Genomic DNA, 111,522 nt, shown 5'->3' with positions numbered 1-111,522 from the left:
ACGGTCGAGGAATTGCAGGGCATCGTCGCGCGCGGCGCGCGGGTGCTTGGCGTACCGATGTCCGATGACGGGGCGAACGAGATCGCCCGTCGTGCGCGCGGTACGCCACGCATCGCTGGCCGGCTGTTGCGGCGCGTGCGCGACTTCGCCATCGTCGACGGGGATGCGATCGTCACCCGCAAGGTCGCCGACAAGGCGCTCGGCCTGCTCGATGTCGACGCCATCGGCCTCGACCAGATGGACCGGCGCTACCTGACGACGGTGGCGATCAATTTCGGCGGCGGCCCGGTCGGGATCGAGACCATCGCCGCTTCGCTCTCCGAGCCGCGCGATGCGATCGAGGAGATCATCGAGCCCTTCCTGCTGCAGCAGGGCTTCATCCAGCGTACGCCGCGTGGGCGGCTGCTGACACCGCATGCCTTCCGGCATCTCGGCATGCCCGAGCCGAACCGGGAGGGCGCGCAGTTCGGCCTGTTCGGGGACGGGGACGAGGACTAAGCTTTGGTCCGTCGCATCCGGCTGCTAACATGCAGGCAGCGAGAGGACGTTTCATGACCCTGAGGCTGCCGAAAGATATCGACGCCCTCGTGCAGGCGCGGGCGGATGCCGGCGGGTTCGCAACTGCGGAGGAGGTGCTCCGCGATGCCATGCGGCCATGGCTGGAGGCTGAGCAAAAGCGGCAGGAGAGCCTGCGCCTGATCCGGGAGAAGATCGCTCAGGGCGATACCGACCCGAGCGATATCGGCGCAGCCGAGGTCTCGGCCAGGTTGGACCGTATTGCGGCCTCGATCGCCAAAACCGCCCCCGATGCGGCTTGAGCTGGTCTATTCGGCATCTGCTCTCTCTGATCTCGAAGCGATCCTGCTCTATATTGCGCTCGACAATCCTCGTGCGGCCCGGCAGTGGGTGGCCGATATCGAAAAGCGTTGCGAGCTGCTCTGCGAGTTTCCCGAATTGGGCGTGGAGCGGGACGACCTCGTTTCGGGAATCCGGATATTTCCCTATCGACGGGCCGTGATCGCCTACCGTATTCAGATGACGCGGATCAGGATCGTGCGTGTCTTCTATGGCGGACAGGATTACGCGACTCTGATGGATATTTAGAGATGCACAGGCACTTGCCGCTCCGCACGATGATCATCTCCCTCGGGTTGTTGCATGTCGCAGCAGGCTTTGCCGCCGAGCCCACGCCCGATGCCACCGTGCGCAAGGCCTATGCGGTCACGCAGAAGACACTGGATGGTGGCGGTGAGCCGCCCTGGCGGCCGCCGCATCGCGACGCGCTGATGAGCAAGAGCCTGGCGGCGCTGTTCGCCCGTGACGATCGCTATCAGGACGAGAGCGGTGATATCGGCCATATCGGTGCCGATCCGTTCATCCAGGGGCAGGACGGCGAGGTGAAGAGCCTCAAGGTCACGGTCACGCAGGCACCGGCCGGCGGCAAGGCCTTGGTGACCGCGAGCTTCCGCAGCTTCGGCAAGGCCATGTCCGTGCCGTTCCGCATGGTCGAGGAGGGCGGAGGCTGGCGCATCGACGATATCGGTACTGGCAAGAACTCGGTCCGCCGCGATCTGTCGCAGCCCTATGATTGCGGCTCGTTCATGGGCAAGCCCTGCAAGCGCTGAGTGGCGCGAGGCTCCCGCGAGGTTGTCCGGCTGGCGCGCGGCAGTCTAGAACGCCCGCGCCAACTTGCAGAAGGATGACCATGGCCGACGCTCATGCGATCTCAGTCCGAGTCTATTACGAGGACACCGATTTCTCCGGCGTCGTCTACCACGCCTCCTATCTGCGCTTCATGGAGCGCGGTCGCACCGAGCTGATCCGCGACCTCGGAATTGAGCAGCGCGAGCTCTTCGACGGCGACGCGGCGCTCGGCTTCGCAGTCAGGCGCATGCTGATCGATTTCGTCAGGCCGGCGGTGATGGACGATCTCCTGACCATCGAGACCAAGCCGACTTTGGCACGCGGCGCGACGATGGAACTCGACCAGCGCATCCTGCGCGGCGAGGAGGTGCTGGTGACGGCGCAGGTCAAGGTCGCCTGCGTCGGCGGCGGCAAGGCGCGGCGCATCCCCGACGTCCTAAGGCATCGCCTGGGTCTCGAAATCCTCTGATCGCTCGTGCGCGCTGGCATCGACGCTGGTGGGTCGCCATGTTAGGGCCCGTAACATGAGCTGGAAACGCAACGAGCCCGAGCAGCCGCGGGGATACCACCACGGCAATCTCAAGGAGGCGCTGGTCCGCGCCGCCCTCGGCCTGATCGGCGAGAAGGGCCCCAACGGCTTTACCTTCGCCGAGGCCGCTCGCATGGCCGGCGTCAGCCCGGCGGCGCCTTATCGCCACTATCGCGACCGCGACGAACTGCTGGCCGATGTCGCGGTCCACGGCTTTGCCGCCTTCGAGGCTGCGCTCGCCAAGGCCTGGGACAATGGCCGGCCCGATCCGGAGACGGCCTTCCACCGTCTCGGCCGGGCCTATCTCGCCTTCGCCCATGACCAGCCGGCCTTCTATTCGGCGATGTTCGAGGCTGGGGTGCCGCTCGATGCCAGTCCCGAACTGCGCGCCGCCGCCGATCGCTCCTTCCAGCAATTGCGTCAGGCGGCGGAGACGCTGATCGCGGCGCTGCCGCAGGGCAAGCGCCCGCCGGCGCTGATGATGGCGCTGCACATCTGGGCGATGTCGCATGGCGTCGCGGCGCTGTTCGGTCGCGCCGATGCCGGCCGGCGGCCGTTGCCAATGTCGGCGTCCGACCTGCTCGAAGCGGGAATGCTGATCTATCTCAAGGGCCTGGGCCTGCCACCCGATCAGCAGACCTGATCTCACTTCGAAATTTTTGACGTCGCCGTCTTGAAAGCCTTGGCAGTTGCGGCCAGATATGTGAATGTGATTTACATTCACACGGTCGGCGAGGGCCGGATCCGATCAGGCTGATCGGCGAATCCGTCCCTCTCTCCAAGACGGAGTCGATCGGGAGGTTGGCCGGCAGCGGCATCCGCCGCTGCCCTTCGAGTTCGAGAGGGATCGATGCCGATCGTCGCGAAGCTTGACGAATATGGAAAGGGAGCCTGGATCGCCTTCGCGGTGCTCGGCTTCATCATCTTCTGGCCGCTGGGTCTGGCGACCCTGGCCTTTCTTTTCTGGAGTGGACGCATGGGACATGGTTGCGGACCAGCTCGCTACGAGCACCGGATGAATCGCCTGCAGGACAAGATGGAGCGCCTGCGCGAGCGCATGGGCGGGGCCCAGCAGTGGGGCCGTAGCGGCTTCGGTGGCGGCTGGGGCCGTGGCCCGTCGTCGAGCGGCAACCGCGCCTTCGACGAGTACCGCGATGAGACGCTGCGTCGTCTCGAGGACGAGCAGCGCGAGTTCCACGATTTCCTCGGCCGGCTGCGCATGGCCAAGGACAAGGCCGAGTTCGACGAGTTCATGAATACGCGCCGCCCCAGCACTGGCACGGATACTGTCGAAAGCGCCTGATCGCCCCTTTTTAGGAGCTATCGACCGTCGGCGGCCCGCTTCCTCACGGAGGCGGGCCGTTGCCGTTTTTCCACGGCAGCCGAGGCGCGCGGCGACGCCGGCGTCTTCTTGTTGGTGGTCACGAAGAAGATCACGATGGTGAGAGCGGACGTCAGCGAAGCCAGGATCGCAGTGATCTGGGCTTTCAGGCTTTCGATCTTGGCGACACGTCCCACAATGACGTTGTGACGCAGCTGGAGCGCGGTCAGTCGCTCGCTCGCCTCCAGTACCATCGCGTTCTCCATCGCCTGGATGCTCTGGACCGTCCCGGCGTCGCTGTAGTCCTGATCGACGAGGGCGTCATAGGGCGCCATCCGGCTCTGCCAGTCCTGCGGATGGACGATCGCCGCCATGCGGCGCACCGCCTGCTTGGCATTTAGCCGGAACAGCCGGTCGAGCAGATATTTGTACTGCATGTCGGCCTGCGAGCCGTTCAGCACCAGGAGCAGGGCGCCGCGCCCGAGCTGCAAGGTCTCGAAGCTCTTCACCTGGCCGTCCAGCGCGCCGAGGTCGCGGGTGACGGCATCGCGCTCTTCGGTGAAGCGGGCGCTGCGCCGGTCGAGCGAGTTCGATATGGCGAAGGTCGCGATCGAGGACAGGATCGCCGGCGAGGCGATCAGGACCGCGCTGAGCGTCGTGCGATTCCAGACATAGGTCCGGGCCTGGCCCGCCAGCCATTCGCCAAACCGCATCGCCCCCAACCCCCGGTCGCCGCTGCGTCGCCCGCCGACGGCCGCAAGGCCGTCATAACGCGATGTTAACCATGCAGGCCCTTAACCTTGACGGTGACTTAACGGGACACAAGGCCTTTGGCGCACGGGAACATCGCCGTTTGGCCCATCTTTCGCCGAATTCAGCGGTAATTGGTGTCAGTGGCATATCCCCGGAGCGCAGAAACGGGCGGCGGCGCGAGCTTCGCGGCGCGAAGAACAGGCTGCGCGGGGCCGCACTCGGTTTCGCGTCGGCCAGAGCCGCATTTGATCAGGCCGTGACGGCCTGTTCGGTACGGGCTCGAGAGAGAAGGATGACAGGATGAACCCCGCCGTGGAGATCGCGCAGGCCGCGCCGCAGATCGACATGTCGTTCTGGACGCTGTTCTGGCACGCCCATATCGTCGTCAAGCTGGTGATGATGGGTCTGCTGGCCGCGTCGATCTGGTGCTGGTCGATCATCATCGACAAAACCTTGCTCTACCGCCGCACGCGCCAGGACATGGACGCGTTCGAGGAGGTGTTCTGGTCGGGGCGCTCGCTCGAAGAGCTCTATCGCGACCTCTCCAACCGCCCGGTCAACGACATGGCCGCCGTCTTCGTCGCGGCGATGCGCGAATGGAAGCGCTCGTTCGAGAATGGCGGGCGCTCGGTCGCGAGCCTGTCGGCCCGCATCGACAAGGTGCTCGACGTCACCATCCAGCGCGAGGCCGAGCGGCTCGAGTCGAAGCTGCTCGTGCTCTCGACCATCGCCTCCTCGGCGCCCTTCATCGGCCTGTTCGGCACGGTCTGGGGCATCATGACCTCGTTCACCGCGATCGCGGTCTCGAAGAACTCCTCCCTCGCCGTCGTCGCCCCCGGCATTGCTGAAGCGCTGTTCGCCACCGCGATCGGCCTGTTCGCCGCGATTCCCGCGCTGATGGCCTATAACAAGTTGCAGGCCGAGGTCGCCAAGGCGCAGAACCGGCTCGAGGCCTTCGCCGACGAATTCTCCGCGATCCTGTCGCGGCAGATCGACGAACGTCTGGCGGCGTGAGGGCTTAGACAATGGGCATGTCAGCCGCAGCCGGCGGGAAGGCCGGGGGACGCCGTGGGCGTCGTCCGCGCCGTCACGGAGCCATCGCCGAGATCAACATGACGCCGTTCATCGACGTCATGCTGGTGCTGCTGATCATCTTCATGGTCGCTGCGCCGCTGATCGCGACCGGCGTGCCGATCGACCTGCCGCAGACCGGCGCCAAGCCGATCAATGTCGATCAGAAGCCGATCACCATCGCCATCGACGAGAAGGGCCAGATCTTCCTGCAGGACCAGCCGACGCTCGAGCCCGATCTGGTGCAGAAGCTGCAAGGCCTCGCCAAGCAGGGTTTCGAGGACCGGATCTATGTGCGCGGCCACAAGCAGGTCGACTATGGCCGCGTCGCCTCGGTGATGGCGACGATCACCAGCGCCGGCTTCAAGCGCGTGGCGCTGGTCACCGAGCCGAATTCGCATTGAACGAGAAGGTGCCGTCGCGTTGATGCTTTCGCGCTCAGAGCCGGGCTTGGCGGTTTCCGCCCTGGGCCACGCGACCGTCCTGGTCGCGGGGTTGCTGGCCTTTGCCGGTGCGACGCCGCTGCCCGAGCATCAGGAGGCGATCGCCGTCGAGGTGATCGATCCGTCGGCGCTGAACCAGGTCACCCGGGGCGAGCGCCAGGCCGAGAAGGTGCAGGAGAAGCCGCAGCAGCGGGCTGAGCGTCAGTCCGAGATCGTCGAGCGCAAGGAAGCGGGCGAGGCCAAGCAGGATACGCCTGCGCCGCCCTCGCGGCCGCCCGAGCTCAAGGTCGCCGACGACAATGCCGCTGCGCCGCTGCCGCCTGCTCGTCCGACCCCGAAGCCGACGCCGCCGGCCGAGCCGGTGAAGCAGCCGCCGCAGAAATCCGAGCAGGCGGCCGCCCAGGAAGCCGAGCAGCGCCGCGAGGAATTGGCAAAGCTCGCCGAGGAGGCGGAACTCGAGCGCAAGGCCAAGCAGGCCGAGCAGGAGGCCAAGGCCGCCGCCAAGGCGAAGGCCGAAGCGGAGGCGCAGGCGCGTGCCTTGGCGGCCTTGGCCGCCAAGGAGAAGGCATTGGCGGAAGCCAAGGCAAAGGCGGAGGCTGAAGCCAAGGCCAAGATCGCCGCCGAGGCCAAGGCGAAGCGCGAGGCGGAAGCCAAGGCGAAGCGCGAGGCCGAGATCGCCAAGAATTTCAACCCGAACGACATCGCGAAGCTCTTGCAATCGAAGGAGCAGGCGCAGTCCTCGGGATCGAGTGCGCCGCAGATCAACCGTACCGCCTCGCTTGGCACCCAGACCGGCTCCGCGCAGAAGCTTTCGCCGTCGCTGCGAACCCAGCTGATGGGCATTATCCAGGAACAGCTGCAGAAGTGCTGGAACGTGCCGATCGCGCTGCAGAGCGCCTCGAAGCCGGTGGTGCCGCAGGTGCGCATGAAGCTCAACACCGACGGCTCGCTGATCGGCCAGGCGAGCGTGACCAATTCCTCGTCGGACCCGCTCTTCCGGGTCGCGGCGGATTCGGCGCTGACGGCGACGCGCCGCTGCTCGCCGCTGCGCATTCCCGCGCAATTTGCCGCATATTACGACGATTGGCGCGACGTCATCGTGAATTTCGACGCCAGGGACGTGCTGTGACCGCCATGGACCGCATTGATCATTCCACCAATCGCCGGGCTCCCGGGCCGACCCGCCGCCATGCGCTCGCGCTGGCCGGCGCGGGACTGGCCTTGCCGGCTTTGCTCCCCACGCCCGCGCTTGCCGAGCTGGTGATCGACCTGCGCAAGGGCACCTTCCAGCCGATGCCGATCGCGGTTGCCGATTTCGCCGGCGAAGGCGGCGGGCTGGTCTCCGGCATCATCGCCAACAACCTGAAGCGCTGCGGTTATTTCGTGCCGATCGAGAAGGCGCGGCATCCCGAGAAGAACCCGCCCTTCGACGCGGCGCCGCAATTCGAGGCGTGGAAGGCGGCCGGCGTACAGGCGCTGGTGATCGGCCGGGTCTCGCGCGACGGCGGCCGGCTCAAGGCCGAGTTCCGGCTCTGGGACGTGGTCGCCGGCCAGCAGATCGACGGCCAGCAATATTTCACCGACCCGAACAATTCCCGCCGGGTCGGCCACATCATCTCCGATGCGATCTTCACCAAGATCACCGGCGTCGGCGGCTTCTTCGACACCCGCGTCGTCTTCGTCGACGAATCCGGCTCGAAGGAGGCCCGGCGCAAGCGCCTGGCCATCATGGACCAGGACGGCGCCAATGTGCGCTACCTGACCGATGGCGCGACTTCGGTGGTGACGCCGCGCTACTCGCCGGTGGCCCAGGAGGTGACTTACATGGCACAGCGCACCGGCGAGCAGCCGCGCGTCCATGTCCTCAACATCGAGACCGGCCAGCGTCAGGTCGTCGGCAACTTCCCCGACATGACCACGAGCCCGCGCTTCTCGCCGAACGGCGCGCGCATCGCGCTCAGCCTGCAACAAGGTGGCAATGCCAATCTCTATGCGATCGACATCGGCTCGCGCACCACGCAGCGGCTGACCTCGACGGCAGCGATCGACACCTCGCCGTCCTATGCGCCCGATGGATCGCAGATCGTCTTCGAGAGCGACCGGGGCGGCTCGCAGCAGCTTTATGTGATGGGCGCCGGCGGCGGCGAGGGCAAGCGCATCTCCTTCGGCCAGGGCTCTTATTCGCAGCCGTCCTGGTCGCCGCGCGGCGACCTCATCGCCTTCACCCGCCAGGGTGGCGGCACCTTCGGGATCGGCGTGATGAAGCCCGACGGCTCGGGCGAGCGCATCCTGACCGAGAGCTTCCACAACGAGGCGCCGAACTGGGCTCCGAACGGCCAGTACATCATGTTCTTCCGGGATCCCGGTGGGCAGTCCGGCGGCAAGCTCTACATGGTCGACATCACCGGCAGGGTCGAGGTGCCGGTGCCGACGCCGTCCTTTGCCTCCGATCCGACCTGGTCGCCACTGCTGACGGCGGCGCGCTAGCGCGTGCCGCGCTGATGCAGGAATGCAACATCATCGAACCGTCGGGTTCCGGCCATATTTGGTTAACCATAAGCCGCAATGCCGCCACTTCGCCTTGTTCTGGCAAGGTCTCGTTTAGGTTGACACTTCATTGATGGTGGACCGCGTGACGCCGCCCGGCGCGCTCCGCGTCCGAAATTCGGAGAGAATTGACATGCTCGCCTCCTTTGCCGCCAGCGCCCGCACCGTGCGCATCGCCGCCGCCCTGATGGGTGCGCTCGCCCTCGGCGCATGCGCCAAGGACCAGAACGCCGACGGCTTCGGTGCCGGCGGCGCCGCCACCCCGGGCAGCGCCCAGGACTTCGTGGTCAATGTCGGCGACCGCGTCTTCTTCGAGACCGACTCGACCGATCTGACGCCGACCGCGGTCGCGACCCTCGACAAGCAGTCGGGCTGGCTGCAGCGCTATCCGCGCTACACCTTCACGATCGAAGGTCATGCCGACGAGCGCGGCACCCGCGAGTACAACTATTCGCTCGGCGCCCGCCGCGCCCAGACGGTCCGGGACTATCTCGCCTCGCGCGGCATCCCGAGCAACCGCATCCGCACCATCTCCTACGGCAAGGAGCGGCCGGTCGCCGTCTGCAACGACATCTCCTGCTGGTCGCAGAACCGGCGCGCCGTGACGGTGCTCGACGGCGCCGGCGGCGTCTGAACCGGACAGCTTGATAAACGCTTGACGTGGCCGGCGCTTACCGCAAGGAAAGCGCCGGCTTTTCCATATTTTGGCCGCGGTATTCGCGTGTGATAAGAACAGTCCCCGGGGCGATGCGGTTTGCCTGACATGATCTTTGCGACGATTTCGATTCCGAGCCTGAAGCGGCTCTCGCTGCGGCATGCCCTGCTTGCAGGTTTTTCGCTGCTGGCGATCGGCTTGACGCAGCCTGCCGCCGCGCAGGATGCGGCCGATCTCGTGGTCCGTACGAGCCGGCTCGAGAACCAGCTGCGCCAGCTCTCCGGCCAGATCGAACAACTCCAGTTCGAGAACCGGCGCCTGACCGAACAGCTGCGCAAGATGCAGGAAGATGTCGACTTCCGCTTCTCCGAGCGCGGCGGGCAGCGTGGCGGCGCAGCAGCTGCGCCCGCGCCGCAGACGCCCCGTCCGGCAGCCCCCCAGCCGGCGCCCGGCCGCGAGCGCCGCGGCGATGCCTTCGATCCCGCCGCCCAGCCGGGAGCCGCTGGCGGGCCGCGCCAGCTTGGCCAGATCATTGACGAGGAGTTCGCCGGCGACCAGGGGCAGGGTCCGATGGACCTCTCCAGCGTCGGGCGCCCGGCTCCGGGAGGGGCGCTGCCGCCAGCGGCGGCGCAGGGCACCAGCGTCGCCGCGACCGGACAGGCGGCCAGCCCGCGCGAGCTCTACGACCTCGCCTATGCGCATGTGCTGCGCAAGGAGTACGAGCGCGCCGAGATGAGCTTCCGCGAGTTCCTGCAGAGCTATCCGCGCGATCGTCTGGCGGCCGACGCCACCTTCTGGCTGGGCGAGAGCTATTACCAGCGTCGGCGCTATCGCGAGGCAGCCGAGCAGTTCCTGAAGATCTCGCGCGATTTTCCGAAAGCCGGTAAGGGCGCCGACAGCCTGCTCAAGCTCGGCATGTCCTTGAACGGGCTCGGTGCGCGTGACCAGGCCTGCGCCACCTTCGCCAAGGTCGGCGTCGATTATCCCGCCGCCTCGAATGCGGTGCGCCAGGGTGTCGAGCGCGAGCGGCAGCGCGCCCGCTGCGCTTGACCGCGGCGCCCGCAGCTCCTGCCGAATCCGAGCCGCTGACGGCGGCTGAAGCCGGTGCCCTGTTCCGCCTGCTCGCCAACGAGGACGCGCTCATCGTTGCAGTGTCCGGCGGGCCGGATTCCATTGCTCTCCTAGCCCTCCTGGCCGAATGGAGCGGGCGAGGCCGTCCGCGGCTCCTGGCGGTCACCATCGATCACGCCCTGCGCCCAGAGGCGGCGCAGGAGGCGATGATGGTCGGCGAGCTGTGTGCGAAGCTTGGCGTCGAGCATCGTACGCGGCGCTGGCAGGGCCCGAAACCGCAGGCCGGAGTGCAGGAGAAGGCGCGCGCGGCGCGCTATGCGCTGCTGGCGGAGGAGGCGAGGGTGCCGGGCGCCACCGCGATCGTCACCGCGCACACGGCGGACGACCAGGCCGAGACCCTGCTGATGCGCATGGCGGCGGGCTCCGGTCTCGCCGGCCTGGCCGGGATGGCGCCGCGCAGCGCGGTGAACGGGATCGTGCTGGCGAGGCCGCTGCTCGGGATCGCGAAATCCCGGCTGGTCGCGACCTGCGAGGCGCGAGGGCTCGCCTTCATCCGCGATCCGTCCAATGACGATCCGCGTTTCGCCCGCATCCGCTGGCGCGGACTATTGCCGACCCTGGGCCGTGAAGGACTGACCGCCCTGCGCCTCGGCCAGCTTGCGCATCGGCTGGCGCGGGCCGACGAGGCGCTCGACAGATTGGCGGCGCGTGCCCTGGCGAGCGTGCCGGCCGGGGATGAGAACGGCAAGCGCTGGTTCGATTTCGCGCGGCTCTGCCCGGAGCCCGAGGAGATCGTTATCCGGAGCCTGGGGCTCGCACTTGCCGCGGCGCAGGATGGCGAAGCGCAAGCCGGTGTGCCGCTGCGTCTGGCGCGGCTCGAGGATTGCGCGAAGGTGCTGATCGCCGCGGCGCGCGAGGGCAGGGCGCTGCGGCGCACGCTTGGCGGCTTTCGTCTGTCGCTGGCCGGCGATGGCGTTTTGACGCTGATGCGCGAAGGCGAGAGGCGCCGGGGCGTTCACCCTGCGACGGTATAACCCTAAGAAGGGTCAGGCTTCCCTTGGCAAGGGGGCATGGCGGCCCTAGATTAAGCAGCGAAAACCACAGGCTCGCGCGGCAATCCCGCCGGCGAGCGGATCGGAACCGTAATGAATCCGAACTTCCGCAATTTCGCCCTCTGGGTGGTGATCTTCCTGCTGGTCCTGGCGCTGGTCACCTTGTTCCAGAGCCCGAGCCAGCGTGCCAGCACCAATGAAATCCCCTTCAGCCAGCTGATCAACGAGTCCGAGGCCGGCCGTATCGCCAATGTCGTGGTGGCCGGACCCGAGATCACTGGCACGTTCACGGACGGCCGCAACTTCGTCGCCTATGCGCCGTACAACGACCCGCAGCTCGTCCGGACGCTGGCGCAGAAGGGCGTGCAGGTCTCGGCCCGCGCCCCGTCCGAGGGCACGCCCTGGTTCATGGCGCTGCTGGTCAATTCGCTGCCCTTCGTGATCTTCATCGGCCTGTGGATCTTCATGTCCCGCCAGATGCAGAACGGCGCCGGCCGGGCGATGGGCTTCGGCAAGTCCAAGGCGAAGCTCCTCACCGAGGCCCATGGCCGCGTCACCTTCGAGGACGTCGCCGGCATCGACGAGGCCAAGGAAGACCTGCAGGAGATCGTCGAGTTCCTGCGCGATCCGCAGAAGTTCCAGCGCCTGGGCGGGCGGATTCCGCGCGGCGTGCTGCTGGTCGGCCCTCCCGGCACCGGCAAGACCTTGACCGCGCGCGCCGTCGCCGGTGAGGCGAATGTGCCGTTCTTCACCATCTCGGGCTCCGACTTCGTCGAGATGTTCGTCGGCGTCGGTGCCAGCCGCGTGCGCGACATGTTCGAGCAGGCCAAGAAGAACGCACCCTGCATCATCTTCATCGACGAGATCGACGCGGTCGGCCGCCATCGCGGCGCCGGCCTCGGCGGCGGCAATGACGAGCGCGAGCAGACGCTGAACCAGCTCCTGGTCGAGATGGACGGCTTCGAGCCGAACGAGGGCGTGATCATCATCGCCGCGACCAACCGTCCGGACGTGCTCGACCCGGCGCTGCTGCGTCCCGGCCGCTTCGATCGCCAGATCGTCGTGCCGAACCCGGATGTCGCCGGCCGCGAGAAGATTCTGCGCGTCCATGTGCGCAAGGTCCCGCTCGCTCCGGACGTCGATCTCAAGGTGCTGGCCCGTGGCACGCCCGGCTTCTCCGGCGCCGACCTGATGAACCTCGTCAACGAGGGCGCCCTGCTCGCTGCCCGCCGTGGCAAGCGCATGGTCACCCATGCCGAGTTCGAGGACGCCAAGGACAAGGTCATGATGGGCGCCGAGCGCAAATCCATGGCGATGTCCGAAGAGGAGAAGAAGCTGACCGCCTATCACGAGGCCGGTCATGCCATCGTCGGCCTCTATGTCCCGGCCGGCATCCCTGTCCACAAGGCGACGATCATCCCGCGTGGCCGTGCGCTCGGCATGGTCAAGTTCCTGCCCGAGGGCGATCGCTACTCGATGAAGTTCAAGGAGTTCACCTCGCAGCTCGCGGTCGCCATGGGCGGACGCGTGGCGGAAGAGATGACTTTCGGCATGGAGAACGTGACCTCCGGCGCGACGGGCGATATCCAGCAGGCGACAAAGATGGCCAAGGCCATGGTCACCCAGATGGGCTATTCCAAGGAACTCGGCATGGTCGCCTATGGCGACAATCAGGAAGAGGTCTTCCTTGGCATGTCTATGGGCCGGACGCAGAGCCTGTCGGAGGCAACCGCGCAGAAGATCGATTCCGAGGTGCGCAAGCTGGTCCATCAGGGCTATCTCGACGCCACGGCGATCCTGACCGAACACCACGAGCAGTTTGTCGCGGTGGCCGAGGCGCTGCTCGAGTTCGAGACGCTGACCGGCGACGAGATCCGCGACCTGATCGCGGGCAAGCGCCCCTCGCGCGACGACGCCGACACGCCGCATGCGCCGCGTGGCTCGGCCGTGCCGAGCGCCGGCAAGGGCCGCAAGCGCGACGAGCCGGATGCCGGGCTGGAGCCGCAGCCGCTGGCCTGACGGCGCGACCAGACCTTGAACGATCAAAGGGCGGCCTTCTGGCCGCCCTTTGTCATGCTGGTCTTAGCCAGCCACGGGGGCTGGGGATAGCCGACGCCTAGAGCACTTCCGCGTTTCTCCGAATCGCGGAAGTGCTCCACATCTTTATTTTATCGCATTTTCTTCACGCGAACCGGTGCCCACTTCGCTCGAAAATGCTCTAGCGGATACGGTCCGACACAATTTGTGAGAAGCTGAGCAGGCAAAGAGCCTGTATGAGCTGCAAAAGCAACGAGCCGGACAAGGCTCCGAGGATTGACCTCATGACACGCAAATACTTCGGCACAGATGGCATTCGCGGACGCGCCAATGGCGTGATCACGCCCGATCTGGCGCTGCGGGTCGGGCAGGCCACCGGCATTGCCTTCCGCCGCGGCGATCACCGCCATCGCGTGGTGATCGGCAAGGATACACGGCTCTCGGGCTACATGATCGAGAACGCCCTGGTCGCCGGCTTCACGTCCGTCGGGATGGATGTGCTGCTGCTGGGCCCGATGCCGACGCCGGCGGTGGCGATGTTGACCCGCTCGATGCGGGCGGATCTCGGCGTGATGATCTCGGCCTCGCACAATCCCTACGAGGACAACGGCATCAAGCTGTTCGGGCCGGATGGCTACAAGCTCAACGACGAGGTCGAGGCGGAGATCACCCAACTGATCGATTCCGATCTTGGCAAGCAGCTGTCGTCTTCGGCGATGCTCGGCCGGGCCAAGCGTGTCGAGAGTGCCCATGCCCGCTATATCGAGTTCGCCAAGCGCACTTTGCCGCGCAATCTTGGCCTGGACGGCTTGCGCATTGTGCTCGATTGCGCCAATGGCGCTGCCTACAAGGTTGCGCCCGAGGCGCTCTGGGAGCTCGGTGCCGAAGTCATCACCATCGGCGACGAGCCCGATGGTTTCAACATCAACAAGGATGTTGGCTCGACCAAGCCGGCGGCGCTCAGCCAGAAGGTGCGCGAGCTGCGTGCCGATCTCGGCATCGCGCTCGATGGCGACGCGGACCGGGTGCTGATCGTCGACGAGCAAGGCCAGATCGTCGATGGCGACCAGCTGATGGGCGTGATCGCACGCAGCTGGCAGGAGGACGGCCGGCTCTCGGCGCCCGGGATCGTTTCTACCGTGATGTCCAATCTCGGCCTGGAGCGCTATCTGGCGGGCCTCGGCCTGTCGATGGCGCGTACCGCGGTGGGCGATCGCTATGTGCTCGAGCACATGCGGGCCAACGGCTTTAATCTCGGTGGCGAGCAGTCCGGTCACATCATCCTCTCCGACTACGGCACGACCGGCGACGGGCTGGTCGCGGCGCTGCAGTTGCTCGCCGTGGTCAAGCGCCAGGAGAAACCGGTCTCCGAAGTCTGCCATTGCTTCGAGCCGCTGCCGCAGATCCTCAAGAACGTCCGCTACAAGCAGGGCCGTCCGCTGGAGGAGAAGCCGGTTGTCAACGCGATCAAGGCAGCCGAGCAGCTGCTCGGCGAAGGCGGGCGGCTGGTGATCCGTCCTTCCGGTACCGAGCCGGTGATCCGCGTCATGGCCGAGGGCGATGACCGCGATCTCGTCTTGCGAGCGGTCGACGAGGTGGTCGATGCCGTGACGAAGGCGGCCGCCTGAGCGTATCCCGCGGCTCCTGCGTCGTCATCCCGGGCGAGTGCCGAAGGCTCGCAGCGCTGAATTTATCGGAGGGCGCCGAGCGCTATGATGGATTTCGGCACTCCGTTGCACTCCGGCCGGAATGACGGAGCGCTGTCCTGGAGAGGTCGCCCGGTTTGGCCCCATGAAGGCCTTCGCGGACACTGACCTCTCAGGACCAATGCTGCCGTTTACGGATCGATAGGCTTAGTTTTTAAGGTTAAGTGTCGTTTAAGAAATCCATGGCAAGGTTTCCCCATCGGTAACTCGCGTGCACTTGAGTCCAGCTGCATGCAAACTCGAAGGGGCCTGCCATGCGCAGCCTGAAGACCCTTGCGCTTGCAGGCGCCATGGCCGTGAGCGCATCCGCCATCGCCAGTGCCGCAGACTTTCCGATGGCGCAGCCCGCTCCTCCGCCGCCGCCCGAACTGCGCGGCACGATCTCGTCGGGCATCTATCTGCGCGGCGATATCGGTGTCGGCGTCACCAATTTCGGCAAGTACGAGCAGGAAGACGTCCGCCAGGCGAACGGGACATGGCCTGCCAAGGAAGATCGCTCGACCTCCTTCTTCGGCGGTGTCGGCATCGGCTATCGCTTCAACAACTGGTTCCGCGTCGACGGCACGTTCGAGTATCGCGGCGGCGGCAGCTTCGGCGCGACCGACCAGGTCGACCTGGGCGGCGGAACCGTCCTGCACAACACATACAAGGGCAGCATCAGCTCGATGGTCGCCCTGTTCAACGCCTATGTCGATCTCGGCACCTGGAACTGCCTGACGCCCTATATCGGGGCTGGTATCGGCTATGCGAGCAACCGTATCCACGGCGTCACCGACCAGGGCGTCATGAGCACGTTGAACCCTGGCGGCTGGGGTCCCGGCTACAGCACGCTCGGCACCGCCAATGCGGGCACCAAGAGCGGCGTCGCCTGGGCGCTGATGGCCGGCGTCGGCTACGAGGTGAACAAGAACCTGACCCTCGAAGTCGGCTATCGCTACCTCAACCTCGGCGATGCCCAGTCGGGCCGCCTCGTCAACGCCTATGGCGGGCAGGTGCAGGGGCCGCTCAAGATCAAGGACATCGACAGCCACGACATCAAGATCGGCATGCGCTGGAACTTCGGCGAGCCCGATTGCTGTGGCCCGGTCGAGCGCCCGGTCGCCTACGCGCCGGCCCCGGTCGTCCGCAAGTACTGACCAGTCCGACCATTCGGAAAAAGAGGCCGCGCGAGCCATGCTCGCGCGGCTTTTGTTTTGGAGTCATGCTGGCGGTTGACATACTCCCATGGAGTATCCTAGCCGTATGGCATGAAGCGCCATGCCGCATAGCCCCGACGAGAAGAAACGTGCCGTCACTCGCCTGCGCCGCATCAAGGGCCAGGCGGAGGCGCTCGAACGCGCGGTCGAGTCGGGTGTGGATTGCAGTGCGCTTCTGCAGCAGATCGCCGCTTTGCGCGGGGCTGCCAACGGGTTGATGGCCGAGGTTCTGGAAAGCCATCTGCGCGAGACCTTCGGCCTTGCGCTGGGAAACGGACGCCGCGGCGAGGACGAGGCCGGTTTCGAACCCGAAGCCGAGCTCGACGGAATCATACGGATGCTGCGCACCTATCTGAAATAGGCGCGGGCGACGCACTGGAGGAGGATGCTGAGATGAAGACACGTGCCGCCGTGGCCTGGGAGGCCGGCAAGCCGCTGACGATCGAGACCATCGAGATTGGCGGGCCGAAGGCCGGCGAGGTGCTGGTCGAGGTGATGGCGACCGGCATCTGCCATACCGACGCCTATACGCTGTCGGGCCTGGATTCCGAGGGCAAGTTCCCGGCGATCCTCGGCCATGAGGGCGCCGGCATCGTGCGCGAGGTCGGTGCCGGGGTGACGACGCTAAAGCCTGGCGACCATGTCATCCCGCTCTACACGCCGGAATGCCGCAGCTGTAAGTCCTGCCTGTCGCGCCGGACCAATCTCTGCACCTCGATCCGGGCGACACAGGGGCAGGGACTGATGCCCGATGGCACGAGCCGCTTCTCCTGCGATGGCGGCCAAAGCGACGGAACGATCTTCCATTATATGGGCTGCTCGACCTTCGCGAACTTCACGGTGCTGCCGGAGATCGCGCTCGCCAAGGTCCGCGAGGACGCGCCCTTCGACAAGATCTGCTATATCGGCTGCGGCGTGACCACCGGGATCGGCGCGGTGATCTACACCGCCAAGGTTTGGCCCGGCGCAAATGTCGTCGTCTTCGGGCTCGGCGGCATCGGCCTCAACGTTATCCAGGGCGCCCGCATGGTCGGGGCTGACAAGATCATCGGCGTCGACATCAACCCGGCCAAGCGCGCCATGGCCGAGAAGTTCGGCATGACCGACTTCATCAACCCGGCCGAGATCGGCAACGACAAGGTGGTGCAGGCGATCGTCGACCTGACCGGCGGCGGCGCCGACTTCTCCTTCGACGCCACCGGCAACACCAATGTGATGCGCCAGGCGCTGGAGTGCTGCCATCGCGGCTGGGGCGAGTCGATCATCATCGGCGTCGCCGAGGCCGGCAAGGAGATCGCCACCCGGCCGTTCCAGCTGGTCACGGGCCGGGTCTGGAAGGGCACGGCCTTCGGCGGCGCGCGCGGGCGCACCGACGTGCCGAAGATCGTCGACTGGTACATGGAGGGCAAGATCAACATCGACGACCTGATCACCCACAAGCTCTCGCTCGACGAGATCAATCATGGCTTCGACCTGATGCACGAGGGCAAGTCGATCCGCTCGGTCGTCGTTTACTGAGGCAGCGACCTCGTCCTCCGGGAACGCCTGCACGCGATCGGGGTTGATCGGTGCAGGTGCATCCGGAGGGCAATCATGGCAATCAATATCGCAGCAGGGAACAGCCGCTCCGTCTTCACCCGCCTGTCGCAAGCGACGGCGCATTGGGCAGGCAAGCCGCAGACCTTCTTCGTCGCGCTCGCCATCATCGTCGTCTGGGCTGTGTCGGGTCCGTTCTTTGGCTTCAACGACACCTGGCAACTGGTGATCAACACCTCGACGACGATCGTCACCTTCCTGATGGTGTTCATCATCCAGAACAGCCAGAACCGCGATACGGCGGCGATGCAGATCAAGCTCGACGAGCTGATCAACAAGCTCGAAGGCGCGCGCGAGGAGCTGCTCGATCTCGAGGAGCTCGACGAGGACAAGCTCGAGGAGATGCGGGCCGAGTTCGAGGAGCTGGCGCGCAAGGCGCGAGCCGCTCGCGAGAAGAGCAGTTCGGCTTGAGATTTTTTCGCTGAGCCTGTCGAAATCACGGCTCGTCGCGCGTCGAGGTTGCGGAAGAGGGAAATCGGTCCTTCCTCCCGCAGCGGCCGCGGGCCGTGAGGAGCCATGCCATGCAGTACATGCTGATCTTTCGTGAAGGCACGGAGGACACTCATCCGCGCAACGATCCCGAACGGGCCCAGGCCTATTGGGGCTCGTGGACGGCCTATATCGAGGCGCTCAACCAGGCGGGCATCATCGTCGGCGGCCGCGGCCTGCAGCCGCCGCAGACCGCGACGATGGTCCGCGTTCGCAACGGCCAGCGGCAAGTCCAGGACGGGCCCTATCCCGATACCAAGGAACAGCTCGGCGGCTACTATGTGCTGGAGGTCGACGATCTCGACGTCGCGCTCGACTGGGCGGCGCGCAGCCCGGCGGCGAGCCAGGGCTCGGTCGAGATCAGGCCGATCCTGATCGTGCCGGGGACGGCCGAGTTTGCCTGAGCGGCGACCGGACGAAGCGCGGGCGGCAGCCGAGCATGCCGCCCGCAGCTCCTATGGGCGGCTCCTCGCCACGCTTGCCCGGCAATGGCGGGACCTTGCCGCGATCGAGGATGCGCTCGCCGATGCCTTCCGCTCCGCCATCGAGCACTGGCCGGCAGCGGGCGTGCCGGCCCGGCCGGAGGCCTGGCTGCTCGCCAGCGCCCGCAACGCCCTGATCGACGGCGTCCGCCGCGGCCGCGTGCGCTTTGACGCGGCGCCGACGCTGGCGCTGCTAGCCGAAGCGGACGAGGCCGCGGGGGCGAGCCTGTTCCCGGATGAGCGCCTGAAGCTGCTCTTCATCTGTGCCCATCCGCAGATCGATGCCGCGGTGCGGCCGGCGCTGATGCTGCAGACCGTGCTCGGCCTCGATGCCGCGCGCATCGCCGCCGCTTTCCTGACCTCGCCGGCCGCGCTCGGCCAGCGGCTCGTCCGCGCCAAGGCGGGGATACGTAATGCCGGGCTCGTCTTCGCCGTGCCGGAGCAGGCGGAACTGCCGGAGCGGCTGCATTGCGTGCTGCAGGCGATCTACGCCGCCTATGGCAGCGGCTGGGAGGATGTCGCGGGCGCTGATCGCAAGCGCCAGGGCTTGACCGAGGAGGCGATCTTCCTGGCGCGGCTGGTCACGAGTCTCTTGCCCGCCGAACCGGAAGCGCGGGGCCTGCTCGCGCTCATCCTGCATTGCGAGGCCCGCCATGCGGCAAGACGCGATGCGCAAGGCGCCTTCGTGGCGCTGTCCGAGCAGGATACGCACCTGTGGTCGGGTGAGTTGATCGCTGAGGCCGAGCGTGAACTGGCCGCCGCCTCGCGTCTGGGGCGCCTGGGCCCGTTTCAGCTGGAGGCGGCGATCCAGTCGGTCCATGCTGGTCGCGCCCGCACCGGCCGGACCGACTGGCATGCGCTGGCGCAGCTCTATGAAGGCCTTGTGCAACTCGCGCCGACGCTCGGAGCGCTGACTGGCCGCGCCGCCGCCTTCGCCGAGGCATTCGGGCCGCAGCGCGGGCTGCTACTGCTGGCCGAATTGCCGGAGGTGCAGGCTGCCGGCTACCAGCCCTATTGGGCGCTGAAGGCGCATCTGCTGGTTCGAGCCGGCAAGGCTGCTGCGGCGCGGGAAGCCTATAGCCGAGCCATCGGCCTTGCCGAGGATCCGGCCGTGCGCAGCTTTCTGCAAAAGGCGCAGGAGCGCGCCGGCAGCTAGCTGCCATCGGCGCCGCTGGACGCTGGCGGGCGTGGCGCTATCCTTCCCTTGCGCAATGCGGCGCGAATCTGCCGGAGACGGACGCCATGCGGGGGGCTGGTCGGCGCAGGCTTAGTCTGGCGATGCTGGCCTGTGTCGTTGCGAGCGCGTCCGCCGGCGCGGCCGAGCCGCTGCTCGATGTCCAGGATGTCGCCACGCTGCGGCGCCTTGAAGCAACCGGCTATGCGCTATCCGATGTGCTTGGCAGTGGCCGGGCTGGAAGCACGGCCGATCTCGCCCGCGACAGTTCGGCTTTTCGGACCATTGCTGGCCAGGTCGGCGAGGACGTCACGGCGCTGCGCGCCGAGATGCTGGTCAATGGCCGCCGGCTCTACGAGGTCACCGACGGCAATGTCGGGCGGGTGATCGACCTGCGCTGGCTGCGCTCGCCGATCGCGCGCTTCCAGTTGGCCGCCGTGGTCAACCGGCTCGACCGGCAGGACTTCGCGGCGCTGTTAGGGGAGAGCAGCTGCGGCGAGGTGCGCCTGATCTACCGGCTCGCCTATGCCTTCGACGATGCGAAGCTGAAGCGCCGGCTGGCCTCGCGCTTGCCGTTCACACTCAACGCCGTCTTCAGCGTCAAGGCGGGAGGGGGTGGCTCCTGCCGTGAGGCCGCGCAGGCCTGGCAGATCGCGCCCGGCGGCGACCCGGCCGCGCTGGCGCGGCAACTCGCCAGCGGGCCGCTTTCGAAGCAGCGGATCAGCCTCAAGCAAGTCGAGCTCAACGCCCAGATCGTGCGTTTCCCGTCCGGGATGGAGACCGAGTTCGGCGGGCAGGCGGCCTATCTGCAGCGCATCTTTGCGGCCTCCAAAGGCGAAGGCGGCCTCACGCTCAAGCCCAAGCCGCTTGAGAACACGCCGGATGTGGCAAGGCTGAAGAGCGATGCCGCGCTCCGACAGGAGCTGATCGACTACGTCCGGACCAATCTCCCGGCGATCGACCGGGGCGTCTATCAGATTCCTGAGCGCTTCCTGGCGACGAAAGCGATCTCCTACTCGACCTTCGGCAGCGCCCGGCTGGCCAATCACCCCTTCACCGAGGCCGTTCCGGCGAGCGCGCTGACAGGGCTCGATTTTCGCGCCACCCGGTTCGTGCGCAACGAGAAGGCGCTGCTGGAGCGGCTCGACAACGGCTCCTGCATGGGCTGCCATCAGGCCGGCGCCACCGCCGGCTTCCACATGTTCGGGCTCGACGACGGCTCGACCTCGGCGCTGAACCGGATCAAGACCGGCATCTCGCCGCACTTCTACGCGGAAGGTTTTCGCCGCGCGGCCTATGTCGCAGCGGTCGCCGACGGCTCCGAGCCGGAGCGTTATCGCCCACCGTCTTTCGCGCCGCCGGCAACCTGGCAGGCGGGCCGGAGCTTCGCGTATCGGCAGGCGGCGCTGACCATGCCCTGCCTGACGGGCGAGAGTGCGAAAGCCTTCGGCGAGGGCTGGGGCTGCGCAGCGGGCTCGGCCTGCAAGCCGCTGGTCGAGAGCAAGGCGGTCGGGATCGAGTTCGGCCAATGCGTCAGGCTGGAGGAGGCCCGCAACTTCTCCGGCCAGCCCTGCCTGACGGGTGTGATCACCACCGCCGTCGGCAGGCCCTATCTCGACCGCTACCGCAAGACTGGGCAGTTCGGCGCCTTCGCAACGGGCTTCTCGCAGACCGCCTTCAACTGCCGACCTGCCAAGATTGGCGTTCCCGCCGGGATGGCTTATCGCCAGTGCACCCCGGGCGACAGGACCTTCGAGGGCTTCGCCAATGGCAAGGTACCGGATGAGATTTGCGGGCTCGCCGGTGGCAAGGCCTTCGACGACTGCGTCGCGACCAACCGTTTCGACGACTGCCTGTCGAAGGCGGTGACGCGTGGCAATCGTGGCACCTGCAGCGCCACCAGTTTCTGCCGCGAGGACTATATGTGTCAGGCGATCCCGGACGACGTGCCGGGCGCGACCACGACGGTCAGGGATTACGGCTTCTGCTCGCCGACCTATTTCCTGTTCCAGATGCGGATCGACGGCCACCCAGATCCGCAAGTGCGGCTATAGCCTTCAGCCTGCCAGAACGAAATCGAAGCGGCCAAGCTGGCCGCCTTCGGCCGGACGCAGACTCATGAGCAGCTTCTGGTCGAACAGGCCGTCGCGGCGATTGCCGGGCTCGTCGGGGAAATAGAGTTGGGTGGTGAGGATCGGGCTCTGGCCGCCTGCTCGCACCTTCACATGGAGATGGCGGGTGCGGCCGGTATAGAGCCCCGGCGTGCGGGTGACGAGCTGGTAGCGCCCCTGCCGGTCGGCGAAGAGATGGCCGCGGAAGCGGAAGCCGCGATTGTCATATTGGCCGGACGTATCGGCGTGCCAGAAATCGAGCAGGGCGCCGGGGAGCGGCCGGCATTGCCGGGTCAGCACGAAGCCGCTCAGCACCAGCAGCGTGCCGTCACCATCGCTGCGCAGATCGGCGCGTTGCGGCGAGGATGGCGTGAAATAGGGGCCTTCGGTCTGGCGCGGGGTTGCGTTGGCGTGTCCTGCGCAGGCCGGCGTCGCCAGGAGCTCAGCGCCCTGTGCCAACGCCTCGGCCGGGAGGGCGAGGCTTGCGAAGCCCGCCGCCGAGAGGCGTGCGAGCAGGTCGCGGCGACTTGGACCGTCCGTCATGGCGTCTCCCTTGCACCTTGCATCGCCATTCTTGCCATGCCGGCGATGTCGGATTTCGGGCAGAGGCGAGGCCTCGCCGAACTGTGATGGCGGGGAGGGCGTGAAGTCTTCTGTGGGCACATTGCGCCCATGTGCCCGGGCGCTGGCGATTGCCGGCGCTTTTCGGCATAGATCATCGCGCGTCCGAGTGGACGCGGTCACGATGATCTATCGCACTGTTGTCGCATCGGATTCTTCCGAAAAGTGGATTCCACTTTTCGGTCCGATGCTGTAGTCCGCCCCGCGAGGAATTGGCCGGCAGAGGCGTTCCATCCGACGAGACGATGAGGGACGAGATGTCGACCGATATCGAGATCGCCCGCGCGGCGACGCTTCAGCCCATCGGCACGATCGCCGAGGCGGCCGGCATCCCTGATGCGGCTCTGCACCCCTATGGCAAATACATCGCCAAGGTCGATACCGGCGCTATTCCCGATTTCGCCGAGAAGCCGGACGGCAAGCTCATCCTCGTCACGGCGATCAGCCCGACGCCGGCCGGCGAGGGCAAGACCACGACGACGGTCGGCCTCGGCGACGGGTTGAAGCGCTTGGGCAAGCGCACCATGATCGCGCTGCGCGAACCCTCGCTCGGCCCCTGCTTCGGGCAGAAGGGCGGGGCGGCCGGCGGCGGCTATGCCCAGGTCGTGCCGATGGAGCAGATCAACCTGCATTTCACCGGCGATTTCCACGCCATCACGAGCGCCCACAATCTGCTGGCGGCGATGCTCGACAACCATGTCTACTGGGGCAATGGGCTCGATCTCGACGAGCGTCATGTCGCCTGGCGGCGCGTGGTCGACATGAACGACCGGGCGCTGCGCTCGATCGTCTCCTCGCTCGGCGGCGCGACCAACGGCTTCCCGCGCGAGGACGGCTTCGACATCACCGTCGCCTCCGAGGTGATGGCGATCTTCTGCCTCGCCAAGGACCTTGCCGATCTGGAGGAGCGGCTCGGCCGCATCGTCATCGGCCGCACCCGCAGCAAGCGCCCGGTCACCGCGGCCGAGCTCAATGCCCAGGGCGCGATGACCGTGCTGCTGCGCGATGCGCTGATGCCGAACCTGGTGCAGACGCTGGAGGGCACGCCGGCCTTCGTCCATGGCGGGCCCTTCGCCAATATCGCCCATGGCTGCAATTCGGTGATCGCGACGCGCGCCGCGCTGAAGCTGGCCGACTATGTCGTGACCGAGGCCGGCTTCGGCGCCGATCTCGGGGCCGAGAAGTTCTTCGACATCAAGTGCCGCAAGGCCGGGCTGAAGCCGGATGTCGCGGTGGTGGTCGCGACCGTGCGGGCGCTGAAGATGCATGGCGGTGTCGCCCGCGACATGCTCGGCACCGAGAACCTGAAAGCGCTGGAGGCGGGCCTGTCCAACCTCGCCCGTCATGTCGAGAACATCAGAAAGTTCGGCGTGCCGGCGATCGTCGCGATCAACCATTTTACCAGCGACACGCCGGCTGAGCATGCGCTGATCCAGCACTATTGCCGCAATCATCTCGGCGTCGAGGCGGTGATCTGCCGGCATTGGGCTGAAGGAGGGGCGGGCACCGCCGAACTCGCGACCAAGGTCGCGGCGCTGACCGACGGTGGCGAAGCGGATTTCGCGCCGCTCTATCCCGACGCGATGCCGCTGCGCCAGAAGCTCGAGACGATCGCGCGTGAAATCTATGGTGCGGCCGGCATCTCGATGGACGCCAAAGTGACCGCCCGCTTCGCCGAGCTGGAGGCGGCCGGATATGGCAACCTGCCGGTCTGCGTTGCCAAGACGCAGTATTCCTTCTCGGCCGATCCGACCTTGCGCGGGGCGCCCTCGGGCCACACCGTGCCGGTGCGCGAGCTTCGGCTCTCGGCCGGCGCCGGCTTCGTCGTCGCGATCTGCGGGGATATCATGACCATGCCCGGCCTGCCGCGGCAGCCGGCGGCGGAGCGGATCTATATCGACGCGCATGGCCAGATCGAGGGGCTGTTCTAGTCGCCCGCCACATTCGTCAACGAAGTGTAAACCATATCGCGGCCACCATGCGTCCCGTGCGATTCCGAGCATGTCGGAAAGCGCGGGAGATGCCGACGAGATGAGTTTGCTGACCGCCTGGACCAATTCGGGCCTGAAGGCGCGCGTGCTCGTGCTCGTCCTGGCGACACTCGTCGCGATCGCGGTGCCGGCGTCCGGCATCTTCCTCTGGATCGTCAACGGCACGGTGGTGAAGCTCGGCACGCTCTTCGCCGAGAAGCAGATCCTGTTCGATCGCTATCGCGGGCTGGAAGCGCTGATGCGCGAGGTCTCGCTGGCCGAGACGGTGGCTCGCGCCCCGGTGATCGTCGAATGGGCGCAGGACGAGACCGATCCGGAGAAGGCCAAGCGCGGTCTCGCCGAGCTCGAGCACTACCGGCTCTCCTTCACCGACCGCAGCTATTTCGCTGTCGTCGACAAGAGCGGCCACTATTATTTCAACGACAAGGACAACACCTACGAGCGCAACCGGCTGCGCTACACGGTCTCGCCGGACGCTCCCCAGGACGTCTGGTATTTCAAGACCCGCGCGCTCGGCAAGGGCTGCCATCTCAATGTCAATCGCGATGAGGTGCTGTCGGTCACCAAGGTCTGGATCAACTGCATCATCCAGAAGGATGGCAAGGTCCTCGGCCTGATCGGCACCGGCGTCGACCTGACCCAGTTCATCAAGGAGGTCGTCGAGTTCCCGCAGACCGGCGTGCAGAGCATGTTCGTCGACCTGCAGGGCGCGGTGCAGGCGCATCGCGATCCGCGCGTCGTCGACTTCCACAGCCTGACCAAGGACGCCACGGCGAAGAAGACGATCTTCCGCTTGCTCGACGAGGAGGGCGACCGCAAGGCACTCGCCGAGATGATGCAGCGTGTCGCCAAGGGCGAGGCTCTGGTGCTCTCCCGCTTCATGCAGATGGACGGGCACGAGGTGCTGGTCGGCGTCGGCTTCCTCGACCGGCTCGGCTGGTTCAACGTCACGGTGATGGATGTCGACGCCATTATCGACCGCAAGCTGTTCGCACCGATCGCCGGGCTGATGGTGGCGATCCTCGTTGCCGTGGCCGGGCTGATGACCTTCCTGTTCAAGCGCAAGGTGCTCGACCGGCTGGCATGGGTCGAGCAGGGCGTCACCAGAGTCCGCGCCGGCGACTTCACCGCCGTCGCCAAGGAAGACGGCAATGATGAGATCGCCCGGCTGTCGCGCGCTTTCAACGAGATGGCCCAGGCCGTCGGCGACAATACCGGCCGGCTCGAGGCGATGGTGCGCGAGCGCACGCAGAAACTGGAAGAGCTGGCGCAGCACGATCCGCTGACGTCGGTGCTGAACCGTCGCGGCTTCGAGGAGGCCTTTGCGCGTGAGCAGAACCGGGCGCAGCGCAACGGCACGGCCTGTGGCCTGATCATCGTCGATCTCGACCGCTTCAAGCTCGTCAATGACGATTATGGTCACCGCGCCGGCGACGAGGTGCTGGTCGCCTGCGTGCGCCGGATGCTTCCGGCCCTGCGCAGCTACGACGCCTGCGCGCGCTGGGGCGGCGACGAGTTTATCCTGCTGATCAGCGACTGCACGGCGCGGTCGCTGGCGGTGATCGCGAACAAGATCGCGGCGCTGCTGCGCGAGGCACCGATCGTGCTCAGCGACGGGCAAGCGGTGCCGATGACGGCGAGCCTGGGGGCGGCCATGGCGCTGCCCGAGGACAGCCTGACCGATGCTGCCGCTCGCGCCGATGCGGGACTCTACCGCGTCAAGCACGGCGGCCGCGACGGCGTCGCGATTGATGAGACGGGTGCGATGTTGCGGCAGGTTGGGTAGGCGTCATTCTCGGGCGGAGCGAAGCGCAGACCCGAGAATCTCATGACGAGTAGCTGGATTCAGAGATGCTCGGGTCGAGCCCGAGCATGACGGTCTTCCTCAGAACGTCAACTGCACCTTCATCGCCTTCGACTTGTCGGCAGCGAGGTCGAAGGCCTCGACGGCGCGCTCGATCGGGATCGAGGCGGTGAGCAGCGGCGAGAGGTCGATGCGGCCCGATGCGATCAGCTCGACCGCCCAGTCGAACTCCTCGTGGAAGCGGAAGGAACCGCGCAGGTCGAATTCCTTGGCGACGACGACGTTCATCGGAATGGTGAAATTGCCGCCGACGCCGATCTGGACGATGACCGCGCCAGGCCGCAGCGCATCGAAGGCGCCGGTCAGCGCATGCTGGTTGCCCGAGCATTCGAACATCACGTCGAAGGCGCCCTTCTCGGCGCCGTAATCGGCTTTCAGCCGCTCCGGCTGCGCCATGACGTTGATCGTGGTCGTCGCGCCCATCTTGAGGGCGGTCGGCAGCGGGCCGTCGACCACGTCGGTGACGACGATCTCGGAGGCGCCGGCGGCGCGGGCCGCGACCACCGTCAGCACGCCGATCGGGCCGGAGCCGGTGACGAGGACGCGCTTGCCCAGCAGCGCGCCGGCGCGCTTGACCGCATGCAGGCAGACGGCGAGCGGCTCTGCGAAGGCGGCCTGCGCCGCGCCGACATGAGCCGGCAGCTTCACCGCCTGGCGCTCCTCGATCACCAGAATCTCGCGGAAGCCGCCCTGGACATGGGGGAAGCGCATGGCGCTGCCATAGAAGAGCATGTCGAGGCAGTGCTGCTGCTGGCCCGCCTGGCAATAGCGGCAGCGGCCGCAGGCCCGGCTCGGGTTGACCGCGACGAGATCGCCCGGCTTGACCCGGCTGACCTCGGTGCCGACCGCCTCGACGATGCCGGCGATCTCGTGACCGAGGATCAGCGGCTCGCGCACGCGGATCGTGCCGAAACCGCCATGGAGGTAGTAGTGGAGATCGGAGCCGCAGATGCCGCCGGCCTTGATCGCGACCTTGACGCCGAGCGGGCCGAGCTCCGGCACCGCTGCATCCTCTACCCGCAGGTCCTTCTCGGCATGGATCACGACGGCGCGCATGGCGGAACTCCTGATAGGGCGGCAGCCATGCGGCTGCGGCACGTCTGGCCGGTTGTCTAATCGTTTTAAACCGCTTACCCAACCCTTGAGACACTCACAAGCGGCAAGATCACGCTACGGACCGGGAGGATAGGATGTCGCTCAATCTGTTCAAGCTCGACAGGCGCATCGCGCTGGTCACCGGTTCCGGCCAGGGCATCGGCCTTGCCATCGCCGAGGGCCTCGCTGCCGCCGGTGCCCATGTCGTGCTGAACGGACGCGATGCCGGCAAGCTGGAGAAGGCACGCAGTGCCATCGCAGCGGCTGGCCACAAGGCCTCCGTCGCCGCCTTCGACGTCACCGACCAGAAGGCTGTCGAGGCCGGCGTCGCCAAGGTCGAGGCCGAGATCGGGCCGATCGACATTCTGGTCAACAATGCCGGCACGCAGAAGCGCGGCGCCTTCGTCGAGTTCCCGGCCGAGGACTGGCACTTCCTGATGGCGACGAACCTGCACTCGGTGTTCTACGTCACCCAGGCGGTCGCCAAGCGCATGGCCCCGCGCGGGCGCGGCAAGATCGTCAATATCGGCTCGGTGATGAGCAAGCTCGGCCGGCCGAGCATCGTGCCCTACACCGCGTCGAAGGGCGCGGTCAGCCTGATGACGCAGGGGCTCGCCGCCGAGCTCGGCAAGCACAACATCCAGGTCAATGCGATCGGGCCGGGCTATTTCGTCACCGAGCTGAACCAGGCGCTGCTCGCCGACGAGACCTTCTCGAACTGGGTCAAGAGCCGCGCCCCGGTCGGCCGCTGGGGCGAGACCAGGGAACTGGCAGGCGCGGCGATCTTCCTGTCCTCGGAAGCCTCCGACTATGTCAGCGGCCACCTGCTGATGGTCGATGGCGGTTTGACCGCGGTGGTGTGAACCAACTGCCCTCATGCTCGGGCTTGACCCGAGCATGAGGGCGGATCCGGCCTAAGCCTTCAAGAACGCATTCTGCGGGAAGAGGATCTTCCGCGCCTCGTCGTCGACCTCGGTCTTCCAGGTGAATTTGTCCTTGAGCGCGACGGCGCGCTGCGCCGCCGGTCGGGCCGAGATCTCGTCGAGATGGCGGCGGACGTTGGTGAGCTTGGCGAAGGCCTCGTCGCCGAGCGCGAACTGCGCCCGCGTCGCCCAGCCCCAGACTGCCATGTCGATCAATGTGTAGTCGTCGCCGAGCATGTAGCGATGCTTGCCGAGCTGGTCGTCGAGCAGGCCCCAATGCCGCTCGGCCTCGCGGGCATAGCGATTGATCGCATAGGGCACCTTTTCCGGAGCCATGCGCGAGAAGTGGACGGACTGGCCGGTATAGGGGCCGATGCCGGTAGCGATGAACATCAGCCAGGACAGCATCTGGCCGCGCATCTCGGGCGTGTCCGGCGGCAGGAACTTGCCGGTCTTCTCGGCGAGGTAGAGCAGGATGGCGTTGCTGTCGAATATCTTCACGTCGCCGTCGGTCAGGGCCGGGGTCTTGCCGTTCGGGTTGATGGCGAGGAAGTCGGGCTTGAACTGGTCGCCCTTGCGGGTATCGACCGGCATGAGCTCATAGGGCAGGCCGGCCTCCTCCAGGAAGAGTGCGATCTTCGCCGGGTTGGGCGAGGGGTGGTAATAGAAGCGGATCATCGATGGTCTCCTGGGTGGAAGGCTCAGCAGCGCGCGGCGACGTAGGGGATAAGTTCGGTCAGGGCCGAGATAGTGAGATCGGCGCCCGCGCCGAGCTGCTCCTCCTGCATGCGCAGCGCCTTGAACAGGCTCTTTGGCCCGATCACCGCTGCGCCCGATAATTCGTCGCGCAGGGCCTGCGAGGTTACACGCTCGATGCGCGCGACCGTCATGCCGTAGGCCTTGGCCCCGGCGATGTCGAAGCCGTTGGAGGAGACGAACAGGATCTGTTCCTTCGCCAGCCCTAGCCGGTCCTCGACCAGGCGATAGCCGCGCGGGTCGGGCTTGTAGGTCCTGATCTCGTCGACGCTGATCACAGTTTCCAGCAGGCCGTCGATGCCGGCCTGCCTGGTGAGATTGGTCAGCATGGCCGGGCTGCCATTGGAGAAGATGGCGAGGCGGGTCGGGGCAAGGCCCTGCAGCGCGGCCAGCGCCTCCGGATAGAGCGCCAGCGCATCATAGGCCGCGGCGATGCGGGAAAGGAGGTCGGGCGTGGCTTCCAGCCCGAGCGTCTTGAGCGTGAAGTCGAGCGAGGCCTGCGTCACGCTCCAGAAGTCCTCGTAGCGGCCCATCAGGGCGCGCAGCCAGGTGTATTCGAGCTGCTTCAGCCGCCAGATCTGGGTGACGGTCTCGCCATGGCCGGGAAAGGCATCCTCGGTGACGCCGGCGACCGACTGCACGTCGAACAGGGTTCCATAGGCATCGAAGACGACGGCCTTGATCGGCATGGTGTTTCCTTTCGTCACCCTGCTTCGCCATCCCGGGCGACCGCAGGAAGACCCGGGATCCATGCCTGAACCGTTCCGGAATGGATCCCGGCTCTGCGCCGCTGTCGCGGCTTGGCCGGGATGACTTTCCTCTGGATGATAGCGCTCGCCTTGGTCGCGCGGAGCGTGATATCCGCACAAGCACTTGTTCGCAGATGCACAGGATACGCGCATGTCCAGCCGCCCCGTCATGCTGATGATCCTCGATGGCTGGGGCTGGCGCGACGACAAGGACAACAACGCCGTCCTGCTGGCGAAGACGCCGAATTTCGACCGATTCTGGGCTTTCTCGCCGCACGCCTTCCTGCGCACCTCCGGCCTCGATGTCGGCCTGCCCGAGGGCCAGATGGGCAATTCCGAGGTCGGCCACCTCAACCTGGGCGCCGGCCGCGTGGTGATGCAGGACCTGCCGCGGATCAACCAGGCGGTCGCGGACGGCACGTTGAAGCAGGCGCTCGATGAAAGCGGGCTGATCGGCAGGCTCAAGGCCAGCGGCGGCACCTGCCATATCCTCGGCCTCGTCTCGCCAGGCGGCGTCCATGCCCATCAGGATCATGCGGTGGCGCTGGCGAAGCTCGTCGTCGCTGCCGGCGTGCCGGCGGTGATCCACGTTTTTACCGATGGCCGCGATACGCCGCCACGCTCGGCCGCCGAGTATGTCGCAGCGCTCGAAGCTGCACTGCCGCCTGAGGTCAAGGTCGCGACGCTGTCCGGGCGCTATTACGCGATGGATCGCGACAATCGCTGGGAGCGCGTCGAGCTCGCCTGGAAGGCGCTGGCGCTCGGCGAGGGCGAGCGGATGCCGAGCGCAGGCTCGGCGATCGAGGCGGCGTATGCCGCTGCCATCAACGACGAGTTCATCAAGCCGGCAGTGATCGGCGGCTACAGCGGCATGGCCGATGGCGACGGTCTGCTCAGCTTCAATTTCCGCGCCGACCGCATCCGCGAGATCCTGGCGCCGCTGCTCTTCGCCGCATTCAGCGGCTTCCCGCGGCCACGCATGCCCAAGCTCGTCGGCGCGGTCGGGATGACCTCCTACAGCTCCGAGCTCGATCCGATCATGCCGGCGCTGTTTGCGCCGCAGAGCCTCGCCAACGGGCTCGGTGAGACCGTGTCGAAGGCGGGCCTGAAGCAGATCCGCTTCGCCGAGACCGAGAAGTACCCACACGTCACCTATTTCTTCAATGGCGGGCGCGAGGAGCCGTTCGAGGGCGAGGAGCGCAGCATGACGCCCTCGCCGAAGGTCGCGACCTATGATCTGCAGCCGGAGATGTCGGCGCCGGAGCTGACCGGCAAGGTCGTCGCCGCGGTCGAGAGCGGGCAGTACGACCTCTTCGTGCTGAACTTCGCCAATCCCGACATGGTCGGCCATACCGGCGTCCTCCCGGCGGCGATCAAGGCGGTCGAGACGATCGATACCAGTCTCGGCCAGATCGCCGACGCGATCCTCGCCAAGGGCGGAGCGCTGCTGGTCACCGCCGATCACGGCAATGCCGAGCTGATGGTCGATCCCGTCACCGGCAATCCGCACACCGCCCACACCACCTTTCCGGTGCCGGTGATGCTGATCGGCGGGCAGGCGAAGGGGTTGGCAGAGGGGCGTCTCGCCGATGTCTCGCCGACGCTGCTTGCGCTGCTCGGATTGGAGCAGCCGGCCGAGATGACCGGCCAGTCTCTGCTGCGCTGAGCAGGCTTCAGGTCGGCGCCATGCCGGGGAGCGTGGCGATCTCCGCTGCCAGGAAATCGATCAGCAGACGGACGCGGGCCACGGCCGCCCGCTCCGGGACGATCAGCATGCTGAGCGGCACGCTCGGCAGGGTGTAATCGGTCAGGATCGGCTCCAGCTGGCCGGAGGCAAGCAGATCGTCGACGAGCCAGCGATGGGTGGGCGCGATGCCGCGGCCGGCGAGCAGCGCCTCGCGCACGGCCAGGCCATGATCGACCCGCAATCGCCCGTCGAACGGGACGCTGTAATGCTCTCCGGCTTTGCCCGCGAAGGCGAGCATGGCGCTGCCGGCGACGTTCGTCATGCGGATGCCCTGATGCCTGGCGAGCTCGTCCGCTGAGGTCGGGATGCCATGCCGGGCCAGATAATGCGGCGCGGCGACGAACAGCCTTTGCGATCGGCCGAGAGGTCGCAGCTTCAGCGTGCTGTCGGCGAGCGGGCCAAGGCGGATGGCGATGTCGATGCCCTCGCGGACGAGGTCGATGCGCTCGTCGCTGAGGCTGAGGTCGATATCGATCCCAGGGTGCCGATCCTGGAAGGCGAAGAGCAGCCGCGTGACATGCAGGACACCGAAAGAGGCGGTGCAGGAGAGACGCACCGTGCCGGCAGGGGCGTCACCGGCGCTGCGGGCCTCGTCGCTGGCCTGCTCGACCAGGCGCAGGATGGCGAGGCAATTCTGATAGTAGCGGCTGCCTTCCTCGGTCAGCGTCACCCGCCGTGTCGTGCGGCTGAGCAGGGCGATGCCGAGCGCGTCTTCCAGCTCGTTGAGATGCCGCGTCACCGAGGATTGGCCGAGACCGAGCTCGCGCGCCACCGCCGACAGGCTGCCGCGCTCGGCGACACGGACGAAGCTGCGCATGCGTTCCAGCGTGATGTCTGATTTATCCATGAAACGGCATGATTATATCCATTGCGCCGTTATAGTGCAGAAGCGGAACAGCGCCTAGCTGGAAAGCCTCATCCTCTCGGAAAGGCTCCGCCATGAAGGTCCTGCTTGTTTTCGCCCATCCCGAATGCCGCTCGCTCAATGGCGCGCTGCGCGATGTCGCCGTTGCCGAACTGGAAGCCCGGGGCCATGAGGTTCGCGTCAGTGATCTCTACGCCGAAGGCTGGAAGTCTGAGGTCGATCGCGCCGATTTCCCGAGCTGGCCGGACGGTGAGCGTTTCGCTGCCGGCGCCGCCTCGAAGCAGGCCTTCGGCGAGGGTACGTTGACCGCTGACGTCAAGGCCGAGATCGAGAAGCTGCTCTGGGCCGACACGCTGATCCTGCAGTTTCCGCTGTGGTGGTACACGATGCCGGCGATCCTCAAGGGCTGGGTCGACCGGGTCTTTGCCTATGGTTTCGCCTATGGCGTCGGCGAGCACAGCGACAAGCGCTGGGGCAATCGCTTCGGCGAGGGCACGCTGGCGGGCAAGCGGGCCATGCTGCTCGTCACCGCCGGCGGCTGGGAGGAGCACTACTCGCAGCGCGGCATCAACGGGCCGATCGAGGACCTGCTGTTCCCGATCAATCACGGCATCCTCTACTATCCCGGCTACGAGGTGCTGCCGCCTCACGTCGTCTACCGGGTCGATCGCTTTAAGGAGGCGGATTTCGAATGGGCAGCCGAGCAACTGCGCGAGCGCATGCGGACATTGGAGACGACTGCGCCGATCCGCTATCGCCGCCAGAATTTCGGCGACTACCTGATCCCGGCGATGACCTTGCGACCCGAGCTGGGCGAGCCGGAGGCGCGCGGCTTTGCGCTGCATGTCGACGCAGCCATGGCGGGCTAGCCTGCACGGTGGAACTCATGAGGCACGAGGCGGTTCTCTCCCCGAGAGGATCGCCTCATGTCGAACAAGCGCGAGAATCGCCTGACCGATACCCCCGCTGCTTTCGTGACTGCACCGCGCCCCGGCCAGTCCGGCGCGCCTGAGCAGCGGCGGGCGGGCCCCAATCCCCGCTCCGCCCACCCGACCGGGCCACATGCCCCTTACGAGCCGGATGACCCCGACGGCCTGGCTGCAGGCAAGCACCAGCGCGAGGACGTCGCCGGCAAGCGCTGACGCGTCGGGCCCCACGGCTATGCGGCCCATGCAACGCCGGCGTTGTTCCGGCGGTCAATTCATCATGCTCAGGGCGTTCCGCTGAACGCGATCGCGCAGCGAGGATTTCGGCGCTGAAAAGCTGGCCGGAAATCCTCGCGGCAAGATAGATCAAACTATCGTTCGGTTTAATATTTACGCGATGACTATGGAATTTCAGCTTGAACGGAAAGGTTGTCACCTTGATCCTCGGCGCAAGGGAAAGTAGTGACGGCAATCATGCGCTTCCGGGATGGACGCATGGTCGACCCGAAAGGGGGCGGGTCGTCGCGAATGCTGGGGACGGGCGGATCCAGGATGAAAGCGCGCAATGCGGGAAAGCCGGTGGCGGCCGGTTCGGCGACGACGAAGCAAAGGACGATGCGGGACGAGATCCTCGACGCGGCGGCGGAGATCATCGTGCGAGAGGGCTATGACGCCTGCACAATGCGGGCGGTGGCTGCGCTCGTCGATATGAAGGCCGGCAGCCTCTATTACCATTTCAGGTCGAAGGACGAGATCGTCGAGGAAATCCTCAACCAGGGCATCGAGACGCTCTATGCTCGCCTGGCGGAGACGATGCGCGGCCTGCCGAAGGAGGCTCCGTTCGTAGACCGGCTGTCCGCGGCGGTCGGGGTGCATGTTTCGAGCCTGGTCGGCAAGGACCAGAAGTACATGCACGTCTACGAGCACCTGCCGCCGATCATCAAGCGGCGCAGCCGCAAGATGCGCGAGAAATACGCCCAGCTCTGGCACGATCTCTTCGCCGGCGGCGTGGCCAGTGGAGAAGCTGCGAATGGGCAGGATCTGCAGCTGCTGGTGCCGTATTTCCTCGGCGGGCTGAACCGCGTGCCGGAATGGATGCGGGCCAGCGGCGCCAGCAGCGAGCAAGTCGCGGCTTTGGCCATCACGACCCTGCTCGACGGAATTGGCGCCAAGCGGTAGCAGAAGGGTGCAGCCGTGCCGATGCGGCTGCCGATGCAGGAAGCCGCGCCCAAGCCCATGTCCGAGACCTTCGCCATCAGCCTGAACGGCACCACCGATCTGCCCGCCGGCAAGATCGCCGCGATCGTGACCTCGCTCGAGATGTTTTCCGCGCCGGAGCGACGGGCCGACCCGCCAGGTGTCGAGGGCTTCTCGCTCGAGGAGATCGGGCGCGATGACGTGGCGCGCTATCTGGCCGTCTATCGCCTGCTCGGCGAGCGCTGGATGTGGTTCAGCCGGCTGGTGAAGCCGGTGGCCGAGCTGCAGGCAATCCTGGCCGATCCGCTGGTCGAGTTCTTCGCGGTCCGCTTCGGCGGGCGCGATGTCGGCCTGCTCGAGCTCGATTTCCGGGTGGAAGGCGAGGGCGAGCTTGCTTTCTTCGGCCTCGACGAGAGCGTCGTCGGCAAGGGAGCAGGGCGCTGGCTGATGAACCGGGCGCTGGAGCGCGCTTGGGGCAGGCCGATCGGCCGCTTCTGGGTGCACACCTGCACGCTCGACCATCAGGGCGCAGTCGAATTCTACCAGCGTTCAGGTTTTTCGGCGTTCAGGCGCGGGGTCGAGGTCGTCGACGATCCGCGCCTCGGCGGGGCGATGCCACGCAGCGCCGTCCCGCATTGTCCGGTGATCGAATAAGAGGGCTGGCCCTCAGGCCCGCGTACGCAGGCCGATCGAGTCCATCATCGCCTGGTCGCGGGCGGCCTCGGCGGCACGCTCGGAGGCGCGCTCGCGATCGTCGAGGATCTCGACCTTCTTCATGTCCTCGAAGGCTTCCTGCAGTTCGCCCTTGGCCTCGTCGAGCTGGCCCTGCAGGTTGTCGGCGGACTGGCGCAGGTTGTCGCGACGGCCGAGCGCCGCTTTGGCATAGGTCGGATAGGCGAAATGGGCCGGATCGGAAATGCCGGCGCGCGTCTCTTCATTCTGGATCTCTCGGTCGAGATCTCCAGCCATACGGTTGAATTCCGCGATCATCATCTCAATCTGGCTTACCCGGCGGCGCTTCTCGTCCACCTGGAAGCGTTTGAGACGCAAAAGGGTCTCTCGCGACTTCATGTCGTGCCGAACTCCTGATTACGCATGGCAGTGCGCCGACCCCTCGGCTCGCCGCCGGAACACTCCGCGAGACGAAAAGTACAATGGGGCAAGGAGGTTGATCGTTCCTTACCAGGATCGTTCGCTTTCGATGCATGCGAAGGGTGCGTGCCGTGCTCTGCCGGCGGAGCACGGCACGCGCTAATCTCAAGCGAATCAAAACAAGGGGCGCGCATGCCGGCGCGCCGGACACGTCCTTGCCCGCCTCGCGCCGCCTCCCCGAACACAGCCTGCTGCTGGCCGGCCTCGCCCTGACGCGGATCATCGGCTGGGGCTCGATCTATTACTCGCCCTCGGTGCTGGCGGCCTATCTCGAGCGCGATATCGGCCTCAGCCCGACAATTGTTTTTGGCGGCATCACTATCCTGCTGGTGATCGGAGCGTTGATCTCGCCCCTGCTCGGGCGCCATCTCGATCGTCGCGGCACGCGCCAGGTCATGGCGCTGGGCGCGCTGATCTCGGCGCTGGGGCTGGCATTGCTGGCACTGGTGCAAGGGCCGATCAGCTATCTTGCGACCTGGCTCGTGATCGGCGTCGGCCATGCGATGCAGCTTGCCAACACCGGCAACGTCACGGTGGCGCAATTGATGGGCGAGCGTACGCGCCGTGTCATCGGGTTGATGATGCTGGTGACCGGGCTCGCCTCCAGCGTGTTCTGGCCGCTGGCCGCCTGGCTCAGCGCCGATTATGGCTGGCGAGCCTGCCTTCTCGTGTTCGCCGCGATCCAGCTCGTGATCGTGCTGCCGATCCATCTGGCGATCCCGGCCTACCGTGCCAAGCCATTGGCCGACCCCGGCCCAGCCGCTGCGCCGGTCGAGGAGCAGGGCAGGGTGCCGCCCGGGCAGCGGCGGCCGATCTTCTGGCTGCTGGCGCTGAGCTTCTCGGCGAGCGGGCTCGTCTCCTGGGGACTGCCGCTGCACATCATCGGGTTGATGCAGGGTGCGGGAATATCAGGCGCGACCGCGGTGATGATCGCTTCGCTGAGCGGTCCGGCCACGATGGTGGCCCGAGCCGTCGACGCGGTGGCGGGCGAGCGCCTTCCGGTCGAGAAGGTGGCGCTGGCGGGGCTCATATTTGGACCGATAGCCTGCCTGCTGCTGTCGCTGGCGCCGGGATCGAGCACAGTCGCGATCGTCTTCGTCATGCTGTTCAACGCCGCGATGGGCGTGATCGCCGTTGCGCGTGCGACCCTGCCGCTTTCCTTGTTCGGCCGCAAAGGCTTCGGTGAGATGCTCGGCCGCCTGACCGTGCCGCAGAACCTGACTTTCGCCGCCGCGCCGCTGCTGTTCGCGCTGATGATCGAGCGATTGGGAGCATCCGGCACGCTCATGGTGTCGGCTGCGATCCAGAGCCTTGCTCTGCTGGCCATGATCACGCTGGTTCGGCGGCTGCGGAGTTGATCTCGCCTCGCAAGCGACATGGTTGGCTGCGCCATTGACGCGATCGTGCGTGGGCGCGGAGCGCGCTCCAGCCTATCACGCTACCCTTCCAGACGAGTGCCAGCACAAGATCAAATGCTTTCCCGTTCGATGACCCGTCGCCTCGCTTTGCAGACCTCGCTCGGATTGCTCGCAGGGCCGGGTTTGGCGCAGGCGCGGCTGCCGCAATTCCGGACGGCGCGCTACCAGTTCATCGAGCTCGATCCGGTCGAGCCGATGGCGCCGCTCACCCTGCAGGGTCTCGACGGCAGGCCCGCCATCGCAAGGCCGGTGCCGGGCAAGGTCAACCTGATCTATCTCTGGGCGACATGGTGCCCGGTCTGCCGAATCACCTTGCCGCGCTTCGAGCGGCAACTCGCCGATTTCCGGGCCCAAGACGTCGAGATCGTCTCGATCAGCACCGACGAGCGCGAGCTTCCGCATGTCCGGGATTATCTCAAGCGCGTCGGCGTCAAGCGACTGCCGGTCTTCCATGATCGCGGCGGCAAGGTCATCGCCGGATCGGGGGCAGGGCAACCATTGTCGACCGCTGAAGGATTGCCGGTGATCTACGTTACGGATCGGCGCGGCGGCGTGCGCGGCTACATGCTCGGCGAGGCGGACTGGGCTTCACCTGCGGCGCTGGCGCTGCTCGACCATGTCGGGACGCTGTAGCGCCGCTCACATCCCCATGATTCGGGCGAGCCGGGCATAGCCGTCGCCCAGCGGCGTCGCTTCGTCCTTGGCCTGTTTCAGGAAGGCTTCGAGCTCGGGATTGAGCCGGATCGCCTCGTCGACCTCGGCGGAGGCGCCCTGGCGATAGGCGCCGAGCCGAATCAGTTCCTCCATGTCGGCATAGGTGGCGAGCGTGGCACGCGCCTTCTGCACGACCGGATAATAGAGTGGGTCGCAGGAGCGCGGCATGGTGCGCGACACCGATTTCAGGATGTTGACCGCCGGATAGCGGCCGCGCTCGGCGATCGAGCGCTCCATGACGATATGGCCGTCGAGGATGCCGCGAACCGCGTCGGCGACCGGCTCGTCATGGTCGCCGCCGTCGACCAGAACGGTGAAGAGGCCGGTGATCGCGCCGTCGCCGGTGCCGGGGCCAGCCCGCTCGAGCAGGCGCGGCAGTTCGGCGAAGACGGTCGGGGTATAGCCTTTGGTCGTAGGCGGCTCGCCGCCAGCGAGTCCGATCTCGCGCATCGCCATGGCAAAGCGCGTGACCGAATCCATCAGGCACATCACCTGCAGGCCCTGGTCGCGGAAGAATTCGGCGAGGGTCAGCGTGGTCAGCGCCGCCTGCTTGCGCATCAGCGCCGGCTCGTCCGAGGTCGCGACGACGACGATCGAGCGGGCAAGCCCATCCGGCCCGAGATCATCCTGCAGGAACTCCTGGACCTCGCGGCCGCGCTCGCCGACGAGGCCGATGATATTGACGTCGGCACGCGCATAACGCGCCAGCATCGACAAAAGCACCGATTTTCCGACGCCGGAGCCGGCGAAGATGCCCATGCGCTGGCCGAGGCAGCAGGTCAGGAAGGTGTTGAGGGCGCGCACGCCGAGGTCGAGCGGCGGGCCGACGCGGCGGCGAGAATGGGCCGGCGGCGGATCATTGCGGAAGGGAATGGTGAGCTCGCCCTGCGGCAGGGGCGAGCCGCCATCGACCGGCCGGCCCAGCGCATCGACGACGCGGCCGAGCCAGGCCATGGTCGGGCGCAGGCCGGCGACGGTGCGGTCGACATAGGCAGGACAGCCGCGGCGGACGCCGTCGAGCCCGCCAAAAGGCATGACCAGCGCCTTCTCGCCAGAAAAGCCGATGACCTCGCAGGGGACACGGACGCCGGCCGCGATCTCGATGCCGACCCGGCCGCCAAGGCTCATCGCCGCGATCGGGCCGGAGACTTCGACGAGCAGGCCACGCACGGCGGTGACGCGGCCATAGACGGACGTCGCATCGAGCTCGCCGATCATGGTGGCGAGTGTGGATAACCGGTCTTGGCCTGGTCGTGCGCCGTTCATGATTCGCTGCCGTAAACCTTTCGTTTACCCGAGTGATTAACACTACGTTTCGAAGCTGCGTCGGAGAGCCGGGCGATTAACGCCTGTTTTCCTCGACGCGAGCTTACGCGAAAGGTGCTTTCGCGGCCGAAGCTCGAACGATCCGTGTCAAATTCGACTCACCTCGACAAGGATCGTCAACCTTCTGCCAAGAAGCGCTTGCGCCCGGGAATCAGGGTTTGTTAACCATTTCCCCGTAGCGTGTCGCGTGGCGTTTCATCGGGCAAGCGTTCGTCTCCAGGGCCACGAGGGTTCTGGGGGAATGAACGGGATCGCTGGCCTCGGGGCGAAATTGGGGACGTGACATGCGGGTTCTGCTGATCGAAGACGATAGCGCGACCGCTCAAAGCATCGAGCTGATGCTGAAGTCCGAGAGCTTCAACGTCTACACGACCGATCTGGGCGAAGAGGGTGTCGATCTCGGCAAGCTCTACGATTACGACATCATCCTGCTCGACCTGAACCTGCCGGACATGTCGGGCTACGAGGTGCTGCGCAGCTTGCGCGTCGCCAAGGTCAAGACGCCGATCTTGATCCTCTCCGGCCTCGCTGGCATCGAGGACAAGGTGAAGGGCCTCGGCTTCGGCGCCGACGACTACCTGACCAAGCCGTTCCACAAGGACGAGCTCGTTGCCCGTATCCACGCCATCGTGCGCCGCTCGAAGGGCCATGCCCAGTCGGTGATCACGACCGGCGACCTCGTCGTCAACCTCGACACCAAGACCGTCGAGGTCGATGCCCAGCGCGTGCATCTGACCGGCAAGGAATACCAGATGCTGGAGCTGCTCTCGCTGCGCAAGGGCACGACGCTGACCAAGGAAATGTTCCTGAACCACCTGTATGGCGGCATGGACGAGCCCGAGCTGAAGATCATCGACGTCTTCATCTGCAAGCTGCGCAAGAAGCTCGCCAACGCCTCCGACGGCAAGAACTACATCGAGACGGTCTGGGGCCGCGGCTATGTGCTGCGCGAGCCCAGCGAGGTGGAAGAGCGCATTCCCGCCTGATGCCAGTCATCAGGGCGTCATGATCGACGCCCAAGAGTTAGATCGCCTGATCGTCGGATGTACACGACAGGTGAACGGGGACCCCGCCGCGAGGCGGGGTTTTTGTTTGCGCCTGCCTATCGCGTCATTTCGAGGCTCTGCGCCGCAGCGAGCCCGGAAGCCAGAACCGATGCCGGTTGTCATGGTGGCGTTGCGGCAGATGCGCTTTTCCCAGCCCCGTCTCGGCCCTGGAGTCCGAGCTCAACCCTGGAACGCCGGGGCGGGCTTGACCCATAAAAACGGGCCCGAAAGCGAGATGCTCAGGGCCGCGCGATTTTCCGCGAGGAGAAGGCGCTGCTTGTCTCGGCAGGGGCGGGGAAGGTCGGCCGCCGTGCCTGCGGGGTCGATGCGGCGTCGCGGTAGATGCCCCGGTGCTGCGGGTCAGGCACCAGGGTCGTGGTGATGCCGATCACGGTCTCGGCCGCGCCGAGGATGAAGGCACCGTTTCGGGCCAGCCGCTCGGCGAGCGCCGCCATCACCCGCGCCTTGGTCGGGACGTCGAAATAGATCAGCACGTTGCGGCAGAAGATGACGTCGAACTGGCCGAGCTGATGGTTTGGCTCGAGCAGGTTATGCTGCCTGAGCTTGACCATGTCGCGGATGCGCTCGGACAGGCGCCATTTGTCGCCCTCCTGCCGGAAATGCTTGAGCAGGAGCTGGATCGGCAGGCCGCGCTGGACCTCGAACTGGCTGTAGAGCCCCTGGCGCGCCCGGTCGAGCACCTCGACGGAGATGTCGGTGCCGAGGATCTCGATCGTCCAGCCGGCGAAGCGGTCGGCAGCCTCGTCGAGCAGCATGGCGAGCGAATAGGCTTCCTGGCCGGTCGAGACCGCCGCGCACCAGATGCGCAGCGTCCGGCTCTCGGCATTGGCCGCGAGCTTCTCCGGCAGGACGACGTCGCGGAACAGGTCGAAAGGCATGCGGTCGCGGAAGAACAGCGTCTCGTTGGTCGTCATCGCCTCGATGACGGCAGCCTCGAGGTCGGAGGCGGGGCTCGTGCGCAGCTGAAGGACCAGCGCCGGAATGCCGGCGATGCCACGGCGGCGGCAGAGCATGCCGAGGCGGCTCTCGACCAGATAGCGCTTCTCGATGCTGAGGAAGAGGCCGGAGCGCCGCTGCAGCAGTACGCGCAGGAAGTCGAAATCGAGCTCGGTCATGCGGGACGGCTCCCGCCGACGAGCGTGCGGATGGCGGGGCCGATGCCGCCGAGCGGCAGCACGGCGCTGGCCTGGCCGGCGCGCACCACCGAGCCCGGCATGCCCCAGACCGTGCTCGAGAGCTCGTCCTGGGCGATGACGGCGCCGCCGGCGCGGCGGAGGGCGGCCGCCCCGTCGGTTCCGTCACTGCCCATGCCGGTCATGATCAGGCCGAGTGCGGCCGGGCCGAGATGGCGAGCTGCCTCGGCGAAGAGGACGTCGACCGCCGGGCGGCAGAAATGTACCGGCGGGCCGTCGCTGATGCTGGCGGCGATGTGGCCGAGCTTACGCTCGATGCCGAGATGGCGTCCGCCCGGCGCGACATAGATCGTGCCGCGGGCGAGGCGCTCGCCGTCATGCGGCTCGCGCGTCGGCACGCCGAGCTGAAGCGCGATCTGGTCGGCGAAGGAGGCCGTGAAGAGCGGCGGCATGTGCTGGACAATCAGCGTGGTCAGGTTGGCGAGGGCCTCGCCAAGGTCGCCAAGCACGCGCGCGACCGCCCGCGGTCCGCCGGTCGAGGCGCCGATCACGAGATAGCGCGGCATCACCGAGACCAGCGAGCGCAGATCGGCGACCCCGTTCGGCATTGCGCCGGCTGCGCCTGCATCGGGCACGGCCTCGCCGTTGCGGAGACGGGATTGTGCGATGCTGCCGAGCTTGCCGAGCAACTCGCTGCGGAAGTCCAGGGAGAGCGTCAGGCCGCTGCGGCTGTCGGGCTTGGGCAGGACGTCGATGGCGCCCATGTTCATGCATTGCAGCGCCAGCTGCGCATTGCGCTCGGTGAGCGTGGTCGTCAGCAGCACGGCTGTCCGTGGACTTTCCTTGACGATCCGCGGCAGTGCTTCGACGCCGTCGAGCACCGGCATGTCGAGGTCGAGCACCATGATGTCGGGATGGTGGCGCCCGGCATGCTCGATGGCGGCCTCGCCATCACCCGCGACGCCGACGACATGGAAGCGGCCGCTCTCGCCGAGCCAGCGCGCGAACAGGCCCCGCACCACGACGGAATCATCGGCGATCACCACGGTGCTCGGGCGCGCTGCTGGCCGGTCGGCGAAATGCGGCGTGGCGATCATGGGGGCACGCGATGGGAGAGCGGGGCTGTCGGATGCAGCTCGGACTCTAGAGCAGGCCGACCTGGTGGAACTTCGAAGCGACGATCTCCTTGTCGAACGGCTTCATGATGTACTCGTCAGCGCCGGCATGCATGGCGCGGGCGATGTGAGCGATGTCGTTCTCGGTGGTGCAGAACACGACCTTCGGTCGCTTGCCGCCGGGCATCTGGCGGAGGTTCCGCAGGAAGTCGTAGCCGTCCATGATCGGCATGTTCCAGTCGAGCAGGATGGCGTCCGGCATCTCGCCCTTGCAGGCGTCGATGGCGCGCGCGCCGTCTTCCGCCTCGGCGATGCGGAACTGCAGTCCTTCCAGGATACGGCGGGCGACCTTGCGGATGACCGCGGAGTCATCGACGACGAGGCAATATTTCATGACATGGCTCCAGGCGGCGGATCGTCAGGCGGCGATCGGCAATTCGATGTTGAGGACGGCGTCGACGTCGATGACGACCAGGAGACGATCGTCGAGGCGGTGGACGCCCTTGGCGATGGCCGCCCAGGCGCGGTCGAGATGGATCGGCACCGGCTCGAAGGTCGCGCGGCTGAGGCGCATCACCTCGCCGACGGCGTCGACGATCAGGGCGAAAGCTTCGCCGCCCTGATCGAGTCCGACCGCGGTGAGCTCGTGCTCCTCGGTGCCGCTCGGCATGGCACCGGTGTCGGCATGGCGCATGCGCCGACGCATGCAGATCGCAGTGACGACGCGTCCACGCAGATTGATCAGGCCGACGATCTCGTACGGGGCCAGCGGCACCGGGGTGATGCGCGTGGCGATGAACACGTCCTGCACGCGCCCGATCGGCAGGCCGAGCAATTGCCCGCCCACCGTGACGGTGACGTAGTCGAGCGAGTCCTCGAAGGCGGCAAGACCGGACGGGCTGTCTTCACGCGGCTCGGTCATGCGGCTCGCCTCAGTCTGGGACGGGTTTCGGCCAGCTCGGCGATCAGCGCGCGCCGGTCGAACTTGGCGACGACCTCGTCGAACTGCGCGTGGATCGCGGCGACATGCAGTTCGGGGGTTGGCAGGCTGGTCAGCCCGATGATGCGCAGTCCGGCATGGCGAGCTTCGGCCCGCAGCCGCGCGGCGAGAGCAAAAGCCGCCTCGGCGTCGCGATCGATGTCGATAACGACGGCATCGAGGGTGGCGCTGCCAGAAGCGAGGCCAGCGGCCATGGCGGGATCGGAGGCGTGGACGACCTGCAGGCCCGCCGCCTTCAGCACGGGGGCGAGCATCTCGCGCAGGAATTCGGAGGGCTCGACCAGCAGGACGCGTGGCGAGCCGGCCTCACCGCGGCGCAGGTGCAGCCAATTGGGGTTGGCTTTCGGCAAATAATGCGCGAGATCGAGGATCTCGGTGGCGCGGCCCCGGATGATCGCCGAGCCGAGCAGCCCCTGCTCGGGCATGGCCAGCATCTCGATGTCGAGCACCTCGTCGACGATGTCGACAATGGCGTCGACCGCCAGCGCCATGCTGAAATCGCCTTCGGAGAAGATCACCATCGGCTGCAGGCCGGTCTGGCGGAGGGCGCAGCCCTCGACCGGGACGACCGGCATGAGCCGTCCGCGGTAATTGAGCAACGCGCGTCCGCCGCCGTTCTCGAACAGCCCGGCTTCGACCTCCTCGAGCCGGGTGACGAGGGAGAGGGGCACGGCCTTCACTGTGTCCTTGCCGGCCCGGAAGACCAGCATCGTCGTGCGCTCGACGGGAGAGCCCATCTCGACGGGATCGTCCGAGGTGATCTCGTCCTGCGCCGCCGCCACGCCGACGAGGCGGGCGACGCCGTTGGGATCGACGATCAGCACCACGGCTCCGTCGCCCAGGATGGTGTTGCCCGAGAACAGCGGGATATGGCGCAGCCGCGTCGACATCGGCTTCACCACGATCTCCTCGGTGTGGAACACCGATTCGACGAGGATGCCGAACTGGCGCTCGCCGATCTGGGTCACCACGATGAAGCCGTCATCGGCGATGGCCGCGTCCGTCGTCCGGTTCATCACTCCGGCCAGCGCGATGATCGGCAGCAGCCGCTCGCGCAGGCGCAGCACGGGCGCGTTGTTGATGCGCTCGATTCGGTGCTCGCCATTGGCCTTGACGCGCACCAGCTCGCGCACGACCACCTGGGGAATGGCGAAGCGCTGCCCCTCGGTCGCGACGATCAGGGCCGAGACGATGGCCAGCGTCAGCGGGATCTTGATCGTGATCGTGGTGCCGGTGCCGGCGATGCTGGCGATGTCGATCATGCCGCCGATCGCGTCGACATTGACCTTGACCACATCCATGCCGACGCCGCGCCCGGAGATGGCGGTGACGGAATCGGAGGTCGAGAAGCCGGGGTGGAAGACGAAGCGCAGGAGCTGCGACTCGCTCATCCGCTCGGCCTCGGCCTCGGTCGCCAGGCCGCGCTGGATCGCCTTGCTGCGAATGCGGGCGACATCCATGCCGCGGCCGTCATCCGAGATCGCGATCGTGACCGAGCCACCCTCGTGATAGGCGGAGACGCGGATCGTGCCGGTTGCCGGTTTGCCCAGCGTGGCGCGTTCCTGTGGCTCCTCGATCGCATGGTCGGCGCAGTTGCGCACCATGTGGATGAGGGGATCCTTGATCAGGTCGAGCAGCTGGCGGTCGAGTTCGGTCTCGGCGCCCTCCAGAACGAGCTCGATCTGCTTGCCGAGATCGGTGGAGAGGTCGCGGACGATACGCGGCAGCTTCGACCAGGCGTTGCCGATCGGCTGCATGCGCGTCTTCATCACGCCGTCCTGCAGTTCGGCGGTGATGAGCGAGAGCCGCTGCAGCGGCGCCTTGAGGCCGGCATCCTCCTGCCGGCGGGCGATCTCGAGCAGCTGGTTGCGGGTCAGCACCAGTTCCGAGACCATGGTCATCAGATGTTCGAGCGTGTCGACATTGACGCGCAGCGTCGCCGGGCCGGTCGCCCTGGCGTCGCGGATGGTCTCGCCATGGGCCATGCCGGGCTGGTCGAGCGGGCTCGGCGCAGTTCGGAAAACCAGGTCCATCTCGTCCTGGATCGAGCCGGGGGCGGGCGGGATAGCCGCTTCTGTCGATCTCGTTTCGGCCGTGCGGGCGAGATAAGCGGCGACGGGATCGAGCGAGGTCTGCGGCTGCCGCCTGGCCAATTCCTGCTTGGCCCGTTCCGCCAGGCCGCGCAACTCGTCGATCAGCTGGCCGTCATGGCCCGGCGGCTCCTGGCCCTTCTCGGCGAGCTCGGCCATGATCTCCTTGATCCGGTCGATCGTCTCGAGGATTGCGGTGACAGCGCTGGAGGAAACGCTCGCGCCGTCCCGGAACTGGCCGATGACGGATTCGGCCGCATGGGTCAGCGCCTCCAGCCGCGGCAGGCCGATGAAGCCGCAGGTGCCTTTGACCGTGTGGACGAGCCGGAAGATGTTGCGCAGGATGTCGCCGTTGTTCGGCTCCTGCTCGAAGCGGACGAGCTCCCGATCGACCATGTCGAGGTGCTCGCCGGTCTCTCCCAGAAACTCTTGCAGCAACTCGTCCATGTAAGGACCGCTCACTCACGCCACCGATGCTGCCGCGGATATTGCGGCGCAAGGGTTTATGATCAGTTGAGAGCGAGCGGAAACCGCAAGGAATCCTGGCGCCGGGACGGCCTATCCTGAGACGTCAGGCCGGCTCGGCGCTGATGCTGACCGTGTCGCCCTCGATCGAGAAGGCGATCTTCATGCCCGCGGCGCGCGCGACCATGCCGGTGTAGACCGGCTGGACCGCATGGGCGTCGATGGCGCCGCTCTCCGAACGGCCGGCGATCAGCTCCTCGACATGGGCGGGAATGCGCGCATGCGAGCCGGTGGCGGTGATGGCGAAGCTGCCCTGCTCGCCGGTGACGGTGCAGCGACTGGTGATCTTGCCGCCGCGCGGGATCGCCTGCGTCGCCAGCACGAGCAGGTTGAGCACGAGCTTGACCTGGTTCTTCGGCAGCAAAGCGCGCGGCGCCTCCCAATCGAGCGAGAGCTTCTCGTCGTTGAGGAAGCCGTTGGCGACGGCGCCGGCGTCGCCAAGGTCGATCATCGCGCCGGCCGAGCCGGCGGCACCGAAGGCGAGGCGGGCGAATTGCAGCCGGGCCGAGGCATTGCGCGCGCTCTTCTTGATCAGGTCGAGCGCGAAGTCCTTCATCGAGGGATCATCTTCCTCGAGCACTTCGAGCGCGTTGACGATCGCGCCGACCGGGCTGATCACGTCATGGCAGACGCGGCTGCAGAGAAGCGCGGCCAGATCGAGCGGCTCAAGCGAGATGGCGGTCATGATCCGGTCCTGCGGTCAAGAGAATCAGGGCGGTGTGCGCCCCATGTCGGTGGTGCAGCATGCGCCAGGCTGGTTTGCAGCTGGTTAACCATAGCTTCGGGGGCGCGCTCGGGCGGGAATATGCGGATGTATCCTGCCGGCATGCCCCGGCAAGATGGCTGCCAGAAGGCGAGCCGGCTTTTTCTTTACCGCCCCATGCACTAGCTAATGGTGTGATATCGCCGGAGGCGCCGCCCGGCATGGAACAGAGAATGGCACACGGCGCCGGCGAGACTGGTTCGAACGATGGCCATCGCTCACGACGATCCACGCCTGATCGACCGGGACGAGCTCGCGCGCGCCCTCGGCGAGGCGGCACGGCGCACGGCCGCCGTCCTGCTGGCGAAGCGGGCGGCGCGAGACGTCAAGCTCAAGGCGGACGGCTCGCCGGTCTGCTCCGCCGACCTTGCCGCAGATCTCGCCGCCAAGCAGGCGCTCACCGAGCTGCTGCCAGGCTTTCCGGTGGTCAGCGAGGAGAGCGTTGGCGAGGTCGCGCCGGCGTCCGTCTTCATTCTGCTCGATCCGCTCGACGGCACGCGTGAATTCCTCGCGTCCGGCGACAGCTATTGCGTCGCCATCGCCGTGGTCCGGGACGGACGCCCACTCGCCGGGGCGATCGCCGCGCCCGCTATCGGCCGACTCTGGTTTGGCGGCGAGCGCAGTTTCAGCCAGGACCTTGGTGCCGAGGCGCAGCCGCTCGGCTCGGCGCGGCAGGTCCATGTCCGGACCGAGCCGGCGGAAGGGCCGTTGATGCTGGTGAGCCGCTTCCATGGCGACGCGGTCAGCGCCGGCGTCGCAGCCGCGGTCGCGAAAGGCGACGGCGCGCCGGTGTCGTCGGCGGTGAAGTTCGGGCTGATCGCCTCGGGCGAGGCCGACCTGCATGTGCGCGGCGGACCGACCATGGAATGGGACATCGCCGCTGGTGACGCGATCCTGGCCGCGGCCGGCGGCGTGGTGCTGACCCTCGACGGGGAGAAACCCGGCTACGGCCATGCCGAGCGGGATTTCCGCAATCCGCCCTTCGTCGCGGCGAGCTGCGAGCGCTTGGCCCGGCTTGCGATCGAGAAGGCGGCGACCTGTCGCTGCGCTTGACCCGACTCAGCGCGCGATCGAGGTCGCGACGGCCGGCCAGCGCTCCTGGGCTTTGGCCCGTAAGGCAGCTTCGGTGAGGAAACGTCGGCGGTTCTCGTCGCTGCGGAAGAAATAGAGCTGCGAGCCGATGACGACGAAGCGATGCGGATCGGCATCGACCGCGCGCCCATCCGCCACGCCGCTGGCATCGAAGCCACCGAAGCGCGGCGTGTAGACCTGCGGCGCCTCGCGGAAGGCATCGCGGTTGGCGGCGTTGGCAAAGCGCCAGACCGCGCCGCCATGGAGCAGTTCGTAGTCGGGCAGCCCTGGCACTGCGGCATCGCTCAGGAAATAGGCGACGGGATCGAAGCCGGAGAGCGCAAGGCCGGTGCGGTTGTCGCGCTGCATGGCTTCGCCAACACCGGGGAGCCCCGGCAGGCCTGGCGGAAGGGTGGACGCCCGGCTCACCTGCGCGGCAAGGAGGATGACACAGCCTGCCATGATGCCGGCGATCACAATCCCGGCATGCCTTGCTGCGGCCTTCATCGCCCACCAATCCTTGGTCGTTAGTCGCGTCACGGCGCGTCCTGCGCCGCAGTTCACCGCTTGGATACACATACGGCGTATCCAAGAGGTTACCGTGACCGCGTGGATTCGCGCGGATCCGCCGTCGACGCCATCCCGGCAGGAGGCCGAATGCCCAATGCCCGGCGCTTGCCTGGAGACGATGAGATGAACTTTACCCGCCGCACCCTGCTCGCCAGCGCCCTGCTGCTCGGCGCAGGCCTTGCCGCCGGCCCCGCTGCCGCCCAGCCGGCCGAGCGCTCTTTCACCCAGAACGAACTGGTCAGCTCCGGCCACCAGTTCTTCGGCAATGTCTCGCGCGGCTTTGCTCTGACGGTCGAGGAAGCCGTGCGCCGCTGGGGCGAGCCGAACGGCTATGTCCTTGGCCAGGAGGCATCGGGCGCCTTCGTCGGTGGCTTACGCTTTGGCGAGGGCACGCTGTTCACCCGCAATGCCGGCGACCGCAAGGTGTTCTGGCAGGGACCGTCGGTCGGCTTCGATTTCGGCGGCGACGGCGCCCGCACGATGATGCTGGTCTACAACCTGCCGAGCGTCAGCGCGCTCTATCAGCGCTTCGGCGGCGTCGACGGCTCGGTCTATTTCGTCGGCGGGTTCGGCTTCACGGCGCTGACGGCCGGAGGCGTCATGGTCGTGCCGATCCGCACCGGCGTCGGCTGGCGGCTCGGCGTCAACCTCGGCTATCTCAAGTTCACGCCCGAGGCGACCTGGAACCCGTTCTGACCTGATAATTGCCGGCTGCTGGCCTTATCTATCAAGGCATGGCAGCCTGAGCTCGGGCTGATCACAGACATGGGAGCCGCCCCGCCTTGATCGAAGCCGCCATGCTCGTCGCGCTCGGCTTCCTGTCGGCAAGCCTGCTCGCCCTTGCGGCTTTGCCGGCGCTGAGCCGCAGAGCCGACCGGCTGGCTCGGCGCCGGGCCGAGGCCGCATTCCCGCTGTCGCTCGCCGAGATCGCCGCCGACCGCGACCATTTGCGCGCCGAACTGGCGGTCCGCGAACGGGTGCTGGAACAGAAGGCCGAGAGCGGCTTTGCCGCCAAGGCCGGTGCGATGAGCGAGATCGGCCGGCGCGACATGACGATCGGCCGGCTGGAAACCGACCTCGGCGAGCGCAAGCAGCGGATCGAGGCACTCGAGAGCGAGCTTGGACAGAGGACGCAGGATCTGGCGCAGACGCGAGAGACGCTGGCCAGCGAAAGCGCCGGTCACCAGACTACGCAGGCGACCCTGTCGAGCCGCGTCAGCGATCTCGCAGCGGTGGAGGCGCAGCTGGCCGAGACGCGGCAAGCGCTCAGCGGCACCTCGGCCGACCTCGCCGCCCGCAGCCATGAGCTTGCCGAGCTGAGGACGCTGCACGACAAGGCCGGGACGACGCTCGCCGAGCGCGACCAGGCGCTGTCGGCGCTCACCAGCGAACATGACCGACAGCGTGTCGCCCTGGTCGAGGCCGGTACGCTCAGGCTCACGCTGGAGGCCGGGCGCGACGATCTTTCGACTCGCCTCACCACGGCCGAGACGGCGCTGGCCGAGGCGCGTATGAATCTTTCCACCATGAGATTGGACCGCGACAGCGAGAGATTGCGGGCCGACGCGCTTTCGACGCGGGCAAACGAAGCCGAAGCTGCTCTGCGCACGGCCGATGCGAACGCCATCAAGCTCGGCGCCGAGATCGCAAGACAGGAGGCGGCGATGACGCAGGCATCCGCCGAGCATGCTGAGACGCTGGCCAGGATCAAGGCGCTGGAGGGCAGGATCGAGGCTGCCGCTGCGACCGAGGCCCGCCTGAAGGAGCAGATGGCGAGCGAGGCGGTTGCTCATCGTGCTGCTTTGCGCGAGCGCGATGAGATGGCCGAGGCGCTGCATGCCGAGATCGGCACTGTCCAGGGTGCCCGTGACCAGGCTCGTGCCGATCGAGCGGGCTTGAAGCGCGAGCTCGCGGCGCTGCGCAAGCAGAATGGCGGCAAGGCTGCCGGCGAGGCCGCCTTGCGCCAGGAGATCGTCCGGCTGGCCGATGCGCTGCTGGTCGCGTCGGAAAGCCGCGAGGCGGCGGAATAGGCACTTGCCGGCCAGGGCTTTCCACCTCTGCCGAACATGTTCTAGGGAAAGGGGCGGTCGTTTTCGCGGCCGGCGGTTTCGGTTGGGATGATGACGGATATCGTTTGTATCGGTGAGCCCCTCGGCGAGTTCAACGCGACGCGGGGCGAAGCGGGCGCCTACCGTTTCGGCCTCGGCGGCGACACCTCCAATTGCGCGATCGCGGCGGCGCGGCAGGGGGCGAAGGTCGCCTATATCGGCGCGCTCGGCGATGACGAGCCGGGTCGCACGTTCCGGACGGTGTGGGCCGAAGAGGGCGTCGACGACAGGCATGTCTCGACGCACCCCACCGCGCCGACCGGGCTCTATTTCGTCTCCCACGGCCCGCAGGGCCATGTCTTCTCCTATCTGCGCGCCGGCTCGGCCGCGAGCCTCTATGGCCCCGCGCAATTGCCGAAGGAGCTGATCGCCTCGGCCAAGGTGATCCAGGCCTCCGGCATCAGCCAGGCGATCTCGGCGAGCGCTTGCGATGCGGTGTTCGAAGCCTTCGCGATTGCGCGCGAGAACGGCGTGCTCACCGCCTACGACACCAATCTGCGGCTCAAGCTCTGGCCGCTGACGCGGGCGCGGGCGATCGTCCACGCCGCCTGCGAGATGGCCGACATCGTCCTGCCGGGCGACGGCGACGCCAAGCTGCTGACCGGGCTGGAGCAGCCCGACGCCATCGTCGATTTCTATCTCAAGCTTGGCGCCAAGGTCGTCGCGCTGACGCTCGGCCATGAAGGCTCGCTCGTCGCGACGCCGGATAGCCGCCAGCGTTTCGTGCCGATCAAGGTCGATGCGATCGACGCGACCGGTGCCGGCGACTGCTACGACGGCGCCTTCCTGGCCGAATACATCCGCACGGGCGATGCCTTCGCTGCCGGCGCCTATGCCAATGTCGCGGCAGCGCTGTCGACGCAGGGCTACGGCGCGGTAGCACCGTTGCCACGCCGCGCCGACGTGGAAGCGCGTATCACACAAGAGGCGGCCGGCCGGGCATGAGCGTTCCAGTCCTGATGGAAGCGGGCGCGCTGCTCGCCCGCTACGATGTGCTGATCAGCGATGTCTGGGGCGTCGTCCATGACGGCGTGCTGGCACTCGATCCGGCCTGTGACGCCCTGATGCGCTATCGCGAGGGCGGCGGCACCGTGGTGCTGCTCTCGAACGCGCCGGGCCCGTCGGCGCAGGTCACCCACGTGATCGACGGCAAGCGCGTGCCGCGCGCCGCCTGGGACCGGCTGGTGACCTCGGGCGATGTGACGCGCGCCCTGATCGCCGAGACGCATCTGCGCAAGGCCTACCATATCGGCTGGGCGCAGGACCGGGCGGTGTTCGAGGGCTTCGACGTCGAGATCGTCGGCGAGGATGAGGCGGAGTTCGTCGTTGCGACCGAGCTCAACGATTATCGCACGGAGCAGCCGGAGCAGTACCGGCCGCTGCTGTCGCGCTTCGCCAAGCGGGGGCTGCCGTTCATTTGCGGCAATCCCGATCTCGTGGTCCATGTCGGCCATGATCTGCTGCCCTGTGCCGGGGCGCTGGCGACGATCTACGAGGAGCTCGGCGGCCATGTCGCCTGGGCCGGCAAGCCGCACCGCCCGGCTTATGACCTCGCGCTCGCGGCGGCCCGCGAGGCGCGGGGAGGGCGCGATGTCGATCCCGCCCGCGTGCTCGTCATCGGCGATGCCGTGCGTACCGACCTCGCCGGCGCCAGGATGATGGGCTTCGACAGTCTGTTCATCGCCGGCGGCATCCATCGCGACGAGACGATCCGCGACGGCGCTGTCGTTCCCGAAGGGCTCGCACGCGTGCTGGCGGCGCATCGGCCGCTGCCGGTCGCGGCGATGGCGGCGCTGGGCTGATCAGACCGGCGGCGGGTTCGCCTTGCGGATCCGCGCGCCGATCGCGCGATAGAGGCCATCGAGCGGGCGGAAGACGAAACGCACGGTCGAGCGGCCGGGCGGCACCTGCACAGCGCGGAAGATGACATTGGCGCGCAGAAGCTCGGCCGGCTTACCGTCGACCTCGACCTGCCACCAGGGCTGCCAGACATCGTTCAGCACGACGAAGCCGCCGCGCGGCGCCTTGACATCGAGCAGCACCTCGGTCGTGCCGTAATTGCGGATGCGCACGCTGCCCGCCTGGGCCGGGCCGGTGGGCAGCGGTGGCGGCGCCTTGTCGAGGAGGACGGTGCGGCGTGGATCGAAGCCGGCCGGCCATTGCCCGCTCTTCAGGATGGCGTCGAAATCGGCTTGCTGGGCTTCAGTGACGAGGAGCACGCGCGGTAAGGCGCGCGGGTTCTCGTAGACATAGGCGTCCTTGGTGCGCGCGATCTGGACGAGGTCGCCGGGCTTCAGCCGCTTGTCGATCTCCTCGACCGGGACGCCGGTGGCGATGAAGCGCAGGCCGAGCATGTCGGCGAGCAGCGAACGATAGGACGGCATCAGCGGCGAGAAGGTGCGCTGGTCGGGCAAAGCGACATGGTCGCCGGCGCCGGTGGCCTGGCTATAGAGGCCGAGCCGCAGCGGATTGTAGCCCAGCGTGTTGTCGAGCCCGTGAACGAGGCTGGCATTGGGCCAATGGAAATCGATGCCGGCGAGCTCGATGCGGTCACGCCGGTCGGGGCCGGCTGTGCGGGCGGTCTCGCGCTTCAGCAAGGCGATGGTCTCGTTGCCGCTGTCGGCGCGCAGGACCTCGTACATCCCGGCCGGCAAGGCGGTCGATTCGCTCGGGCCGTTGTTGACGCCGAGGTCGACGACCATGGTGATGGCGAGGATGATCGTCGCGGCCATGCCGGCGCCCTGCAAGGCGAGCCCACGTGCTGCGACCAGCGCGCCTGCCACCAGCATCAGGCAGAGCACGGCCGTTACCAGTGGCACGAAGGCGACATGCAGGCGGCCGATCGTCCAGGCGAGCCAGATCGCGGCGGCGAACCCCGTCAGCAGCAGCAGGCTCTCGAGCACGATCTGCCAGCGGCGCGGACGCGGCGCCGTATCGGTCAGGACGAGATGGGTGAGATAGCCGCCGAGGATCGACAGCAGCGCGCCGAGGGTGAAGAGCGCATCGGCCGGGCGGCGGTAGAAGTCGATGCCCGGCAGATGGAAAAGCAGGGCAAAGCCCGGCGTATAGCGGCCGAGCGCGAAGACCAGCACGAGGAGCGCAGCGGCGCTGAGCGCGACGATCTCGCGCCGCAGCAGGGCGCCGCGGACGATGCCGACGCCGACGACGAGCAGGATCGGCAGGAGGCCGAGATAGAGCTCGCCCATATTGCGGGCGAGATAGAGGTCGAGCGGGCCGAAGCGCTTCTCCCAGGCCGGGCTGGGCGGGCCCCAGAAATTCTCCAGCGGCCCCGAGGCGCCGTAGAGATTGGCGACCAGCCCGGTCAGCAGTGAGCCCGGATGCAGCGAGCCCTTGCCGGCCCCGGCGAGATCGATCACCGGCCGGTTCGACTCTTCCGCCAGGACGGCGGTGAGCAGGATCGGAATCGTTGCGACCAGCGTGGCGCCAAGCACCCCGAGCAGCAGCGGCATCAGGCTGGCGCGCAGCGCCGCCAGCGGCTTGTCGGCCATGGCGATGGCGGCGAGCACCAGCCCGGCGAGGACGTAAACGCCGAGCAGCGCGACCTGGTCGCGCCCGAGCACCATGAAGCCGGCGGCGACACCGGCCGCGAAGCCATAGCGCCAGGAGCTGCGTTCGAGCGCGCGCGACAACAGCAGCAGCGTCACCGCGAAATAAGACAGGCTCAGCACCTGGCCGACATGCTGGATGCGCCAGGCGGCGGCTGCACCGAAAGCGAAGGAGAGCGCGCAGACGACCGCTCCGGCCGGGTGCCAGCCGCGATCGCGGAAGAGCAGGACGAGGCAGAGCGCGCCGGCGAGCAAGGAGCCGAGCAGGGCGCCGTCGCTCCAGCGGAAATCCGGCGTCGGATTGAGCAGGGCCATCAGGAAGAAGGGCGGCGAGAAGATCAGCGATTGCGGATCGGCGACCTGCGGCGATCCCGCGAAGACGAAGGGCGTCCAAAACGGCGAGAGGCCCTTGTGCAGGGCGCTGGCGAGGAATTGCAACTGCGGATGGAAATGCGCCTTGGCGTCCCAGGGCACGGTGACCGCGCCGGAGAGCCAGGGCCAGGACAGAGCGAGCCAGCCGGCGCAGACCAGCAGCATCACCCTGGCGGTTGGCCAGGGCGCGGGCGGCGGCTCGGTCTCGTGGTGGTCCCGATCTGGCAGGGGAGCATCGGACATGAGGGCTTCCTGCCCCAGGTCCGGCGCGCGATCAATGCTCGCGCCGGTCAATCCTTGGGCGCAGCACGCGCCATCAACGCGTCCATATCGATGAAGTGGCCGGCGCGATCACGCTTCGAGGCGAGATAGCGGACATTGTGGACGTTCGGGCGGCCCAGAACGCGCTGGGTCGCGGCGACTTCGAGGCCGGCGGCCTTGATTGCCCCGATCTTCAGCGGGTTGTTGGTCAGTGCGGTGACACTGGAGACGCCGAGCTGCTTCAGCATCGCGGCGGCGAAGTCGAAATGGCGCTGGTCGAGATCGAAGCCGAGCACCTCGTCGGCGTCGTAGGTGTCCCAGCCCTGGCTCTGCAGCTTGTAGGCGCGCATCTTGTTGGAGATGCCGTTGCCGCGGCCTTCCTGGTCGAGATAGAGCAGGATGCCGCCCTCGTTCTCGGCCATCCACTGCACGGTCTCGCGCAACTGATCGCCGCAATCGCATTTCAGCGAGCCGAACAGGTCGCCGGTCAGGCAGGCTGAGTGCAGCCGCACCGGCACGGCAGTCGAGAGATCCGGCTTGCCGACGATGATCGCGACCTGGTCGCGCAGGCCCTCGCCGCCGCGGAAGACGACGAACTCGGTCTCCGGTGCGCCCTCGAGCGGCACCGGGGCGCGCCCTACGATCGCAAGGCGCGCGACCTGCGCTGTGCGGTAGCCGTTGATGGCTTCGATCGAGACCTCGATCAGCGGCTCGCCGGCGACCTGCGCGGCCTGGACCGGGACGAGGATCACCGCCGGCAGCACCAACGCGAGGCGGGCGAGTTCGAGCGCGGCGTTGTCGAGCGCACCCGCCGGCCCGACGGGGGCATCGACGCGGGCATCAATCTTCAGGGCGAGCGTCTCGATGCGGGCAAGATCGATTGCCGGCATGGCGAGGATACCGGTCTCGGCGCGACCCTTGGCGCCGAGACGGCGCAGGCGCGCGGCGCTCAGCACGAGGCGAGCCTTGCCGGCGGAGAGGGAATCGAGACGGGCGGTGAGATCGGCCTCGGCGAGCTCGGCCGACAGGGCCAGCGCCAGCTCCTCGCCCTGGCGCAGCAGTACCGGGCGGGCCGCGCGGAACTCGGCGAGAGCGCGGTCGACGGCGACCAGATCGGTTTCACCCGGCCGGTCGAAGAGCTTACGCGACTGAGGCATCGGAAAGTCCGTCAGATTGCGCCCGAAGGCGCGGAGGAATGTGAGCTAGCTACGCGCGTCTCGCCTGGACAGATGCATCCGATGCAACACCGCGTTCCTATAACGTATCCGTTCCGGCGTGGTTCCCAAGACAGCACCCGCAACCGCCTGATCGGCAGCCGATTGCAGACTGGCCTATAAAAGCGCGAGATTGAACACCAGATGAATAGTCGTGGCAGCGGGCCCTGACCAGATATGGCGAGCGGGAGCGCGTAAGGGAAATGACGCAGGGGCATGACCCGGTAACGCCAGGCGCGGGACGCGTCACCGTCTACAGTCCGGCGGCGCGCGCGCTGCACTGGATCACGGTCGCGGCGGTGTTCGTGATGATCCCGCTCGGGCTCGCCATGACCTATCGCGGCAACACGCTCGACATCTGGGACAGGGTGACCGATGCGCTCTATTCGACGCACAAGTCGATCGGCTTCCTCGTGCTCTGGCTCAGCGCCGGCCGGCTGATCTATAGGCTGGTCCATGGCGCACCGTCTGACGAGCCGACGCTGGAATGGTGGCAGAAGGCCGCCTCGCATCTCGTGCATTGGGCGCTCTACGGGCTGCTGCTGATCGTGCCGCTGCTCGGCTGGATCGGTGTCTCGCTCTTCCCGTCGCTGACGGTGTTCAACCTGTTCGACCTGCCGGCGCTGACTGCGCCGAACGAGGAGGTCGCCAAGCGCGTGCTCTCCATCCATGGCTGGCTTGCGATCCTTCTGGCGCTGCTGGCCTGTGCGCATATCGGCGCGGCGCTGTTCCACTATTTCATCCGCAAGGACGGCGTGCTGCGCCGGATGCTGCCGGGGCTGAAATAGGGCTCACCACTCCGCAGGCGGCGCGTTTCCCTCGATGATCTCCGCCAGCCGACGGCGTGTGCCCGGTGTTGTCCTGTCCGGCAGGGCCGAAAGCGGGAAGAAGCGCGCCTCGGCGATCTCATGGTCCGGCTGCTTCGGCGCGCCCTGCGTGAACGCGCGCACGATAAAGACGGCGACATGGTCGCGCACGGAGACATGGCGGTTGAGAAAGACCCCGTGCAGCAGCGCCGGGCCGGTCAGCGCGATATTGGCCTCCTCGCGCAGTTCCTTCGCGAGAGCGTCGAGAAGCGTCTCGTCCGGCTCGACGCCGCCGCCGGGCATATGCCAGCCCGGCGTATAGGTGTGGCGTACCAAAAGGACCTCGCCAGCCTCGCTCAGCACGGCGGCGCGGACGCCGAGCGTCATACCGCGGCGCAGACGGAAATAGAGGTGCAAGGTCTTCCCGGCTAGTCGCCGCAGCCCGCTCGGCACCCGTTCGATCGCCGATGCCCCGGAGCGCGGGCCGGATCCGTCCTCGCTGCTCACGATGTGGGCAAATCCTGATGCCGGGTTAATTGTCTATGCAATGAACGCATAACGGAACTCTGTTTGCCCTCTCGATATAACACAAACGCGCCTTAAATAGGGTTCACAAGCTCACGCCGTTACCGCTGGGGAAATTACCATGCTTCTCGCTTTCATCACTGCCCGTCTGAACGCCAAGCCCCGCTTCGTCTGGAAGCCGGCTGTCACCCTGACCGATCCGCGCATCGTTTCGGAGCTGATGGGCTCGGCCAACTGAGCCTTTCAGGCTGCGTCATCTTCGCCCGCCGCCACCGTCGCGCTTGACGGGGCGCGGGCGTTGAATGCAAGCGCTGGAGTGTGTTCACGCTCGCGCATCTCTCCGACCCGCATCTGGGGCCGCTGACCAAGTTCTCGCTGCGCGAGCTGATCGGCAAGCGTGCGACCGGATATGTCAACTGGCGACGCAAGCGGCGCCATGCCCATGACATGGAAATCCTCGGGCTGATCGTCGCCGACATCCTGGCGCAGAAGCCCGACCACATCGCCTGCACCGGCGATGTCTCGCATATCGGCCTGCCGACCGAGTTCAAGACGGCGCTCTCCTTCCTCGATACGCTCGGCCCGCGCGACGCGGTCAGCTTCGTGCCGGGCAATCACGATTGCTATGCGCGCTCGTCACTGTCGGCGCTGGCGCGTGAGCTTGCGCCTTGGTGTGCCAGCGATGGCGGAGAAGCCGGCTATCCCTGGTATCGCCAGCGCGGGCCGGTCGCGCTGATCGGGATGAACACCGGCATTCCGACCATGCCGCTGATGGCGACCGGGCGCGTCGGCTCGGCTCAGATCGCCGTCACCGAGAAGCTGCTGGCGCAAGCCAAGGCCGATGGGCTGATCCGCGTGGTACTGATCCACCATCCGCCCTATGTCGGCGGCGCGCGGCGTACGCGCGAGCTGGTCGATGCCGACGCCTTCGAGGCGATGCTGCGCCGGGTGGGGGCGGAGCTCGTCCTGCACGGCCATAACCACCGCTTCTCGCTGGCCTGGCGACCTGGCCTCGATCATGACGTGCCGATCGTCGGCGTGCCTTCGGCCTCAATCGGCCTGCGCGGCGGTCATGCCGAACTCGCCTGCTGGCACCTGCTGCGCATCGAAGGGCCGCCGACGGCCCCTCGCATCAGCCTGGAGCGCCGTGCCTTCGATCTCGACGGCACGGTCAAGTTGCTGCAGTCGATGCCGCTGACGGGCGGAGGGCTGGTCTAGCCGTCATTCTCGGGCGGAGCGAAGCGTGGACCCGAGAATCTCAGGATGAGAAGGCGCTGAGCGGAGCCTCCTCCAGCGAGAGATACTCGGGTCAAGCCCGAGCATGACGCGCTTCTTAAACGCAGCGGCCGCCGTCGACCGCCAGGATCGAGCCGGTGACCATTTCGGACTCGTCCGAGCACAGGAACAGCGCGGCGTTGGCGATGTCCTGCGGCGTCGAGAAACGGCCCCAGGGAATCGTCGCGGTGAAGGCCTTGCGCTTCTCCGGCGTGTCTTCGCCCATGAAGGTCGCGAGCAACGGCGTCTCGCCGGCGACAGGGGCGATGGCGTTGACGCGAATCCTGTCCGGCGCGAGTTCGACCGCCATCGATTTGGAGAGCAGGTTCGCGGCGCCCTTCGAGCCGTTGTACCAGGTCAGGCCCGGGCGAGGGCGCACGCCGGCGGTCGAGCCGATATTGAGGATGACGCCGCCACCATGCTCGCGGAAATGCGGCACCGTCGCCCTGGCCATCAGGAAGATCGACTTCACGTTGACGTCGAAGACGCGGTCGAACTCGGCCTCGGTGACATCCAGCATCGGCTGGTTGCGATGGCTGATGCCGGCATTGTTGACGACGATGTCGAGCCGCTCGAAGCGCTTGATCACCTTGGCCACTGCAGCATCGACGCTCTTGGCCTTGCCGACATCGCAGGCGACGGCGAAGGCCTTGCGGCCGATCGCCTTGGCGGCCTCACGGGCCTTGTCGCCGTTGATGTCGAGCACCGCGACCCGTGCGCCCTCGCGCACGAAGGTCTCGGCGATGCCGAGGCCAAAGCCCTGCGCCGCGCCGGTGATCAGCGCCGTCTTGCCCTTGAGTCTCATGGTGTTCCCTCGGAAAGCATTTTGCCGAGTGACTGTGGGGCGATTTGACGGCCGAGATAAATACGCTTTCGCGATTGGCCGGATAGCGGAATTGTATGGGGTGTGTGCGCCATTCTCGGGCGGAGCGAAGCGCAGACCCGAGAAACTCGTGGCGAGAAGGCGCTGACCGGGCCTCTCTCGGCCTGAGATGCTCGGGTCAAGCCCGAGCATGACGCCTGTCTCAGGCCTCGATCTCCTCGCGCAGCATTTCCAGCTCGAGCCAGCGCTCCTCGGTCTGCGCGATCTCGCGCGTGACCTCGTCGAGCCTCGCCGTCGCCTTGGCGAAGAGTTTTGGATCGCGGGTGTAGAGGTCGCCGGCCAGCGCCGTATTGAGCTTGCCGGCTTCGGCCTGCAGCTTCTCGAGCTGCTGCGGCAGGGTCTTCAGCGCATGCTGCTCGTTGAAGGAGAGCTTGCGCTTCGCAGCAGCGGTACTGGCTGTTGGAGCGGGCGTCGCTGACGCCGTTGCCGATCCCTTCATCGGAACGGCCCGTGCCTTGGCTCCGACGCCACGGCCGCGCTGGGCCAGCATGTCGGAATAGCCGCCGGCGAACTCGGTCCAGACGCCGTCGCCATCCGAGATTAGGGTCGAGGAGACAACCCGGTCCAGGAAGTCGCGGTCATGGCTGACCAGCAGGACGGTGCCGCCATAGTCGGCGAGCAATTCCTGCAGGAGGTCGAGCGTCTCGATGTCGAGATCGTTGGTCGGTTCGTCGAGCACCAGCAGGTTGGAGGGCTTGGCGAGGGCGCGCGCCAGCATCAGCCGGCCACGTTCGCCGCCGGAAAGCGCGCCGACCGCGGTGCCGCGCTGGATCGGCTGGAACAGGAAGTCCTTCATGTAGCTGATGACATGGCGCGGCGTGCCGCCGACCATGACCTGGTCCGAGCCGCCGCCAGTCAGCGCGTCGCCAAGCGGAGTCGCCGGGTCGAGGCTTTCGCGACGCTGGTCGAGCGTCACCATTTCGAGGGTGGCGCCGAGCTTGACCTTGCCTGAATCGGGCTTCAGCGCGCCGGTGAGCAGGTTGATCAGCGTCGTCTTGCCGGCGCCGTTGGGACCGACGATGCCGATGCAGTCGCCGCGGGCGACGCGCAGCGAGAAATCCTTGACCACCGGCCGGCCGTCATAGGCCTTGGCGATGTCGACGGCCTCGATCACCAGCTTGCCGGAGGCCTGTGCCTCGCTCGCTTCGAGCCGGACGGAGCCGACGGCGTGACGGGCGGTACGGCGCTGCTCGCGCAGGCCATGCAGTTCGCCGAGCCGGCGCTGATTGCGGGTGCGCCGGGCACTGACGCCATAGCGCAGCCAGTCCTCCTCGCGGGCGATCTTGCGGTCGAGCTTGTGCCGGTCGAGTTCCTCCTGCGCCAGCACCTCGTCGCGCCAGGCCTCGAACTCGCCGAAGCCGCGCTCGACGCGCCGGGTGACGCCGCGGTCGAGCCAGATCGTGGCGCGCGAGAGCGAGCTCAGGAAGCGGCGGTCATGGCTGATCAGCACCATGGCCGAGCGCAGGGATTTCAGCTCCTGCTCGAGCCATTCGATCACCGGCAGGTCGAGATGGTTGGTCGGCTCGTCGAGCAAGAGGATATCGGGCTCGGGCGCGAGCACGCGGGCAAGCGCGGCGCGGCGTGATTCGCCGCCCGACATGCTGGCGGGGTCTTCCTCGCCCGTCAGGCCCAGTTCCTCGATCAGGTACTGCGCGCGATAGGCGTCGTCGCCGGGACCCAGGCCCGCCTCGACATAGGCGAGCGAGGTCTTGTAGCCGGAGAAGTCGGGCTCCTGGGGCAGATAGCGGATGGTCGCGCCCGGCTGGACGAACCGTTCGGCGCTGTCGGGCTCGACGATGCCGGCCACGATCTTGAGCAGGGTCGACTTGCCGGAGCCGTTGCGGCCGACCAGGCAGACCCGCTCGCCGGCCGAGACAGCGATTTCCGCGCCCTCCAGCAAGGGTTGGCCGCCGAAGGTGAGCGCGACGTCGCGAAGGTGGAGCAAAGGAGCCATGGCGGGCGGGATATCGCATCGGGCCGAAAAGTGGAAACCACTTTTCGGAAGAACCCGATGCGAAACCAAATCGATAGATCGCCGTTACCGCGTCCTGTCGGACGCGCGGCGATCTATTGCGGCGGCCCGCCTGTCACCATGCCGGGCCTTGCAGCGCGACCAAGCTTGATCCACTATGAGATACGTTTTGTATCTCATATGAGATAAGAGCCATGAGACAGCCGGCCCTGCGCAAGCCCAGAACCGCCCGCATCGGCGACAATGGTGGCCCGCCGCTCGAGGAGAAGAAGCGCAAGCCGGCGACCGATAAAGGCGAGATCGGCCGCACTTTCGACTGGCGCTTCGCCCATCGCAAGGCCTGGAAGAAGCCGCGCGAGATCACGCTCAGGCGGCAGGAGCGAGCCGAGGCGCTCGGTCTCACCTATGAGGAATATACGCTCGAAGTGCTGGAGCGCGGCTATTTCCCGCAGGAACAGCATGTCGAGACGATCGTCGCCAAGCGGCCGGAGCGCCGGCGCGATGGTGGCGTGGTCGGGCAGTCGCTGAAGGGGATGCGGTTGAAGAAGTAGGGCGATCGAGCCCAATATCCCCCTCAGCCCTCATCCTGAGGAGCGGACGTCAGTCCGCGTCTCGAAGGATGGTCCAGCTGGTTCCGGAGCCTCCTGGAGCATCCTTCGAGACGCCGCTGCGCGGCTCCTCAGGATGAGGGCTTTGGGAGGTTCGAATGACCTAAGCCCGCAACGCCCGCCGTACCGCCTTCGTCATCGGCCGCTCGAACCATTGGTAGACCGCGAGCGCCGCGAGCACGGCTGCCACCAGCGCAAGCACGATAAAGAAGCCTGTCGCGCTCGGTGCGAGACGGGCGAAGACTTCGCGCAGTGCCCGCATCGCAAAGGGGTGGACGAGGTAGAGCGCATAGGAGGCGTCACCGAGCAGTGCGAGCGAGCGCACCAGCGCCGACGGGGCGGTGACGTTGCGTCCGCAGGCCGCGGCTGCGACGAGGAGCAGCGCACCGGGACCGCGCAGGGCAAGCGCGCCCCAGGAGGTCTGGGCCCAGCCATCGCCAGAGGCGAGCACGAAGAGGGCGATGCCTGCTGCCGCCATCAGCCAGCGCAGGCGGCCATCGAGCCTGAGGCCGTTCTGCCGGAGCAGGCCGACCGCCATGCCCGCGGCGAACTCGAGCACGATCGGCTGGCCCCAGAAGCTGAAGGGCAGGACGAGCGGTCCGGCCAGAGCCTGCGCTCCGACCAGCCCGGCGAGCGCCACAGTCACGAGCGGCACGACCAGCCGCCCCGGCGCGAGCAGCGCTGCGCCAAACAGGACGTAGAACAGCATCTCGTAGTTCAGCGTCCAGCCGAGCGAATAGACCGGCTGCAGCTCGCCCGCCGCATTCGCCGTTGGCCAGAACAGATAGGAGGCGGCGATCTGCTGGAGATTCGGCGCGCCGGAATTGAGCAGCGCGGGCGAGGCGAGAAGCACGACGAGGAAGAGCGTGGTCGCGGCCCAGTAGAGCGGCACGATCCGGGCGATGCGCCGGGCGATGAACAGGTGCGCTCCGTCCGGCTTGCCGAACAACCCCGCCGAGGAATGCACCATGATGAAGCCGGAGATGACGAAGAACAGGTCGACGCCCGCACTCCAGGGCAAGGCATGCGAGGGCGTGAAGGCGGTGCCGGCCCTGGCCGCGAGAAAGCCGGCATCGGCCTGGACGTGATGGACCGCGACCATCAGCGCCGCGAGCGCGCGCAGGACCTGGATGCCGTAGAGCTGGGGCAAGGCTGGGAATCGTCTTCGAATAGGGGCGGGTGAGCGCGGGAGCGCTCAGGCAAACCACAAGCGCGCGGGATCGTCGAGGCCGAAGCGGCCGGAAGCTGCGGCGATGGCGGCGAGTCCCTGTTCGGCGGGATCATCGGCAGTGATGACGTTGAGCGCGAAGCGGGCGGCGAGATCCTCGACCGGCGGCTTGCCGGCGAAGACAGCGTGGATCGTCGCCTTGTCGGCGAGCGGCAGGATGCGCGGCGCGATTCCGCCTGCCAGGTAGACGCCGCCCGTCGCCTTGAAGCCGAGCGCGAGATCGCCGGCGACGCGGGCCAGCAGCCGCCAGAAGCAGATCACGGCCATCAGTGCGCCGGGATTGCCGTCTAGCGCCAGCGCGCTCACGTCGGCGGCGCTGACATCGGGCTCGGCGACGTCGGACTGGCGCATCACCGCGCGATGGAAGCGGATGAGGCCGCTGCCGCTGAGCAATTCCTCGATCGTGACGCGCGGGATGCCCTCGGCCAGCGCCGGCCAGAGCTTCACCTCGGTCGGATCCTCCGGGCCGATGCCGATATGGCCGCATTCGGTCGGCACCAGCATGCCGGTGTCGCCGCGCCGCAAGAGGGCGGCAGCGCCGAAGCCGGTGCCGGGGCCGAGCACGAGGCGCGGGCCCTCGGGTTCCGGCTGGCCGCGGACGAGATTGAACAGATCGCGGTCCCTGAGCACGGCCAGCGAAGCGGCGATCGCCTCGAAATCATTGACCAGCAAGCCCTGCTCGAAGCCGAGCGCGCGGCCGAGCTCCGGCCCGTCGAAATACCAGCTGGCATTGGTGAGCTGGGCCTTGCGCCCATCCAGCGGGCCGGCGACGGCGAGGATGGCCGAGCGCGGCTTTACCGTCAGCGTCGACAGCACCGAGCCCAGCGCCGCCTCGGGCGTCGGATGTGCACCTGTGCTGATCCGGGCCAGCGGCTCATGCAGGGCGCCGGGGGTCGGCACCAGCGAGAGCCGGCAATTGGTGCCGCCGATATCGGCGACGAGAACCGGATGGGGGAAGCGGGGGCCGCTCACGCGTGCTTCTTCCAGGGCGAGAACCAGCCGAGGCCTTCGAGCGTGCCGGCACGGGGACGATACTCGCAGCCGACGAAGCCGGGATAGCCGAGCGAATCGAGCTGGGCGAACAGCGCGGGATAGTCGGGCCGCGTGCCGTCCGGCTCGTGCCGGCCCTCGGCATTGGCGATCTGGACATGGCCGACCAGCGGGTAGAGCGCTTCCAGCCTTGCCCCGACATCGCCGTGGATCAGCTCGCAATGATACATGTCGAACTGCAGCTTGACGTTCGGCCGGCCGGATTCGCGGACATAGGCCGCAGCCTGGTCGAAATCGTTGAGGAAATAGCCCGGCATGTCCTTGCCGTTGATCGGCTCGAGCAGGAGGTCGATGCCGTGTTCGGCCAGCTTGTCGGCGGCATAGGCGAGCGAGGCGCGATAGGCCGTCTGGGCTGCGGGATCGTTCGGATCGGTGAGGCCGGCCATCATGTGCAGGCGCTTGACCCCGGTCTCGTGGACATAGGCCAGCGCCGTCTCGACGCCAGCCCGGAACTCCTCCTCGCGACCGGGCAGGGCGGCCATGCCGCGCTCGCCCTTGGCCCAGTCGCCGGGTGGCAGGTTGAACAGCGCCTGCTCGAGTTCGCCGCCGGCAAGCGCCAGGCCGACCTTCTCCGGCGCGTGCTCATAGGGGAACAGGAACTCGACCGATTCGAATCCGGCCTCGGCTGCCGCCTTGAAGCGGTCGAGGAATTCCCACTCGTTGAACATCATCGAGAGATTGGCGGCAAAACGCGGCATTGGTCGGTCTCGTCAGTCGGATCGAGGCGGCAGGCTAGCCCGTCAGGACGGGCCCGTCATCGATAACCTGCTTGGGTGGGAGAGAGTTCCGTCCTGTCAGACGCCGAGCAGGCGCGGCAGGGACGAGGCCAGCAGTGCGATGCCCGACAGCGTCAGCAAGGTCAGCACGATGCGGCGGAAGGCCTGCTCGCTGATGCCGATATAGAGCTTTCCGCCGAGCAGCGAGGGGATCAGCATCGCCGGCGCGACGATGGCGAAGGCCGGCCACATCGCGCGCGTGACGTTCCCTGCCAGGACATAGCCGAGCATGGTCGCGGCGAGCATGGTCAGGTTGAAGTTCTGGACGATGGAGCGCTGCGTATCTTTGTCCATCCGGCGAAGTGAGCACCACAGCGTCGGCAGGACGCCGGTGAAACCGCCGAAGCCGCCCATGATGCCGCCGCCGAGCCCGATCGCGCCGTCGGCCAGACGCCCGCCGAAGCGGACCGGCGGCAGATGCGGGGCGAACAGCATAATCGGACACCAGACGGCCAAGAGGATGCCGAGTCCGGCCTTGAACAGATTGGGCTCGACCAGCGGCAACAGCAGGACGCCGACCGGGATACCGGCAAGGCCACCGAGCAGGAAAGGCCAGAGCCGGGCGAAATCGAAGCCGCGGCGCACCGTCACGGCCGCGATGGTCTGGCCGGTCAGCCCGCCGAACACAGCCATGACCGCGGCAAGCTTGGGATCGAGCGTCCAGGCCCAGACCGACATGGCGACGAGGCTGAAGGCGAAGCCGGAGAGGCCCTGCACGAAGCCGGCAAGAGCGGCGCCGAGGGCGAGGGTCAGGATGGTGGAGGTGTCCATGGGCCGGGCTGATCGATCACTCGTGTCGATAATCAAGTGCTGGTCGTCCCGGGCGACCATAGGGAGACCCGGGACCCATTCCTGAACCTATCCGATAGGGGCTCAGGAATGGATCCCGGATCGGCGCGGCTTCGCCGCTTGTTCGGGATGATTGCGGAGGGTTTTTGCGAGCCGGAAGCTACTTCTTCGCCTCCGGCTTGGCCGGCGGGTTCGGGTCCTTCGAGAAGCTGCGGAAGACCATGTCGGGTGAGGAGGTGTTGTGGCGCGAATGGGTGGTGCGGCCCATCCAGACATCGGTCGCCTTGCCGCCGGCGAACGGCATCAGAGCCTCCTCGCGCCAGCCCTTGGCTCCGGGCTCGCGGATGGCGATGCGGGCGACGTCGTTGTTGAACTCGGTGACATACATCGAGCGCAGCGCGGCGAAGGCCTTGCCACCGGTGACCGGCTTGTCGAGCACGGCGTCGAGCACCATGCGGTTCTCGTCGACGCTGTCGAGCTTGAGCGTGCCCGAGCTGCCATCCTTGAAGGCGAGGTTGAAGGAGAGCGTCTTCGGATCGAAGGCGATCTCCTTGATGTTCACCACCGGCCGCGCGCCGTCCTGCTCGACCGGGCCGAACAGGAAGGAGGAGCCATAGGCGGCGGCCGAGAGCTGTTGTGGCGGCAGCGGCCGGACGCGCCAGTAGCCGTCCTGCGGATAGACGACCAGCACCTCATAGGAGCCGGTCTTGCCGAGCTTCCAGAGCTGGACGAGATGCAGGCCCTTCTCGACGCGATCGCCGACCCTGAAGGTCGTCTCGGCCGGGCGCCAGAAGCTCTCGAAGGTGTAGCCGACCAGCCAGTACTCGATGCTCTCGTAGAAGGTGATGCGTTGCGGCGGCACCGGCGCCTTGTGGACGGGATCGCCACTCATGTCGCAATCGGTCCAGTCGGCGTCCCAGTTGTCGCGCAGCAGCCCGGCGATATAGGCCGGGTGCGCCGCCTCGATGCGGAAGCGACGGACCTCGGGCGAGATCGCCTTGATCGTGACGTTGTCCTTCTCGGCGCAGGCGACTTGCTCCGACTCGTTCTTGACCTCGACGGCGACGTCGCCGGCGGCATGGGCCGCGAAGGCGGTCAGCAGAAGCGTCACGGAGATGGCGAGCGGGCGAACGAGAGCGAGCATGGTCATCCTTGGTCGGTTGCGTTCGTGGTCAGCCTGGACAGCGTAAGATGAATGCAGGCTGAGCCGGGTCATAGAGCCGATACAGCCGGGACGGAAGCGCGACACCGTGGCAGCTTCCGCCATCGACGCGGGCAAGATCAGATTGCCGTTGCGTGAGGCGCCTCCTGCGACCCTTCACGAGCAGGGACTGCCTTCGATGCAGAGCTATGTCCTGGCCGCCGGCGTGCTGATGATCCTGATCGGCATCGCCCATTCGGTGATCGGCGAGATCCTGATCTTCCGGCAATTGCGGGCAGGAGCGATCGTACCGCTCCTCGCGCCGGCGCCGCTGCGCGAGCGGCACCTCAGGATCCTCTGGGCGAACTGGCACCTCTGTTCGGTGCTGGGCTGGGGGCTGGCGGCGCTGCTGATCCAGTTCGCCATGGCGCCCGATCTGTCGGCGCACGCCCTTCAGATACGGATCATCGCGATCGCAACGCTCGCCGGCTCAGTCCTTGTGCTCTACGCGACCAGAGGGCGGCATCCTGGCTGGCTTGGCCTGCTTGTGGCAGCGGGGCTCGCCTGGCTCGGACAGAGCGGTGCGTAGGTCTCTCAGCGCGACAGCAGGGCGTAGACGTCGCCGGAATTGGCATCATGCGGGAGGTCGCGGAGGTAGTGGCTCATGGCCTCCGCTCCGACGGCCTCCGGAAAGACCAGTTGCTGGCTCTCGCCGAGGGCGACGTTGAAGCGATAGGGGCCGAGCGCCGCGAGCCGGGCGAGGCAGGCCTCTGCGACATCGCGCTGGATCGTGGTGAACTCGAAAGAGAGGGCGGGCGGCGTCTGCGAGAGGCCGGCGAGCACATGCGCCTCGAAACCCTCGACATCGATCTTGATGAAGGCGGGCAGGCCGTGCTCGGCGATCAGCGCATCGAGCGTGGTGCAGGGCACGGTGAGCTCGCGGTCCCAGACCTGCTTGCGCCAGCCGTCCTGGCCGTGGGCGGCCTCAACGAACTTGCCCGAGAGGGTGGAAACCGTCGGGTTGGCGCTGTTGATCCTGAGTGTCGCGCTGCCCTCGCTGTCGCCGCAGGCGGCCTCGATCAGAGTCACCTTGGGATCGCGGCCGTGGATCAGCCGTAGCGCCCGCGCCGGGCCGGGCTGCGGTTCCAGCGCCACGACGCGGGCGCCCAGGCGGCGGAAGGAGGAGATGCGGTCGCCGACATGGGCGCCGATGTCGAAGGCGAGGTCGCCGGCCCTGAGGAAACGGGCATAGAGCGAATCCATCGCGACCTTGCGGACATGGTCGCCATGGTAGACGCGCAGCGAGCGCGACAGGCTCCTGGCGGTGCCCTTGGGATAGGCGACCGGCTTCATCGGGCGTCGCCGCCCTGGATTGCGACGATCTCGGCCGGCGGGTCGAAATCCTCGGGGATGCCGCAGAGGCCGGTGCGGACGAACAAGGCGCCCAGTGCCGGCGCCGCTGTCAGTATGGCGAAGGGGATGGCGAGGAGGTAGCCGGCGGTCAGCGGCAGCGACCAGATCAGGACGGTCGGCGAGAGCACGGCGAGTGTGCCGAAGATGTAGAGCCCGAACAGCAGGTGCGGCCAGAGGCCGGCGAAGGCGGTGGTGAAGGAGAGGGCGTGGGCGTCGCGGGCCTGGCCGTTCCAGCCGATCCTCGCTTTGCCGAAGGCGAGGCCGATCATGAAAAGCGTGGTCCGGAAGGTCGAGACCGCGCCCTGCAGGAAGGCGAAGACGATCTCGATCAGCGAGGAGACGATGAAGCGCAGCGTTCCGCCATAGCGCTTGGTGCCATCCTTCGTCAGCAGGATGTCGGCGAAGCCGGCGAGCTTCGGCGAGAGGTACATCGCGAAGAACAGCACATAGAGGAAGGCGGCGAAACCGGCCGGGTAATCGGCGACGGCGCGATCCTCCAGCACCTTCAGCGGCAGGAGCGCGATCATCAGCGTCCAGGCCGGGAGGCCGATGAACATCAGGATCGCCCAGGCCAGCTGGAAGCGGCTCATCGCCTTCAGGCCGGGGATGCCCATGATCTTGAGGTATTGCAGATTGCCGAGGCACCAGCGCAGGTCGCGCCGGGCGAATTCCAGCATTGTCGGCGGGTTCTCCTCCCAGCTGCCGGCCTCGACCGGGAGCACGCGGACCTCATAGCCGGCGCGGCGCATCAAGGTCGCCTCGACCTGGTCATGGCTCATGATGGGACCACCGAGCGGCGGCCCACCGGGCACGGTCGGCAGATGGCAATGATCGCGGAAGGGCGCGATCCGCACCATGGCGTTATGGCCCCAGAACGGACCGCAATCGCCGATCCACCAGGCCGAGCCCATGGTGTAGGGCCGCATGCCGTGGCGCATGCCGAACTGGAAGATGCGCGCAAACGCGGATTTGCTGGGCATGCCGACGACCAGGCTCTGCAGGATGCCGAGCTTCGGATAGGCCTGCATCATCCGGGCGAGGGCGAGGATGGCCTGGCCCGACATCACGGAATCGGCGTCGAGCGGCAACATCAACTCGTAGCGGTCGCCCCAGCGCTCGCAGAAATCGCGGACATTGCCGGCCTTGTAGCCGGCATTGTCGCTGCGGCGACGATAGGTCAGGCGGCCCTGCTCGCCGATGCGCGCGGCGAAGGCGGCGGCGAGTTCTGCTTCAGCCGCGGCGACATCAGGATCGTTGGTGTCGGAGAGAACGAAATAGTCGAACCAGGCGCCCTCGCCGGTGGCGTCGAGGCTCTGCTTGACGATCTCGAGCCGGCGGAAGGCGCGGGCCGGGACCTCGTTGCGCAGCGTCATCAGCACGGCGGTGCGGACCGCGAGTGGCGTCGGCGTATCCCCGGCGGCAGCGAAGGGCGCGACCTGATCGAGCCCGTCCTTGGTGCCGTGCAGCAGCCAGAGCCCGATCACGGCGTTCCAGAAGCCAAGCACGGTCCAGGGCGCACCGAAGACGAAGGCGATGAAGATCGCGATATCGGCGAGGCTCCAGCCGCCGGCCGAGAGCACATGGGCGAGGCCCCAGAGCAGGGCCGCGAGCGTCACGAGGTTCACGCCGGCGACGAGCCAGCGCCGTGCCCGCAGGGTCGATACCGACTGCAAGCCCGCCGGCGTCAGCCTCAAGTCCTCTTGCGCCACCGCGTGGAACGTGGTCGGAGCGGGGCGCTGGTTCATGGCGGTTTCCGTCATGGGCTCGACAAGGCTGGCGGGGAACGGCGCGGAGGGCGATGCGTGGTAAAGCCGGCAATTGCAAATGAAGCAAGCGCACAGGCGACGGCGCTCTGGTATGCCGCCGCGCGTGAATGCGTCCTGAACACGGAAGAACTGCCGGCGCCGGGGCCGGGCGATTGCCTGGTGCGCACGCTCTGGAGCGGGATCAGCCGTGGCACCGAGCGGCTGGTGTTCGAGGGCCGGGTGCCCGAGAGCGAATATGAGCGCATGCGGGCCCCTCTCCAGCAGGGCGCTTTTCCATTTCCGGTGAAATACGGCTACTGCGCCGTCGGCATGGTGGATGCGGGGCCGCCTCACTTGCTCGGCCGGACGGTGTTCTGCCTGCATCCGCATCAGGATCGCTTCGTTGTTGCGACGGATCGCGTGACCCCGTTGCCGGACGGGCTTCCGGCAAGGCGTGCCGTGCTCGCTGCCAATATGGAAACCGCGCTCAACGCGCATTGGGATGCCGGCTCCGGCCCGGCCGATCGCATCGTCGTGGTCGGTGGTGGCGTGCTCGGCCTGCTCACCGCGTTCATCGCGGCCAAGCTGCCGGGGACGGAAGTGACGCTGGTCGATCTCGACGAGAGCCGCGCCGCGCTGGCGCAGGCGCTGGGCTGCCGCTTCGCGCTGCCGGCAGATTGTCCGCAGGATGCCGACATCGTCTTCCATGCCAGTGCGAGCGCCGCCGGCCTCGCGACCGCGATCGGTGCGGCCGGATTTGAAGCGCGGATCGTCGAATTGAGCTGGTATGGCGAGGGCAACGTCGCCGCCCCGCTTGGCGGCGCCTTCCATGCCCGGCGCCTGCAGCTCGTCTCCTCGCAGGTCGGGCAGGTTTCGCCGTCACGGCGGGCGCGGTTTGATTACGCGCGCCGCATGCAGGCCGCCCTGGCGCTGCTGGCGGATGAACGGCTCGATGCGCTGATCACCGACGAGATCGCCTTCAAGGATGCGCCTGCTCGCCTGCCCGCGCTGTTCGCCGGCGCGGGGCTGACCGCCGTCCTGCGCTATTGACGCCGCGCCCCGGCCTTCGCCAAGACTGCGCGCGCTGAAGGAGACTGCCCCATGTTTTCCGTCGAAGTCCGTGACCGCATCATGATCGGCCATTCGCTGCCCGATCCGTTCTTCGGCCCGGCGCAAGCGATGCACGGCGCGACCTTCGTCGTCGACGTCGCCTTCTTCCGCGAGAACCTGACCCGCCAGAATGTCGTGGTCGACATCGGCGCGGCGCTGACCGTGCTGAACGAGACGCTGAAGCCGCTGAACTACAAGAATCTCGACACGCTGCCGCAGTTCGAGGGCGTGCTGACCACCACCGAATTCCTCTGCAAGTACATCTTCGACGCGATGGCCCTGGCGGCCCGCACCGGCAAGCTCGGGGCGGACGCGGCCGATCTCGCGAAGATCCGCGTCACACTGCACGAGACCGATCTCGCCAGGGCGAGCTATGAGGGCGCGCTCGCGTGAGCGAGATCGTCTTCGCCGTTCCCGGCGATCTCTCGCTGCCGACCGGCGGCTATGGCTACGATCGACGGCTCCTGGCGGAATGGCGTGAGATAGGCGTCGGGGCGCGGCATCTGCCGCTGCCGGGGAGTTTCCCCAATCCGGGCGAGGCCGATCTGGCAGAGACCGGGCGGGCGGTCCTGTCGCAACCCTATGACAGCGTGCTGCTGATCGATGGGCTCGCCTATGGCGGCTTTCCTGAGAGCATCGCGGCCGGGCTCGCAGGGCGCGTCGTCGCGCTGGTGCACCATCCGCTCGGGCTGGAGACCGGACTGTCGCCGGTGCAGGCGGCGGAGTTCGTCAGGCGCGAGACGGCAGCCTTGCGCTATGCGTCGGCGGTGATCGTCACCAGCGAGACGACCAAGCGGCTGCTCGTCGCCGACTTCGCCGTCCCGGCGGAGAAGATCACGGTGGCGGAACCGGGTGTCGATCCGGCGGCGAGGGCGACTGGCTCCGCTGGCGAGAGCGTCGAGCTGCTGGCCGTCGGCTCGCTCGTGCCGCGCAAGGGCTATGACGTGCTGATCGCGGCGCTGGAGGGAGTGGCCGACAGGCCATGGCGCCTCACCATCGTCGGGGCCGATGATCGAGCGCCCACGACCACGGCCTCCTTGAAGGCGCAGATCGCCGCTGCTGGGCTGGCGGAGCGTGTCAGGCTCGCCGGAGCATTCGGGCAGGCCGAGCTCGATGCCGCCTATGCCAAGGCCGACCTCTTCGTCATGCCCTCGCTGTTCGAGGGCTACGGCATGGTGCTGACCGAGGCGCTGGCGCGCGGCCTGCCGATCCTGTGCACGACCGGCGGCGCAGCGGCGCAGACGGCGCCGGACGAGGCTGCGCTGAAGGTGCCGCCGGGCGATGTCGCGGCGCTGCGTGCCGGGCTGGCACGGTTGCTGGATGACAAGCGGGAGCGCTTGCAGCGCTCTACTGCAGCCTGGCAGGCAGCCGGCACATTGCCGCGCTGGCGCGGGACTGCGACGATCGTCGCTGAAGTCTGTGCGAAGGTATCCCCATGAGCGGATTTTCTCCCGATTGGCTCGCCTTGCGCGAACCGGCCGATCATGCCGCCCGCAATCCGCAGGTGCTGGCGGCCGTGGGCTCGAGCTTTGCCGGCCGGCAATCGCTGTCGATCATCGATCTCGGCTGCGGTGCCGGCTCGAACCTGCGTGGCAGCTACAGCGCGCTGCCGGTGCGCCAGCACTGGACGCTGGTCGATGCCGATCCGCGCCTTCTGTCCGTCGCACGCAGGAAGCTCGCGGAATGGGCCGACGAGGCACAGGAGCAGGGCGAGGAGCTCGTCCTGCGCAAGGGCGACAAGACGCTGACGGTCGATTTCCGCCAGGCCGACCTGACCAAGGAGCTCGAATGGGTGCTCGGCTGGCAGCCTGACCTGGTCACGGCTGCAGCGCTGTTCGATCTCACCTCGACACGCTGGCTCGAACGCTTCGTCGCTTCGCTCGTCAGCATGCAGTTACCGCTCTACACCGTGCTGACCTATGACGGGCGCGAGAGCTGGGAGCCCGCGCATGCCGAGGATCAGCGCATGCTCGCGGCTTTCAATCATCACCAGCACACGGACAAGGGCTTTGGCCCGGCGGCTGGGCCCGAGGCCACGGAGGCGCTGGCGCAAGCCTTCCGCAAGGCCGGGTGCGCCGTCACTGGCGGCGAAAGCCCGTGGCAGCTTGGCTCAGATCATGCCGATCTCGTTCGGGAGCTGGCGGCCGGTATCGCCGCCGCCGTGACCGAGACCGGCCATGTCTCGCCGGAGGCGATCGCCGGCTGGCTGGAAGCCAAGCGCGGTGCGTCCGTGACCATCGGCCATCAGGACCTGTGGGCCCGGCCGGTCTGAAGCCGGCGCCATTGCCATTTCAGCCGAATTCGGCCATGCCGCGAACCCGACCATGACCTCGCTTCCCCTCACCATCCGCCAGGAACTGCCGGGCGACGCCGCGGCGATCGAGCGCCTGCACGAGCGCGCCTTCGGGCCGGGACGCTTCGCGCGCACGGCTTTCCGTCTGCGCGAGGGCGCGCCACCCGATCCGGCGCTCTCCTTCGCCAGCCATGTCGGCACCTTCCTGGTCGGCGCGGTTCGGGTGACACCGGTCTTGGCCGGTGGCGGGCCGGGGCTGATGCTCGGGCCGCTGACCGTCGATCCGGCCTTCGAGGGCCGCGGTATCGGCGCGGCGCTGATGAACGCCTCGATCGAGGCGGCGCGCGAACGCGGCCATGAGCTGATCCTGCTGGTCGGCGATGCGCCCTATTACGCCCGCTTCGGCTTCAAGCCGGTGAAACCGGGCCAGCTCGTCCTGCCGGGTCCAGCCGATCCGGGGCGCTTCCTGGCGCTGGAGCTCAAGGACGGCGTGCTGGCGCAGCGCAACGGGGCCGTGGCGGCGCTGCGCTGAAGCGCACGACCTTATCCACTCTCTCCCTGCGGGAGAGGTTAGGGTGAGGGGAGCTCGCCACGCTTTATCGTCATGGTCGGGCTTGTCCCGACCATCCACGTCTTCACTGGCCAAGTGCGGTGTTCAAGACGTGGATGCTCGCCACAAGGGCGAGCATGACGGGTAGACCTGAGCGACCCCTCATCCAGCCCTTCGGGCCACCTTCTCCTGCAAGGGGAGAAGGAAAGGCTCACGCCTCGCGCTTGAATCTCCGCCCGCTCTCGCCGATCCAGCCGGCGACCAGCGCGCCGAACAGGATGGCGAGGCCGATCAGCCCGACGAAGAGCGGCGAGATCGAGACGCCGCGGACGATGCCGGAATCGCTGATGCGCAGGCCGATCCAGTCGGCACCGGCGAACTGCCTGCCGGAGCGGACCGGCACGATGCGCGGGATGGTGACGCCCGAGCCGGTCTCCTGCCCGATCCGGCGCGAGGAGCCGCCGGTCGCCTCTGCCAGCGCCTGGAGTTTGCCGGGGTCGCTGACCACCTCCATCAGCTCGCGCGGGTTTTCCGGACCGACGCTGGCGAAGGCGGTCAGGTTCTCGGTGGTGATCTTGTGCAGGCCGAACTCGCTCATGGCGGTGCGCGCGACGAAGAGGCCGGGGCGGCCGGCTTCGAAGGGCACGGTGCGGGTTGAACCATCGGGCGCCGTGATGATCGCGGGCGCGGGATTATCTCCGAGGGTCTGGCGCTCGATCTCGATGTTGCGGCCACGGGCGCTGGCGCGTAGCGCCTCCTCCTCGAGGTCCGGCTCCTTCATCAGCCAGTGTCCGAGTCGGCGCAGCAGGTCGAGATGCGGGCCGCCATCGCGGAAGCCGCGGGCCCAGAGCCAGGCATGGTCGGAGAGGAAGAGCGCGACGCGGCCCTTCTGCTCGCGCGCCAGCAGTAGTAGCGGGCGATCGCCCGGTCCGGTCATCACGGTCGAGCCCGAGCGGGCGCGGGCGCCGACGAGGCGTAGCCATTCGCCCCAGCGCGGCGGCTCGACCTCGGAACCCGGCAGATCGCGGGTGACCGGATGGCGTTTGCCGGGCTCGCTGACCCTTGCGCGATAGGCCTCGTCGAAGACGCTGCCATCGGGCTGCGCCGGCAGGATCTGGCCGAGCGGCGTGCGCGCCAGCGACTGGGCGCCGGAATATTCCGGCCCGGCCGCGATCAGGAGCGCGCCGCCGTCGCGGACATAGCGGACGATGTTGTCGAAATAGACCAGCGGCAGGATCGACTGGTTGGCGTAGCGGTCGAAGATGATCAGGTCGAAATCCTTGATCTTGACCTGGAACAGCTCGCGCGTCGGGAAGGCGATCAGCGAGAGCTCGTTGATCGGCGTGCCGTCCTGCTTCTCCGGCGGACGCAGGATGGTGAAATGGACGAGATCGACATTGGCGTCGGCCTTGAGCAGGTTGCGCCAGGTGCGCTCGCCCGGATGCGGCTCGCCGGAGACCAGCAGCACCCGCAGCTTGTCTCGGACGCCGTCGATGGTGATGACCGCGCGGTTGTTGGCGAGCGTCAGCTCGTTGTCGAGCGGGGCAGCCTCGATCTCGATGACGTTCGGGCCGCCGCGGTCGATGCGGACCGGGACCTGGACGATCTCGCCGGTGATGGCCTCGCGCCGCGCGATGATCTCGCCATCGCGGCGCACCGTGATGGCGGCCCGGCCGGGCCCGCCTTTCTCGACGACGCGCAGGCGAACGTTCTGCTCCTTGCCGACGATGCCGAAGCGCGGCGAATCGACCAGCACGATGCGCCGGTCGATCTCGCGCTCGCGGCCAGTGGTGAGCACATGAAGCGGGGCACGCAGGCCGAGCGCCTCGGCGGTGGCGGGCGCATCATGGGCTAGACCATCGCTCAGAACGATCGCGCCTGCGACACGCTCGGACGGCACGTCGGCGAGGCCGGAGGCGAGCGCTTCGAAGAGGCGGGTGCCGTCGCCTGCGCCCTGCTGGTCGGTGACTTCGATCGTGCGCGCCTCGACACCGGCGATGCCGCGCAATTGCCGCTCGACCTCGGCCTGGGCGGCTTGCGTCTGCTGGGTGCGATCGGCGAGGCGGTTCGAGGCTGATTTATCGACGACGACGGCGACGACGTCCTTGACCGGCTCGCGGTCCTCGAAGACGAGCGAGGGGTCGGCCAAGGCGATGGCGAGCACGGTGAGCGCGAGCGCCCGCAGGATCGCGCTGCGCCCCGCCAGCACGAGCGCCATGCCGGCAGCGACTGCGGCGAGAGCGGCAAGGCCGATCAGCAGCGGCAGCGGGACAAGCGGGGCGAAGGTCAGGCTCCACATCGGGCGGGATTTCCTTCGCTACTGACCGAGGCGTTCGAGCAGGGCCGGGACATGGACCTGATCGGCCTTGTAGTTGCCGGTCAGCGCGTACATCACAAGGTTGACGCCGGCGCGCAGCGCCATCTCGCGCTGGCGCGGATCGGAGCCGGACATCGGTACGAGCGCCTCGCCGCGCCGCCCGACGGCCCAGGCGGCTGCGAGGTCGTTCGAGGTGATCACGATCGGCGAGACATTGTCGCCGGCGCGAGCCGGGCGGCGGCCATCCTCGCTGGCGGGCGGCAGCACCTCGACCCAGGTCGTGCCGGTGTCATAGCGGCCGATGAAGCCGTCGAGGATGTAGAAGGTCTTGGTCAGGACGTGGTCGCGCGGGATCGGCTCGAGCTCGGGAATGTCGAGCGTCTGCAGCATGCGGCGGAGCTGATCGCCCTCTGCCGTGGTGCCGCCGCCGGGCCTCACATTCAGCGCGTCGCGGGTGTCGAAGATCACCAGCCCGCCGCCCTTCATATAGGCTTCGACCTTGCGCAGCGTCTCGGCCGAGGGGATCGGACGGCCGGCAATCACCGGCCAATAGAGGATCGGGTACAGCGCGAGTTCGTCGCGGGTGACGTCGACGCCGGCGGCTTCGCCCGGCTCCAGCGCGGTACGGGCGCCGAGCACGATGTTGAGCCCGGCCATGCCGGCCTTGGACATGTCGTCGACCGCCTTGTCGCCGGTGAGGACATAGGCGAGCCGGGTCGCGCTGGCAGCGGTGACGAGATCGCGCGGCACCGGCGGGCGCTGCTCGGCCGGCGGGGCAGGGGGAGCCGGCTGCTGCTGGGCCTGTGCCGCGTCCGGAGCGGGCACGGCCGCTAGGGCGACGGCGAGAAGCAGCGCCGCGGGGGCCGCACGGCGGAAGCGGGCGAGGTTCATCCGGCCTCCGAGCCAGAGCGTCGCCAGCGTGTCGGCGACGAGGAGGAGCAGCGCCAGCACGAGGAGTTGCGGGCGGATGTCGCGGGCGACGGGCTGATCGATCGGCAGCATCGGCGCTCCCAGCGCGGCGAGGTCGAGCGCCGTCAGCGTATCCGCCGGGGCGAGCGTGTTGACCGCCATGGCGCCGTCGGTCGGGCCATAGATGCCGGGCGGGTGGGCGAGGGTGGCGCGGCCGGTGAAGTTGCGGGCCACCGGCTGTGCGGTCGCGGGAGGCGAGCGGAAGGCACCCTGGCCGTCGAGCACGCGCGTCGGCGACAGGGTCTCGACCTTGATCTCGCCGCTTTGGTTCTCGGCGGTGCTGGTGCCGGACATGGCGACGACCTTGCGCAGCATTTCGACGAACAGGCCCGAAAGCGGCAGGTTCGACCAGGTCGTGTCGGCGGTGACATGGACCATGGCGAGCACGCCGTCGCCGCGGCGTTCGCCGGTGACGACCGGCGTACCGTCCTCCAGCGCCGCCCAGGTCTTGCGGGCAAGATCAGGCTCCGGCTCAGCCAGGATCTGGCGGGTGACACGGACATCCTCGGCCAAAGACGAGCCGAAGAAGGGACTCTCGCGGGTGAAGGGTGCGAGCTTGCGCGGCGCTTCCCAGGACAGGCCGCTGCCGAGGGTACGGCCGCCACGGCGCAGGCGCACCGGCGTCAGCTCGTCCGAGGAGGCGGCAAGCCGCGCACCGGCGAACCGCAGCAGCACACCGCCGCGCTCGACGAAGGCCGAGACCTTGGCGGCGGTGTCGCCGTCGAGCGCACCGATATCGGCGAGGATCAGGACCGAGAGGTTCTGCGCGAGAAGTTCGCCGACCGGGTCGGTCGAGCCGGCGCGGGGTTCGCGGATCTCGGCGAAGGGCGAGAGCGCCCGCGAGACGTAATAGGTCGGCGAGAGCAGCGGCTGGGCGGTGTCGGCGGTGGCGCCGGAGACGATGCCGACGCGGCGGCGCTTGGCACGGTCGTCGAGCAGAGCGACGGCGCCGGCGCTGCGCTCGCCGGCGATCTCCAGCCGCGAGACGGCGTTGCGGACCTCGATCGGCAGGGTCAGGCGCGCGGTGGTTGAAAGCTCGCTGCTGCCGAAGACGAAGGGCGCGTCGCCGAGCGGCAGGCCCTTCAAGTCGAGGGCGCGGACCTGGCCGCTTGCTGCGGCATTCGTCGTCGGGCGCAGAACCTTGACGGTCAATGCGCCGGCGAGGTTCTCGGGCGCGGCGAGGGCACGCTGGTCGGCCGGGCCGGCATGGATCGAGAGGCGACTGGCGCTCGCTTCCTGCTTCAGCCGGGCGAGGAAATCGGTATCGCCGCCGCCGATGCCGAGCCCGTCGGCGACCCAGACCGTCTCGGCCTGGGGCTGGGCGCGCCAGAAGGCTTCGAGCCGCTGGAGATGGGCGCTGCGATCTGGCGCATGCGGCTGAAGGCTGAGCGCGCGCAGGCGTTCGAGTGCGCCCTGCGGCTCGGCCAAAGCTATCTCGGTGGGGGCTTCGGCAAGGCCGACGACCGCGACGGGCCGGCCTTCGCGTCCGGCGGCCATGATGCGGCTTTCGGCGATGGCCTGGCGCTCCAGCCAGTCGGTCGCGGCGCCAAAACCGTTGTCGACCAGCAGCAACAGCGGGCCGCGCAAAGCGGCGGCGTCGCGCACCGGGTTCCAGACCGGGCCGGCGACAGCAAGGATCGCCAGGGCCGCCACGGCCATGCGCAGCGCAAGCAGCCACCAGGGCGTATGCGCCGGCGTCTCGCGCTGCGGAATCAGGTCGCGCACGATCTTCAGGGGCGGGAAGTCGATGCGCTTGGGCCGCGGCGGCGTCACCCGCAGGATCAGCCAGAGCACGGGCAGCACGGCCAGCGCGATCAGGGCCAGCGGCGCGGAGAAGGCGATCGGCAGCGATGAGAGCATCGTCCGTTCTCCCCTCAACCTGCCGGGCCGCCGCGCGAGGCGGCGATCAGGCTGGCGATGCGCAGGACGCCTTCGCTGGCCGGACGGTCGGTCCGGTGCAAGGTCATCGTCCAGCCGGCATGGCGGCAGGCTTCGCGGATGGTGTCGCGATGGGCCTGCAGCCGCTCGCGATAGTCCTCGCCCCATTTGCCGGCATCGCCGACCCGCAGCGACAAGCCGTCCTCCAGGTCGAACAATTCGGCCTGCCCGGAGAAGGGGAAGGTCTCCTCGATCGGGTCGGCGATCAGCAGGATATGGCCCCTGGCGCCGCTGCTCGCCAGCGTGGCGATGCGCTTCGCCAGCGCCGCGGCCGGCGTCAAACCATCGGTGATCAGGATGGCGTCGGCGAGACGTGGCAGCGGCTCTTCCGGTGGCAGGTCGGCCTCGCCATTGCGGCGGTTGGCCAGGATCGCCTGCGCCAGCAATTCGACGATGCGGCGCGACGCCATCGGCCGGGTCAGGCCGAGATGACCGACGCGCTCGCCGGCCTCGACCAGCGCTTCCGCCAGCGCGAAGCCAGCGATCAGGGCGCGATCGACCTTGCTCGCCAAAGCGAGGGAGGAGGAAAAGCCCATCGAGGGCGAACGATCGATCCAGAGCCAGATCGCGTGCGAGGCCTCCCATTCGCGCTCACGCACGAAGAGATGGCCGTCGCGGGCCGAGCGGCGCCAGTCGATGCGCGAGGCGGCCTCGCCGGTGACCAGCGGCCGGTACTGCCAGAAGGTCTCGCCGGGGCCGGAGCGCCGGCGGCCATGGATGCCGTGCACGCTGGCCGAGACCCGCCGCGCCTCCAGCACCAGCCGGGGCAGGCGGGCGGCGAGATCGAGCGACGCCTTGAGGACCGGCTGGCCCGGCTGGCGCTCGGATTGGCCGAGGACGCGGGTGCGCAGCATCAGAATGCCCTCAACCCAGACGCTCCACCAGCTTGGCGACAACAGCTTCGACGGTCTCGCCATCGGCGCGGGCGGCGAAGGTCAGGGCGATACGGTGCTTCAGCACGGGGGCGGCGAGCGCAGCGACGTCGTCGATCGAGGGCGCGAGCCGGCCCTCGACGAGGGCGCGGGCGCGGCAGGCGAGCGTCAGCGCCTGGCTGGCGCGGGGGCCGGGGCCCCAGGCGAGCTTGTCGGTGACCGCCTTCTCGCCGTCGCCGGGCCGGGCCGAGCGGACGAGGTCGAGGATCGCGTCGACCACGGCCTCGCCGACCGGCAGGCGGCGCACGAGGCGCTGCGTCGACATCAGCGTCTCGGCCGTCATCGCCTGCACCGGCTTGTGCTCGGCGGCGCCGGTGGTCTCCAGCAGGATGCGGCGCTCGGCCTCGCGATCGGGATAGCCGACATCGATCTCGAGCAGGAAACGGTCGAGCTGGGCTTCCGGCAGCGGATAGGTGCCTTCCTGCTCGATCGGGTTCTGGGTGGCGAGCACATGGAAGGGGGCCGGCAGGTCATGGCGCTCGCCGGCGACGGTGACGTGGTGCTCCTGCATCGCCTGCAGCAGGGCCGACTGGGTGCGCGGCGAGGCGCGGTTGATTTCGTCCGCCATCAGCAGCTGGGCGAAGACGGGCCCCTTGATGAAGCGGAAATGGCGCTTGCCGCCCTCGCTCTCGTCGAGCACTTCGGAGCCGAGAATGTCCGATGGCATCAGATCGGGCGTGAACTGGACGCGGCGGGCCGAGAGGCCGAGCACCGTGCCCATCGCCTCGACCAGCTTGGTCTTGGCGAGGCCGGGCACGCCGACGAGCAGGCCGTGGCCGCCGGCAAGCAGGGTGATCAGCGAGAGGTCGACGACCTTCTGCTGGCCGAAGATGACCTGGCCGATCTCGGTGCGGGCGGCGCCGATCGCGGCGAGGGCCGCCTCCGCCGCCTCGACGATGCCGGTGTCGAGGTTGATCGGGGCGTTTGCATCACGGGCTTGCGCCACCATTGCGATCTCCTTCAGCCTCGCGCTCGCGGGCCTTCCTGTCCGATTCCGAACTCTGACCCTCGCAGGGAGCATGCTCAAGAGGCAGAGAGCGGCGGTGCACAACAGTCCGCTTCACGATTATGTAGAGTTCAAGGCGAGAGAACGATGCAACCGGCATGCCGATGACGAAAGCGCGAGGTGAGGGGACGAACGAGCCCGCAGGCGCGATGAATCGCCTGCTGAGCGCGCTCGGCGCCGGTCCTGCCCATGGGCTGCCGCCGGTGGAGCGCTGGAATCCGCCCTTCTGCGGCGATCTCGACATGCGCATCGCTGCGGACGGTACCTGGTTCTATTTGGGCACGCCGATCGGCCGGCCGGCGCTGGTCAGGCTGTTCTCCTCGGTGCTGAAGCGCGAAGCGGACGATTACTTTCTCGTGACCCCGGTCGAGAAGGTCGGGATCAGGGTCGAGGATGCGCCGCTCCAGGCCGTCGAGATGGCGGTGGAGGGCGAGGGCGACCGGCGCAGCATCGCCTTCCGGACCCGCACGGACGACCTCGTCAACGTCGGGCCTGACAATATCTTGCGCTTCGAGAGGGCTGCGAACGAGGGTGTGAAGCCCTATGTGCATGTCCGGCGCGGGCTCTGGGCCCGGCTCACGCGGGCGCTGACCTATGATCTCCTGGCGCTTGGCGAGATCAGGGATGGTGACAGAGAGGCGCAGTTCGGCATCGCGGCCGGCGGCGCCTTCCACGTCGTTGCGCTGGCCAGCGAGATCGAGGGACTCTGATGCAGCATCTTGCCAAGCGGCTCGCCGAGACGGCGTCCTGGAACGGCGGCGATCTCGAAGCGCTGCTGCATCGCGCCCTGAGGCCTGAGCCGCCGGCCCATGGCGACCTGATCGCGCGGCCGCGCGGCGATCACGATCTCCAGTCCGAGCCGATCGACATGCCCGACGAAGCCAGCGCGATCGAGGCGGCCGTGCTGATCCCGATCGTGCTGCATCCGGGCGAGCCGACCGTGCTCCTGACCCAGCGCGCCGCAGCGTTGCGCAAGCATTCGGCGCAGATCGCCTTTCCGGGCGGGCGCATCGACGCGACCGACGGTTCGCCCTTGGTCGCGGCGCTGCGCGAGGCGGAAGAAGAGGTCGGGCTGTCTCCCGGAAAGGTCAGGGCGGTCGGCTATCTCGACGCCTATCTCACCGGCACCGGCTATCGCGTCACGCCGGTGGTCGGGCTGGTCGAGCCGCCGCTGGCGCTGACGATCAACCCGCACGAGGTCGACGAGGCCTTCGAGACGCCGCTCGCCTTCCTGCTCGATCCGGCCAATCACCAGCGCCATGGCCGTGAATTCCGCGGGCGTTATCGCACCTACTATGCGATGCCGCATGGCGATCGCTATATCTGGGGAGCGACGGCCGGCATGATCCGCAATCTCTACGAGCGGCTGGCTGGACGCTGAGACTGGACGGATTGGACAGGCACGATGCTGCGCTCGCTGATCGAGGAGTTCCTGCTCTTCGTCCTGCCGTTCTGCCTGTTCGCGGGCTATCTCGTGATCCGGCGCCGCAATCCGTTCGATGTCGAGCACTGGAGCCGCCATCTGTTCTGGCTGTCGGTGGTCGGGCTCATGCTCGGCATCGGCTCCTTCATCTATACCGGCCTGGTCGCGCCGCGGCATACCGGGCCGTTCGTGCCGCCGCATGTCGAGAACGGCAAACTGGTCCCCGGCGAGTTCGACGACCGGCCGAAGCGATGACTGGCATCGAGCGGGAACGGCTATCCGGGTTGCTCGCGGCTGCCGATATCGTCGCGCTGCTCGCCGCGCTGAATCGGGACGGGGAGGAGGCCCGCATCGTCGGCGGCGCCGTCCGCAATGCGCTGCTGGGCGAGCCCATCGCCGATATCGACGTCGCCACGACCTGCCTGCCGGAGGAGACGATGCGGCGGGCGCGTGCCGCCGGCTTCAAGGCGGTGCCGACCGGGGTCGAGCACGGCACGGTCACCGTCGTGATCGACGGCACGCCTTTCGAGGTCACGACATTACGGCGCGATGTCGAGACCGATGGCCGCCACGCCGTCGTCGCCTTCGGTCGCGATTTCCGCGAGGATGCGCTCAGGCGCGATTTCACCATCAACGCGCTCGGGCTCGATGCGGCGGGCGCGCTGCACGACTACGCCGACGGGTTAGCCGATCTTGCCATGCGCCGGGTCCGTTTCATCGGCGCCGCAGGGCAACGCATCGCCGAGGATTATCTGCGGATCCTGCGTTTCTTCCGCTTCCATGCCCGCTACGGCATCGGCGAGCCTGACCCCGCCGCCCTCGATGCCTGCATCGCCGGCCGTGCCGGCCTGGAAGGGTTGTCGCGCGAGCGGGTCTGGACGGAACTTCGCAAGTTGCTCGCTGCGCCGCGTGCAGCGGAAACCCTGCAGGCGATGGCAGGCGCCGGGCTGCTGATGCCGGTGATCGGCGGTGTACCCCGCCTCTCGCGCTTCGCTGCGATTGCCGATGAGCCGGGGGAGGGCGTCTATCCGGCCTTCCGGCTGGCGGCGCTTGCGGTTGCTGTCAGCGAGGATGCGCTCAGGCTGCGCGAGCGGCTGCGGCTGTCGAATGCAGAGTTCGAGCGGGTTTCGAGCATCGCCGCGGCGCTGGAGGCGCTGTCGGGCGAGAGCGCTCTGCCGGAGGTCGCGCATCTGCGTCGCCTGGCCCACCACCTCGGAGCCGACGCGGTCGCGGGAGCGCTGGTGCTGCTGGGAACGGACGGCCGATCCGCCGATGTTCAAGCGCTGATCGCGGAGCTGGCGCGGACGCCGCCCTTCCTGCCGACCGGCAGGGATGTGCTGGGGCTCGGTGTCAGTGCCGGTCCGAAGGTCGGGCAGGTGCTCGAGGCGGCGCGGGAGAACTGGATCGAGGCGGGCTGCCCCACCGGACGCGACGTGCAATTGCGGATGTTGAGCGAGGCCGCTGCTGGAGCAAATGGCTGACCGGCAGGTCGGCGAACAGCTCTGCGCTCAGGCGACCTCTCTCATCCCCACACGCTCGTAAAGCCGCCTTGCACCAGTCGGATTGTCGATCTCGACCTTGAGATCGACGGCATCGGCGCCGCGGGCGGCGAAGGTGAGGAAGGCCTGTCGCAGGAGAGCCTCCCCGAGACCCAGCCGCCGCGCTGAGGGGTGGACCACCAGGTCCTTGATGAAGGCCGAGCTCCAGCACAGGCAGATCGCGACGACGGTGCCCCTGGCGTCCTGGGCGACGAAGACGAATGCCGGATCGAACCCGCTGTCGGCCAGAAGGGCAGCCCGCCAGTCCTCGAACGGAGGGACGCGCCCGCCGCCGAGGTTGTAGCCAGTGGCCATCAGGTCATGAATCGCAGGCAAGTCGGTGATCGCAAACGGGACGAGGCGATATCCCGCAGGCCAGACCGGCGCCGGGACAGGGATCGCCAGGTCGCGCCGCATGCGGACCCATGGCCTCACGGCCAGCGGACCGTCGGCGGCATCGAGGACAGGATCGAGGCGACGTTGCCGCCGGTCTTCAGGCCGAAGATCGTGCCGCGGTCATAGAGCAGGTTGAACTCGACATAGCGGCCGCGGCGGACCTGCTGCTCATGGCGCTCGGCCTCGCTCCAGGGCGTCGCCAGATTGCCGCGCAGGATGCGCGGATAGATGTCGAGGAAGGCCTCGCCCACCGCCCTGGTGAAGGCGAGATCGGCCTCCGGATCGCCAGTCCAGACATAGTCGTAGAAGATGCCGCCGATGCCGCGCGGCTCGTCGCGGTGCTTCAGGTGAAAGTACTCGTCGCACCAAGCCTTGAAGCGATCATAGTCGGCGACGCCGGCATGGGCCTCGCAGGGTGTCCGCATCGCGGCGTGGAAGGCGCGCGCATCCGGATCGTCCTGGCTGCGCCTGTTGTCGAGCACCGGGGTCAGGTCGGCGCCGCCGCCGAACCAGGGCTTGGTCGTCACGACGAAGCGGGTGTTCATGTGCACGGTTGGCGCGTGCGGGTTCCAGGGATGGGCGATCAGCGAAATGCCGGTGGCGTGGAAGCGTGGGTCTTCCGCCGCGCCCGGAATCTGGGCGGCGAATTCCGGGGCGAAGCTGCCATGCACGGTCGAGACGTGGACACCGACCTTCTCGAAGACGCGGCCGGACATCAGTGCCATCACGCCGCCGCCGCCCGGCGCGCCGTCATGATTGCTGCGCTGCCAGGGCGTGCGGACGAAGCGGCCGGGCTTGTCGGTCTCAGGGGGGAAGGGCCCGGCGGCCTCATCCTCGATCTGCTCGAAGGCGGCGCAGATGCGATCGCGCAGGCTCTCGAACCAGGCGCTGGCGCGCGGCTTCAGGGCTTCGACGACAGCGGGATCGACGGCTGCGGGTTGCGTGGCTTGTGCGGTCATATGTGGTCTCTTCGTCAGGCGTCGGCCGGCGCGGGATAGGCACGCAGCTGACGCAGCGCCTCGCCCACTACCATCGCCGCGGCCATGGCGACATTGAGCGAGCGCAAATCGTGGCGCATCGGGATGTGCACGGTTTCCTCTGCCGCAGCATAGACCTCTGGCGGAACGCCAGCGGATTCACGGCCGACCATGACGATGTCGCCGGGCTGGAAGGTGAAGTCGGTATGGGCGCAGGCGCCGTCGGTCTCGGCCAGGACGAGGCGATGGCCGGCCTCGCGCCGCCAGGCCTCGAAGGTGCGGAAGGAATCATGGCGCGTCACCGCCGCCCGCTCGATATAGTCCATGCCGGAACGGCGGAAATTGCGATCGGAGACGTCGAAGGCAGCCGGCTCGACGATGTCGACGGCGATACCGAGGCAGGCGGCCAGGCGGATCATGGTGCCGGCGTTCTGCGGGATGTCGGGCTGGTAGAGGGCGAGGCGCAGCATGGCGGGCGTCATGCTGCCGACGCAAGGCACACGTCAAGCGCCAGCTCGGTCATGCTCTGGCCTTCATTTGGCAGTGGACCCATATAACGAAGCGTCGTCATCGCCAGCTGCCCGAGGAGGGCGTTCCCAACTCCATGTTCGCCCCGCTCTTCCGTTTCCTTGAAAGCCGCATCGACGTCTTCGCGCCCTTCGACGAGCGGCAGACGCCGCCGACCGGCGTGTTCCGCTTCATGTGGCACCACATCAAGGGCGTGAAGGGCTGGATGGCCCTGATCATGCTCACGGGCCTCGGCTTCTCCGGCATCGAGGCGGCGATGTACCTGATGGTCGGCTGGTTCGTCGACCTTTTGACCAAGAACTCGCCGGAACAGGTCTTCAGCGAGCATGGCTGGCTGCTGATCGGCGCGGCGCTCGTGGTGACCGTGGCGCGGCCGCTGGTCTATTTCGCCAACCACGCCATCGTCGACCAGGTGGTGGTGCCGCAGATCACCAACCAGATCCGCTGGCGCAACCATGTCTACACGCTCGGCCACGCGCTCTCCTATTTCCAGAACGATTTCGCCGGCCGGCTCTCGTCGCGGGTGATCCAGGCCGGGCAGGCGATTCGCGGCGCGACGATCGAGGTCATCGACGATCTCTGGTACGCGCTGATCTTCGCCTCGGTCGCGATCGGCTTCTTCGGCTCGACCAGCCTCTGGCTCGCCATGCCGGTGATCGTCTGGCTGGCGGCCTATGTCGCGCTGCTGATCTATTTCGTGCCGCGGGCCAAGAAGCGCTCGGAGGCAAACTCGCTCGGTCGCTCGAGCACGACCGGGCGCATCGTCGATTCCTATACGAACATCCTGACGGTGAAGCTCTTCGCCCGTGCCGATGCCGAGCGCTCGGCCGTGCGCGACTCGTTGACGCGCTGGAACGCCTCCTTCCTCAACCTGTCGCGGCTGATCACCGGCGTCAGCGTCATCCTGCAGACGATGAACAGCCTGCTGGTCGTGGCGACGGCCTGGCTCTGCCTGCATCTGTGGAGCCAGGGCGAGATGACGCCGGGCGCGGTCGCAGCCTCGATCGGCCTGGTGCTGCGCCTGGTCCAGATGTCAGGCTGGCTGATCCATCTGGTGCGCGGCATCTTCGAGAATATCGGCTCGGTGCAGGAGAGCATGGAGACGATCGCCAAGCCGCACGACCTGCCGGATGCACCGGACGCGGTGCCGCTCCAGGTGGCGCAGGGCGGGGTGCGCTTCGAGCATATCCGCTTCAATTACGGCAAGCCGCAGGGGCTGTTCGAGAATCTCGACCTCGAGATCAGGCCGGGCGAGAAAATCGGGCTGGTTGGTCCCTCCGGGGCCGGCAAGTCGACGCTGGTCAACCTGCTGCTGCGGCTCTACCCGCTCGATTCGGGCCGCATCCTGGTCGACGGGCAGGACATCGCCCATGTCACGCAGGAATCGCTGCGCAGCCAGATCGGCATGGTGACGCAGGACAATTCGCTGCTGCACCGCTCGATCGGCGACAACATTGCCTATGGCCGGACCGGCGCGACGCAGGACGAGATCGCGGCGGCGGCCAAGCGGGCGGCGGCGCACGACTTCGTTCTCGGCCTTTCCGACCAGGACGGGCGCCAGGGTTTCGATTCGCGTGTCGGCGAGCGCGGCGTGAAGCTCTCCGGTGGCCAGCGCCAGCGCATCGCGATCGCCCGCGTGCTGCTCAAGGACGCACCGATTCTGATATTGGACGAAGCAACGTCGGCGCTCGACTCCGAGGTCGAGGCCGAAATCCAGGCGCAGCTTTCCACATTGATGGAAGGAAAGACTGTGATCGCGATCGCGCACCGGCTTTCGACCATTGCTGCGCTCGATCGGCTGATCGTGCTCGACAAGGGCCGGATCGTCGACATGGGCAGCCATGACGAGCTGGTGCGGCGCGGCGGGCTCTATGCCCGCCTATGGGCCCGGCAGTCCGGCGGCTTCCTCGCATTGGCCGACAGCGAGCGGATTCCGGCCTGAGTAAACTGCACGGCGGCATTGCTGCGATGCAGTGGGCTGCGGCACGCGCGACAGTAGACTTCGTCAAAACTGCATGCCAAAGAGCGCGGCAGGCGACGCGCCGCCGCAAGGCGGCTGTGTGCCCGCGTCCCTGTGGGGCGCTTGATTTGTTTCAGCCGGCCAGGCCGGCCGCCGAGCAGGGAACTGGATCGTGGCGCACGCGACCGATACGACTGGCACCGAACCCACCCGCCGCGATTTCCTGATGCTGACGACCGGCGCTTTCGCTGCCGTCGGCACCGCCGCCGTGGTCGTGCCCCTGCTCGGGCAGCTGGCTCCCGACGCGCAGGTCGTCGCTGCCGGCGCGCCGATCGATCTCGACCTCGCCCCGATCGCGGAAGGCCAGGCGATCAAGCTGTTCTGGCGCGGCAAGCTGATCTTCGTGCGCAACCGCACCAAGAAGGAGATCGACGAGGCCAAGGCCGTCGATGTCGCGACGCTGCGCGATCCGCAGACCGACGAGCAGCGCACCAAGGCGGGCCACGAGCGCTATCTCATCGTCTACGGCAATTGCACCCATCTCGGCTGCGTGCCGCTGGGCACCGCCTCCGGCGAGCCCAAGGGCGAGTTCGACGGCTGGTTCTGCCCCTGCCACGGCTCGCACTACGATTCCTCCGGCCGCATCCGCAAGGGTCCCGCGCCGCTGAACCTGCCGGTGCCGCCCTACGCGTTCACCGCGGACACCAAGATCAAGATCGGCTGAGCCTCCTGAAGGCGAGGACGGCATCGAGCGGATTTGAGAGAGCTTGAGGCGAGCATGAGCGGTCACAGCACCTACCAACCGAAGACCGGGATCGAGCGCTGGCTCGATGCGCGGCTGCCGATCGTGCGGCTGATGCACGATTCCGCGGTTTCCTATCCGGTGCCGCGCAACCTCAACCTGCTGTGGACCTTCGGCGGCATCCTCGCCTTCATGCTGGTGGCGCAGATCATCACCGGCGTGATCCTGGCGATGCACTACACGCCGAACGCGACCATGGCGTTCAACTCCGTCGAGCACATCATGCGCGACGTGAATTTCGGCTGGCTGCTGCGCTACCTGCACTCCAACGGCGCCTCGATGTTCTTCGTGGCGGTCTACATCCACATCTTCCGCGGCCTGTACTACGGTTCGTACAAGGCGCCGCGCGAGGTGCTCTGGATCCTCGGCGTCATCATCTTCCTGCTGATGATGGCCACGGCCTTCATGGGCTACGTGCTGCCCTGGGGCCAGATGTCCTTCTGGGGCGCGACCGTCATCACCAACCTGTTCTCGGCGCTGCCGGTGATCGGCGAGACGATCGTCACCTTCCTGTGGGGCGGCTACTCGGTCGACAACCCGACGCTGAACCGCTTCTTCTCGCTGCACTTCCTGCTGCCCTTCATGATCGCCGGCGTCGTCGGCCTGCACATCTGGGCGCTGCACCATGTCGGCCAGAACAACCCGACCGGCGTCGAGGTCAAGGACGTCAAGAAGGACACCGTTCCCTTCACGCCCTATGCGACCATCAAGGACCTGTTCGGCATGGTCTGCTTCATGCTGGTCTTCGCCTGGTTCGTCTTCTATCAGCCGAACTTCATGGGCCACGCCGACAACTACATCCCGGCCAATCCGGCTTCGACGCCTGCCCACATCGTGCCGGAATGGTACTTCCTGCCGTTCTACGCGATCCTGCGCGCCATTCCCGACAAGCTCGGTGGCGTGCTCGCCATGGGCGGCGCGATCGTGATCCTCGCCTTCCTGCCCTGGATCGACACCTCCAAGGTCAAGTCGATGACCTACCGGCCGATCGCGCGCCAGTTCTTCTGGATGTTCGTGCTGGTCTGCATCGGCCTCGGCTATCTCGGCGCCATGCCGGCCGACGAGCCCTATGTCACGATCTCGCGCATCCTGACGGTGCTGTATTTCGGCTTCTTCGTGGCGCTGGCGCTGATCGGCATCTTCGAACGGCCGGCCCCGCTGCCGACCTCCATCGCCGACTCGGTGCTCGGCGGCTCGGGCGCACGCCTCGGCCACGCCACCGCCTCGGCACCGCAGGCCAAGGGCTGAACGAGACCATGAGCAAGATGTCCCTCCGCCTGTCGCTCGCCGGTCTCGTCACTGGCCTTGCCATCGCTGCCGCCTCGCCGGTCCTGGCCGCCGAAGGCGGCCCGAAGCCGGCGGCGCAGCGCTGGTCGTTCGCCGGTCCGTTCGGCAAGTTCGACCAGGCGCAGCTGCAGCGCGGCTTCAAGGTCGCCAAGGAAGTCTGCGCCAACTGCCACGCGATGAGCCTGATCCGGTTCCGCAACCTGGCGCAGCCGGGCGGCCCGGGCTTCACGCCGTCGCAGGTCGCAGCACTCGCCGCGAGCTATACGAACATCAAGGATGGCCCGAACGATACGGGCGAGATGTTCGAGCGCCCCGGCCGTGCGGCCGACGCCTTCCCGGCGCCGTTCGCGAACGAGCAGGCGGCCCGCGCGGCCAATGGCGGCGCCTATCCGCCGCCGATCGACATGCTCGCCAAGGCGCGCACCTATACGCGCGGCTTCCCCACCTTCATCTTCGACATCTTCACCCAGTATCAGGAGCAGGGGCCGGACTACATCGTCGCGCTCCTGACCGGCTATGCCGAGCCGCCGGCTGATGTGAAGCTGCTGCCGGGGCAGAACTATAACAACTACATGCCCGGCCACCTGATTGCGATGCCGAAGCCGCTGAGCGACGGCCAGGTCGAATACCCGAAGGGTGCGGACGGCAAGTCACCGGTGCCGGAGACGGTCGAGCAGTACTCCAAGGACGTCGCCGCCTTCATGGTCTGGATGGCGGAGCCGCATCTCGAAGCGCGCAAGCGCATGGGCTTCCAGGTGATGATCTTCCTCGCGCTCTTCGCCGGCCTGCTCTACTTTACCAAGAAGAAGATCTGGTCGCGCCTGCCCGACCACGCCTCGGCGCACTGAGCGAGATCTGAGTTCGAAAGGGCCCCGGTGACGGGGCCCTTTTTGTTTGTGGGCGGGACCTCTTCCGCTGTTCCGAGCTCGCTGCTCTGCGACACCCGGGAATGACGACCAGCTATCCAGCGAGAAGCGGCGCCGTGTTACGGCTGTCACGAATCTCGATCCTTATCCGGCAATCATCGGAGACCCGACATGGCTGAAGCGGTTCTGGGCATCATCGGCGGCTCCGGCATCTACGACTTGCCGGGCCTGACCGATCTGCGCGAGGAGCGGATCGAGAGCCCGTGGGGCGAGCCGTCCGACGTGCTCAGGATCGGGCGGATGGGAGAGACGAAGATCGTCTTCCTGCCGCGCCATGGCCGCGGCCATGCGATCCCTCCCTCGGAGATCAACTACCGCGCCAATATCGACGTGCTGAAGCGGGCAGGGGTGACCGACCTCGTCTCGCTCTCGGCCTGCGGCTCCTACAAGGCGGAGCTCTATCCCGGGCTGTTCGTGCTGGTCGACCAGTTCGTCGATCGCACGGCCGGTCGTGCCAGCTCCTTCTTCGGCAAGGGCTGCGTCGCCCATGTCTCGGTGGCGCATCCGGTCGGCCCGGCCTTGCAGGAGCGGATCGTCGCTGCGGCGACGGCGGAGGATCTGCCTTTCATGCGGGGCGGCACGCTCGTCACCATGGAAGGCCCGCAATTCTCGACATTGGCGGAATCGCTGACCTATAAGGGCCTCGGCTACGACCTGATCGGCATGACGGCGATGCCGGAAGCCAAGCTCGCCCGAGAGGCCGAGATCACCTATGCCACCGTCGCGATGGTGACCGACTATGATTGCTGGCACGAGGAGCATGGCGCGGTCGACGTCGCCTCCGTGATCGCCGTGCTGCACGCGAATGCCGACAAGGCACGTCGGCTGGTGGCGCGGCTCGCCGCCGATTTCCCGCGCGAGCGCGAGGCCTGCCCGGCCGGCTCGCACAACGCGCTGGACTTCGCCATCGTCACGGCGCCGGAGCATCGCGATCCCAGGCTCGTGGCCAAGCTCGATGCGGTGGCCGGGCGCGTGCTGAAGGCGCAGGGCTGACGCTGCGCCGGCTTTCCCGGAACGGCCACCTCGGGTTAAGAGGAGCCGCCCCAGCCGATGGACTTTGTCATGGACCGCAGCGCGCTCGACGATCTGAAGAATGCGATCCGGACGATCCCCGATTATCCGGCACCGGGAATCCAGTTCCGCGACATCACCACACTGCTCGGCGATGCCCGCGCCTTCCGCCGGGCGGTCGACGAGCTGGTGCAGCCCTTCGCTGGCCTGAAGATCGCCAAGATCGCCGGCATCGAGGCCCGCGGCTTCATCCTCGGCGGCGCCGTGGCGCATCAGCTCTCGGCCGGCTTCGTGCCGGTGCGCAAGAAGGGCAAGCTGCCGCATGAGACGGTCGGCATGCCCTATTCGCTTGAATACGGCGCCGACGAGATCGAGGTGCACAAGGATGCGGTCTCGCGCGGCGAGCGCATCCTCCTGGTCGACGACCTCGTCGCGACCGGCGGCACGGCGGAGGCAGCAGTGAAGCTGCTCTCCTCGCTCGGGGCCGAGGTCGTCGCCGCCTGCTTCATCATCGACCTGCCGGATCTCGGCGGCGCCGACAAGATCAGGCGGCTCGGCGTGCCGGTGCGCACGCTGGTCTCCTTCGCGGGGCATTGAGGCTATGAAGATCCACGGGCGCCATTACCGCACCATCTGGCTCGACGAGGATGGTTGGGGAGTTGTCGTCATCGACCAGACGCGGCTGCCCTTCCATTTCGAGACGGTGAGGCTGGCGACTGCCGAAGAAGCCGCGCATGCGATCCGCCACATGACGGTGCGCGGCGCGCCCCTCATCGGCGCGACCGCGGCCTATGGCGTCGCGTTGGCACTGCGGGTCGATGCCTCCGATGCGGCGTTGGAAAAGGCGCTTGCGCTGCTGGGCGCGACCCGGCCGACGGCGGTCAACCTGCACTGGGCGCTGGCGCGGATGCGCCGGCGCCTGATCGACCTGCCGCAAGCCGAGCGGGCCGCTGCGGCTTATGCCGAGGCGGGGGCGATCTGCGACGAGGACGTCGCGCTCTGCCACGCCATCGGCGAGCATGGGCTCGGCGTGATCCGTGAGATCGCGGCGAAGAAGCCGGCGGGCGCGCCGGTCCATATCCTGACCCACTGCAATGCCGGCTGGCTCGCCACCGTCGACTGGGGCACGGCGCTGGCGCCGATCTATCTGGCGCATGACGCCGGCATTCCCGTCCATGTCTGGGTCGACGAGACCCGGCCGCGCAATCAGGGCGCGGCTCTGACCGCCTATGAGCTCGGCAGCCATGGGGTGCCGCATGCGGTGATCGTCGACAATGCCGGCGGCCACCTGATGCAGCATGGCCAGGTCGACATGGTGATCGTCGGCACCGACCGGACGACCGCCACCGGCGATGTCGCAAACAAGATCGGCACCTATCTCAAGGCGCTGGCGGCGAAGGACAATGGCGTGCCGTTCTATGTGGCGCTGCCCTCGCCGACGATCGACTGGACGCTCAATGACGGGCCGAAGGAGATCCCGATCGAGGAGCGCAGCCAGCGCGAGGTCACGCATCTGTTCGGCCAGAGCGAGGATGGCCGCACCGGCTTCTTCCAGGTTGCGGCGCCGGGCAGCGCGGCCTGTAATCCGGCTTTCGACGTGACGCCGGCGCGGCTCGTCACCGGCTTGATCACCGAACGTGGCATTGCACCGGCCAGCGCCGAGGGGCTGCGCCGGCTCTTTCCAGATCTTGCTCAGGGACAGGCGGCATGACCGAAGCGGCGTTGCGGCAGGAGATCGTCGAGGTCGCGCAGGCGATCGACCGCGCCGGCTTCTGCCCGTCGAAATCCGGCAATGTCTCGGCCCGCTTCGGCGACGGGTTCCTGATCACGCCATCGGGGCTGCCCTATGCGCGGACAATGCCAGAGGACCTGATTTATCTCGCCCTCGACGGAACGGTCCTGAGCGGTAGCCGCAAGCCGTCCTCGGAATGGCCGTTCCATGTCGCGATCTACAAGGCGCGACCGGATGCGCAGGCGATCGTCCACACCCATTCGCCGCGTGCCACGGCGCTGTCCTGCGCCCGGCGCGGCATCCCCGCCTTCCACTACATGATCGCGCTCTGCGGCGGCTCTGATGTGCGCTGCGCTGAGTACGCCACCTTCGGTTCGCCGGAGCTGGCGGAGAATGCGGTCAGGGCGCTGGACGGCCGCAAGGCGGTGCTGCTCGCTAATCACGGCGTGATCGCGCTGGGCGCGAGCCTGGCGGGTGCGCACACCATCGTCGCCGAGGTCGAGAATCTCGCCGGTGAGTATCTCGATTTGCTCGCGTCGAGGCTTGAGCCGGTGATCCTCGACGAAGCCGAGATGGAGCGCGTCTCGGCGAAATTCGCGGGATACGGGAAGGTCGGCTGATCCTAAGACTGGTCGAGAGAGCCCAGGTATTCCTGCACTCGTTTTTGGCCGAGTGACTCTGAGGAACTGATCTCACCGGTTGTTAACGGCTCTCCGCTATAGGGGGCCGGATGAAGCTCTCGCGCTATCTGCTCGACTCGCTTGACGCCCTCGGTATCGGCGTTTGCGAATACGATGAGCAGATGCGGGCGCTGTGCTGGAACCAGACCTTCCTGCAGATTTTCCCCGAGGACGTGGGCGAGATCTATGTCGGCGAGCCCTATGCCGACAATCTCGAGCGCTTCTATCGGCTCCGGCTCTCGCCTGAGGAGATGCCGGAGATCGCGCGGCATGTCGCCGAAGGCGTGACCCGCCACGAGAACCAGACGCAGCCCTTCGAATTCATCCATAACGGCCGCAAGCTGCGCGCCTCCTCGCTGCGGGCTCCGGATGGCGGCCGCGTGCGGCTCTGGCAGACGCTCGATGTCGAGACCCCTTCCGAGGCGGCCCCCGAATTGGTGTTGCCGGTCATGGACGCGCTGCGCTTCATCCCCGATGGCGCCACCATCCTCGACGCGAAGCAGCGGGTGATCGCTACCAACAACGCCTTCCGGCGGCTCTACGACCTGCCCAGCGGTACGCCTGTGGTCGGCCGCACCTTGGACGAGATCATCGCCTGGTGCTGGCGCGGCGCCTCGCCCATGGGCGCCTGGCGGGCGGCGATCAGCAACGGCTTGCGCTATGACGGCGTGCCCTTTGAGATCGAATTGCCCGGGCAGCGCTGGCTCCGGCTGATCGCGCGGCATAGCAAAGGTGGCGTCAGCTTCTTCACCCATGCCGACATCACCGTCGCCAAGCGCCAGCAGATGGAGCTGCTGGAAGCGCAGGAGGCGCTGCGCCGGGCCAATGCGGCGCTGGCGGAGCTGGCGGAAACCGACGGCCTGACCGGCCTCGCCAATCGCCGCCGCTTCGTCACCCGCCTCGCCGATGCCGCTGCCCGGCCGGAGCCGCTGGCGCTGATGATGATCGACGTCGACCACTTCAAGACGATCAACGACCGCTTCGGCCATCTCGTCGGGGACGCCTGCCTCAAGGCCATCGCTGAAGTCATCGCGGCTCAGGTCACCCAGGCTTCGGCGCTGGTCGCCCGGATCGGCGGCGAGGAATTCGGCGTCCTGCTCGGCGATGCGTCGATCGAGGCTGCGAAGGAGGTGGCGACGACCATCCGCCGCGCCTTGCGGCGCGTGCCCTGGCGCCTGCTTCATGACGAATTGACCGGCGTGACCGTCTCGATCGGCCTGTGCGCCGGGAAGGGGCCGCTGGACGGCACCAGCCTCCATGCCAATGCCGACGAGGCGCTCTATGCCGCCAAGCGCAACGGCCGCGACCGCATCGAGCTGGCGAGCCCGCCGGCGGCAGCGGTTTCCCGGCGCATTGCCGGATAGAGCGGCGCAATCCAAGCAGCGCGATCCATGGGATCCTGGAGCCGCATATGATCCTGGTCACGGGAGCCACCGGCCATGTGGGCGGTGCGGTCGTTCGCAGGTTGGCGGCGGCCGGACACGATGTGGTCGCGATGGTTCGGGACCCTCGAACCGCTGCGGAACAGCTGCCGCCTGGAATCGCGCTGCGCGTTGCCGACTACGATGATGCCTCCGCCCTGAGGGGCGCTTTCGCGGGTATCGATGAGGTTGTCCTGATATCGAGCGACGGCGACGCGAACGCGGTGATGCGCCATCACGCCAACGCCATCGAGGCGGCTGCCGCGGCAGGCGCGAGGCATATCGTTTTCACCAGCATCGTCGATGTCGACGATCGGTCGCCGTTCTACTTCGCACCTGTCTATCGCGACGCGGAGCGTCGCCTTGCAGCTTGCGGCGTGCCCACGACCATCCTCCGATGCAGCCTGTATTGCGAGTTCATTCTCGAGCACTGGCTTTCTTCCAGTCGGGCGTCGGGGGAGCTGGCGCTGCCCGCAGAGGACGGCCGGGTCGCACCAATCTCACGAGATGACGTAGCGGCCGCTGTGGCGGCGGTCGCTGCCAACCCCGACAAGACCGCCAGCATCCATGCGCTCACCGGAAATCCAGCGCTGGGCTTCGGCGAGATGACCGCCGCTTATGGCGAAACGGTCGGCAGGCAGATCAGCTACCGTCCCTGCTCCATCGACGAATACCGGACCGCAGCAACCGCGCAGCTCGAAGATCCCTGGCCTGCCGCATTCTCCACCTTGTGCGCGTCGATCGCACAGGGCCGCTACAGCGGGATCTCCAACGACTTCGCCGCCCTGATGGGCCGTGAGCCGGAGAGCTGCCAGGACGTCTTCCGTCGCAAGATGCCCGCCGCGAAGGCCTGATTTGCCGCGACCGCAGCGGCAGCCGCGCGCCGGCCTCAGGCCGGCTTGCGTTCGATGAAGACGCAGCCGTCGAAGCTCAGCACTGTCTCGCCCTTCTGGTTGATGCCGGTGTTGTGGTGGAAGAACAGGCCCCAGTCTGGCCGCGAGAAACTCGGGCGCTTGTCGGCGACGGCCGAGTGATAGGTGATGCGGTCGCCGGCATAGACCGGTTTCAGCCAGCGCAGGTTCTTGAAGCCGGGTGAGGGGCCAAGCCGAGGGGCCGCGGTCGGCGCCAGCATGGCCTCCTGTCGGCGGCGGTGGCTGACCATCGCTGCCATCCAGCCCGCCGCCGTGTGCCAGCCCGAGGCGCAGAGGCTGCCGAACGAACTCTTGCGCGCTGCCTCCTCATCCATATGGAAGGGCTGCGGGTCGAAGGAGCGGGCGAAGGCGACGATCTCCTGCGGCGTGAAGACGAGGCTGCCGAGCTCATAGCTGTCGCCGATCACGAGCTCGTCGAAATAGCGGGGAGGGGCGGTTGGTTGCGTGGGCGGCTCGACCGCGGTGATCAGCTCCGGTGCCTGATAACTGGCGGAATGCGCCAGCCAGTCGCCGGGTACGGCCTCGAAACCCGAACCGCGGCGGCCGAACATCACCCAGTTGGTCTGCTCGACCACCGGCTCGCTGCGCTGGTTGATGAGCTCGAAGCGGAACTTCACCAGCCCCATCTCCGGTCGCGAGCGCGATTCCTTGGTCTCGGCGATGGTCCAGCGCAGGCGCAGCGTGTCGCCGGGCTTGACTGGGCGCAGCCACTTGACCTCCTCGACACCCGGCGAGCCCATCGAGGTCGTATCGAGGAAGAAGGTCTCAGCGGCGAGCCGCATCAGCAGCGCACAGCTGTGCCAGCCGGAGCCGATCAGCGAGCCGACGAAGCTCGCCTTGGCCTTGTCGGGATCGATGTGGAAGTCCTGCGCGTCGAAACGCCTTGCGAAAGCGAGGATGTCGTCCTGTGAGACAGGAAGCGAGCCGTACTCGTTGACCGAGCCCGGGACGAAGTCCTCGAAGTAGAGCATCGCTAGTCCATCTCGTTGATCAGGCGCGTATCCTGCGCGGGAGACCGCCGATGATCGAGTGGAAAACGCGCAAGCTCCGAATGTTCACCGGACATGGCGCCGGAGCGGTTTCCGCTCCGGCGGCAGAGGCTCAGTTGGCGAAACGGAAATGCAGCACGTCGCCATCGGCGACGACGTATTCCTTGCCTTCGAGGCGGAACTTGCCGGCCTCGCGCGCTCCAGCCTCACCCTTGTTGGCGATGTAATCCGGGTAGGCGATGGTCTCGGCGCGGATGTAGCCCTTCTCGAAATCGGTATGGATCACGCCGGCCGCAGCGGGCCCCTTGGTGCCGTTCTCGATCGTCCAGGCGCGGGCCTCCTTCGGCCCGACGGTGAAATAGGTGACGAGGTTGAGCAGGGCGTAGCCGGCGCGGATCACGCGGTTGAGGCCGGGCTCGTCGAGGCCGACGGCTTCGAGATAATCCTTCTGGTCGGCGGCCGGCAGCACCGCGATCTCGCTCTCGATCTTGGCGGAGACCACGACGGCGACCGCGCCTTCCTCGGCGGCGCGCGCCTTCACCTGCTCGGAGAAGCCGTTGCCCTTGTCGGCGCTCGCTTCCTCGACATTGCAGACATAGAGCACCGGCTTGGAGGAGAGCAGGCCGAGCATCTCGAACGCCTTGCGCTCATCTGCCGCGACCTGGACCAGGCGGGCCGGCTTGCCCTCGCGCAGCAGCACGAGGCAGCGGTTCATCAGGTCGGCGGCTTCCTTGGCCTCCTTGTCGCCGGACTTGGCCTTCTTCTCCAGCGGCAGGACGCGCTTCTCGAGGCTTTCGAGATCGGCGAGCATCAACTCGGTCTCGATGATCTCGATGTCGTTGACGGGCGAGACCTTGCCCTCGACATGGGTGATGTCGCCATCCTCGAAGCAGCGCACGACATGGGCGATGGCGTCGCACTCGCGGATGTTGGCGAGGAACTGATTGCCGAGGCCTTCGCCCTTGGAGGCGCCGCGCACGAGCCCGGCGATATCGACGAAGGTCAGCCGGGTCGGAATGATCTCTTTCGAGCCGGCGATGGCGGCGAGCTGCTCCAGCCGCTCATCGGGCACGGCGACGTCGCCGACATTCGGCTCGATGGTGCAGAACGGATAGTTCGCCGCCTGCGCCGCCGCCGTCTGCGTCAGCGCGTTGAAGAGGGTCGACTTGCCGACATTCGGCAGGCCGACGATACCGCATTTGAAGCCCATGCTTGCCTGTCCAGTGCATCGCGGCGGGTTTCGTCGCCGCGGAAAAAGCGTTTTCGGTTCTCCCGCGCGTTATTGGGTCCAGAGCAGCAAAAGACAAGATGGCGGGCGCGGGCGCGGCTCACGCGAACGTGCATGGCGGCTCGATTGCCGTGCGCGCACGAGTGGGGCGCGACAGAAAAAGTTCGGTTACCGGAGCTGCTACATGCGCCTTGCCTTGATCGGCCTCGTCACGCTCTTCGCCGCAGGAGCACAGGCGCAGACGCCGCAGACCCGCATACGCGGCACGGTCGAGCGCCTCGATGGCCAAGCGCTGACGGTGAAGACGCAGGAGGGCGCGACGACGGTCGCTCTCGCACCCAATTATTCGGTCGGCGCCGTGGTCAAGGCCGGGATGGCCGATATCAAAAAGGGCAGCTTCATCGGTGTCGGCGCGCGCCCGCAACCCGGCGGCGGGCTGACGGCCGTGCAGGTCTTCATCTTCCCCGAGGCGATGCGCGGCACGGGCGAAGGGCATAAGCCCTGGGCCGTCCTGCCGGATTCGACGATGACGAACGCGACGGTGGCCGAGACGGTCTCGCGTGTCGACGGCGGCAGCGTCACGCTGACCTATCCGGGCGGCGAGCAGACGATCGCGATCACGCCCGAAGCCAACATCATCATGGCCGCGCCGGCGCAGGCTGCCGATCTCGTCGCCGGGGCGCAGGTGGCGCTGACCGCGAGCCGGCAGGCCGATGGCAACCTGTCGAGCAGCCGGGTGACGATCGCCAGGCCAGGTGCTCAGCTGCCGCTTTGAGAGCCGAGCTCTAATCAGACGCCTTCTCGCCGAGGCGTTTCACCGCGCCATGGCCGCGCGCCTCCATGAACAGGTGCACCTTGTTCTGGAAGCCGGCATCGTCATGGGCGGCGAGCAGGGCGGCATTGTCGGCGCAGGCCGTGCAGAGGTCCTCGACCCAAGGCTCCTCGGCCTTGCCGAAATCGTTGAGCACATAGGCGTGGACCAGCGCCTTGTCGCCGGGATGGCCGATGCCCATCCGCACCCGGCGATAGTCGTTTCCGATCGCCGCGGTGGTCGAGCGCAGGCCGTTATGGCCGGCATTGCCGCCGCCGAGTTTCACGCGCAGCTTGGCGGGGGCCAGGTCGAGCTCGTCATGGAAGACGACGACGTCGGCGGGGGCGACCTTGAAGAAGCGTGCGGCTTCGCCGATCGCGCGGCCGGACTCGTTCATATAGGTCTGCGGCAGCAGCAGCAGGGCCTTCTCGCCGCCGATCGTCGCTTCGCAGGCATAGCCCTGGAAACGGGCGCGCCAGGGCGAGGCGTTGCAGGCGCGGGCGATCGCCGCGACCGCCATGAAGCCGATATTGTGGCGGTTGCGGGCATAGCGTTGGCCGGGATTGCCGAGGCCTGCGAAGATCAGCATCGTTCGATGTCCGCTAACCCATAGTCAAAAGCAAAACGGCCGGGCATGCCCGGCCGTCCGTTGGTTTCGTCAAGCTGACGAAAGACCGGCTCAGGCCTTGGGGGCCTCGGCCTCGGCTGCAGCCGGGGCTTCCGCCTCGACGGTCGGGGGCACGATGGTGACGAGCGTCGGATTGTCGCGCGCCGTCAGCGTCACGCCGGCCGGCAGCTTGATCGCGTCGGCATGCAGGGTGTCACCAACCGCAAGGCCGGCGACCGAAACCTCGACGAACTCGGGGATGTTCTCGGGGGCGACTTCGATCTCGAGGGAGTGCTCGACGATCTGCAGGGCGCCGCCGCTCTTGAGGCCCGGCGACTGCTCCTGGCCGACGACGTGCACGGGAACCTCGACCTTGATGGTCTGGCCGGCGGCGACGCGCAGGAAGTCGACGTGGATCGGGAAATCCTTGACCGGGTCGAGCTGGTAGTCGCGCGGAATGACGCGCGTCTTCTTGCCGTCGACGTCGATCTCGAACAGCGTGGTCAGGAAGTGACCAGCATAGATCATCTGGCGGGTCTTGTTGGCATCGAGCGCGATGGCGACGGGCGTTTCGCCCGCGCCATAGATCACGGCGGGAGTGAGGCCCTGGCGACGAACTTCCCGGGCGGCCCCCTTGCCGACCTGGGCGCGCGCCGAAGCCTGAATCTGCTTCACGGCGGTCATGTGTTTGATCCTTAGTTCTTCAAAAGACATGGCCGCCTGCCGGCGGCCATTGCGGTTCGCGCCCCTGCCTCCAAGGGTGTCAGTGGGGCGCAGGCAGGCTCATAGGCGAAACCGGCGACAATCTCAAGTCCGGAGCCGGATTTCAGGCGGCGCTGGCGGCCGGGCGCGCCGGCGAGCTCGACAGCGCGCGGCTGAAACTGCCGACGAAGGCGGGCACCGCTTCGGCCGGCATCGGCCGCGAATAATGATAGCCCTGGCCGAGGCAGCAGCCCATCGCGGCCAGGCGCCGGGCCTGGCCGTCGGTCTCGATGCCCTCGGCTACGATCCGCATGCCGAGCCGGCTGGCGACGCCGATCAGCGCCTCGACGATCGCGCCGTTCCTGGTTCCGCCCTCGATGCCGGCGACGAATGACTTGTCGATCTTGATCGTGTCGACCGGAAAATCGAGCAGGTGGGTGAGCGAGGCGAAGCCGGTGCCGAAATCGTCGAGCGCGACCAGGATGCCGCGTTCGCGCAGGGCTTCCATGGTCCGCGCGACTCCGTCGCGGCGCCCGCCCATGATCACCTGCTCGGTGATCTCGACGACGAGGTGCTCGAGCGGCACCTGCGCCCGTTCGAACGCCCTGACGATGCGCTGGACGAGATCGCCCTTCTGGAAGTCGGCGGAGGTAACGTTGAGCCCGACGAAGGGAATCGGCAGGCTCTCGCGCCGCCAATGCGCCATGTCGGCGGCGATCGCAGGGAGCATCTGGTTGGAGATGCGATGGGCGAGCTTGGGATCGAGCAGGGCGTCCTGGAACTCGCCGGCGGCTACCACGCGCCCGTCGTCTAGACGTAAGCGCGCCAGTGCCTCCATGCCCCGAATCTCGCCGGTGTCGAGCCGGACGATCGGCTGGTAGTAGGGGATCAGGCGGCCGGCGCTGAGCGCGTCGCCGACGCTGCGGATCGTCTGGATGCGACGGGTCATCGAGGTCCGCAGGCCGCCCTTGAAGCGGACATAGCCGCCACGCCGGGTCTCCTTGGCGTGGTAGAGCGCGAAATCGGCATTCTGGCGCAAGGTGACGCTATCGGCACCGTCTTCCCCGGCGATGGCCCCGCCGATGGTGACGCTGGGGACGATGCTGGTTCCCTCGCAGTCGATCGGCTGATGCATCGCGGCGAGGATGGCGCCGGCGACGCCGCGCAGCTGCCCGGCCTTGTCGCAGCCGGAGACGAGGACAGCGAACTCGTCGCCGCCGATCCTGAACGCCGTTCCCTCCGGCGCCACCGCGGCCAGCCGCGCGCCGACCGCCTCGATCAGCCGGTCGCCGACAGCGTGTCCCATGGTGTCGTTGACCGCTTTGAGGTGGTCGATGTCGATCAGGATGAGGCCGAAGCGGGATGAGGCCCGCCGTGTTGCCTGGGCGATCGCCTCGTTGAAGCGGGCACGGTTCGGCAGGCTGGTCAACGTGTCGAAATAGGCGAGGCGGTGATTGCGGGCGTTCACCTCCTCATGCTCGATCGCGATGGCGCAGAGATGCACGCAGGTCTCGACGATCCGGCGCTCGAACGGTGTCGCACCGCGCGGCTCGCGATAATAGAAGGCGAAGCTGCCGACGATCCGCCCGTCCCGCGCCGCGATCGGGCTCGACCAGCAGGCGTGCAGGCCGAGCGGCAGCACGAGCGCGCCATAGCCGTCCCAGAGCGGGTCATTGGCGATGTCGGTCACCTCGACCGGGCTCTTGCGGTAGATCGCGGTGCCGCAGGAGCCGACGCGCGGGCCGATCGGGATGCCGTTGATCGCTTCGCCATAGGATCGCGGCAGGCTCGGCGCCGCGAGCGGCCGCAGCCGGAAATCGTCGTCGATGGTGACGACCGAGCAGACGACGCCGGGAGCGAGCGCTTCGACCCGCTTGCACAGCGTGGTCATGATCGCCGCCAGCTCCTCACCGCGCGCGATCGATTCCAGGATGGCGTTTTGCAAGGATTGCAGACGCTCGACGGAACCGGGACGGCGCATCGGGATACTCGGCGGGACGGGAGGAGCCATCATGCCGCAAGGGCATGAAACCGCCGTTTCCCGCTTAGGTCGAATTGTCGGCTTTCCCGTCCTCAGGCGGGAGAGAGCCCGATCCGCTCGTCGCGCCGGCGCAGCAAATGCATCAGCGGCAGGGCGAGCAGCACCATCCAGGCCTTGCCGATGATCTGTCCGGTCAGGAAATCGAGGCTGCCGAAGGCGAGCCAGAGAAAGACCAGGCTGTCGACGACGAGCCCGAGCACGCTCGAAGCCGCGATGGCCGCGACGAAATGGCGGCGCTGCAGCGGCGTATAGACCGCAAAATCGGCGAGCTCCGAGAGCAGGAACGCCGTGGTCGAGGCCAGCACGATCGCCGGCGGCGCCAGCATGCCGGAGATCAGCGTGCCGATCGCGATTGCGCCGAGGCCGGCGAACGGGCCGAGGCGCCGCTGGACGATGTCGCGCAGGACGAGCGCGAGCCCGACCATCAGCACGCCGCTCGGCGCCTTGATGCCGGGCGCGACGGGCACGAGGCAGGGGCCGTCGGGCACACAGACGGTGCCGACATTCCCGATCATCCAGTTGGCGAGCGGGATGGTCAGGGTGAAGAGGGCGAGGGCGATGTAGCCCTCGATCTGGCGCTGCCGATCAATCGTCATGCTTGGGTCCGCTGTCGTCCGGCGCGGCCTCATAAGCCGCAAAGCCCCTGGCTCGCAAGTCGCATGCCGGGCAATGGCCGCAGCCATAGCCCCAGGGATGGCGCTTGCTGCGGTCGCCGAGATAGCAGCTATGCGTCTCCTCGACCACCAGGTCGAGCAGCGGGGCGCCGCCGAGCTCCTTCGCCAGGGCGAAGGTCTGCGCCTTGTCGCGCCACATCAGCGGCGTATGCAGCACGAGCCTCCGGTCGAGCCCGAGGCCGAGCGCGACCTGCATCGCCTTGATCGTGTCGTCGCGGCAGTCCGGATAGCCGGAATAATCGGTCTCGCAGACGCCGAGCACGATGTGCTTGCAATCGCGGCGATAGGCGAGCGCGGCGGCGAAGGTCATGAAGATCAGGTTGCGGCCAGGAACGAAGGTGGTCGGCAGGCCGGTCTCGGCGAAAGCGATCTCGCTCTCGCTGGTGAGCGCGGTGTCGGAGATCGCGCCCAGCGTCCTCAGGTCGAGCAGGTGATCCGGTCCGAGCCTGTCGGCACGGGCGGGCGACAGGGCAGGCAGCCTCGCGAGGATCGTCTCGCGGCATTCCAGCTCGATGCGATGGCGTTGGCCGTAGTCGAAGCCGACCGTCTCGACGGCGGAAAAGCGCTCCAGCGCCCAGGCCAGGGCCGTGGTTGAATCCTGGCCGCCGGAGAAGAGGACGAGGGCCCGGTCCGCGCCGGCCGAGATGGCCGCCATCGCGCGCCTCCCCTCAATCGAACAGGCTGGAGACGCTCGACTCGCTGGCGGTGCGCTCGATCGCCTCGCCCATCAGCCCGGCGATGGAGATGACGCGGATGTTGCGCGCCACCTTCACCGCTTCGGTCGGCATGATCGAATCGGTGATCACGAGCTCCTTGAGCTTGGAGGAGGCGATACGAGCAACTGCGCCGCCGGAGAGCACGCCATGGGTGATGTAGGCGTAAACCTCCTTGGCGCCCTGGGCGAGCAGGGCGTCGGCGGCGTTCACCAGCGTGCCGCCGGAATCGACGATGTCGTCGATCAGGATGCAGGAGCGGCCCTCGACCGAGCCGATGATGTTCATCACCTCCGACTCGCCCGGCCGGTCGCGGCGCTTGTCGACGATGGCGAGCGGCGCATCGATGCGTTTGGCGAGGGCACGGGCGCGCACCACGCCGCCGACGTCAGGCGAGACGACCATGGCGTTCTTCCACTCGAGCCGGTCCTTGATGTCGCGCGCCATCAGCGGGGCACCGAACAGGTTGTCGGTCGGGATGTCGAAGAAGCCCTGGATTTGGCCGGCATGCAGGTCGAGCGTCAGCACGCGGTCGACGCCGGCATGGGCGATCAGGTTGGCGACCAGCTTGGCCGAGATCGGGGTGCGGCCGGAGGCGCGCCGGTCCTGCCGCGCATAGCCGAAATAGGGGATCACCGCCGTGATGCGCCTGGCCGAGGAGCGGCGCAGCGCGTCGGTGATGATCAAGAGCTCCATCAGGTGGTCGTTGGTCGGGAACGAGGTCGACTGGATGATGAAGACATCCTGGCCGCGGACGTTCTCCTGGATCTCGACGAAGATCTCCATGTCGGCGAAGCGCCGGACCTGGGCCCGGGCGAGCGGGACGTCGAGATGGCCGCAGATGGCTTCGGCGAGCGGGCGATTGGAATTGCCGGCGACGACTTTGAAGGAGGAGGCCATGCCGGGTGCACCCGAAACGCAGATAAAGGTGAGCCGTCCGAGCGGGGGCGGTCCAGTTTCGAAGGGCTCATAACAGCGTGATGACGCCGAGTCGACCGAAGAGGTGCAGCATCCCCATGCAAATGCTGCACTGCAGCGGGGTGCGGCGCACGTTTCGCGGGAAAGCGAAGAAGGCTTGCTCCGGAACCGCTTCGTCATTCCGGGTTCAGGCCTGACGGCCTGTCCCGGAAAGACGGCGCGGCTCTACGTGAGCCCGGCGCCTAGCGCTTCTTCTCCGTATCCGCCTGGGCGGTGCGGGTCTTGCTCTTGGCGTCCGGCTTCGCCTCCGGCACCGGTGCGGTCGTCAGGAAGCCCGCGATCGCGTCGGCCGATTCGGACGCGGCCTTGGCGACGATGGTCTGGTCGATGCCGGCCCAGGGGTCGCCGCCGCCGGCGCGGCGGCCGAGGCTCTCGCCCTGGACGCGCTGGGCGCGCTTCTTGCTCTCGTCATAGACGTCCCAGACGAAGGCGAGCGCAGTCTGGCCGTCCTCGGTCGGCTGGGCCGTGAGGTAGCCGCGCACCCGGAATCGGGCCGGCTTGTCGCCGGGGACGATCTCCATCTTGCGCTCGGCTGCGGCTTCGCCGAGCAGGCCGGCGAAATGCGCCGTCACCTGGTCGGGGGCGCCCGAGATGCTCTGGACCGAGACCGGAACGCCCGGCGCATCGACGCGCGGTCGCGGCGCGGTCGCGGTGGTGGTTTCCTGGCAGCCTGCGAGCGCAAGCGCGGCGAGCGGCCCCAGAACGAGGCCGTTAAAACGTACCGACATGACGCCTCCCGCCCTTTGTTCGGGCTTGGATTGCTGGTCTTCCCTGCGGCGCTCGTTGTAAGCGCAACCATCCTGAAGGTCCAGACAGGGCAATGGCGAGGCGAAACGAGGCGGTGGCGCCGCGGCGATTGCGCTCCCGGCGCTCCTTCGCCATATCTCCCGCGAGGGCGCATGGAGCGCCTGCCGGAGAGCTCCGATGGTCAGCACGTCCAACCGTATCCTCGACGACATCGCCCGGCTGGCGACCGATGCCGCCGGCGCGGCGCAGGGCGTGCGCCGCGAGGTCGAGACCGTGGTCAAGACCCAGATCGAGCGGCTGCTGCGCGATCTCGACGTGGTGACACGCGAGGAGTTCGAGGCGGTGCGCGAGATGGCGCTGCTGGCGCGCGAGGAGAACGACAAGCTCGCGGCGCGACTGGCGGCGCTCGAGACCAAGTCCGCGTCGAAGTAACTCCTCTGTCAAGTTTGGCCAGCGGCCGGCCAACAGCTTCGCGTTGTGGACAGTCCCGCTAAGGGATTGAGACCGGCGTCGAATCCGCAGAGCTTGCATCGCGTACCGGGTGCCGACGGGCTCGATCAGAACCGCGCAGGTTCTGTTAGGGCTCCTGACTCGCCTGAGCTATCGTCGATGAAGAGAGGTGATTCGTCGGTAGGCTCTACTTGAGAGCTAGCCGATGAAGCGAAGATCACGCAGTGATCTTCTGGTCGGGTTGCGTGCCTTACGCTTTTCCAGTCGCCGTGTTCCCGTTCTTGAACAGGCCGCGCCTGCCGTCAGGGCCAGTGCCGGCTGTTGGACCCTGGGCATGATGGATCTTGATCTGGACGCTGAAACCGAACGCCCCTCCAACCCGCTCGATCTTGTCGAACGCCTCGCCGCACTGAATGACTGGAGCTTCGATCGCGACAGCGACGACGAGCTCTCGGTCTCCGTCACCGGTGGCTGGGCCGACTACCATGTCGCGATCACCTGGCTCGCGGAAGTCGAGTCGCTGCACATCGCCTGTGCCTTCGACCTCAGGGTGCCGGACCGGCGCCGCAACGAGGTGATGAACCTCGTCAGCCTGGTCAACGAGCAGCTCTGGCTCGGCCATTTCGACCTGTGGAGCCGCGAGAACGTGGTGATGTATCGCCACGCGCTGCTGCTCTCGGGCGGGGCCGAGCCGACCGAAGAGCAGGCCGCCGGCCTGATCAAGGCGGCGATCGACGCCTGCGAACGCTACTACCAGGCCTTCCAGTTCGTGGTCTGGGCCGGCAAGAACGCTCGCGAGGCGCTCGAGGGCGCGCTGCTGGAGACGGTCGGCGAAGCGTGAAAGCCAGCTGGCCCGGGCTTGACCGGGCCTTGCTTGGCGGTTCAGGTCCATGCGCAACCGCGCATCGACCGGAGACACGCCATGGCCAGCCCGCTTCCTGAGACCCTCACCCTCGTCGGTGCCGGCAAAATGGGCGGCGCCATGCTGGAGGGCTGGCTCAGCATCGGCGTGAACGGTGCAGGTGTCACGCTGCTCGACCCGCATATCTCCGACGAGATGCAGGCGCTTGCGGCCTCGCATGGCATGAGCGTCAACCCTGCCGCGCCGGCTCCCGCCGAGGTGGTGGTGCTGGCGACCAAGCCGCAGATGCTCGATACCGCCGCGCCTGCCGTGCAGGCGCTGATCGGCCCGAAGACGCTGCTGATCTCGATTCTCGCCGGCAAGACGCTCGGCGATCTCTCGGCCCGCCTGCCCAATGCGAATGCGATCGTGCGCGCCATGCCGAACCTGCCGGCCTCGGTCCGGCGCGGCGTCACCGCCGCCGCGGCGGGCAAGGGTGTCAGCGAGGCGCAGCGGCAATTGGCCGATGCGCTGCTCGCCGGTGTCGGCAAGGTCGAATGGCTCGGCGACGAGGGGCTGATCGACGCCGTCACCGCCGTCTCGGGCTCGGGGCCGGCCTATGTCTTCAACATGGTCGAATGCCTCGCGGCTGCCGGTGTCGCAGCAGGCCTGCCGGCCGATATCGCCGAGCGCCTGGCGCGGGCGACGGTCGAGGGCGCCGGCGAGATGCTGTTCCAGTCGCCGCTGCCGCCGGCGACCTTGCGCCAGAACGTGACCTCGCCGGGCGGCACGACCGCGGCTGCACTCGAAGTGCTGATGGCTGACAACGGCCTGGCGCCGCTGATGCGACGCGCCGTCGCTGCCGCCAAACGCCGCGCCGAGGAGCTTTCCGGCTGAGCGGCCTTTCAACTGCCCGGGTCACGCCCTAGCTTCTCTTCATCTGTTCACCACAGGAGAGACGTCGATGGCGCGCAAACCCGTTTCCCCCGAGGCCGAGAAGCCGGCTGCGAAGCCTGATCCGCGCCGCGCCGTGGTCGATGCCCTGTTCCGTCTGGCCGCGGCGCAGAGCTGGGACGAGATCGAACTGCCGGCCATCGCCCGCGAGGCTGGGATCAACCTCGCCGAATTGCGCGGCCTCTTCCCGTCCAAGCTCGCGATCCTCGGCGGACTCGGCCGCATCCTCGACGATGCGGTGCTGGCCGGCAGCTCCGACGACCTCATCGAGGAATCCTACAAGGAGCGCGTCTTCGACCTGGTGATGCGTCGCCTCGATGCGCTCGCGCCCTACAAGCCCGGGCTGAAGGCGCTGATGCCGCATCTGCGCCGCCAGCCGCTGGCGCTCGCCGCGCTCGGGCGCAATTCGCTGAACTCCTGGCGTTATCTGCTGGCCTCGGCCGGCATCCCGACCGAGGACGATCTCGGCTCTGTCCGCGTCCGCGGCGCGACGCTGCTGATGGCGCGCGTGCTCGACACCTGGCTGGAGGATGACGAGCCGGAGCTGTCGCGCACCATGGCCAAGCTCGACCGCGAGCTGAAGACGGCCGGGCAGATCATGGCGCGCGTCGAGGACGTCCACCGGCTGACGGCGCCGCTGCGCGGCTTGGCCCGCTCGCTCTGCTCTGGCGTGCGACGCACGCCGCGGCGCGAGCGCATGCGCGGAGAAGAGAGCGACGACTACGCTCCAGCGATCTGACGACAATCAGGGGTTGTGGTCGGCAACTGCTGATTGTGGCAAAAAAGTGACAGTGTTAAGCGGGCATTAGCCAGTTCCGGCGAATGTGAAGAATCACGTTCGCGAGGGGCGATCTATGTCGGTGTTGAAGAAGCTTACCGGGCTGTCGATCAGCCGCTCGTTCGGGCTGGTCGCCATCCTGGCCGCCGTCGTCACGATTGCAAGTGTCGCGGTGACGCTCAATCAGGCCCGGATCGACATGCTCGATCTCAAGCGGGCCGAGGTGAAGAACGCGGTCGAGGCCGCCGCCTCCACGGTGAACGCCTATGTGGCGAAGGTGGAGAAGGGCGAGCTCAAGGACGCCGACGCGCAGAAACTCGCGCTCGACGCCATCGCCAACGCCCGCTTCGACGACGGCAACTACTTCTTCGTGATCCGTTATGACGGCACGAACATCGCCCATGCGAACGCCAAGCTGGTCGGCACCGACATGTCGGCGCTCAAGGACCCGACCGGTAAGCTCTTCGTCAAGGAGTTGACCGATACGGCGCGGCTGAAGGGCGCCGGTTTCGCCGACTACATGTGGGTGAAGATCGGCGACAAGGATCCCTCGCTGAAGATCTCCTATGTGGCCGGCGTGCCGAAATGGCAGTGGGCGATCGGCACCGGCATGCATGTCCATGCCGTCGACGTGGCCTTCTACGGCATGATCAAGGACGTCGCCGTGGTGCTGGTGCCGCTGGCACTGCTGTTGCTCGGCCTTGTCGTCGTGTTGAGCCGCCGCGCCTCCGGGATGCTGCGTACCGTCTCCGGCAATATGAGCACGCTTGCCGCCGGCGATCTCAAGGCGCCGATCGCCTATCAGGAGCGCCAGGACGAAGTCGGCAGCATGGCGCGTGCCCTCGTCGTCTTCCGCGACGCGGCGCTGATGAAGCAGCAGGTCGAGTCCGAGAAAGCCCAGGCCGAAGCCGATGCCGGCGAGCAGCGCCGCGCGGCCGACACGCAGCGCAGCCTCAACGAGGCGCAGCGCGGCGAGGAAGCGAAGAAACAGGCGGTTGTCGTCGACGCGCTCGGCGCCGGTCTGGAGCGCCTGACCGAGGGCGACCTGACCTACCGGATCGAGGCTTCCTTCAGCGCCGAATACGCCAAGCTCAAGAACGACTTCAACGCGGCGATGGCGCATCTCGAAGAGACGATGCGGCAGATCGCGACCAATACCGAGAGCATGAAGGCGGGCGCCGGCGAGATCAGCCAGGCCGCCGACGATCTTGCCAGCCGCACCGAGCAGCAGGCCTCCTCGGTCGAGGAGACCGCAACCGCGCTCGACCAGTTGACCGCAACCGTGCGCCAGACCGCCGAAGGCGCCCGTCAGGCGAGCCACGCCACCACCCAGGTCAAGGGCGAGGCCGAGCAGTCCGGCCAGATCGTGCGCGAGGCGGTCGCCGCGATGAGCGGTATCGAGAAATCGTCTGACGAGATCTCGCAGATCGTCGGCGTGATCGACGAGATCGCCTTCCAGACCAATCTGCTGGCGCTCAACGCCTCGGTCGAGGCAGCGCGCGCCGGCGATGCCGGCAAGGGCTTCGCCGTGGTCGCTTCCGAGGTGCGCGCGCTGGCGCAGCGCTCGGCGGATGCGGCCAAGGAGATCAAGGGGCTGATCACCGCCTCCAGCGTCGAGGTCGAGAAGGGTGTCGCGCTGGTCGGCCAGACCGGAACGGCGCTGGAGCGGATGTCCGGCGAGATCACCCGCGCCACCTCGCTGGTCGCCGAGATCGCCTCGGCCGCGCAGGAGCAGGCGACGGGGCTGCAGGAGGTCAATACCGCCGTCAACGAGATGGACCAGGCGACGCAGCAGAACGCCGCCATGGCCGAGCAGTCGACCGCCGCCTCGCAGGCCCTGGCCCAGGAAGCCGACAGGCTCGCCGCGCTGGTCGGGCGCTTCCGTCTCGGCGGCGACGTGGTTGCCTTGAAGGCGATGGCGGGCAAGATGGCGCAGGCTACGGCGCCTGCGCCGCGTCCGGCGCGCGCCATGGCGGCCGCGCCTGCCTCGAACC

111 protein-coding genes (2 of these 111 running past the window's edge) are annotated in these 111,522 nt (G+C 67.5%); 68 read left to right on the top strand and 43 right to left on the bottom strand.

Features of this window, described 5'->3' with window-relative positions:
• From ruvB to GV161_RS01130, 7 genes are all read left to right on the top strand, one after another.
• A protein-coding gene (gene ruvB / locus GV161_RS01160) for a Holliday junction branch migration DNA helicase RuvB (RefSeq protein ID WP_152012487.1) crosses the window boundary here: on the top strand, positions 1–498 show its end. Its footprint begins 525 nt before the window's first position; only the last 498 of its 1,023 coding nucleotides appear in the window; its start codon lies off the left edge, out of view; its stop codon occupies positions 496–498.
• 53 nt (positions 499–551) lie between these two features.
• Entirely contained in the window at positions 552–818 is a 267-nt protein-coding gene (locus tag GV161_RS01155; RefSeq protein ID WP_152012233.1) for a hypothetical protein, read from the top strand.
• Positions 808–1,104 (top strand): type II toxin-antitoxin system RelE/ParE family toxin, encoded by a 297-nt coding sequence (locus tag GV161_RS01150; RefSeq protein ID WP_152012234.1) that lies wholly within the window; start codon positions 808–810, stop codon positions 1,102–1,104. The genes GV161_RS01155 and GV161_RS01150 overlap by 11 nt, the downstream gene beginning before the upstream one ends.
• Before the next feature lie 2 nt (positions 1,105–1,106).
• Positions 1,107–1,625, top strand: coding sequence for a DUF3828 domain-containing protein (locus GV161_RS01145; protein ID WP_152012235.1), 519 nt, complete (start codon positions 1,107–1,109; stop codon positions 1,623–1,625).
• An 80-nt stretch (positions 1,626–1,705) separates the two neighbouring features.
• Positions 1,706–2,113: a tol-pal system-associated acyl-CoA thioesterase gene (gene ybgC / locus GV161_RS01140; protein ID WP_152012236.1), complete on the top strand. Its 408-nt coding sequence runs from the start codon at positions 1,706–1,708 to the stop codon at positions 2,111–2,113.
• Positions 2,114–2,168: 55 nt separating this feature from the next.
• Positions 2,169–2,816: a TetR/AcrR family transcriptional regulator gene (locus GV161_RS01135; protein ID WP_152012237.1), complete on the top strand. Its 648-nt coding sequence runs from the start codon at positions 2,169–2,171 to the stop codon at positions 2,814–2,816.
• A gap of 207 nt (positions 2,817–3,023) precedes the next feature.
• On the top strand, positions 3,024–3,476 hold the full coding sequence (locus tag GV161_RS01130) for a DUF2852 domain-containing protein (protein ID WP_152012238.1): 453 nt from the start codon (positions 3,024–3,026) through the stop codon (positions 3,474–3,476).
• Between the two features lie 17 nt (positions 3,477–3,493).
• On the opposite strand, the gene GV161_RS01125 is transcribed toward GV161_RS01130, so the two are convergent.
• Positions 3,494–4,207, bottom strand: coding sequence for a hypothetical protein (locus GV161_RS01125; protein WP_152012239.1), 714 nt, complete (start codon positions 4,205–4,207; stop codon positions 3,494–3,496).
• A gap of 340 nt (positions 4,208–4,547) precedes the next feature.
• Here GV161_RS01125 and tolQ point away from each other — a divergent pair, with 340 nt between their 5' ends.
• The 16 genes from tolQ to GV161_RS01045 all read left to right on the top strand — a co-directional run bounded on the left by tolQ (position 4,548) and on the right by GV161_RS01045 (position 21,820).
• A complete protein-coding gene (tolQ, locus tag GV161_RS01120) occupies positions 4,548–5,261 on the top strand; it encodes a protein TolQ (protein ID WP_152012240.1) in 714 nt (237 codons plus the stop codon).
• 11 nt (positions 5,262–5,272) lie between these two features.
• Positions 5,273–5,722: a protein TolR gene (gene tolR / locus GV161_RS01115; RefSeq protein ID WP_152012241.1), complete on the top strand. Its 450-nt coding sequence runs from the start codon at positions 5,273–5,275 to the stop codon at positions 5,720–5,722.
• Between the two features lie 46 nt (positions 5,723–5,768).
• Positions 5,769–6,890: a cell envelope integrity protein TolA gene (gene tolA / locus GV161_RS01110; RefSeq protein WP_159650092.1), complete on the top strand. Its 1,122-nt coding sequence runs from the start codon at positions 5,769–5,771 to the stop codon at positions 6,888–6,890.
• 5 nt (positions 6,891–6,895) lie between these two features.
• Positions 6,896–8,248 carry a Tol-Pal system beta propeller repeat protein TolB gene (gene tolB, locus GV161_RS01105; RefSeq protein WP_152012243.1) on the top strand — a complete coding sequence of 451 codons (1,353 nt, stop codon included), beginning with the start codon at positions 6,896–6,898 and terminating at the stop codon, positions 8,246–8,248.
• A 193-nt stretch (positions 8,249–8,441) separates the two neighbouring features.
• Positions 8,442–8,942, top strand: a complete 501-nt coding sequence (gene pal, locus GV161_RS01100) for a peptidoglycan-associated lipoprotein Pal (protein WP_152012244.1) — start codon at positions 8,442–8,444, stop codon at positions 8,940–8,942.
• A gap of 129 nt (positions 8,943–9,071) precedes the next feature.
• Entirely contained in the window at positions 9,072–10,013 is a 942-nt protein-coding gene (gene ybgF, locus GV161_RS01095; protein ID WP_152012488.1) for a tol-pal system protein YbgF, read from the top strand.
• Positions 10,010–11,068, top strand: coding sequence for a tRNA lysidine(34) synthetase TilS (gene tilS, locus GV161_RS01090; RefSeq protein WP_152012245.1), 1,059 nt, complete (start codon positions 10,010–10,012; stop codon positions 11,066–11,068). Before ybgF ends, tilS begins: the two co-directional genes overlap by 4 nt.
• Positions 11,069–11,179: 111 nt before the next feature.
• Positions 11,180–13,105 (top strand): ATP-dependent zinc metalloprotease FtsH, encoded by a 1,926-nt coding sequence (gene ftsH, locus GV161_RS01085; RefSeq protein WP_152012246.1) that lies wholly within the window; start codon positions 11,180–11,182, stop codon positions 13,103–13,105.
• A 302-nt stretch (positions 13,106–13,407) separates the two neighbouring features.
• Positions 13,408–14,751: a phosphoglucosamine mutase gene (glmM, locus tag GV161_RS01080; RefSeq protein ID WP_152012247.1), complete on the top strand. Its 1,344-nt coding sequence runs from the start codon at positions 13,408–13,410 to the stop codon at positions 14,749–14,751.
• Between the two features lie 374 nt (positions 14,752–15,125).
• Entirely contained in the window at positions 15,126–15,965 is an 840-nt protein-coding gene (locus GV161_RS01075; RefSeq protein ID WP_159650091.1) for an outer membrane beta-barrel protein, read from the top strand.
• 121 nt (positions 15,966–16,086) lie between these two features.
• On the top strand, positions 16,087–16,386 hold the full coding sequence (locus tag GV161_RS01070) for a metal/formaldehyde-sensitive transcriptional repressor (protein WP_152012249.1): 300 nt from the start codon (positions 16,087–16,089) through the stop codon (positions 16,384–16,386).
• A gap of 32 nt (positions 16,387–16,418) precedes the next feature.
• Positions 16,419–17,543 carry an S-(hydroxymethyl)glutathione dehydrogenase/class III alcohol dehydrogenase gene (locus GV161_RS01065; RefSeq protein ID WP_152012250.1) on the top strand — a complete coding sequence of 375 codons (1,125 nt, stop codon included), beginning with the start codon at positions 16,419–16,421 and terminating at the stop codon, positions 17,541–17,543.
• Positions 17,544–17,618: 75 nt separating this feature from the next.
• Positions 17,619–18,032 carry a low affinity iron permease family protein gene (locus tag GV161_RS01060; protein ID WP_152012251.1) on the top strand — a complete coding sequence of 138 codons (414 nt, stop codon included), beginning with the start codon at positions 17,619–17,621 and terminating at the stop codon, positions 18,030–18,032.
• 110 nt (positions 18,033–18,142) lie between these two features.
• Entirely contained in the window at positions 18,143–18,514 is a 372-nt protein-coding gene (locus tag GV161_RS01055) for a YciI family protein (protein WP_152012252.1), read from the top strand.
• Positions 18,507–19,748, top strand: a complete 1,242-nt coding sequence (locus GV161_RS01050) for a DUF6596 domain-containing protein (protein WP_152012253.1) — start codon at positions 18,507–18,509, stop codon at positions 19,746–19,748. Before GV161_RS01055 ends, GV161_RS01050 begins: the two co-directional genes overlap by 8 nt.
• Positions 19,749–19,834: 86 nt before the next feature.
• Positions 19,835–21,820, top strand: a complete 1,986-nt coding sequence (locus tag GV161_RS01045) for a hypothetical protein (protein WP_244623891.1) — start codon at positions 19,835–19,837, stop codon at positions 21,818–21,820.
• Between the two features lie 3 nt (positions 21,821–21,823).
• Here GV161_RS01045 and GV161_RS01040 read toward each other — a convergent pair whose 3' ends face one another.
• The gene (locus tag GV161_RS01040) at positions 21,824–22,420 is read right to left on the bottom strand and encodes an intradiol ring-cleavage dioxygenase (RefSeq protein ID WP_152012254.1); all 597 of its coding nucleotides are present in this window, start codon (positions 22,418–22,420) and stop codon (positions 21,824–21,826) included.
• A 335-nt stretch (positions 22,421–22,755) separates the two neighbouring features.
• Here GV161_RS01040 and GV161_RS01035 point away from each other — a divergent pair, with 335 nt between their 5' ends.
• Positions 22,756–24,429, top strand: a complete 1,674-nt coding sequence (locus GV161_RS01035) for a formate--tetrahydrofolate ligase (RefSeq protein WP_152012255.1) — start codon at positions 22,756–22,758, stop codon at positions 24,427–24,429.
• Positions 24,430–24,529: 100 nt separating this feature from the next.
• The gene (locus tag GV161_RS01030) at positions 24,530–26,275 is read left to right on the top strand and encodes a sensor domain-containing diguanylate cyclase (RefSeq protein WP_152012256.1); all 1,746 of its coding nucleotides are present in this window, start codon (positions 24,530–24,532) and stop codon (positions 26,273–26,275) included.
• 99 nt (positions 26,276–26,374) lie between these two features.
• Here GV161_RS01030 and GV161_RS01025 read toward each other — a convergent pair whose 3' ends face one another.
• Positions 26,375–27,409 carry an L-idonate 5-dehydrogenase gene (locus tag GV161_RS01025; RefSeq protein WP_152012257.1) on the bottom strand — a complete coding sequence of 345 codons (1,035 nt, stop codon included), beginning with the start codon at positions 27,407–27,409 and terminating at the stop codon, positions 26,375–26,377.
• 134 nt (positions 27,410–27,543) lie between these two features.
• On the opposite strand from GV161_RS01025, the gene GV161_RS01020 reads away from it, so the two are divergent.
• Positions 27,544–28,311 carry a glucose 1-dehydrogenase gene (locus GV161_RS01020; RefSeq protein ID WP_152012258.1) on the top strand — a complete coding sequence of 256 codons (768 nt, stop codon included), beginning with the start codon at positions 27,544–27,546 and terminating at the stop codon, positions 28,309–28,311.
• Between the two features lie 51 nt (positions 28,312–28,362).
• Here the strand turns inward: GV161_RS01020 and GV161_RS01015 are convergent, their stop codons facing one another.
• Positions 28,363–29,049, bottom strand: coding sequence for a glutathione S-transferase N-terminal domain-containing protein (locus GV161_RS01015; RefSeq protein ID WP_152012259.1), 687 nt, complete (start codon positions 29,047–29,049; stop codon positions 28,363–28,365).
• Positions 29,050–29,072: 23 nt separating this feature from the next.
• Positions 29,073–29,816, bottom strand: a complete 744-nt coding sequence (locus tag GV161_RS01010) for a haloacid dehalogenase type II (RefSeq protein ID WP_152012260.1) — start codon at positions 29,814–29,816, stop codon at positions 29,073–29,075.
• Between the two features lie 211 nt (positions 29,817–30,027).
• Between GV161_RS01010 and gpmI the strand changes: the two genes are divergently transcribed.
• Positions 30,028–31,542: a 2,3-bisphosphoglycerate-independent phosphoglycerate mutase gene (gene gpmI, locus GV161_RS01005; RefSeq protein ID WP_152012261.1), complete on the top strand. Its 1,515-nt coding sequence runs from the start codon at positions 30,028–30,030 to the stop codon at positions 31,540–31,542.
• 7 nt (positions 31,543–31,549) lie between these two features.
• Here the strand turns inward: gpmI and GV161_RS01000 are convergent, their stop codons facing one another.
• Entirely contained in the window at positions 31,550–32,470 is a 921-nt protein-coding gene (locus GV161_RS01000; protein ID WP_152012262.1) for a LysR family transcriptional regulator, read from the bottom strand.
• 92 nt (positions 32,471–32,562) lie between these two features.
• On the opposite strand from GV161_RS01000, the gene GV161_RS00995 reads away from it, so the two are divergent.
• The 4 genes from GV161_RS00995 to GV161_RS00980 all read left to right on the top strand — a co-directional run bounded on the left by GV161_RS00995 (position 32,563) and on the right by GV161_RS00980 (position 35,265).
• Positions 32,563–33,357 carry an NAD(P)H-dependent oxidoreductase gene (locus GV161_RS00995; protein WP_152012263.1) on the top strand — a complete coding sequence of 265 codons (795 nt, stop codon included), beginning with the start codon at positions 32,563–32,565 and terminating at the stop codon, positions 33,355–33,357.
• A 57-nt stretch (positions 33,358–33,414) separates the two neighbouring features.
• The gene (locus tag GV161_RS00990; RefSeq protein ID WP_152012264.1) at positions 33,415–33,630 is read left to right on the top strand and encodes a hypothetical protein; all 216 of its coding nucleotides are present in this window, start codon (positions 33,415–33,417) and stop codon (positions 33,628–33,630) included.
• Positions 33,631–33,909: 279 nt separating this feature from the next.
• Positions 33,910–34,593 (top strand): TetR/AcrR family transcriptional regulator, encoded by a 684-nt coding sequence (locus tag GV161_RS00985; protein WP_159650090.1) that lies wholly within the window; start codon positions 33,910–33,912, stop codon positions 34,591–34,593.
• Between the two features lie 21 nt (positions 34,594–34,614).
• Positions 34,615–35,265 carry a GNAT family N-acetyltransferase gene (locus GV161_RS00980; RefSeq protein WP_244623909.1) on the top strand — a complete coding sequence of 217 codons (651 nt, stop codon included), beginning with the start codon at positions 34,615–34,617 and terminating at the stop codon, positions 35,263–35,265.
• Between the two features lie 12 nt (positions 35,266–35,277).
• Here GV161_RS00980 and fliJ read toward each other — a convergent pair whose 3' ends face one another.
• Positions 35,278–35,682 (bottom strand): flagellar export protein FliJ, encoded by a 405-nt coding sequence (fliJ, locus tag GV161_RS00975; protein WP_091839090.1) that lies wholly within the window; start codon positions 35,680–35,682, stop codon positions 35,278–35,280.
• A gap of 236 nt (positions 35,683–35,918) precedes the next feature.
• Here fliJ and GV161_RS00970 point away from each other — a divergent pair, with 236 nt between their 5' ends.
• Together GV161_RS00970 and GV161_RS00965 are read left to right on the top strand one after the other, a co-directional pair.
• Complete coding sequence (locus GV161_RS00970; RefSeq protein ID WP_159650089.1) at positions 35,919–37,121, top strand: MFS transporter; 1,203 nt, start codon at positions 35,919–35,921, stop codon at positions 37,119–37,121.
• Between the two features lie 114 nt (positions 37,122–37,235).
• The gene (locus tag GV161_RS00965) at positions 37,236–37,814 is read left to right on the top strand and encodes a TlpA disulfide reductase family protein (protein WP_159650088.1); all 579 of its coding nucleotides are present in this window, start codon (positions 37,236–37,238) and stop codon (positions 37,812–37,814) included.
• 6 nt (positions 37,815–37,820) lie between these two features.
• Here the strand turns inward: GV161_RS00965 and fliI are convergent, their stop codons facing one another.
• The gene (fliI, locus tag GV161_RS00960) at positions 37,821–39,113 is read right to left on the bottom strand and encodes a flagellar protein export ATPase FliI (RefSeq protein ID WP_244623910.1); all 1,293 of its coding nucleotides are present in this window, start codon (positions 39,111–39,113) and stop codon (positions 37,821–37,823) included.
• Positions 39,114–39,505: 392 nt separating this feature from the next.
• Between fliI and ctrA the strand changes: the two genes are divergently transcribed.
• A complete protein-coding gene (gene ctrA, locus GV161_RS00955; protein ID WP_091839107.1) occupies positions 39,506–40,207 on the top strand; it encodes a response regulator transcription factor CtrA in 702 nt (233 codons plus the stop codon).
• A gap of 299 nt (positions 40,208–40,506) precedes the next feature.
• On the opposite strand, the gene GV161_RS00950 is transcribed toward ctrA, so the two are convergent.
• From GV161_RS00950 to GV161_RS00925, 6 genes are all read right to left on the bottom strand, one after another.
• Complete coding sequence (locus GV161_RS00950) at positions 40,507–41,403, bottom strand: protein-glutamate O-methyltransferase CheR (protein ID WP_152012269.1); 897 nt, start codon at positions 41,401–41,403, stop codon at positions 40,507–40,509.
• Complete coding sequence (cheB, locus tag GV161_RS00945) at positions 41,400–42,518, bottom strand: chemotaxis-specific protein-glutamate methyltransferase CheB (protein WP_152012270.1); 1,119 nt, start codon at positions 42,516–42,518, stop codon at positions 41,400–41,402. Before cheB ends, GV161_RS00950 begins: the two co-directional genes overlap by 4 nt.
• A 46-nt stretch (positions 42,519–42,564) precedes the next feature.
• On the bottom strand, positions 42,565–42,930 hold the full coding sequence (locus tag GV161_RS00940) for a response regulator (protein WP_057190702.1): 366 nt from the start codon (positions 42,928–42,930) through the stop codon (positions 42,565–42,567).
• A 24-nt stretch (positions 42,931–42,954) separates the two neighbouring features.
• Entirely contained in the window at positions 42,955–43,458 is a 504-nt protein-coding gene (locus GV161_RS00935; protein ID WP_152012271.1) for a chemotaxis protein CheW, read from the bottom strand.
• On the bottom strand, positions 43,455–46,073 hold the full coding sequence (locus GV161_RS00930) for a chemotaxis protein CheW (protein ID WP_152012491.1): 2,619 nt from the start codon (positions 46,071–46,073) through the stop codon (positions 43,455–43,457). The genes GV161_RS00935 and GV161_RS00930 overlap by 4 nt, the downstream gene beginning before the upstream one ends.
• Before the next feature lie 124 nt (positions 46,074–46,197).
• A complete protein-coding gene (locus GV161_RS00925) occupies positions 46,198–46,836 on the bottom strand; it encodes a histidine phosphotransferase ChpT (protein WP_152012272.1) in 639 nt (212 codons plus the stop codon).
• A gap of 285 nt (positions 46,837–47,121) precedes the next feature.
• On the opposite strand from GV161_RS00925, the gene GV161_RS00920 reads away from it, so the two are divergent.
• Positions 47,122–47,967 carry an inositol monophosphatase family protein gene (locus GV161_RS00920; protein ID WP_152012273.1) on the top strand — a complete coding sequence of 282 codons (846 nt, stop codon included), beginning with the start codon at positions 47,122–47,124 and terminating at the stop codon, positions 47,965–47,967.
• Between the two features lie 6 nt (positions 47,968–47,973).
• Here the strand turns inward: GV161_RS00920 and GV161_RS00915 are convergent, their stop codons facing one another.
• A complete protein-coding gene (locus GV161_RS00915) occupies positions 47,974–48,525 on the bottom strand; it encodes a YHS domain-containing (seleno)protein (RefSeq protein ID WP_152012274.1) in 552 nt (183 codons plus the stop codon).
• Between the two features lie 153 nt (positions 48,526–48,678).
• On the opposite strand from GV161_RS00915, the gene GV161_RS00910 reads away from it, so the two are divergent.
• The 4 genes from GV161_RS00910 (at position 48,679) to GV161_RS00895 (ending at position 52,465) form a co-directional block, all read left to right on the top strand.
• Positions 48,679–49,251, top strand: a complete 573-nt coding sequence (locus tag GV161_RS00910; RefSeq protein WP_091839135.1) for a DUF1134 domain-containing protein — start codon at positions 48,679–48,681, stop codon at positions 49,249–49,251.
• Positions 49,252–49,337: 86 nt separating this feature from the next.
• A complete protein-coding gene (locus GV161_RS00905; protein WP_152012275.1) occupies positions 49,338–50,585 on the top strand; it encodes a hypothetical protein in 1,248 nt (415 codons plus the stop codon).
• A 90-nt stretch (positions 50,586–50,675) separates the two neighbouring features.
• Positions 50,676–51,608: a sugar kinase gene (locus GV161_RS00900; protein WP_152012276.1), complete on the top strand. Its 933-nt coding sequence runs from the start codon at positions 50,676–50,678 to the stop codon at positions 51,606–51,608.
• Positions 51,605–52,465 (top strand): TIGR01459 family HAD-type hydrolase, encoded by an 861-nt coding sequence (locus GV161_RS00895; RefSeq protein ID WP_152012277.1) that lies wholly within the window; start codon positions 51,605–51,607, stop codon positions 52,463–52,465. Before GV161_RS00900 ends, GV161_RS00895 begins: the two co-directional genes overlap by 4 nt.
• Here the strand turns inward: GV161_RS00895 and GV161_RS00890 are convergent, their stop codons facing one another.
• Both GV161_RS00890 and ribA read right to left on the bottom strand, forming a co-directional pair.
• Complete coding sequence (locus tag GV161_RS00890; protein WP_152012278.1) at positions 52,466–54,844, bottom strand: hypothetical protein; 2,379 nt, start codon at positions 54,842–54,844, stop codon at positions 52,466–52,468. It lies immediately after the preceding gene.
• A gap of 47 nt (positions 54,845–54,891) precedes the next feature.
• A complete protein-coding gene (ribA, locus tag GV161_RS00885) occupies positions 54,892–56,019 on the bottom strand; it encodes a GTP cyclohydrolase II RibA (protein ID WP_152012279.1) in 1,128 nt (375 codons plus the stop codon).
• Between the two features lie 260 nt (positions 56,020–56,279).
• Between ribA and GV161_RS00880 the strand changes: the two genes are divergently transcribed.
• Positions 56,280–56,864, top strand: coding sequence for a cytochrome b (locus GV161_RS00880; protein ID WP_152012280.1), 585 nt, complete (start codon positions 56,280–56,282; stop codon positions 56,862–56,864).
• Positions 56,865–56,867: 3 nt separating this feature from the next.
• Here the strand turns inward: GV161_RS00880 and GV161_RS00875 are convergent, their stop codons facing one another.
• Complete coding sequence (locus GV161_RS00875) at positions 56,868–57,335, bottom strand: NUDIX domain-containing protein (protein ID WP_152012492.1); 468 nt, start codon at positions 57,333–57,335, stop codon at positions 56,868–56,870.
• A 390-nt stretch (positions 57,336–57,725) separates the two neighbouring features.
• Here GV161_RS00875 and GV161_RS00870 point away from each other — a divergent pair, with 390 nt between their 5' ends.
• A complete protein-coding gene (locus GV161_RS00870) occupies positions 57,726–58,625 on the top strand; it encodes a metallophosphoesterase (RefSeq protein WP_152012281.1) in 900 nt (299 codons plus the stop codon).
• Positions 58,626–58,740: 115 nt separating this feature from the next.
• Here the strand turns inward: GV161_RS00870 and GV161_RS00865 are convergent, their stop codons facing one another.
• The gene (locus tag GV161_RS00865; protein ID WP_091839171.1) at positions 58,741–59,487 is read right to left on the bottom strand and encodes a glucose 1-dehydrogenase; all 747 of its coding nucleotides are present in this window, start codon (positions 59,485–59,487) and stop codon (positions 58,741–58,743) included.
• Between the two features lie 220 nt (positions 59,488–59,707).
• Positions 59,708–61,519, bottom strand: coding sequence for an ATP-binding cassette domain-containing protein (locus GV161_RS00860; RefSeq protein ID WP_152012282.1), 1,812 nt, complete (start codon positions 61,517–61,519; stop codon positions 59,708–59,710).
• Between the two features lie 212 nt (positions 61,520–61,731).
• Between GV161_RS00860 and GV161_RS00855 the strand changes: the two genes are divergently transcribed.
• Positions 61,732–62,088 carry a hypothetical protein gene (locus tag GV161_RS00855; protein ID WP_152012283.1) on the top strand — a complete coding sequence of 119 codons (357 nt, stop codon included), beginning with the start codon at positions 61,732–61,734 and terminating at the stop codon, positions 62,086–62,088.
• 160 nt (positions 62,089–62,248) lie between these two features.
• On the opposite strand, the gene GV161_RS00850 is transcribed toward GV161_RS00855, so the two are convergent.
• From GV161_RS00850 to GV161_RS00830, 5 genes are all read right to left on the bottom strand, one after another.
• Positions 62,249–63,295 carry an acyltransferase gene (locus GV161_RS00850; RefSeq protein ID WP_244623892.1) on the bottom strand — a complete coding sequence of 349 codons (1,047 nt, stop codon included), beginning with the start codon at positions 63,293–63,295 and terminating at the stop codon, positions 62,249–62,251.
• Between the two features lie 45 nt (positions 63,296–63,340).
• Entirely contained in the window at positions 63,341–64,345 is a 1,005-nt protein-coding gene (locus tag GV161_RS00845) for a glucokinase (RefSeq protein WP_159650087.1), read from the bottom strand.
• Complete coding sequence (otnI, locus tag GV161_RS00840) at positions 64,342–65,121, bottom strand: 2-oxo-tetronate isomerase (RefSeq protein WP_152012285.1); 780 nt, start codon at positions 65,119–65,121, stop codon at positions 64,342–64,344. Before otnI ends, GV161_RS00845 begins: the two co-directional genes overlap by 4 nt.
• A gap of 96 nt (positions 65,122–65,217) precedes the next feature.
• Positions 65,218–65,970, bottom strand: coding sequence for a sulfite exporter TauE/SafE family protein (locus GV161_RS00835; protein ID WP_152012286.1), 753 nt, complete (start codon positions 65,968–65,970; stop codon positions 65,218–65,220).
• Positions 65,971–66,148: 178 nt separating this feature from the next.
• Positions 66,149–67,132: a hypothetical protein gene (locus GV161_RS00830; RefSeq protein WP_152012287.1), complete on the bottom strand. Its 984-nt coding sequence runs from the start codon at positions 67,130–67,132 to the stop codon at positions 66,149–66,151.
• A 196-nt stretch (positions 67,133–67,328) separates the two neighbouring features.
• On the opposite strand from GV161_RS00830, the gene GV161_RS00825 reads away from it, so the two are divergent.
• Entirely contained in the window at positions 67,329–67,718 is a 390-nt protein-coding gene (locus tag GV161_RS00825) for a hypothetical protein (protein WP_201302967.1), read from the top strand.
• A 5-nt stretch (positions 67,719–67,723) separates the two neighbouring features.
• Here the strand turns inward: GV161_RS00825 and GV161_RS00820 are convergent, their stop codons facing one another.
• Both GV161_RS00820 and mdoH read right to left on the bottom strand, forming a co-directional pair.
• The gene (locus GV161_RS00820) at positions 67,724–68,482 is read right to left on the bottom strand and encodes an FkbM family methyltransferase (protein ID WP_152012288.1); all 759 of its coding nucleotides are present in this window, start codon (positions 68,480–68,482) and stop codon (positions 67,724–67,726) included.
• Positions 68,479–70,287 carry a glucans biosynthesis glucosyltransferase MdoH gene (gene mdoH / locus GV161_RS00815; RefSeq protein WP_152012289.1) on the bottom strand — a complete coding sequence of 603 codons (1,809 nt, stop codon included), beginning with the start codon at positions 70,285–70,287 and terminating at the stop codon, positions 68,479–68,481. Before mdoH ends, GV161_RS00820 begins: the two co-directional genes overlap by 4 nt.
• 57 nt (positions 70,288–70,344) lie before the next feature.
• Here mdoH and GV161_RS00810 point away from each other — a divergent pair, with 57 nt between their 5' ends.
• Genes GV161_RS00810 through GV161_RS00790 form a run of 5 tightly spaced genes read left to right on the top strand, consistent with a single transcriptional unit; the run spans position 70,345 to position 74,222 of the window.
• On the top strand, positions 70,345–71,337 hold the full coding sequence (locus GV161_RS00810) for a zinc-binding alcohol dehydrogenase (protein ID WP_244623893.1): 993 nt from the start codon (positions 70,345–70,347) through the stop codon (positions 71,335–71,337).
• A gap of 51 nt (positions 71,338–71,388) precedes the next feature.
• Positions 71,389–71,790 carry a 6-carboxytetrahydropterin synthase gene (locus tag GV161_RS00805; RefSeq protein WP_152012290.1) on the top strand — a complete coding sequence of 134 codons (402 nt, stop codon included), beginning with the start codon at positions 71,389–71,391 and terminating at the stop codon, positions 71,788–71,790.
• Positions 71,787–72,836, top strand: coding sequence for a glycosyltransferase family 4 protein (locus GV161_RS00800; protein ID WP_152012291.1), 1,050 nt, complete (start codon positions 71,787–71,789; stop codon positions 72,834–72,836). Before GV161_RS00805 ends, GV161_RS00800 begins: the two co-directional genes overlap by 4 nt.
• Positions 72,833–73,669 carry a class I SAM-dependent methyltransferase gene (locus GV161_RS00795; protein ID WP_152012292.1) on the top strand — a complete coding sequence of 279 codons (837 nt, stop codon included), beginning with the start codon at positions 72,833–72,835 and terminating at the stop codon, positions 73,667–73,669. Before GV161_RS00800 ends, GV161_RS00795 begins: the two co-directional genes overlap by 4 nt.
• Positions 73,670–73,721: 52 nt before the next feature.
• Positions 73,722–74,222, top strand: a complete 501-nt coding sequence (locus tag GV161_RS00790) for an N-acetyltransferase (protein ID WP_152012293.1) — start codon at positions 73,722–73,724, stop codon at positions 74,220–74,222.
• Positions 74,223–74,451: 229 nt separating this feature from the next.
• Here the strand turns inward: GV161_RS00790 and GV161_RS00785 are convergent, their stop codons facing one another.
• Genes GV161_RS00785 through GV161_RS00770 form a run of 4 tightly spaced genes read right to left on the bottom strand, consistent with a single transcriptional unit; the run spans position 74,452 to position 81,345 of the window.
• Positions 74,452–76,539 (bottom strand): hypothetical protein, encoded by a 2,088-nt coding sequence (locus tag GV161_RS00785; protein WP_152012294.1) that lies wholly within the window; start codon positions 76,537–76,539, stop codon positions 74,452–74,454.
• 18 nt (positions 76,540–76,557) lie between these two features.
• Positions 76,558–79,386, bottom strand: coding sequence for a DUF4159 domain-containing protein (locus tag GV161_RS00780; RefSeq protein ID WP_152012295.1), 2,829 nt, complete (start codon positions 79,384–79,386; stop codon positions 76,558–76,560).
• Positions 79,387–79,400: 14 nt separating this feature from the next.
• Positions 79,401–80,318 carry a DUF58 domain-containing protein gene (locus GV161_RS00775; protein WP_152012296.1) on the bottom strand — a complete coding sequence of 306 codons (918 nt, stop codon included), beginning with the start codon at positions 80,316–80,318 and terminating at the stop codon, positions 79,401–79,403.
• A gap of 10 nt (positions 80,319–80,328) precedes the next feature.
• The gene (locus tag GV161_RS00770) at positions 80,329–81,345 is read right to left on the bottom strand and encodes a MoxR family ATPase (protein ID WP_152012297.1); all 1,017 of its coding nucleotides are present in this window, start codon (positions 81,343–81,345) and stop codon (positions 80,329–80,331) included.
• A gap of 206 nt (positions 81,346–81,551) precedes the next feature.
• Between GV161_RS00770 and GV161_RS00765 the strand changes: the two genes are divergently transcribed.
• From GV161_RS00765 to GV161_RS00750, 4 genes are read left to right on the top strand one after another with little or no spacing between them, the layout of a single operon-like run.
• Complete coding sequence (locus GV161_RS00765; protein WP_244623894.1) at positions 81,552–82,112, top strand: DUF1285 domain-containing protein; 561 nt, start codon at positions 81,552–81,554, stop codon at positions 82,110–82,112.
• The gene (locus GV161_RS00760; protein WP_152012298.1) at positions 82,112–82,783 is read left to right on the top strand and encodes a CoA pyrophosphatase; all 672 of its coding nucleotides are present in this window, start codon (positions 82,112–82,114) and stop codon (positions 82,781–82,783) included. The genes GV161_RS00765 and GV161_RS00760 overlap by 1 nt, the downstream gene beginning before the upstream one ends.
• Before the next feature lie 24 nt (positions 82,784–82,807).
• The gene (locus tag GV161_RS00755; RefSeq protein ID WP_152012299.1) at positions 82,808–83,080 is read left to right on the top strand and encodes a DUF6111 family protein; all 273 of its coding nucleotides are present in this window, start codon (positions 82,808–82,810) and stop codon (positions 83,078–83,080) included.
• Entirely contained in the window at positions 83,077–84,306 is a 1,230-nt protein-coding gene (locus GV161_RS00750; RefSeq protein WP_152012300.1) for a CCA tRNA nucleotidyltransferase, read from the top strand. Before GV161_RS00755 ends, GV161_RS00750 begins: the two co-directional genes overlap by 4 nt.
• 27 nt (positions 84,307–84,333) lie before the next feature.
• Here GV161_RS00750 and GV161_RS00745 read toward each other — a convergent pair whose 3' ends face one another.
• From GV161_RS00745 to GV161_RS00735, 3 genes are all read right to left on the bottom strand, one after another.
• Positions 84,334–84,699 carry a GNAT family N-acetyltransferase gene (locus tag GV161_RS00745; RefSeq protein ID WP_201302965.1) on the bottom strand — a complete coding sequence of 122 codons (366 nt, stop codon included), beginning with the start codon at positions 84,697–84,699 and terminating at the stop codon, positions 84,334–84,336.
• A 95-nt stretch (positions 84,700–84,794) separates the two neighbouring features.
• Complete coding sequence (gene hemF / locus GV161_RS00740; protein ID WP_152012302.1) at positions 84,795–85,718, bottom strand: oxygen-dependent coproporphyrinogen oxidase; 924 nt, start codon at positions 85,716–85,718, stop codon at positions 84,795–84,797.
• A 14-nt stretch (positions 85,719–85,732) separates the two neighbouring features.
• The gene (locus GV161_RS00735) at positions 85,733–86,206 is read right to left on the bottom strand and encodes a tRNA (cytidine(34)-2'-O)-methyltransferase (RefSeq protein WP_152012303.1); all 474 of its coding nucleotides are present in this window, start codon (positions 86,204–86,206) and stop codon (positions 85,733–85,735) included.
• Positions 86,207–86,340: 134 nt separating this feature from the next.
• On the opposite strand from GV161_RS00735, the gene GV161_RS00730 reads away from it, so the two are divergent.
• From GV161_RS00730 to GV161_RS00685, 10 genes are all read left to right on the top strand, one after another.
• Positions 86,341–88,206: an ABC transporter ATP-binding protein gene (locus tag GV161_RS00730; RefSeq protein ID WP_152012304.1), complete on the top strand. Its 1,866-nt coding sequence runs from the start codon at positions 86,341–86,343 to the stop codon at positions 88,204–88,206.
• Between the two features lie 190 nt (positions 88,207–88,396).
• Positions 88,397–88,948, top strand: coding sequence for a ubiquinol-cytochrome c reductase iron-sulfur subunit (gene petA / locus GV161_RS00725; protein WP_280179017.1), 552 nt, complete (start codon positions 88,397–88,399; stop codon positions 88,946–88,948).
• A 54-nt stretch (positions 88,949–89,002) separates the two neighbouring features.
• Positions 89,003–90,274, top strand: coding sequence for a cytochrome b/b6 (locus GV161_RS00720; protein ID WP_152012305.1), 1,272 nt, complete (start codon positions 89,003–89,005; stop codon positions 90,272–90,274).
• Positions 90,275–90,282: 8 nt separating this feature from the next.
• Positions 90,283–91,161: a cytochrome c1 gene (locus GV161_RS00715; protein WP_193219476.1), complete on the top strand. Its 879-nt coding sequence runs from the start codon at positions 90,283–90,285 to the stop codon at positions 91,159–91,161.
• A gap of 189 nt (positions 91,162–91,350) precedes the next feature.
• Entirely contained in the window at positions 91,351–92,232 is an 882-nt protein-coding gene (locus GV161_RS00710; RefSeq protein ID WP_152012306.1) for an S-methyl-5'-thioadenosine phosphorylase, read from the top strand.
• A gap of 69 nt (positions 92,233–92,301) precedes the next feature.
• The gene (locus tag GV161_RS00705; RefSeq protein WP_152012499.1) at positions 92,302–92,847 is read left to right on the top strand and encodes an adenine phosphoribosyltransferase; all 546 of its coding nucleotides are present in this window, start codon (positions 92,302–92,304) and stop codon (positions 92,845–92,847) included.
• Positions 92,848–92,851: 4 nt separating this feature from the next.
• Positions 92,852–93,961, top strand: a complete 1,110-nt coding sequence (mtnA, locus tag GV161_RS00700) for an S-methyl-5-thioribose-1-phosphate isomerase (RefSeq protein WP_152012307.1) — start codon at positions 92,852–92,854, stop codon at positions 93,959–93,961.
• A complete protein-coding gene (locus GV161_RS00695) occupies positions 93,958–94,602 on the top strand; it encodes a class II aldolase/adducin family protein (RefSeq protein WP_152012308.1) in 645 nt (214 codons plus the stop codon). Before mtnA ends, GV161_RS00695 begins: the two co-directional genes overlap by 4 nt.
• Positions 94,603–94,712: 110 nt before the next feature.
• A complete protein-coding gene (locus GV161_RS00690) occupies positions 94,713–96,026 on the top strand; it encodes a sensor domain-containing diguanylate cyclase (protein WP_152012309.1) in 1,314 nt (437 codons plus the stop codon).
• 47 nt (positions 96,027–96,073) lie between these two features.
• Positions 96,074–96,937, top strand: coding sequence for an NAD(P)H-binding protein (locus tag GV161_RS00685; protein ID WP_152012310.1), 864 nt, complete (start codon positions 96,074–96,076; stop codon positions 96,935–96,937).
• 35 nt (positions 96,938–96,972) lie between these two features.
• On the opposite strand, the gene GV161_RS00680 is transcribed toward GV161_RS00685, so the two are convergent.
• Together GV161_RS00680 and ychF are read right to left on the bottom strand one after the other, a co-directional pair.
• Positions 96,973–97,986, bottom strand: coding sequence for a MaoC family dehydratase (locus GV161_RS00680; RefSeq protein ID WP_152012311.1), 1,014 nt, complete (start codon positions 97,984–97,986; stop codon positions 96,973–96,975).
• Positions 97,987–98,116: 130 nt separating this feature from the next.
• Entirely contained in the window at positions 98,117–99,214 is a 1,098-nt protein-coding gene (gene ychF, locus GV161_RS00675; RefSeq protein ID WP_152012312.1) for a redox-regulated ATPase YchF, read from the bottom strand.
• Between the two features lie 202 nt (positions 99,215–99,416).
• Between ychF and GV161_RS00670 the strand changes: the two genes are divergently transcribed.
• Positions 99,417–100,007 carry a hypothetical protein gene (locus GV161_RS00670; protein ID WP_152012313.1) on the top strand — a complete coding sequence of 197 codons (591 nt, stop codon included), beginning with the start codon at positions 99,417–99,419 and terminating at the stop codon, positions 100,005–100,007.
• A 10-nt stretch (positions 100,008–100,017) separates the two neighbouring features.
• Here the strand turns inward: GV161_RS00670 and pth are convergent, their stop codons facing one another.
• The 7 genes from pth to GV161_RS00635 form a co-directional block, all read right to left on the bottom strand.
• Complete coding sequence (gene pth, locus GV161_RS00665; protein ID WP_152012314.1) at positions 100,018–100,632, bottom strand: aminoacyl-tRNA hydrolase; 615 nt, start codon at positions 100,630–100,632, stop codon at positions 100,018–100,020.
• A gap of 90 nt (positions 100,633–100,722) precedes the next feature.
• Positions 100,723–101,334 (bottom strand): 50S ribosomal protein L25/general stress protein Ctc, encoded by a 612-nt coding sequence (locus GV161_RS00660; protein ID WP_152012315.1) that lies wholly within the window; start codon positions 101,332–101,334, stop codon positions 100,723–100,725.
• Between the two features lie 142 nt (positions 101,335–101,476).
• Entirely contained in the window at positions 101,477–103,333 is a 1,857-nt protein-coding gene (locus GV161_RS00655; RefSeq protein ID WP_159650086.1) for an EAL domain-containing protein, read from the bottom strand.
• A gap of 92 nt (positions 103,334–103,425) precedes the next feature.
• Positions 103,426–103,989, bottom strand: coding sequence for a VUT family protein (locus tag GV161_RS00650; protein WP_152012317.1), 564 nt, complete (start codon positions 103,987–103,989; stop codon positions 103,426–103,428).
• Complete coding sequence (queC, locus tag GV161_RS00645) at positions 103,979–104,722, bottom strand: 7-cyano-7-deazaguanine synthase QueC (RefSeq protein ID WP_152012318.1); 744 nt, start codon at positions 104,720–104,722, stop codon at positions 103,979–103,981. The genes GV161_RS00650 and queC overlap by 11 nt, the downstream gene beginning before the upstream one ends.
• A 13-nt stretch (positions 104,723–104,735) precedes the next feature.
• Complete coding sequence (locus tag GV161_RS00640; protein ID WP_152012319.1) at positions 104,736–105,680, bottom strand: ribose-phosphate pyrophosphokinase; 945 nt, start codon at positions 105,678–105,680, stop codon at positions 104,736–104,738.
• Between the two features lie 260 nt (positions 105,681–105,940).
• Positions 105,941–106,486, bottom strand: coding sequence for a hypothetical protein (locus GV161_RS00635; protein ID WP_100964120.1), 546 nt, complete (start codon positions 106,484–106,486; stop codon positions 105,941–105,943).
• Between the two features lie 196 nt (positions 106,487–106,682).
• On the opposite strand from GV161_RS00635, the gene GV161_RS00630 reads away from it, so the two are divergent.
• From GV161_RS00630 to GV161_RS00610, 5 genes are all read left to right on the top strand, one after another.
• Entirely contained in the window at positions 106,683–106,937 is a 255-nt protein-coding gene (locus GV161_RS00630) for an accessory factor UbiK family protein (protein WP_152012320.1), read from the top strand.
• A gap of 352 nt (positions 106,938–107,289) precedes the next feature.
• The gene (locus GV161_RS00625; protein ID WP_152012321.1) at positions 107,290–107,796 is read left to right on the top strand and encodes a YbjN domain-containing protein; all 507 of its coding nucleotides are present in this window, start codon (positions 107,290–107,292) and stop codon (positions 107,794–107,796) included.
• A gap of 81 nt (positions 107,797–107,877) precedes the next feature.
• Positions 107,878–108,693 carry a pyrroline-5-carboxylate reductase gene (proC, locus tag GV161_RS00620; protein WP_152012322.1) on the top strand — a complete coding sequence of 272 codons (816 nt, stop codon included), beginning with the start codon at positions 107,878–107,880 and terminating at the stop codon, positions 108,691–108,693.
• Positions 108,694–108,760: 67 nt separating this feature from the next.
• A complete protein-coding gene (locus GV161_RS00615) occupies positions 108,761–109,489 on the top strand; it encodes a TetR/AcrR family transcriptional regulator (protein ID WP_152012323.1) in 729 nt (242 codons plus the stop codon).
• A gap of 115 nt (positions 109,490–109,604) precedes the next feature.
• Positions 109,605–111,522 carry the 5' portion of a methyl-accepting chemotaxis protein gene (locus GV161_RS00610; RefSeq protein WP_152012324.1) on the top strand. The gene runs 59 nt beyond the window's last position, so the window shows 1,918 of its 1,977 coding nt (coding positions 1–1,918); its start codon is at positions 109,605–109,607; its stop codon lies beyond the right edge, outside the window.

Source organism: Bosea sp. 29B, from assembly GCF_902506165.1.
Classification (GTDB): Bacteria; Pseudomonadota; Alphaproteobacteria; order Rhizobiales; family Beijerinckiaceae; genus Allobosea.
The sequence above is the reverse complement of the archived record's forward strand: the minus strand, read 5'-3'. Positions and strand labels throughout refer to the sequence as shown.

Bases quoted from the DNA above. Each gene is read 5' to 3' on its own strand.
- GV161_RS01155 (WP_152012233.1), top strand. From the start codon at position 552: ATGACCCTGAGGCTGCCGAAAGATATCGACGCCCTCGTGCAGGCGCGG.
- GV161_RS01150 (WP_152012234.1), top strand. From the start codon at position 808: ATGCGGCTTGAGCTGGTCTATTCGGCATCTGCTCTCTCTGATCTCGAA.
- GV161_RS01145 (WP_152012235.1), top strand. From the start codon at position 1,107: ATGCACAGGCACTTGCCGCTCCGCACGATGATCATCTCCCTCGGGTTG.
- ybgC (WP_152012236.1), top strand. From the start codon at position 1,706: ATGGCCGACGCTCATGCGATCTCAGTCCGAGTCTATTACGAGGACACC.
- GV161_RS01135 (WP_152012237.1), top strand. From the start codon at position 2,169: ATGAGCTGGAAACGCAACGAGCCCGAGCAGCCGCGGGGATACCACCAC.
- GV161_RS01130 (WP_152012238.1), top strand. From the start codon at position 3,024: ATGCCGATCGTCGCGAAGCTTGACGAATATGGAAAGGGAGCCTGGATC.
- GV161_RS01125 (WP_152012239.1), bottom strand. From the start codon at position 4,207: ATGCGGTTTGGCGAATGGCTGGCGGGCCAGGCCCGGACCTATGTCTGG.
- tolQ (WP_152012240.1), top strand. From the start codon at position 4,548: ATGAACCCCGCCGTGGAGATCGCGCAGGCCGCGCCGCAGATCGACATG.
- tolR (WP_152012241.1), top strand. From the start codon at position 5,273: ATGGGCATGTCAGCCGCAGCCGGCGGGAAGGCCGGGGGACGCCGTGGG.
- tolB (WP_152012243.1), top strand. From the start codon at position 6,896: ATGGACCGCATTGATCATTCCACCAATCGCCGGGCTCCCGGGCCGACC.
- pal (WP_152012244.1), top strand. From the start codon at position 8,442: ATGCTCGCCTCCTTTGCCGCCAGCGCCCGCACCGTGCGCATCGCCGCC.
- ybgF (WP_152012488.1), top strand. From the start codon at position 9,072: ATGATCTTTGCGACGATTTCGATTCCGAGCCTGAAGCGGCTCTCGCTG.
- ftsH (WP_152012246.1), top strand. From the start codon at position 11,180: ATGAATCCGAACTTCCGCAATTTCGCCCTCTGGGTGGTGATCTTCCTG.
- glmM (WP_152012247.1), top strand. From the start codon at position 13,408: ATGACACGCAAATACTTCGGCACAGATGGCATTCGCGGACGCGCCAAT.
- GV161_RS01070 (WP_152012249.1), top strand. From the start codon at position 16,087: ATGCCGCATAGCCCCGACGAGAAGAAACGTGCCGTCACTCGCCTGCGC.
- GV161_RS01065 (WP_152012250.1), top strand. From the start codon at position 16,419: ATGAAGACACGTGCCGCCGTGGCCTGGGAGGCCGGCAAGCCGCTGACG.
- GV161_RS01060 (WP_152012251.1), top strand. From the start codon at position 17,619: ATGGCAATCAATATCGCAGCAGGGAACAGCCGCTCCGTCTTCACCCGC.
- GV161_RS01055 (WP_152012252.1), top strand. From the start codon at position 18,143: ATGCAGTACATGCTGATCTTTCGTGAAGGCACGGAGGACACTCATCCG.
- GV161_RS01045 (WP_244623891.1), top strand. From the start codon at position 19,835: ATGCGGGGGGCTGGTCGGCGCAGGCTTAGTCTGGCGATGCTGGCCTGT.
- GV161_RS01040 (WP_152012254.1), bottom strand. From the start codon at position 22,420: ATGACGGACGGTCCAAGTCGCCGCGACCTGCTCGCACGCCTCTCGGCG.
- GV161_RS01035 (WP_152012255.1), top strand. From the start codon at position 22,756: ATGTCGACCGATATCGAGATCGCCCGCGCGGCGACGCTTCAGCCCATC.
- GV161_RS01030 (WP_152012256.1), top strand. From the start codon at position 24,530: ATGAGTTTGCTGACCGCCTGGACCAATTCGGGCCTGAAGGCGCGCGTG.
- GV161_RS01025 (WP_152012257.1), bottom strand. From the start codon at position 27,409: ATGCGCGCCGTCGTGATCCATGCCGAGAAGGACCTGCGGGTAGAGGAT.
- GV161_RS01020 (WP_152012258.1), top strand. From the start codon at position 27,544: ATGTCGCTCAATCTGTTCAAGCTCGACAGGCGCATCGCGCTGGTCACC.
- GV161_RS01015 (WP_152012259.1), bottom strand. From the start codon at position 29,049: ATGATCCGCTTCTATTACCACCCCTCGCCCAACCCGGCGAAGATCGCA.
- GV161_RS01010 (WP_152012260.1), bottom strand. From the start codon at position 29,816: ATGCCGATCAAGGCCGTCGTCTTCGATGCCTATGGAACCCTGTTCGAC.
- gpmI (WP_152012261.1), top strand. From the start codon at position 30,028: ATGTCCAGCCGCCCCGTCATGCTGATGATCCTCGATGGCTGGGGCTGG.
- GV161_RS01000 (WP_152012262.1), bottom strand. From the start codon at position 32,470: ATGGATAAATCAGACATCACGCTGGAACGCATGCGCAGCTTCGTCCGT.
- GV161_RS00995 (WP_152012263.1), top strand. From the start codon at position 32,563: ATGAAGGTCCTGCTTGTTTTCGCCCATCCCGAATGCCGCTCGCTCAAT.
- GV161_RS00990 (WP_152012264.1), top strand. From the start codon at position 33,415: ATGTCGAACAAGCGCGAGAATCGCCTGACCGATACCCCCGCTGCTTTC.
- GV161_RS00985 (WP_159650090.1), top strand. From the start codon at position 33,910: ATGGTCGACCCGAAAGGGGGCGGGTCGTCGCGAATGCTGGGGACGGGC.
- GV161_RS00980 (WP_244623909.1), top strand. From the start codon at position 34,615: ATGCGGCTGCCGATGCAGGAAGCCGCGCCCAAGCCCATGTCCGAGACC.
- fliJ (WP_091839090.1), bottom strand. From the start codon at position 35,682: ATGAAGTCGCGAGAGACCCTTTTGCGTCTCAAACGCTTCCAGGTGGAC.
- GV161_RS00965 (WP_159650088.1), top strand. From the start codon at position 37,236: ATGCTTTCCCGTTCGATGACCCGTCGCCTCGCTTTGCAGACCTCGCTC.
- fliI (WP_244623910.1), bottom strand. From the start codon at position 39,113: ATGATCGGCGAGCTCGATGCGACGTCCGTCTATGGCCGCGTCACCGCC.
- ctrA (WP_091839107.1), top strand. From the start codon at position 39,506: ATGCGGGTTCTGCTGATCGAAGACGATAGCGCGACCGCTCAAAGCATC.
- GV161_RS00950 (WP_152012269.1), bottom strand. From the start codon at position 41,403: ATGACCGAGCTCGATTTCGACTTCCTGCGCGTACTGCTGCAGCGGCGC.
- cheB (WP_152012270.1), bottom strand. From the start codon at position 42,518: ATGATCGCCACGCCGCATTTCGCCGACCGGCCAGCAGCGCGCCCGAGC.
- GV161_RS00940 (WP_057190702.1), bottom strand. From the start codon at position 42,930: ATGAAATATTGCCTCGTCGTCGATGACTCCGCGGTCATCCGCAAGGTC.
- GV161_RS00935 (WP_152012271.1), bottom strand. From the start codon at position 43,458: ATGACCGAGCCGCGTGAAGACAGCCCGTCCGGTCTTGCCGCCTTCGAG.
- GV161_RS00930 (WP_152012491.1), bottom strand. From the start codon at position 46,073: ATGGACGAGTTGCTGCAAGAGTTTCTGGGAGAGACCGGCGAGCACCTC.
- GV161_RS00925 (WP_152012272.1), bottom strand. From the start codon at position 46,836: ATGACCGCCATCTCGCTTGAGCCGCTCGATCTGGCCGCGCTTCTCTGC.
- GV161_RS00920 (WP_152012273.1), top strand. From the start codon at position 47,122: ATGGCCATCGCTCACGACGATCCACGCCTGATCGACCGGGACGAGCTC.
- GV161_RS00910 (WP_091839135.1), top strand. From the start codon at position 48,679: ATGAACTTTACCCGCCGCACCCTGCTCGCCAGCGCCCTGCTGCTCGGC.
- GV161_RS00900 (WP_152012276.1), top strand. From the start codon at position 50,676: ATGACGGATATCGTTTGTATCGGTGAGCCCCTCGGCGAGTTCAACGCG.
- GV161_RS00895 (WP_152012277.1), top strand. From the start codon at position 51,605: ATGAGCGTTCCAGTCCTGATGGAAGCGGGCGCGCTGCTCGCCCGCTAC.
- GV161_RS00890 (WP_152012278.1), bottom strand. From the start codon at position 54,844: ATGTCCGATGCTCCCCTGCCAGATCGGGACCACCACGAGACCGAGCCG.
- ribA (WP_152012279.1), bottom strand. From the start codon at position 56,019: ATGCCTCAGTCGCGTAAGCTCTTCGACCGGCCGGGTGAAACCGATCTG.
- GV161_RS00880 (WP_152012280.1), top strand. From the start codon at position 56,280: ATGACGCAGGGGCATGACCCGGTAACGCCAGGCGCGGGACGCGTCACC.
- GV161_RS00865 (WP_091839171.1), bottom strand. From the start codon at position 59,487: ATGAGACTCAAGGGCAAGACGGCGCTGATCACCGGCGCGGCGCAGGGC.
- GV161_RS00860 (WP_152012282.1), bottom strand. From the start codon at position 61,519: ATGGCTCCTTTGCTCCACCTTCGCGACGTCGCGCTCACCTTCGGCGGC.
- GV161_RS00855 (WP_152012283.1), top strand. From the start codon at position 61,732: ATGAGACAGCCGGCCCTGCGCAAGCCCAGAACCGCCCGCATCGGCGAC.
- otnI (WP_152012285.1), bottom strand. From the start codon at position 65,121: ATGCCGCGTTTTGCCGCCAATCTCTCGATGATGTTCAACGAGTGGGAA.
- GV161_RS00835 (WP_152012286.1), bottom strand. From the start codon at position 65,970: ATGGACACCTCCACCATCCTGACCCTCGCCCTCGGCGCCGCTCTTGCC.
- GV161_RS00830 (WP_152012287.1), bottom strand. From the start codon at position 67,132: ATGCTCGCTCTCGTTCGCCCGCTCGCCATCTCCGTGACGCTTCTGCTG.
- GV161_RS00825 (WP_201302967.1), top strand. From the start codon at position 67,329: ATGCAGAGCTATGTCCTGGCCGCCGGCGTGCTGATGATCCTGATCGGC.
- GV161_RS00820 (WP_152012288.1), bottom strand. From the start codon at position 68,482: ATGAAGCCGGTCGCCTATCCCAAGGGCACCGCCAGGAGCCTGTCGCGC.
- mdoH (WP_152012289.1), bottom strand. From the start codon at position 70,287: ATGAACCAGCGCCCCGCTCCGACCACGTTCCACGCGGTGGCGCAAGAG.
- GV161_RS00805 (WP_152012290.1), top strand. From the start codon at position 71,389: ATGTTTTCCGTCGAAGTCCGTGACCGCATCATGATCGGCCATTCGCTG.
- GV161_RS00795 (WP_152012292.1), top strand. From the start codon at position 72,833: ATGAGCGGATTTTCTCCCGATTGGCTCGCCTTGCGCGAACCGGCCGAT.
- GV161_RS00790 (WP_152012293.1), top strand. From the start codon at position 73,722: ATGACCTCGCTTCCCCTCACCATCCGCCAGGAACTGCCGGGCGACGCC.
- GV161_RS00785 (WP_152012294.1), bottom strand. From the start codon at position 76,539: ATGTGGAGCCTGACCTTCGCCCCGCTTGTCCCGCTGCCGCTGCTGATC.
- GV161_RS00780 (WP_152012295.1), bottom strand. From the start codon at position 79,386: ATGCTCTCATCGCTGCCGATCGCCTTCTCCGCGCCGCTGGCCCTGATC.
- GV161_RS00775 (WP_152012296.1), bottom strand. From the start codon at position 80,318: ATGCTGCGCACCCGCGTCCTCGGCCAATCCGAGCGCCAGCCGGGCCAG.
- GV161_RS00770 (WP_152012297.1), bottom strand. From the start codon at position 81,345: ATGGTGGCGCAAGCCCGTGATGCAAACGCCCCGATCAACCTCGACACC.
- GV161_RS00765 (WP_244623894.1), top strand. From the start codon at position 81,552: ATGAATCGCCTGCTGAGCGCGCTCGGCGCCGGTCCTGCCCATGGGCTG.
- GV161_RS00760 (WP_152012298.1), top strand. From the start codon at position 82,112: ATGCAGCATCTTGCCAAGCGGCTCGCCGAGACGGCGTCCTGGAACGGC.
- GV161_RS00755 (WP_152012299.1), top strand. From the start codon at position 82,808: ATGCTGCGCTCGCTGATCGAGGAGTTCCTGCTCTTCGTCCTGCCGTTC.
- GV161_RS00750 (WP_152012300.1), top strand. From the start codon at position 83,077: ATGACTGGCATCGAGCGGGAACGGCTATCCGGGTTGCTCGCGGCTGCC.
- hemF (WP_152012302.1), bottom strand. From the start codon at position 85,718: ATGACCGCACAAGCCACGCAACCCGCAGCCGTCGATCCCGCTGTCGTC.
- GV161_RS00735 (WP_152012303.1), bottom strand. From the start codon at position 86,206: ATGCTGCGCCTCGCCCTCTACCAGCCCGACATCCCGCAGAACGCCGGC.
- GV161_RS00730 (WP_152012304.1), top strand. From the start codon at position 86,341: ATGTTCGCCCCGCTCTTCCGTTTCCTTGAAAGCCGCATCGACGTCTTC.
- GV161_RS00720 (WP_152012305.1), top strand. From the start codon at position 89,003: ATGAGCGGTCACAGCACCTACCAACCGAAGACCGGGATCGAGCGCTGG.
- GV161_RS00715 (WP_193219476.1), top strand. From the start codon at position 90,283: ATGAGCAAGATGTCCCTCCGCCTGTCGCTCGCCGGTCTCGTCACTGGC.
- GV161_RS00710 (WP_152012306.1), top strand. From the start codon at position 91,351: ATGGCTGAAGCGGTTCTGGGCATCATCGGCGGCTCCGGCATCTACGAC.
- GV161_RS00705 (WP_152012499.1), top strand. From the start codon at position 92,302: ATGGACCGCAGCGCGCTCGACGATCTGAAGAATGCGATCCGGACGATC.
- mtnA (WP_152012307.1), top strand. From the start codon at position 92,852: ATGAAGATCCACGGGCGCCATTACCGCACCATCTGGCTCGACGAGGAT.
- GV161_RS00695 (WP_152012308.1), top strand. From the start codon at position 93,958: ATGACCGAAGCGGCGTTGCGGCAGGAGATCGTCGAGGTCGCGCAGGCG.
- GV161_RS00690 (WP_152012309.1), top strand. From the start codon at position 94,713: ATGAAGCTCTCGCGCTATCTGCTCGACTCGCTTGACGCCCTCGGTATC.
- GV161_RS00685 (WP_152012310.1), top strand. From the start codon at position 96,074: ATGATCCTGGTCACGGGAGCCACCGGCCATGTGGGCGGTGCGGTCGTT.
- GV161_RS00680 (WP_152012311.1), bottom strand. From the start codon at position 97,986: ATGCTCTACTTCGAGGACTTCGTCCCGGGCTCGGTCAACGAGTACGGC.
- ychF (WP_152012312.1), bottom strand. From the start codon at position 99,214: ATGGGCTTCAAATGCGGTATCGTCGGCCTGCCGAATGTCGGCAAGTCG.
- GV161_RS00670 (WP_152012313.1), top strand. From the start codon at position 99,417: ATGCGCCTTGCCTTGATCGGCCTCGTCACGCTCTTCGCCGCAGGAGCA.
- pth (WP_152012314.1), bottom strand. From the start codon at position 100,632: ATGCTGATCTTCGCAGGCCTCGGCAATCCCGGCCAACGCTATGCCCGC.
- GV161_RS00660 (WP_152012315.1), bottom strand. From the start codon at position 101,334: ATGACCGCCGTGAAGCAGATTCAGGCTTCGGCGCGCGCCCAGGTCGGC.
- GV161_RS00655 (WP_159650086.1), bottom strand. From the start codon at position 103,333: ATGCGCCGTCCCGGTTCCGTCGAGCGTCTGCAATCCTTGCAAAACGCC.
- GV161_RS00650 (WP_152012317.1), bottom strand. From the start codon at position 103,989: ATGACGATTGATCGGCAGCGCCAGATCGAGGGCTACATCGCCCTCGCC.
- queC (WP_152012318.1), bottom strand. From the start codon at position 104,722: ATGGCGGCCATCTCGGCCGGCGCGGACCGGGCCCTCGTCCTCTTCTCC.
- GV161_RS00640 (WP_152012319.1), bottom strand. From the start codon at position 105,680: ATGGCCTCCTCCTTCAAAGTCGTCGCCGGCAATTCCAATCGCCCGCTC.
- GV161_RS00635 (WP_100964120.1), bottom strand. From the start codon at position 106,486: ATGTCGGTACGTTTTAACGGCCTCGTTCTGGGGCCGCTCGCCGCGCTT.
- GV161_RS00630 (WP_152012320.1), top strand. From the start codon at position 106,683: ATGGTCAGCACGTCCAACCGTATCCTCGACGACATCGCCCGGCTGGCG.
- GV161_RS00625 (WP_152012321.1), top strand. From the start codon at position 107,290: ATGATGGATCTTGATCTGGACGCTGAAACCGAACGCCCCTCCAACCCG.
- proC (WP_152012322.1), top strand. From the start codon at position 107,878: ATGGCCAGCCCGCTTCCTGAGACCCTCACCCTCGTCGGTGCCGGCAAA.
- GV161_RS00615 (WP_152012323.1), top strand. From the start codon at position 108,761: ATGGCGCGCAAACCCGTTTCCCCCGAGGCCGAGAAGCCGGCTGCGAAG.